The 113,678-nt window shown below is 70.1% G+C and carries 94 protein-coding genes and 10 pseudogenes (1 of these 104 only partly in view); 49 read left to right on the top strand and 55 right to left on the bottom strand.

From position 1 onward, the window contains the following. Positions 1 to 746: 746 nt before the first annotated feature. The 5 genes from ACZ6SQ_RS00715 to ACZ6SQ_RS00695 are packed head-to-tail and all read left to right on the top strand — an operon-like array spanning position 747 to position 4,920. The gene (locus ACZ6SQ_RS00715) at positions 747 to 2,141 is read left to right on the top strand and encodes an ATP-binding protein (RefSeq protein ID WP_469555038.1); all 1,395 of its coding nucleotides are present in this window, start codon (positions 747 to 749) and stop codon (positions 2,139 to 2,141) included. Beyond that, positions 2,138 to 2,572, top strand: a complete 435-nt coding sequence (locus tag ACZ6SQ_RS00710; RefSeq protein WP_469555035.1) for a roadblock/LC7 domain-containing protein — start codon at positions 2,138 to 2,140, stop codon at positions 2,570 to 2,572. Before ACZ6SQ_RS00715 ends, ACZ6SQ_RS00710 begins: the two co-directional genes overlap by 4 nt. Next, entirely contained in the window at positions 2,569 to 2,931 is a 363-nt protein-coding gene (locus ACZ6SQ_RS00705; RefSeq protein WP_469555033.1) for a DUF742 domain-containing protein, read from the top strand. The genes ACZ6SQ_RS00710 and ACZ6SQ_RS00705 overlap by 4 nt, the downstream gene beginning before the upstream one ends. Further along, positions 2,909 to 3,508, top strand: coding sequence for a GTP-binding protein (locus ACZ6SQ_RS00700; RefSeq protein ID WP_469555030.1), 600 nt, complete (start codon positions 2,909 to 2,911; stop codon positions 3,506 to 3,508). Before ACZ6SQ_RS00705 ends, ACZ6SQ_RS00700 begins: the two co-directional genes overlap by 23 nt. Continuing rightward, positions 3,505 to 4,920 (top strand): cytochrome P450, encoded by a 1,416-nt coding sequence (locus ACZ6SQ_RS00695; RefSeq protein ID WP_469555027.1) that lies wholly within the window; start codon positions 3,505 to 3,507, stop codon positions 4,918 to 4,920. The genes ACZ6SQ_RS00700 and ACZ6SQ_RS00695 overlap by 4 nt, the downstream gene beginning before the upstream one ends. A 78-nt stretch (positions 4,921 to 4,998) precedes the next feature. On the opposite strand, the gene ACZ6SQ_RS00690 is transcribed toward ACZ6SQ_RS00695, so the two are convergent. Next, the gene (locus tag ACZ6SQ_RS00690; RefSeq protein ID WP_469555024.1) at positions 4,999 to 7,542 is read right to left on the bottom strand and encodes a WD40 repeat domain-containing protein; all 2,544 of its coding nucleotides are present in this window, start codon (positions 7,540 to 7,542) and stop codon (positions 4,999 to 5,001) included. A gap of 224 nt (positions 7,543 to 7,766) precedes the next feature. Next, on the bottom strand, positions 7,767 to 8,381 hold the full coding sequence (locus ACZ6SQ_RS00685; RefSeq protein WP_469555022.1) for a TetR/AcrR family transcriptional regulator: 615 nt from the start codon (positions 8,379 to 8,381) through the stop codon (positions 7,767 to 7,769). Positions 8,382 to 8,494: 113 nt separating this feature from the next. On the opposite strand from ACZ6SQ_RS00685, the gene ACZ6SQ_RS00680 reads away from it, so the two are divergent. Next, positions 8,495 to 9,430, top strand: a complete 936-nt coding sequence (locus tag ACZ6SQ_RS00680; protein ID WP_469555019.1) for an alpha/beta fold hydrolase — start codon at positions 8,495 to 8,497, stop codon at positions 9,428 to 9,430. A gap of 151 nt (positions 9,431 to 9,581) precedes the next feature. Here ACZ6SQ_RS00680 and ACZ6SQ_RS00675 read toward each other — a convergent pair whose 3' ends face one another. Then, the gene (locus ACZ6SQ_RS00675) at positions 9,582 to 10,511 is read right to left on the bottom strand and encodes an ADP-ribosylglycohydrolase family protein (protein ID WP_469555016.1); all 930 of its coding nucleotides are present in this window, start codon (positions 10,509 to 10,511) and stop codon (positions 9,582 to 9,584) included. Between the two features lie 147 nt (positions 10,512 to 10,658). On the opposite strand from ACZ6SQ_RS00675, the gene ACZ6SQ_RS00670 reads away from it, so the two are divergent. Then, entirely contained in the window at positions 10,659 to 11,234 is a 576-nt protein-coding gene (locus tag ACZ6SQ_RS00670; RefSeq protein ID WP_469555013.1) for a hypothetical protein, read from the top strand. A 233-nt stretch (positions 11,235 to 11,467) separates the two neighbouring features. Here ACZ6SQ_RS00670 and ACZ6SQ_RS00665 read toward each other — a convergent pair whose 3' ends face one another. Both ACZ6SQ_RS00665 and ACZ6SQ_RS00660 read right to left on the bottom strand, forming a co-directional pair. Then, positions 11,468 to 12,586, bottom strand: coding sequence for a fatty acid desaturase family protein (locus ACZ6SQ_RS00665; protein ID WP_469555009.1), 1,119 nt, complete (start codon positions 12,584 to 12,586; stop codon positions 11,468 to 11,470). 7 nt (positions 12,587 to 12,593) lie between these two features. Beyond that, positions 12,594 to 13,649 (bottom strand): ferredoxin reductase, encoded by a 1,056-nt coding sequence (locus tag ACZ6SQ_RS00660; protein WP_469555007.1) that lies wholly within the window; start codon positions 13,647 to 13,649, stop codon positions 12,594 to 12,596. 86 nt (positions 13,650 to 13,735) lie between these two features. On the opposite strand from ACZ6SQ_RS00660, the gene ACZ6SQ_RS00655 reads away from it, so the two are divergent. Both ACZ6SQ_RS00655 and ACZ6SQ_RS00650 read left to right on the top strand, forming a co-directional pair. Beyond that, positions 13,736 to 14,875 (top strand): PucR-like N-terminal domain-containing protein, encoded by a 1,140-nt coding sequence (locus ACZ6SQ_RS00655; RefSeq protein ID WP_469555005.1) that lies wholly within the window; start codon positions 13,736 to 13,738, stop codon positions 14,873 to 14,875. A gap of 208 nt (positions 14,876 to 15,083) precedes the next feature. After that, the gene (locus tag ACZ6SQ_RS00650; protein ID WP_469555002.1) at positions 15,084 to 15,422 is read left to right on the top strand and encodes a thioredoxin family protein; all 339 of its coding nucleotides are present in this window, start codon (positions 15,084 to 15,086) and stop codon (positions 15,420 to 15,422) included. A 477-nt stretch (positions 15,423 to 15,899) separates the two neighbouring features. On the opposite strand, the gene ACZ6SQ_RS00645 is transcribed toward ACZ6SQ_RS00650, so the two are convergent. Then, positions 15,900 to 16,358 carry an ATP-binding protein gene (locus tag ACZ6SQ_RS00645; protein ID WP_469554997.1) on the bottom strand — a complete coding sequence of 153 codons (459 nt, stop codon included), beginning with the start codon at positions 16,356 to 16,358 and terminating at the stop codon, positions 15,900 to 15,902. Between the two features lie 171 nt (positions 16,359 to 16,529). Here ACZ6SQ_RS00645 and ACZ6SQ_RS00640 point away from each other — a divergent pair, with 171 nt between their 5' ends. Together ACZ6SQ_RS00640 and glpK are read left to right on the top strand one after the other, a co-directional pair. After that, entirely contained in the window at positions 16,530 to 17,297 is a 768-nt protein-coding gene (locus tag ACZ6SQ_RS00640; RefSeq protein ID WP_469554994.1) for an IclR family transcriptional regulator, read from the top strand. A 46-nt stretch (positions 17,298 to 17,343) separates the two neighbouring features. Further along, positions 17,344 to 18,864, top strand: coding sequence for a glycerol kinase GlpK (gene glpK / locus ACZ6SQ_RS00635; RefSeq protein ID WP_469554991.1), 1,521 nt, complete (start codon positions 17,344 to 17,346; stop codon positions 18,862 to 18,864). A gap of 118 nt (positions 18,865 to 18,982) precedes the next feature. Here glpK and ACZ6SQ_RS00630 read toward each other — a convergent pair whose 3' ends face one another. After that, on the bottom strand, positions 18,983 to 19,294 hold the full coding sequence (locus tag ACZ6SQ_RS00630; RefSeq protein WP_469554989.1) for a hypothetical protein: 312 nt from the start codon (positions 19,292 to 19,294) through the stop codon (positions 18,983 to 18,985). A 152-nt stretch (positions 19,295 to 19,446) separates the two neighbouring features. Beyond that, positions 19,447 to 20,304, bottom strand: coding sequence for a class I SAM-dependent methyltransferase (locus tag ACZ6SQ_RS00625; protein ID WP_469554986.1), 858 nt, complete (start codon positions 20,302 to 20,304; stop codon positions 19,447 to 19,449). 117 nt (positions 20,305 to 20,421) lie between these two features. Between ACZ6SQ_RS00625 and ACZ6SQ_RS00620 the strand changes: the two genes are divergently transcribed. The 3 genes from ACZ6SQ_RS00620 to ACZ6SQ_RS00610 all read left to right on the top strand — a co-directional run bounded on the left by ACZ6SQ_RS00620 (position 20,422) and on the right by ACZ6SQ_RS00610 (position 23,013). Next, positions 20,422 to 21,033 carry a TetR family transcriptional regulator gene (locus tag ACZ6SQ_RS00620; protein ID WP_469554983.1) on the top strand — a complete coding sequence of 204 codons (612 nt, stop codon included), beginning with the start codon at positions 20,422 to 20,424 and terminating at the stop codon, positions 21,031 to 21,033. Between the two features lie 242 nt (positions 21,034 to 21,275). Beyond that, a complete protein-coding gene (locus ACZ6SQ_RS00615; RefSeq protein ID WP_469554980.1) occupies positions 21,276 to 21,935 on the top strand; it encodes a hypothetical protein in 660 nt (219 codons plus the stop codon). Positions 21,936 to 22,266: 331 nt separating this feature from the next. Next, entirely contained in the window at positions 22,267 to 23,013 is a 747-nt protein-coding gene (locus tag ACZ6SQ_RS00610) for a hypothetical protein (RefSeq protein WP_469554975.1), read from the top strand. 236 nt (positions 23,014 to 23,249) lie between these two features. Here the strand turns inward: ACZ6SQ_RS00610 and ACZ6SQ_RS00605 are convergent, their stop codons facing one another. Together ACZ6SQ_RS00605 and ACZ6SQ_RS00600 are read right to left on the bottom strand one after the other, a co-directional pair. After that, positions 23,250 to 23,951, bottom strand: a complete 702-nt coding sequence (locus tag ACZ6SQ_RS00605) for an Imm21 family immunity protein (protein ID WP_469554973.1) — start codon at positions 23,949 to 23,951, stop codon at positions 23,250 to 23,252. A gap of 15 nt (positions 23,952 to 23,966) precedes the next feature. Beyond that, a complete protein-coding gene (locus ACZ6SQ_RS00600) occupies positions 23,967 to 24,596 on the bottom strand; it encodes a carbohydrate-binding module family 20 domain-containing protein (protein WP_469554970.1) in 630 nt (209 codons plus the stop codon). Between the two features lie 547 nt (positions 24,597 to 25,143). Here ACZ6SQ_RS00600 and ACZ6SQ_RS00595 point away from each other — a divergent pair. Further along, positions 25,144 to 25,599: pseudogene (locus tag ACZ6SQ_RS00595) on the top strand (YihY/virulence factor BrkB family protein); the annotation flags it as partial. A 432-nt stretch (positions 25,600 to 26,031) separates the two neighbouring features. On the opposite strand, the gene ACZ6SQ_RS00590 reads toward ACZ6SQ_RS00595, so the two are convergent. Beyond that, complete coding sequence (locus tag ACZ6SQ_RS00590) at positions 26,032 to 26,274, bottom strand: hypothetical protein (protein ID WP_469554966.1); 243 nt, start codon at positions 26,272 to 26,274, stop codon at positions 26,032 to 26,034. 1,160 nt (positions 26,275 to 27,434) lie between these two features. On the opposite strand from ACZ6SQ_RS00590, the gene ACZ6SQ_RS00585 reads away from it, so the two are divergent. After that, positions 27,435 to 27,683 (top strand): hypothetical protein, encoded by a 249-nt coding sequence (locus ACZ6SQ_RS00585; protein WP_469554963.1) that lies wholly within the window; start codon positions 27,435 to 27,437, stop codon positions 27,681 to 27,683. 1,220 nt (positions 27,684 to 28,903) lie between these two features. Here the strand turns inward: ACZ6SQ_RS00585 and ACZ6SQ_RS00580 are convergent. Both ACZ6SQ_RS00580 and ACZ6SQ_RS00575 read right to left on the bottom strand, forming a co-directional pair. After that, a complete protein-coding gene (locus ACZ6SQ_RS00580; RefSeq protein ID WP_469554960.1) occupies positions 28,904 to 31,297 on the bottom strand; it encodes an ADP-ribosyltransferase domain-containing protein in 2,394 nt (797 codons plus the stop codon). 671 nt (positions 31,298 to 31,968) lie between these two features. Further along, positions 31,969 to 32,640: a hypothetical protein gene (locus ACZ6SQ_RS00575; protein WP_469554957.1), complete on the bottom strand. Its 672-nt coding sequence runs from the start codon at positions 32,638 to 32,640 to the stop codon at positions 31,969 to 31,971. Positions 32,641 to 32,813: 173 nt separating this feature from the next. Between ACZ6SQ_RS00575 and ACZ6SQ_RS00570 the strand changes: the two are divergent. Together ACZ6SQ_RS00570 and ACZ6SQ_RS00565 are read left to right on the top strand one after the other, a co-directional pair. Continuing rightward, positions 32,814 to 33,353 (top strand): annotated as a pseudogene (locus ACZ6SQ_RS00570) (low temperature requirement protein A); the annotation flags it as partial. Positions 33,354 to 33,480: 127 nt separating this feature from the next. Then, the gene (locus ACZ6SQ_RS00565) at positions 33,481 to 34,068 is read left to right on the top strand and encodes a low temperature requirement protein A (protein ID WP_469554954.1); all 588 of its coding nucleotides are present in this window, start codon (positions 33,481 to 33,483) and stop codon (positions 34,066 to 34,068) included. Here ACZ6SQ_RS00565 and ACZ6SQ_RS00560 read toward each other — a convergent pair. Further along, on the bottom strand, positions 34,046 to 34,432 hold the full coding sequence (locus tag ACZ6SQ_RS00560) for a Rossmann-fold NAD(P)-binding domain-containing protein (protein WP_469554951.1): 387 nt from the start codon (positions 34,430 to 34,432) through the stop codon (positions 34,046 to 34,048). The two genes, ACZ6SQ_RS00565 and ACZ6SQ_RS00560, sit on opposite strands and share 23 nt — an antisense overlap. Positions 34,433 to 34,575: 143 nt before the next feature. Between ACZ6SQ_RS00560 and ACZ6SQ_RS00555 the strand changes: the two are divergent. Both ACZ6SQ_RS00555 and ACZ6SQ_RS00550 read left to right on the top strand, forming a co-directional pair. Beyond that, positions 34,576 to 34,656 (top strand): annotated as a pseudogene (locus tag ACZ6SQ_RS00555) (three-helix bundle dimerization domain-containing protein); the annotation flags it as partial. A 275-nt stretch (positions 34,657 to 34,931) separates the two neighbouring features. Continuing rightward, on the top strand, positions 34,932 to 35,699 hold the full coding sequence (locus ACZ6SQ_RS00550) for a GNAT family N-acetyltransferase (RefSeq protein ID WP_469554949.1): 768 nt from the start codon (positions 34,932 to 34,934) through the stop codon (positions 35,697 to 35,699). A 152-nt stretch (positions 35,700 to 35,851) separates the two neighbouring features. On the opposite strand, the gene ACZ6SQ_RS00545 is transcribed toward ACZ6SQ_RS00550, so the two are convergent. From ACZ6SQ_RS00545 to ACZ6SQ_RS00535, 3 genes are all read right to left on the bottom strand, one after another. Then, complete coding sequence (locus tag ACZ6SQ_RS00545; protein WP_469554946.1) at positions 35,852 to 36,106, bottom strand: hypothetical protein; 255 nt, start codon at positions 36,104 to 36,106, stop codon at positions 35,852 to 35,854. Between the two features lie 116 nt (positions 36,107 to 36,222). Continuing rightward, positions 36,223 to 36,681, bottom strand: coding sequence for a hypothetical protein (locus ACZ6SQ_RS00540; protein ID WP_469555746.1), 459 nt, complete (start codon positions 36,679 to 36,681; stop codon positions 36,223 to 36,225). A gap of 1,125 nt (positions 36,682 to 37,806) precedes the next feature. Next, positions 37,807 to 38,610, bottom strand: coding sequence for an alpha/beta fold hydrolase (locus ACZ6SQ_RS00535; RefSeq protein WP_469554943.1), 804 nt, complete (start codon positions 38,608 to 38,610; stop codon positions 37,807 to 37,809). Between the two features lie 138 nt (positions 38,611 to 38,748). On the opposite strand from ACZ6SQ_RS00535, the gene ACZ6SQ_RS00530 reads away from it, so the two are divergent. Further along, positions 38,749 to 39,360: a TetR/AcrR family transcriptional regulator gene (locus ACZ6SQ_RS00530; RefSeq protein WP_469554941.1), complete on the top strand. Its 612-nt coding sequence runs from the start codon at positions 38,749 to 38,751 to the stop codon at positions 39,358 to 39,360. A 536-nt stretch (positions 39,361 to 39,896) separates the two neighbouring features. Continuing rightward, entirely contained in the window at positions 39,897 to 40,502 is a 606-nt protein-coding gene (locus ACZ6SQ_RS00525; RefSeq protein WP_469554940.1) for a dihydrofolate reductase family protein, read from the top strand. A gap of 508 nt (positions 40,503 to 41,010) precedes the next feature. Here the strand turns inward: ACZ6SQ_RS00525 and ACZ6SQ_RS00520 are convergent. From ACZ6SQ_RS00520 to ACZ6SQ_RS00510, 3 genes are all read right to left on the bottom strand, one after another. After that, positions 41,011 to 42,054 carry a PP2C family protein-serine/threonine phosphatase gene (locus ACZ6SQ_RS00520; protein WP_469554938.1) on the bottom strand — a complete coding sequence of 348 codons (1,044 nt, stop codon included), beginning with the start codon at positions 42,052 to 42,054 and terminating at the stop codon, positions 41,011 to 41,013. 232 nt (positions 42,055 to 42,286) lie between these two features. Next, positions 42,287 to 42,526 carry a hypothetical protein gene (locus tag ACZ6SQ_RS00515; RefSeq protein ID WP_469555779.1) on the bottom strand — a complete coding sequence of 80 codons (240 nt, stop codon included), beginning with the start codon at positions 42,524 to 42,526 and terminating at the stop codon, positions 42,287 to 42,289. Between the two features lie 148 nt (positions 42,527 to 42,674). Further along, positions 42,675 to 42,947 (bottom strand): hypothetical protein, encoded by a 273-nt coding sequence (locus ACZ6SQ_RS00510; protein ID WP_469555778.1) that lies wholly within the window; start codon positions 42,945 to 42,947, stop codon positions 42,675 to 42,677. 288 nt (positions 42,948 to 43,235) lie between these two features. On the opposite strand from ACZ6SQ_RS00510, the gene ACZ6SQ_RS00505 reads away from it, so the two are divergent. Then, a complete protein-coding gene (locus ACZ6SQ_RS00505) occupies positions 43,236 to 43,871 on the top strand; it encodes a hypothetical protein (protein WP_469554936.1) in 636 nt (211 codons plus the stop codon). Between the two features lie 442 nt (positions 43,872 to 44,313). Here the strand turns inward: ACZ6SQ_RS00505 and ACZ6SQ_RS00500 are convergent, their stop codons facing one another. Continuing rightward, positions 44,314 to 45,162: a S1 family peptidase gene (locus ACZ6SQ_RS00500; protein ID WP_469554933.1), complete on the bottom strand. Its 849-nt coding sequence runs from the start codon at positions 45,160 to 45,162 to the stop codon at positions 44,314 to 44,316. A gap of 129 nt (positions 45,163 to 45,291) precedes the next feature. Here ACZ6SQ_RS00500 and ACZ6SQ_RS00495 point away from each other — a divergent pair, with 129 nt between their 5' ends. After that, on the top strand, positions 45,292 to 46,299 hold the full coding sequence (locus ACZ6SQ_RS00495) for a LysR family transcriptional regulator (protein ID WP_469554930.1): 1,008 nt from the start codon (positions 45,292 to 45,294) through the stop codon (positions 46,297 to 46,299). 37 nt (positions 46,300 to 46,336) lie between these two features. Here the strand turns inward: ACZ6SQ_RS00495 and ACZ6SQ_RS00490 are convergent, their stop codons facing one another. The 8 genes from ACZ6SQ_RS00490 to hppD form a co-directional block, all read right to left on the bottom strand. Then, the gene (locus tag ACZ6SQ_RS00490; protein ID WP_469554927.1) at positions 46,337 to 47,320 is read right to left on the bottom strand and encodes a LysR family transcriptional regulator; all 984 of its coding nucleotides are present in this window, start codon (positions 47,318 to 47,320) and stop codon (positions 46,337 to 46,339) included. A 270-nt stretch (positions 47,321 to 47,590) separates the two neighbouring features. Then, on the bottom strand, positions 47,591 to 48,817 hold the full coding sequence (locus ACZ6SQ_RS00485) for a Glu/Leu/Phe/Val dehydrogenase dimerization domain-containing protein (protein ID WP_469554924.1): 1,227 nt from the start codon (positions 48,815 to 48,817) through the stop codon (positions 47,591 to 47,593). Between the two features lie 73 nt (positions 48,818 to 48,890). Then, positions 48,891 to 49,529, bottom strand: coding sequence for a CoA transferase subunit B (locus ACZ6SQ_RS00480; RefSeq protein WP_469554923.1), 639 nt, complete (start codon positions 49,527 to 49,529; stop codon positions 48,891 to 48,893). 2 nt (positions 49,530 to 49,531) lie between these two features. Next, positions 49,532 to 50,356 (bottom strand): CoA transferase subunit A, encoded by an 825-nt coding sequence (locus ACZ6SQ_RS00475; RefSeq protein ID WP_469554921.1) that lies wholly within the window; start codon positions 50,354 to 50,356, stop codon positions 49,532 to 49,534. Next, a complete protein-coding gene (gene fahA, locus ACZ6SQ_RS00470) occupies positions 50,356 to 51,594 on the bottom strand; it encodes a fumarylacetoacetase (RefSeq protein WP_469554917.1) in 1,239 nt (412 codons plus the stop codon). The genes ACZ6SQ_RS00475 and fahA overlap by 1 nt, the downstream gene beginning before the upstream one ends. Positions 51,595 to 51,610: 16 nt before the next feature. Further along, positions 51,611 to 52,471 (bottom strand): hypothetical protein, encoded by an 861-nt coding sequence (locus ACZ6SQ_RS00465; RefSeq protein WP_469554915.1) that lies wholly within the window; start codon positions 52,469 to 52,471, stop codon positions 51,611 to 51,613. A gap of 32 nt (positions 52,472 to 52,503) precedes the next feature. After that, positions 52,504 to 53,709, bottom strand: a complete 1,206-nt coding sequence (locus ACZ6SQ_RS00460; protein WP_469554913.1) for a homogentisate 1,2-dioxygenase domain-containing protein — start codon at positions 53,707 to 53,709, stop codon at positions 52,504 to 52,506. 41 nt (positions 53,710 to 53,750) lie between these two features. Continuing rightward, a complete protein-coding gene (hppD, locus tag ACZ6SQ_RS00455) occupies positions 53,751 to 54,956 on the bottom strand; it encodes a 4-hydroxyphenylpyruvate dioxygenase (protein ID WP_469554909.1) in 1,206 nt (401 codons plus the stop codon). Positions 54,957 to 55,145: 189 nt separating this feature from the next. Between hppD and ACZ6SQ_RS00450 the strand changes: the two genes are divergently transcribed. The 3 genes from ACZ6SQ_RS00450 to ACZ6SQ_RS00440 all read left to right on the top strand — a co-directional run bounded on the left by ACZ6SQ_RS00450 (position 55,146) and on the right by ACZ6SQ_RS00440 (position 58,775). Next, complete coding sequence (locus tag ACZ6SQ_RS00450) at positions 55,146 to 55,685, top strand: Lrp/AsnC family transcriptional regulator (protein ID WP_469554906.1); 540 nt, start codon at positions 55,146 to 55,148, stop codon at positions 55,683 to 55,685. A 224-nt stretch (positions 55,686 to 55,909) separates the two neighbouring features. Beyond that, positions 55,910 to 56,251, top strand: a complete 342-nt coding sequence (locus tag ACZ6SQ_RS00445) for a hypothetical protein (protein WP_469554904.1) — start codon at positions 55,910 to 55,912, stop codon at positions 56,249 to 56,251. 784 nt (positions 56,252 to 57,035) lie between these two features. Further along, on the top strand, positions 57,036 to 58,775 hold the full coding sequence (locus ACZ6SQ_RS00440) for a M28 family peptidase (protein WP_469554902.1): 1,740 nt from the start codon (positions 57,036 to 57,038) through the stop codon (positions 58,773 to 58,775). Positions 58,776 to 58,783: 8 nt separating this feature from the next. Here the strand turns inward: ACZ6SQ_RS00440 and ACZ6SQ_RS00435 are convergent, their stop codons facing one another. Beyond that, positions 58,784 to 59,176 carry a YhjD/YihY/BrkB family envelope integrity protein gene (locus ACZ6SQ_RS00435; RefSeq protein ID WP_469554899.1) on the bottom strand — a complete coding sequence of 131 codons (393 nt, stop codon included), beginning with the start codon at positions 59,174 to 59,176 and terminating at the stop codon, positions 58,784 to 58,786. Between the two features lie 444 nt (positions 59,177 to 59,620). Between ACZ6SQ_RS00435 and ACZ6SQ_RS00430 the strand changes: the two genes are divergently transcribed. After that, on the top strand, positions 59,621 to 60,751 hold the full coding sequence (locus tag ACZ6SQ_RS00430; protein ID WP_469554896.1) for a hypothetical protein: 1,131 nt from the start codon (positions 59,621 to 59,623) through the stop codon (positions 60,749 to 60,751). A gap of 399 nt (positions 60,752 to 61,150) precedes the next feature. Here the strand turns inward: ACZ6SQ_RS00430 and ACZ6SQ_RS00425 are convergent, their stop codons facing one another. The 3 genes from ACZ6SQ_RS00425 to ACZ6SQ_RS00415 all read right to left on the bottom strand — a co-directional run bounded on the left by ACZ6SQ_RS00425 (position 61,151) and on the right by ACZ6SQ_RS00415 (position 63,649). Continuing rightward, a complete protein-coding gene (locus tag ACZ6SQ_RS00425; RefSeq protein WP_469554894.1) occupies positions 61,151 to 61,870 on the bottom strand; it encodes a galactose oxidase-like domain-containing protein in 720 nt (239 codons plus the stop codon). 383 nt (positions 61,871 to 62,253) lie between these two features. After that, entirely contained in the window at positions 62,254 to 62,931 is a 678-nt protein-coding gene (locus ACZ6SQ_RS00420; RefSeq protein WP_469554891.1) for a winged helix-turn-helix transcriptional regulator, read from the bottom strand. A 4-nt stretch (positions 62,932 to 62,935) separates the two neighbouring features. Next, entirely contained in the window at positions 62,936 to 63,649 is a 714-nt protein-coding gene (locus ACZ6SQ_RS00415; protein ID WP_469554888.1) for an alpha/beta fold hydrolase, read from the bottom strand. 102 nt (positions 63,650 to 63,751) lie between these two features. On the opposite strand from ACZ6SQ_RS00415, the gene ACZ6SQ_RS00410 reads away from it, so the two are divergent. From ACZ6SQ_RS00410 to ACZ6SQ_RS00395, 4 genes are all read left to right on the top strand, one after another. Next, positions 63,752 to 64,180, top strand: coding sequence for an organic hydroperoxide resistance protein (locus ACZ6SQ_RS00410; protein WP_469554886.1), 429 nt, complete (start codon positions 63,752 to 63,754; stop codon positions 64,178 to 64,180). Positions 64,181 to 65,614: 1,434 nt separating this feature from the next. After that, entirely contained in the window at positions 65,615 to 66,367 is a 753-nt protein-coding gene (locus ACZ6SQ_RS00405) for a hypothetical protein (RefSeq protein WP_469554884.1), read from the top strand. A gap of 56 nt (positions 66,368 to 66,423) precedes the next feature. Then, entirely contained in the window at positions 66,424 to 68,019 is a 1,596-nt protein-coding gene (locus tag ACZ6SQ_RS00400; RefSeq protein WP_469554881.1) for a hypothetical protein, read from the top strand. A gap of 11 nt (positions 68,020 to 68,030) precedes the next feature. Continuing rightward, a complete protein-coding gene (locus ACZ6SQ_RS00395; protein ID WP_469554878.1) occupies positions 68,031 to 68,729 on the top strand; it encodes a TIR domain-containing protein in 699 nt (232 codons plus the stop codon). Between the two features lie 95 nt (positions 68,730 to 68,824). Here the strand turns inward: ACZ6SQ_RS00395 and ACZ6SQ_RS00390 are convergent, their stop codons facing one another. Further along, complete coding sequence (locus tag ACZ6SQ_RS00390; RefSeq protein ID WP_469554875.1) at positions 68,825 to 69,634, bottom strand: macro domain-containing protein; 810 nt, start codon at positions 69,632 to 69,634, stop codon at positions 68,825 to 68,827. Between the two features lie 346 nt (positions 69,635 to 69,980). On the opposite strand from ACZ6SQ_RS00390, the gene ACZ6SQ_RS00385 reads away from it, so the two are divergent. Continuing rightward, a complete protein-coding gene (locus ACZ6SQ_RS00385) occupies positions 69,981 to 71,285 on the top strand; it encodes a macro domain-containing protein (RefSeq protein ID WP_469554873.1) in 1,305 nt (434 codons plus the stop codon). A gap of 316 nt (positions 71,286 to 71,601) precedes the next feature. Here ACZ6SQ_RS00385 and ACZ6SQ_RS00380 read toward each other — a convergent pair whose 3' ends face one another. The 6 genes and pseudogenes from ACZ6SQ_RS00380 to ACZ6SQ_RS00355 form a co-directional block, all read right to left on the bottom strand. After that, positions 71,602 to 72,288: an RNA-guided endonuclease TnpB family protein gene (locus ACZ6SQ_RS00380; protein ID WP_469554871.1), complete on the bottom strand. Its 687-nt coding sequence runs from the start codon at positions 72,286 to 72,288 to the stop codon at positions 71,602 to 71,604. A gap of 58 nt (positions 72,289 to 72,346) precedes the next feature. After that, positions 72,347 to 74,014 (bottom strand): glycosyltransferase family 2 protein, encoded by a 1,668-nt coding sequence (locus tag ACZ6SQ_RS00375; protein WP_469554868.1) that lies wholly within the window; start codon positions 74,012 to 74,014, stop codon positions 72,347 to 72,349. A 448-nt stretch (positions 74,015 to 74,462) separates the two neighbouring features. Beyond that, positions 74,463 to 74,590 (bottom strand): annotated as a pseudogene (locus tag ACZ6SQ_RS00370) (IS110 family transposase); the annotation flags it as partial. A gap of 327 nt (positions 74,591 to 74,917) precedes the next feature. After that, positions 74,918 to 75,403, bottom strand: a complete 486-nt coding sequence (locus ACZ6SQ_RS00365; RefSeq protein ID WP_469555775.1) for an RNA-guided endonuclease InsQ/TnpB family protein — start codon at positions 75,401 to 75,403, stop codon at positions 74,918 to 74,920. Beyond that, positions 75,303 to 76,022 (bottom strand): helix-turn-helix domain-containing protein, encoded by a 720-nt coding sequence (locus tag ACZ6SQ_RS00360; RefSeq protein ID WP_469554865.1) that lies wholly within the window; start codon positions 76,020 to 76,022, stop codon positions 75,303 to 75,305. Before ACZ6SQ_RS00360 ends, ACZ6SQ_RS00365 begins: the two co-directional genes overlap by 101 nt. A 26-nt stretch (positions 76,023 to 76,048) precedes the next feature. Continuing rightward, entirely contained in the window at positions 76,049 to 76,624 is a 576-nt protein-coding gene (locus ACZ6SQ_RS00355; RefSeq protein WP_469554861.1) for a TetR/AcrR family transcriptional regulator, read from the bottom strand. Positions 76,625 to 76,873: 249 nt separating this feature from the next. On the opposite strand from ACZ6SQ_RS00355, the gene ACZ6SQ_RS00350 reads away from it, so the two are divergent. Genes ACZ6SQ_RS00350 through ACZ6SQ_RS00335 form a run of 4 tightly spaced genes read left to right on the top strand, consistent with a single transcriptional unit; the run spans position 76,874 to position 81,651 of the window. Next, positions 76,874 to 77,416 (top strand): (2Fe-2S)-binding protein, encoded by a 543-nt coding sequence (locus ACZ6SQ_RS00350; RefSeq protein ID WP_469554859.1) that lies wholly within the window; start codon positions 76,874 to 76,876, stop codon positions 77,414 to 77,416. After that, a complete protein-coding gene (locus ACZ6SQ_RS00345; protein ID WP_469554856.1) occupies positions 77,413 to 78,405 on the top strand; it encodes an FAD binding domain-containing protein in 993 nt (330 codons plus the stop codon). Before ACZ6SQ_RS00350 ends, ACZ6SQ_RS00345 begins: the two co-directional genes overlap by 4 nt. Continuing rightward, the gene (locus tag ACZ6SQ_RS00340; protein ID WP_469554854.1) at positions 78,402 to 80,534 is read left to right on the top strand and encodes a xanthine dehydrogenase family protein molybdopterin-binding subunit; all 2,133 of its coding nucleotides are present in this window, start codon (positions 78,402 to 78,404) and stop codon (positions 80,532 to 80,534) included. The genes ACZ6SQ_RS00345 and ACZ6SQ_RS00340 overlap by 4 nt, the downstream gene beginning before the upstream one ends. Beyond that, entirely contained in the window at positions 80,527 to 81,651 is a 1,125-nt protein-coding gene (locus ACZ6SQ_RS00335) for an XdhC family protein (protein ID WP_469554850.1), read from the top strand. The genes ACZ6SQ_RS00340 and ACZ6SQ_RS00335 overlap by 8 nt, the downstream gene beginning before the upstream one ends. A gap of 48 nt (positions 81,652 to 81,699) precedes the next feature. On the opposite strand, the pseudogene ACZ6SQ_RS00330 reads toward ACZ6SQ_RS00335, so the two are convergent. Beyond that, a pseudogene (locus ACZ6SQ_RS00330) lies at positions 81,700 to 82,098 on the bottom strand (pentapeptide repeat-containing protein); the annotation flags it as partial. Positions 82,099 to 82,633: 535 nt separating this feature from the next. Further along, entirely contained in the window at positions 82,634 to 83,416 is a 783-nt protein-coding gene (locus ACZ6SQ_RS00325) for a 2-phosphosulfolactate phosphatase (protein ID WP_469554848.1), read from the bottom strand. Positions 83,417 to 83,702: 286 nt separating this feature from the next. Between ACZ6SQ_RS00325 and ACZ6SQ_RS00320 the strand changes: the two are divergent. Both ACZ6SQ_RS00320 and ACZ6SQ_RS00315 read left to right on the top strand, forming a co-directional pair. After that, a pseudogene (locus ACZ6SQ_RS00320) lies at positions 83,703 to 84,234 on the top strand (glycosyltransferase); the annotation flags it as partial. An 86-nt stretch (positions 84,235 to 84,320) separates the two neighbouring features. Beyond that, positions 84,321 to 84,728 (top strand): DUF6336 family protein, encoded by a 408-nt coding sequence (locus ACZ6SQ_RS00315; protein ID WP_469554845.1) that lies wholly within the window; start codon positions 84,321 to 84,323, stop codon positions 84,726 to 84,728. A gap of 446 nt (positions 84,729 to 85,174) precedes the next feature. Here the strand turns inward: ACZ6SQ_RS00315 and ACZ6SQ_RS00310 are convergent, their stop codons facing one another. The 3 genes from ACZ6SQ_RS00310 to ACZ6SQ_RS00300 all read right to left on the bottom strand — a co-directional run bounded on the left by ACZ6SQ_RS00310 (position 85,175) and on the right by ACZ6SQ_RS00300 (position 88,593). Beyond that, entirely contained in the window at positions 85,175 to 85,870 is a 696-nt protein-coding gene (locus ACZ6SQ_RS00310; protein ID WP_469554842.1) for a hypothetical protein, read from the bottom strand. Between the two features lie 364 nt (positions 85,871 to 86,234). Continuing rightward, a complete protein-coding gene (locus ACZ6SQ_RS00305) occupies positions 86,235 to 87,629 on the bottom strand; it encodes an alpha/beta hydrolase family protein (protein ID WP_469554838.1) in 1,395 nt (464 codons plus the stop codon). A gap of 352 nt (positions 87,630 to 87,981) precedes the next feature. Further along, complete coding sequence (locus tag ACZ6SQ_RS00300) at positions 87,982 to 88,593, bottom strand: TMEM175 family protein (protein ID WP_469554836.1); 612 nt, start codon at positions 88,591 to 88,593, stop codon at positions 87,982 to 87,984. 86 nt (positions 88,594 to 88,679) lie between these two features. Between ACZ6SQ_RS00300 and ACZ6SQ_RS00295 the strand changes: the two genes are divergently transcribed. From ACZ6SQ_RS00295 to ACZ6SQ_RS00275, 5 genes and pseudogenes are all read left to right on the top strand, one after another. After that, on the top strand, positions 88,680 to 89,027 hold the full coding sequence (locus ACZ6SQ_RS00295; protein WP_469554834.1) for a hypothetical protein: 348 nt from the start codon (positions 88,680 to 88,682) through the stop codon (positions 89,025 to 89,027). Next, positions 88,951 to 89,331, top strand: a pseudogene (locus tag ACZ6SQ_RS00290) (hypothetical protein); the annotation flags it as partial. The gene ACZ6SQ_RS00295 and the pseudogene ACZ6SQ_RS00290, both read left to right, overlap by 77 nt. 139 nt (positions 89,332 to 89,470) lie before the next feature. Next, positions 89,471 to 94,351: an nSTAND1 domain-containing NTPase gene (locus ACZ6SQ_RS00285; protein WP_469554831.1), complete on the top strand. Its 4,881-nt coding sequence runs from the start codon at positions 89,471 to 89,473 to the stop codon at positions 94,349 to 94,351. Positions 94,352 to 94,688: 337 nt separating this feature from the next. After that, positions 94,689 to 95,150, top strand: a pseudogene (locus tag ACZ6SQ_RS00280) (M23 family metallopeptidase); the annotation flags it as partial. A 141-nt stretch (positions 95,151 to 95,291) separates the two neighbouring features. Then, positions 95,292 to 95,759: pseudogene (locus tag ACZ6SQ_RS00275) on the top strand (peptidoglycan-binding domain-containing protein); the annotation flags it as partial. Between the two features lie 341 nt (positions 95,760 to 96,100). On the opposite strand, the gene ACZ6SQ_RS00270 reads toward ACZ6SQ_RS00275, so the two are convergent. The 6 genes from ACZ6SQ_RS00270 to ACZ6SQ_RS00245 form a co-directional block, all read right to left on the bottom strand. Further along, a complete protein-coding gene (locus ACZ6SQ_RS00270) occupies positions 96,101 to 96,439 on the bottom strand; it encodes a hypothetical protein (protein WP_469554828.1) in 339 nt (112 codons plus the stop codon). Positions 96,440 to 96,515: 76 nt separating this feature from the next. After that, a complete protein-coding gene (locus tag ACZ6SQ_RS00265; protein WP_469554827.1) occupies positions 96,516 to 97,337 on the bottom strand; it encodes a class I SAM-dependent methyltransferase in 822 nt (273 codons plus the stop codon). Between the two features lie 93 nt (positions 97,338 to 97,430). Continuing rightward, positions 97,431 to 98,483: a uroporphyrinogen decarboxylase/cobalamine-independent methonine synthase family protein gene (locus ACZ6SQ_RS00260; protein ID WP_469554824.1), complete on the bottom strand. Its 1,053-nt coding sequence runs from the start codon at positions 98,481 to 98,483 to the stop codon at positions 97,431 to 97,433. Positions 98,484 to 99,108: 625 nt separating this feature from the next. Next, positions 99,109 to 99,366 (bottom strand): hypothetical protein, encoded by a 258-nt coding sequence (locus ACZ6SQ_RS00255; RefSeq protein WP_469554822.1) that lies wholly within the window; start codon positions 99,364 to 99,366, stop codon positions 99,109 to 99,111. Positions 99,367 to 99,458: 92 nt separating this feature from the next. Continuing rightward, positions 99,459 to 99,950 (bottom strand): SRPBCC family protein, encoded by a 492-nt coding sequence (locus tag ACZ6SQ_RS00250; RefSeq protein ID WP_469554820.1) that lies wholly within the window; start codon positions 99,948 to 99,950, stop codon positions 99,459 to 99,461. Between the two features lie 228 nt (positions 99,951 to 100,178). Further along, on the bottom strand, positions 100,179 to 100,778 hold the full coding sequence (locus ACZ6SQ_RS00245) for a TetR/AcrR family transcriptional regulator (RefSeq protein WP_469554819.1): 600 nt from the start codon (positions 100,776 to 100,778) through the stop codon (positions 100,179 to 100,181). Between the two features lie 99 nt (positions 100,779 to 100,877). Here ACZ6SQ_RS00245 and ACZ6SQ_RS00240 point away from each other — a divergent pair, with 99 nt between their 5' ends. Next, on the top strand, positions 100,878 to 101,735 hold the full coding sequence (locus ACZ6SQ_RS00240; RefSeq protein WP_469554816.1) for a haloalkane dehalogenase: 858 nt from the start codon (positions 100,878 to 100,880) through the stop codon (positions 101,733 to 101,735). Positions 101,736 to 102,207: 472 nt separating this feature from the next. Here ACZ6SQ_RS00240 and ACZ6SQ_RS00235 read toward each other — a convergent pair whose 3' ends face one another. Both ACZ6SQ_RS00235 and ACZ6SQ_RS00230 read right to left on the bottom strand, forming a co-directional pair. Next, positions 102,208 to 102,582 (bottom strand): hypothetical protein, encoded by a 375-nt coding sequence (locus ACZ6SQ_RS00235; RefSeq protein ID WP_469554814.1) that lies wholly within the window; start codon positions 102,580 to 102,582, stop codon positions 102,208 to 102,210. Positions 102,583 to 102,808: 226 nt separating this feature from the next. Next, positions 102,809 to 103,357, bottom strand: a complete 549-nt coding sequence (locus ACZ6SQ_RS00230; protein ID WP_469554811.1) for a hypothetical protein — start codon at positions 103,355 to 103,357, stop codon at positions 102,809 to 102,811. A 224-nt stretch (positions 103,358 to 103,581) separates the two neighbouring features. Here ACZ6SQ_RS00230 and ACZ6SQ_RS00225 point away from each other — a divergent pair, with 224 nt between their 5' ends. The 4 genes from ACZ6SQ_RS00225 (at position 103,582) to ACZ6SQ_RS00210 (ending at position 112,004) form a co-directional block, all read left to right on the top strand. Then, the gene (locus ACZ6SQ_RS00225) at positions 103,582 to 106,629 is read left to right on the top strand and encodes an AfsR/SARP family transcriptional regulator (protein ID WP_469554810.1); all 3,048 of its coding nucleotides are present in this window, start codon (positions 103,582 to 103,584) and stop codon (positions 106,627 to 106,629) included. Positions 106,630 to 106,799: 170 nt separating this feature from the next. After that, positions 106,800 to 107,657: a hypothetical protein gene (locus tag ACZ6SQ_RS00220; RefSeq protein ID WP_469554809.1), complete on the top strand. Its 858-nt coding sequence runs from the start codon at positions 106,800 to 106,802 to the stop codon at positions 107,655 to 107,657. A gap of 16 nt (positions 107,658 to 107,673) precedes the next feature. Then, the gene (locus ACZ6SQ_RS00215; protein WP_469554804.1) at positions 107,674 to 109,860 is read left to right on the top strand and encodes a protein kinase domain-containing protein; all 2,187 of its coding nucleotides are present in this window, start codon (positions 107,674 to 107,676) and stop codon (positions 109,858 to 109,860) included. Continuing rightward, positions 109,857 to 112,004, top strand: coding sequence for an outer membrane protein assembly factor BamB family protein (locus tag ACZ6SQ_RS00210; protein ID WP_469554802.1), 2,148 nt, complete (start codon positions 109,857 to 109,859; stop codon positions 112,002 to 112,004). The genes ACZ6SQ_RS00215 and ACZ6SQ_RS00210 overlap by 4 nt, the downstream gene beginning before the upstream one ends. A gap of 477 nt (positions 112,005 to 112,481) precedes the next feature. On the opposite strand, the pseudogene ACZ6SQ_RS00205 reads toward ACZ6SQ_RS00210, so the two are convergent. Further along, positions 112,482 to 112,949 (bottom strand): annotated as a pseudogene (locus ACZ6SQ_RS00205) (transposase); the annotation flags it as partial. 111 nt (positions 112,950 to 113,060) lie between these two features. Beyond that, positions 113,061 to 113,678: the end of a SpvB/TcaC N-terminal domain-containing protein gene (locus ACZ6SQ_RS00200; RefSeq protein ID WP_469554800.1), read on the bottom strand. 7,503 nt of this gene lie beyond the right edge of the window; the window shows 618 of its 8,121 coding nt (coding positions 7,504-8,121); the start codon falls outside the window, past its right edge — the gene reads right to left on this strand; it ends in the stop codon at positions 113,061 to 113,063.

The following is a 113,678-nucleotide window of genomic DNA, read 5'->3' as shown; positions in this document are numbered from 1 at the left end:
CCACCCCGGCGGTCACCAGGCAGAACAACATTGGCGCCGAGAACGTTGCCGCGGGCAGCCGGCTCCGCCCGGCCGGCGCCGTCGGCCGGTAGCGCAGCGTGGCCGTCGACGACTCACCGGTGATCGAAGCCCCCGCCCGCCCTGCCGGCCACCGTCGCCGCCCCCGCTGCCGTTGCACCGCCCGGCGCGAGCACAAGGAACTGCTGGGGTGCCGCCTGTGGCGTCGGTGCGGCCGCCGCCGACGGCCGCCCGGCTTCTTCTCGGCGCCGCCCTGCGGGCCGCCGGGCGGACGGCCTCGTCAGGATCACGGGCTCGCGCCAGGCGGTCTCGTTCCGTCGCCGGGCGGCGCGGGTGCGGATGAGCTGCATCCGGGTCAGGTGGCGGACCTGGTGGCGGAGTTCCTCAAGTGCCAGGACAGAGAACGGACCGCCCGGCCGCGCCGCCGCAGCGGACATGACCTGTGGAGCACCTGTGAGTCTTCGCCATCCGGACGTAACGGACTGTTACTAGGTGGTAGCACCTTGTTGAACTCGATTTGTGCCCGTACGGCACTTGAAGCATCCCTTCCGGCCATGAATGATCGGGCACTCCAGCGCCCGTTGGACGGACGCGAGTGATCCCTGGCACCACCGACACCACGGTGCTGCGTCCCGTCCCGACCAATCGCGATCCGATGGTCCTCAGCGCCGGTTTCCGCCCGCCTCGTCTCCTCCGGGCCTGCCACGCTCCCCTTCCATGAGGATCTGATGACACAACACATACCGGAGGCGGTGTTCTGGTGCCTTGCCGCGGTCTCGCTCGCCGGGCCGTCGCTGCTGGTCCGCCAGTACCGGATCACCGCCGCCCTGCGCCGTCGACTGACGGCCCAGGAAACCGGCCTGCTCGCGCGTGAGGAGGAGGTCCGGCACCTTGCCGAGGTGCGGCTTCCCGCTCTCGCCGAGGCGTCCCGCCTGTCCGCGCCCGTACCCGGACCGCTCGACCCGGATCTCGCCGCGACGGAGTACGGCAGGGACCTGCAGAAGATCGTCGAGCAGTTCACCGATGCCGACCTGTCCGCACAGTCCCGCGCGGACAAGTCGGCGAAGGCGACGCTGAAGACGGCGATGCGAGCCATGCAGGCCCTGGCGAACGAACAGCAGCTGTCCATCTCGGACATGCAGGACCGGCACGACGACCCGCATATGCTCCAGGACCTCCTCGAGATCGACCACGCCAACGCGCAGTTCGGCCGCAGGGCACAGGCCATCGCCGTGCTGTGCGGCTCATGGCCGGGACGCCAGCGTGCCGCGTCACCCCTGCTCGACGTCGTACGCGGTGCGACGTCGAGGATCCGGGACTACCGGCGCGTCAACGTGAACTCCCGGGTCGACATGGACGTCGTCAGCCGAGCGGTCGAGCCCGTCGTCCTCGCGGTTGCCGAGCTCCTGGACAACGCGGCGCGGCACTCGCAGCCCAACACCACCGTCGAGGTCGCCATCCAGCCCGCCCACAGCGGCGTCAGCATCGTCATCGACGACGCCGGCATCGGCATGGAGGCGCTCGAGACCGAGGAGGCCACGCGCCGCCTGTCCGGCCTGGATCACATCGACATCAACCGGCTCAGCGACCCGCCGCAGTTCGGATTCGCCCTCATCGGCGTACTCGCCGCCCGGTACGGATTCACGGTCTCGGTCGACACGCAGTCCCCGTACGGCGGCGTGCGGGCCGTGCTCTTCCTCCCCAACGAGCTCATCAACCGCGTGCGTTTCACGGGTCCGCCGGTCCCCGTGCAGGGTGCGAGCGCCCCGGACACCCCGAAGCCGAAGCCGGTCTCGCCCGGCGCACCAGCCGCCCCCGCCGCCGAGGAAGCTGCCGCCCAACCGGGTTCCGTCGTGCCCCTTGTCCTCACCGGGCCGGCCGACGCATCGTCGAGCCTTCCCGAAGCGGACGCGGCGCAGTCGTCCACCGTGGGCGGCCTGCCCAAGCGCCGCCGACGCACGGCGAAGCGCGAAGCAGCCGCCGACCGCGCGGCCCCGGCCTCCTCCGACGCCTCGCTGGTCCGCCCCGCGGCCGAGGCCGCCTCCCGCATGGGCGCCTTCGCCCGCGGCACCCGCTCCGGCCGCGACGCCTCAACCGACACCGAAGGGAACGACCAGCGATGACCGGCCATTTGACCAACGGACTCGGATGGATGCTCGACGAGGTCCTCAAGGTCCCGGAAGCCCGCCACGCGATCCTGCTGTCCGCGGACGGCATGCTCCGGGCGCACTCCCAGGGCATCGAGCGCGACGAGGCGGAACGCCAGGCTGCGGCGTTGTCCGGCCTGCAGTCGATCAGCCGAAGCACCGGCGAGTTCTGCTCGCGGGAGCCCTCGCCCTGGCAGCAGACACTGGTCGAGTTCGTCGACGGGTACGTCTTTCTGGTGGCCGCCGGCGCCGGCGCCTATCTGGCGGTCTCCGCCGGCCCGGATGTCGACATGGAAGCCGTCAGCTACAGCATGCACAAGCTGGTGGACCGGTTGGGCAAGGAGCTGACGAGTCCACCGCGGCGGACCACCGAACCCGGCACACCGGACGAGTCAGGCACGGCATGACCCCGCCACGCCCCCCGCGCGACAAGGGACTTGTGAGGCCCTACGTCGTCACGGAGGGCCGCGCCCATCCGACACGCAACACCCTCGACATCGTGACGCTGGTGACGGCCGTGAACAACCGTCCCCTGGGCGGCCTGAGTCCGGAGAAGCGCCGTGTCATGGAACTGTGCCGAGGAGGAGCACTGTCGGTCGCCGAAGTCGCCGGCCGCCTCTCCCTGCCGATGAGCGTCACCAAGATCCTGCTCAGCGACCTCATCGACAGCGGCCATGTCATCGCCCGGCCTCCCGTCCCCAAAGCGCAACTGCCCGACGCCCGACTCCTCCAGGAGGTGCTGGATGGGCTCCGAAGCCGTATCTGAACCGCTCTACGTCGCCGACACGGTCACCACCGCGGCGAAGATCCTCGTCGTCGGCCACTTCGCCGTGGGCAAGACGACGTTCGTCGGAACGCTCTCCGAGATCCGGCCGCTGCGCACCGAGGAGACGATGACGCAGGCCGGCGAACTCGTCGACGACCTCGAGGGAGCGCCCGGCAAGACCACGACGACGGTGGCCATGGACTTCGGGCGACTCACGCTCAGCGAGTCCCTGGTGCTGTACCTCTTCGGCGCCCCGGGGCAGAAGCGCTTCTCCCAGCTGTGGAAGGACATGCTCTGCGGAGCGCTCGGCGCACTGGTGCTCACGGACACCCGAAGACTCGGCCAGTCCTTCGACATCATGGGGCTGCTGGAAGAGCACGGCATTCCGTACGCGGTCGCCGTCAACCAGTTCGACGGCGCGCCGCCCTTCCCCGACGAGGAGATCCGCGAGGCTCTCGACCTGCTCCCGGAAACCCCTCTGGTCACCTGCGACGCACGGGAGGGCATCTCCTCGACCAAAGCGCTGATCTCCCTCATCGAGTACCTCCAGACCCGCACCCCTCAGGAGCAACAATGACGACGCCCCGACCCGCGGGTGACGCCGCGCCTCCTCCCGGCTGCCCGGCACACGCCGACGCACGGACGGTCGAGCGCCTGTACGGCCCGGAGTTCGCCGCCGACCCCATGGCGTCGTACACCCGCATACGCGCCCATGGATCGGTGGCGCCCGTGGAGATAGCACCCGGCGTGCGTGCCTCACTGGTCACCGGCTACGAGACCGCCCTGATGGTGCTGCGCAGTCCGGGCAGCTTCTCCAAGGACGCACGCCGATGGCGGGCCCTCGCCGAAGGGACGGTGTCGGCGGACAGCCCGGTCGTGCCCATGATGATGCACCGGCCGAACGCCCTGTGGGCCGACGGGGACGAGCACACCCGGCTGCGTGGCGCCATCACCGACAGCCTCGCCCGCCTGGACCCCGACGCGCTCAAGGGATACGCGGAGCGCAGCGCGGACACCCTCATCGACCGGATCGGGCCCAACGGACGGGCGGATCTGCTGGGCGAGTACGGTGCGGTCCTGCCTCTGCTGGTCTTCAACCAGCTCTTCGGCTGCCCTCCCGACATCGGGGACAAGCTGGTCGAGGGGATGTCCGGGATCTTCGACGCCGACGCCGACTCCGAGAAGGCGAACGCGGTACTGACCGAGGGCGTCGCCGAGTTGGTCGCACTCAAGCGGGAACAGCCGGGGTCGGACGTGACGTCCTGGCTGATGGCCCACCCCGCCGGGCTCACCGACGAGGAGATGATGCATCAGCTGGTCCTCCTCATGGGCGCAGGCACCGAGCCCCAGCAGAACCTGATCTGCAACGGGTTGCGGCTGCTGCTGTCCGACGACCGGTTCGGAGGTGATCTCGCAGGCGGCAGCATGCCCGTCGAGGACGCCATCGACGAGGTGCTGTGGAGCGACCCGCCGATCGCGAACTACGCGGTCCACTATCCGCTCCAGGACGTTGAGGTCGACGGGGTCCTCGTGCGCGAGGGTGAGCCCGTTCTGATCAGCCTGGCCGCCGCGAACACCGACCCGGGTCTCGTGGGCGACCGCCGTGCGGGCAACCGCGCGCACCTCGCGTGGAGCGCCGGCCCCCACACGTGTCCCGCGAAGGGCCCCGCCCGGTCGATCGCCGCAGTCGCCCTGGAGAAGCTTCTCGACCGACTCCCCGACATCGAACTGGCTGTTCCGGTCGAGGAGTTGGAGTGGCGGCAGGGTCCCTTCCACCGGGCTCTGGCCGCTCTGCCCGTCCGCTTCCCGCCGATCACTTCCGCCGTCCGGACCTCAGCGGACCGCGATCGGACGACGGATCCGGTCCCGTCGCCGTCCGCCCCTATGGCCACGTCGTCGACAGCGAGCGAACCCGGATCCGTGAGCGCGGCCCGACCGCGCTGGTGGAACCTCCTGGCGAGGTGGCGCCACCGGCGACAGGCCACGTGAGCGGTCTCGATCACCCATCCGGAAGCCGTTCGGTGCCCACACCGGGGACCGTGAGAGGGCCGGCCCCTCTGGCGCAGGTCAGCCGTCGTCTCGAGTGAGCACGACCACGTCGTCGCCCATCCCGATGACGAGGTCCGGCCCGACGGCCGCCACGCACTGGGCTCGCGCCGGTAGTTCGACCTTCTCCCGGAGCCGGACTTCGGCGAGATCCCAGACGTACACCGTGCCCCTGTTGTCGAGGGTGAAGGCGTCCGTGCGGCCGTCCCCGGTGGCGCACGCGACCGCCAGCACCCCCGAGGCATGATCGGGGAGGGTGGTCCGCAGGGTGCCGTCCGTGAGATCCCAGACCCGTACGACGGTGTCGTTCCCGCCTACGGTCAGGGCGTGCGGGCGGCCGTCGACGACGGTGTGGGCGAGCGTGCGGATCGAGTAGTGCCCGGTGGGCACGGTGGCGGTGACGCGCCGGCTCTTGGCGGTGAACCTCCAGATCCGCAGCGCGCCGTCGTCGCTCCCGGTGACCAGGTGGGGGCGGCCGTCGACGGTGACGGACTCCATGCCGCTCACCGCCGAACGGGTGCGGTCGGTGAGGGACGGACGGCCGGTGGCGTCCGCCGGGTCCCACACCCGCACGGTGCGCTCCTGGTCGGAGGTGACCACGTGCGGGCGGCCGTTGACGTCGGCCCACGCCACGGTCTCCACCCGATGGTCGTGTCCGGGCAGGCTCCGCAGCCCGGTCCCGGCTGCGAGGTCCCACACCCGGGCCTCGCTGCAGCAGCCCCCGGTGACCGCGTGAGGGCGGCCGTCCACCGTCGAGCACGCCAGCACCTCCACCCTGTGCCGGGTGGGAAGGATGAGTCGTTCCGTCCCGTCGGCGAGGTCCCATACCCGCACCGTGGTGTCCCCGCCGGTCACGGCGTGCGGGCGGCCCTCGATCGTCACCGCGTGCACGGCCTCCACGGTTTCGGTGTGACCCTTCCGCGCGACAGGCGGGAGAGCGTCACGCAGGTCCCATACCCGGGGGCGCGCGGAATGCCCGCCGCTCACCGCGTAGGGGCGGCCCGAGGCCTCCGCGCAGGCCAGCACGTCCACGTAACCGTGGTGTCCGGTCAGGACCGCGCGCTGTGAGCCGTCGGTCAGGTCCCATACCCGGACCGTGCGGTCGCCACCGGTGGTCACCGCGTGCGGGCGGCCGTCGAGGCCGACGCAGGTCACCGCGGAGATCCACGAAGTGTGCCCGCTCAGCAGGGCGCGCTCGGAGCCGTCGGTGAGGCACCACACCCGCGCCGCGTCCTCCCCACCGCTCCCGGTGACGGCGTGGGGAATGCCGTCGATCACCGTAGAGGCCACCGAGTAGACGGCGGATGTATGGCCCGTGAGCACGGCCTGCTCGACACCCTTCTCCAGATCCCAGACCCGCACGGTGCTGTCGTCACCCCCCGTCACGGCCATGGGGCGGCCGCCGACTTCGGCGAAGGCGACCGTCCGTACCGTGTCGGTGTGGCCGGTCATCCGGGCATGCACCGAACCGTCGACCAGATCCCACATCCGGACCACGCGGTCCTCGCCCGCCGTGACCGCGTACGGCCGGCCGTCGATCACCGTGCAACCCACCGCGCGTACCCAGCCTTTGTGCCCGCCGAGAGTTTTGCGCACAGCCCCGGTGTCGAGGTCCCACACCCGCACACCGCCGGAACAGGTCCCGGTCACCACGTGGGGGCGCCCGTCGATCTCGACGCAGTCGAGCGCGTACACGCCGTCGTCCTCGGTGATCACGAGGCGCTCGGTACCGTCCACCAGGTCCCACACCCGCACGTTCGAGTCGTAGCAGCCGGTCACCGCATGGGGCCGTCCGTCGATGACGGCGCAGGCGGCGGCGTCCACGCCCAGCCCCGCCTTGGCGAGGCGCAGCGCGGGGTGGACCATCGTGCCGGTGGCCCAGCGCGGGCGCCACGGCCGGACGCGGGACAGCTCCCGGGCGAGGCCGATCTCGCCGTGGCGGGCGGCGTCGACGGCGAGGATGTCCCGCCGCTCCGGCAGGCCGACGGTGGCGTGGACGTCCGCCGAGGCCCGGTAGACGCTCCGACGTATCCGCCTCTCTTCAGAGAACCGCCCCTCGGGCGGGCCGGAGGTGTTGAGGGCACGCAGAAGTCCGCCAGGTTCGGCGTGGACCAGGTACTCGGCATCCTCCAGCAGCTCGTCCAGGACACCGCCCGCGCTCGCGTGCGTGGCGAGGTGTCGGACGATGTACGGGGCGGCAGTCGACCAGTCGCGGCGCCCGGTGCCGCCGTCCGCGGGCACCTCGGCCAGCAGCGCGGCGGTGATGGCCCGTTGCGCCTGCTGCTCGCCGGCCTGATCTCCTCGGTCGCGCAGCCCCAGGGCCTCAGCCGGGTCTCGAAGCCGGTAGTCGGAGGCCGTCGGCGTCACCGTCTCGCTCAGGCGCCCACCCCACCGCTCCCGGCACTCGTCCACGTCCTGAGTCGTCCACGGGCGCCCCGACAGGGCGCGGGCCAGCACCGCCCACAGGGCCGGAGGCAGACCGGCGCCCTCCGCAAAGGCCAGCGGCCGCAAAAGTGCCGACAGGTCGTCAGCCTCGATCGCGCGCTCGTCAGATGCGCTCCCCACCGTCACCACAGGCTCCTCACCGGTCCGCCCCACCCGACCCTGCCGCATGGCAGCGGGGTCACTTCCTGTCCAGGACCCTACCGACGGCCACTGACAGCGACGGCGGTCCGCTCCGACCGGCCATGGGACTCGGGGGATGTCGGCGGCGCCGGGGGCTGCGCGGGCCACGCGAGTGACCGCCCTCGCCGGCGCTCAACCGCCCGTCGCGGCCGCCCCCGTTCCATTTATGCGCGCAGGCGTGCGGACAAGCCCTCGAAGTAGCTGCGGTGCACGGCCGTCAGGTCGACCTTTTCGGGGTCGAGCAGCCACAGCAGGTGGGCGCCTTCGATGAACGCGGCCGTCTCCGTCGCCAGGACCTGCGGATCGAGGCCCTCCCGGGCCGAACCGTCGGCCACGGCACGTGCGAACAGGGCGGAGAGGTGGCCGCGCAGCGCCCGGCCGCGGTCCCGGAACCAGGTGTGCAGCGCGGCGCCCGGCTCCAGGTTCTCCGCGGTGAGAGTCACGTGCAGCGCGGTCAGCTGGCGTTCGGTGGTGGCGGTGTGCTCGGCGTCCCGGACGAACCAGTCGAAGGCCTGGGCGAGGGTGGGTTCGGCGTCCCGCGGGACGGACAGCCGTTCCAGGGCGCGCCGGTCGGCCTCCTCCAGGACCGCTCGCACGAGCCCGTCCTTGCTGCCGAAGTGGTGGATGAGGGCGGAGGGCGTGGCGCCCGCGCGCTCGGCGATCGCTGCCACGCCGGTGCCGCGCACGCCCTGAAGCGCGAACAGTTCGATCGCGGCATCCACCATGGCGCGCCGGCGTTCCACACCGCGCTGCTGCACCTGCCCTTTGACTCCGGCCATGCGAGCAGGTTGCCCGGTGGGGCCCCACGGCGTCCAACCGGATCCTTCAGCGTCGCGCCGTTCCCGGGAAATTCCGGTGCGCACCCCACATCGGACCATTATCTTGAACGACCATGCAGGAAAATAGAAACGAGCACGAGTACCTCACAGGCCGCGAGCGCTACGTCCGCATGGACGACGTCGAGTTGTGGGCGGAGGAGTTCGGACACCCGGACCATCCGGTGGCCCTGCTGGTGATGGGCGCACAGGCCCAGGGGATCCAGTGGAACGACGGCATCGTCCGGCGGCTGGTCGACGGGGGCCTGCGGGTCGTCCGCTACGACCACCGCGACACCGGACGCTCCTCTGTCGTGGACTTCGCCGCCCGGCCGTACACGATCACCGACATGGCCGCCGACGCCCTCGCCGTACTGGACGCGTTCGAGACCGGACCGGCCCATCTGGTGGGGGCGTCCCTGGGCGGGATCATCGCCCAGCGACTGGCCGTCTCCCATCCGCACCGCGTGCTGACGCTGACGAGTCTGTCGTCCCAGCCGCTCGGCACGGACACGGTGGGGGCGGTGCAGCGCGCGCTGGAGGGCGCGCCCGCGCTTCCCAGACAACTGCCTCCGCCGTCGATCGAGTTGCTGACCGTGCTCATGTCGACGCTGCCCGACTCCGAGGCCGGGCTGGAGGGCTATCTCGCCGCCCGGCTGCCGCTGTGGCGCGTGCTGCACGGACCGGTGCTGCCGTTCCACGAGGACGAGTACCGCTCGATGGAGCGGCGGGTCTACGAGCGGGCGCGCGATCTGCGCGCCGGCATTCACCACACGCTCGCCGGAGCGGTGGGGTCCGGGTCCACGGCGGAGCTGTCGTCCGTGACCGCGCCGGCCCTGGTGCTGCACGGCACGGAGGACCCGATGTTTTCGCCACCGCACGCCGAGGCGACCGCCGCCGCCCTTCCGCACGCCCGGCTGGTGATGGTCGAGGGCATGGGCCACACCCTTCCCAGGGCGCTGGACGCCCGCTTGGCCGACGAGATCCTGCGTCACACGCAGGGCACTCCGTAGACGCCCGTAACCGTTCGATGGGCAAGCGGGGCGACGGCGGTCCGCAACGGCACGAGCCGACCCCGAGCTCAGGCCTCCAGCTGTTGCGGACCATGACGTTGCCGACGTGACGTCTGTGTGCGGCGCTGTGCGGGGCGCCGGTAGCCCCGGTTCAGCCTCCGAGGCGGTGCGCGAGGTCGAGCAGGTCCGCCAGGTGCAGTACGCGTCCGGCGGAGCCGGGGAGGGGGATATGGAGCTGCTGGGTCCAGCGGGACGGGATTGCCTGCAGCCCGTAGTACGCCCCCGCGAGGCCTCCTGTCACCGCGGCGACGGTGTCCGTGTCGCCGCCGAGGTCGATCGCGGCGCGCAGGGCGTCTTCGAAGCCGGTGGTGGTGCGCAGGGCCCAGACGGCGGAGCCCAGGCAGGGCCAGACGGCACCGTTGAACTCGGTCGCCTGTTCGGGGTGCCAACCGGGCGCGAGGACGGTGGCGTAGTGGCTGCGGTGATCGGGGTGGACAAGATTCAGGATTTCGGGGAGCGCGGTGAGGGGGTCGGTGCCCTCCAAGGTGACGCGGATGAGTTCGTGGAAGATTGCGGTGCCTTCCCAGGCCGCGCGGTCTCCGTGGGTGAGGGCGGCGATACGGCGGGCGGCGTCCATGGTGGCTTCCTGGCCGGCGGCCGCGAAGTACACCGCGGCGGTCGATGCCCGCATCAGGGAGCCGTTTCCCGCGGCGCGTTGGTTGACCTGGAAGTGCGTTGCGGCGGCGAGGTCCCAGGGCATGCCGTTGGTCAGGACGTCTTCGGTCTGCAGGCCGATGTCCTTGGGGTCTGATGCTGCCCACCGTTGGAAGCGGGCGAAGATGTCCGGAGGGTCAAGTCCGTGCCGCTCCAGCAGCGACTCCGCGACCAGGACGGCCATCTGGGTGTCGTCGGTCGCCTCGCCCGGGTCCCAGCCACCGCCGCCGCACATCTCGTCACCGGCACCAGGCGCGGGAAACCGCGTCGTGAACGCTCCTTGGGGACCGAACTCGAAGGGGCCACCCAGCGCGTCACCCACCGCTGAACCGACGATCACGCCGGCGGCCCGCTGCATCCGCTCCATACGCGCAGGTTATCTGCGCCGCGCAGACGGCGGGCCTGTCATCCTTCGGATCTCGAACCGCCGCGCGATACCCAACTCGGCCGTGACATAGGCGACTGCGGTGAAAATCCGTGACCGTTCTCTCTCGGGCCGTGCCAGTGTGAGGGCGTGGCAGAGATCGAGAGGGCAGATGTGTTCGCGGCCGGGCGGGGGAGTCTCTACGCATATCGGGTGCGCGGGCTCGGCCGCAGCGCGGTAGTTCTGTGGGTCGGTGGCGAGGGCGACGAACCCGATCAGGTGCTGGTGTTGCCAGAAGCCGATCGCTGTCGGGTGCCGGTGTTCACGACTGTTCGGCAGGCACGGGTGTACGTGAGCCGACGGGGGCGGACGCTGGCCAGTTCGGAGGCCGCCACTCTCGAGCTCACCCGTGTCCAGCATTGGCTGGAGGACCCGGTGCGCCGGCGCGTCCCCTCGGGCGCCGTGCTGGACGCCTGGAACTTCTTCGAGGACCTGGCCCGAGGACTTGGCGAGGTTCACCGACTGCCAGAGCAGAGTCCGGTGCACAACAGCGCCTACGAGAAGCTGTTCGGAGGCGAGTGCGCCACATGGACTCCCGCGGAGCAAAGCGCGGTACTGGAGCTGATCACGGCCGGGGTGGAGCTGTGGAACTTCTGCCCAGTGATCGTGAGGCCCTGCTCGAGCATCGCCTCCGACAGCGGACGGATCGTCCCCCGGGGCTTGTGATGCGTGCGTCGGAGGATTCTCATCCAAGAGGCGCTGGACGCTCGGGACCGTGATCACTCCGCCGGCGACCGGGAGGTGATCGTCGGCGAAGCTCTGCACGACCCACGGCGACACCGGGCCGCCCGGATCCCGTGTCGTACGGTCCGATGCCCCGGCCGCCCACCGTCCGCAGCGGATCTCACCGAACCGGCGGCGCCGTCGTACGGCCGAGACATCTGAACCGATACCGGGAATCAGGCCGCGAGGACCTCCTGCTCACGGTCCAGTGCCTTGACCTTGGGCTTCTTGTTCGGCAGGGAGAGCCGGACGACCTTGTGCCACGCGGAGAACACCTGCTTGGGCAGCGGCCCGGTGACGTACTCCAGCTCGTACTTCTCGAACAGCGCGCGGACCTTCACCGCGACCTCGGCGTACCGGTTGCTCGGCAGGTCCGGGAACAGGTGGTGCTCGATCTGGTGCGAGAGGTTGCCGGTCATGAAGTGCATGGCCTTGCTGCCGCTGATGTTCGCCGAGCCCATCATCTGGCGCAGGTACCACTGGCCGCGCGTCTCGCCCTTGATCGACCGGCGCTCGAAGACCTGCACGCCCTCGGGGAAGTGCCCGCACATGATCACCGAGTGGGACCAGAGATTGCGGACCAGGTTCGCTGTGAACGTGGCGGCGAGCGTGGTGAGGAACGACGGGCCCGACAGCAGCGGGTGGATCACGTAGTCCTTGAGGACCTGCTTGCGGATCTTGCGGCCCACGGCCTTGGCCCGCGCGCGGAACTCCGGGTTCTTGCGGCGGCGCTTGCTCAGGTTCCTGCCGAGCTCCAGGTCGTACGCCGCGATGCCGTACTCGAAGAAGCAGGCGTTGATGAAGTTCCACAGCGGCTGGCCGAGGTGGAACGGGTGCCACCGCTGGTCCTCGTCGACGCGCATGATGCCGTAGCCGAGGTCGTTGTCCTTGCCGATCACGTTCGTGTACTTGTGGTGCAGCTCGTTGTGCGAGTGCTTCCACTGGTCGGACGGCGAGACGTGATCCCACTCCCAGGTGGTGGAGTGGATCTTCGGGTCCCGCATCCAGTCCCACTGGCCGTGCAGGATGTTGTGGCCGATCTCCATGTTGTCCATGATCTTCGCCACGGACAGCCCGGCGGTGCCGAGGATCCACGCGGGCGGGAAGAACGAGAACAGCAGCACACCCCTGCTGACCAGCTCGAGCTTGCGCTGCGCCGAGATGACCTTGCGGATGTAGGCCGCGTCCTTCTCACCGCGGCTGGCGAGCACCTCGTCGCGGATCGCGTCCAGCTCGCGGCCGAGCTCCTCGATCTGCTCCGCGGTCAGGTGGGCGGTGGGGTCGATGGCGGTCAAGGTGCTCCTACCGTTCGATGTCGCAGGGGCCCGCGGCGGCGGACACGCAGGTCTGGATGAGGACGCCCGGTTCGGCCTCGGTGACCTCGCCGGTGCGCAGGTCGCGGACGGCGCCCGCCTTCAGCGGTGTGGTGCAGCCGAAGCAGATGCCCATGCGGCACCCGGAGGGCATGAGCACGCCAGCCGCTTCGCCGACGTCCAGCAGCGGCGTGGCGCCGTCGGCGTCGACACTCTTGCCGGTGGTGCTGAACGTGACCTCGCCGCCGTCGCCGGCGACGACAATGGTGGGGCGGAAGCGTTCGGTGTGCAGGAGCTCTTCGACGCCGTGCTCGGCCCAGTGCTTCTCGGCGGCGTCGAGCAGGCCCGCGGGCCCGCAGGCCCAGGTCTCGCGCTCGGCCCAGTCGGGCACGAGTTCGCCGAGACGGGCGATGTCGAGCATGCCGTCCGTGTCGGTGTGCACCTCGGTGAGCTGCAGCTTCTTGTCCGCGACCAGGTCGTGCAGTTCGTTGCGGAAGATCACGTCGTGCGGCTGAGGCGCGCAGTGGACCATGACGACGTCGTCGAACTCGGTGTCGCGCAGCATGCCCATCACGGGCGTGATGCCGCTGCCGGCCGTCAGATAGAGCACCTTGGCGGGCTTGGCCCGCGGCAGCACGAAGTCACCGGTCGCCTGGTCGAGGTGGATCAGCGTGCCCGGTGTCGCCCTGCGGACCAGGTGGTTGCTGACCTTGCCGTCCGGGATCGCCTTCACGGTGATCGTGACGCGGCCGTCCCGACGCTTCGCCGGTGAAGTGAGCGAGTAGGCACGCCACAGGCGCACCCCGTCGACGTCGACTCCGACCCGCACGTACTGACCGGCCGTGTGACCGCGCCAGCCCCGACCCGGTCTGATCACGATGGTCGCGGCGTCACCCGTCTCGGGGTGCACGGCCTCGATGCGCCCCCGCAGGTCGGCGCCCGCGCGCAGCGGGCTGACCAGGTCGAGGTAGTCAGACGGCAGCAGCGGCGTGGTGACCATCTCCAGTAGTTTCCACGCGCTGCTGCGGAGGGCTGTACTCGTCATGGCTCCAGCTTGCTGCGCCTCAGGGCGTAAAGTCCTGACCGCAGGACGTAAATCTGGTCAGCAAAATTGTTCGCAGGGAATAAAAAGTGAGCCATGTGATCAGGAGGGCCAGCGAGCTGGCCCTGGATGAGACGACGGTCACCGTACTTCGGGCCGGGCTGAAGGCCACCGCCGACGAGGTCGTCCAGGCGATCATCGACGAGGTCCCGCCCTACGCCAACGCCCTCTCGGGCCACATGGGCGCCACCATCCGCCGAGCCGTCCGCACCGCCCTGGGGCACTACCTGGACCTCGCGAGCGGGAACGCCACAGGCGGCGACGGCGGTGACGCGGCCTACGAGCTGGGCCGCGGCGAGGTCCGCGACGGCCGTTCCATGGACGCCCTGCTCAGCGCCTACCGCGTCGGTGCCCGCGTGGCCTGGCGATGCCTGGCGGCGGGGGCCGTACCCGCGGGTCTGCCCGCCGCCGAGGTCGCCAAGTTCGCCGAACTGACCTTCGCCTACATCGACGAACTCTCCGCCGCGAGCGCCGCGGGCCACGCCGACGAACTGGCCGCCCGGGGCAGGGCCCACGAGCTCCACCTGGAACATCTGGCCCGCGACCTCATCGCCGGCGCGAGCCCGGACGTGCTCCTCGTCTCCGCTCAACGGGCAGGCTGGCAGCCTCCGGTCTCACTGACCGCGGTCCTGCTGCCCGCCGGCCAGGCCCGGCCCGCCTACCGCACGCTCGACCCGAGCACCCTCGTCCTCGACGATCTGCCGGACGCCACCGGTGTGCTGCTCGTCCCCGACGCCGACCGATCACACCTCCTGCGGCAGCTGACCGACCGCACCGCCGTGGTCGGCCCCACCCGGCCATGGATCCGAGCGTCCGCCTCGTACGCACGAGCCGCACGCGCCCGCTCCCTCTCCGCCGATATCCGCGACACTGAGGACCATCTGCCCGAGCTGGTGCTGAGCGCCGACGTGGACGCCTTCGCAGACCTGCGCGCCCGAGCCCTCGCACCGTTGCGGACCTTGCCTGTCGCGACCGCACGGCGACTGGAGGAGACGCTGCGGGAGTGGCTGCTGCACCAGGGCAGGCGCGACGAGGTCGCGGCGGCGTTGTTCGTCCATCCCCAGACCGTCCGCTACCGGATGTCGCAGCTGCGGGAGCTGTTTCCGGATCTCGCATCGCCACAGCGGGTCCTCGAACTGACGCTGGCGGTGGGTCTCCGGGGCAGCTGACCCGTGCGTCGACCGTCCACGACCGCAGACAAGGCTTCGGAAAGCCCGCCGGGGGCGCTGTCTCCGAGAGGCGCGGTGGCGGATAGCTATGCGACGGCCCCGCGTTTCCTTTCCGGCCGGTCAACCGGACGACCGACCGGGCCGGGCTGGCACACCGCGCGAGGGATGATGGGGCTGGGAATGACGGAACGTGAGGTCAGGAGCATCCATGGCGAAGCGGGTTCACCAACCCCGGGAGGACGCGGAGTTCGATTTCATCCTCGGGATGAGCGGAGTTCCGGTCCTCGCGTACTTCACCGGGACATGGCCCAAGGCGATCGAGCCCTGCCGGGTGATGGACCTCGTCGTGGGTGGCGTCGCCGACGACTACGCGGGCCGTCTGACTGTCGTCCGCGCCGACATCACGCGTTGTCCGGCCGCAACCCAGCGATACGGGATCATCGGCGCCCCGTCCTACGTCCTGCTGAAGGACGGAGAGGCGGTGGCACACGGCACGGGGCCTATGACCGACGCCGAGGTACGGAAGCTCCTGGACGACCACCTCTGAGCGGCCTATGCGGCACATGGTCGCGACGCCCGTCGCGTCCCCGCCGGACCGGTCGACCGGGGCGACCTCGCCGATGGCCAGGCGACTTCGACCCGGCCACTTCGGCCGCGGGTTCCAGGCGTTCACCGGGCTCATGCCGTTCCACTGGTTCAGGGCAACCGGGTGCTTCACCTGCGCTATCGGGTGCGCCGTTGACCGAACTGAGCTGGTGCGCGGAGAAGTTCACTGCGAAGGTGACACGAGTTCGGCTTCCGGCTGCCTCTGCGCATCGCTACCACTCACTCGGTCGCCGACGGCATGCACTCCGTGATCGTCCGCGCCAGGAAGCCGAAGACCGCCGAACGCGCCCGGCCGACTGCCGAGTTGAGTGGTGCCTGCTTCGGAGCCGACGCCTGCCGATTTTGGGCTCGGCGCCGACGAGAGCTGCGCTGGGAGTCGGCCATTTCGGCCGGGCCGGCGGCGGCGAGGCGGGAGGCGCTAGCCGCGGCTGCCGGTGTCGACGAGGTCGGCCCAGCGCGTGATCCCCTCGGCGTCGACGCGTACGCCGCAGCGGGCGGCCAACGCGGCGACGATGTCGATGCCGCGGCCGTGCTCGTCCGGGTCCGGGTTCTCCCACCCGTCACCGGCGAGGACGGGCCCCGCGTCGGTCACTTCCACGCGCAGGGCCCGATGCCCGTCGACGCGGACCCACGACAACCGCAGCGTCGCCGGTGGCAGGGCGTGGACCAGTGCGTTGGTCAGGAGTTCCGAGACCACCAGGAGTACGTCCATGGCGGCGTCGGGGCACAGGCCCCACTCGGCGAGTATGTGGCGGACCTGCCCGCGGACGGCGGGCACGGCCCCCGGGGTGTGGGGGACGGGGCAGACGTGATCGGCGCTGTCGGGGCCGAGGCGGTCGACTGGCGTCGGGTCGACGATGTTGAGCTGGGCGGTCATCTGCCCTCCTCGACGAACGGTGCCGACGGGTGCCGACTGCACGCACGCTATGAAGTGATGTGGCGCCGGTCAATAAACGTCGTTCGGCATTGCCGAACGCGGGTTGCGATTGAGGGAGGCCTCCGTGCCATGGCCGATGTGGGACGGGGAACGCGGATCTAGAATCGCGGTATGGCCGGTCCCGTCCAGTCCATCGAACGGGCGGCGGCAATCCTCCGCCTGCTCGCCGCGGGCCCCCGTCGGCTGGGGCTCGGGGAGGTGGCCGCCTCGCTGGGCCTGGCGAAGGGGACGACCCACGGCATTCTGCGCACCCTTCAGCTCGTGGATTTCGTCGAGCAGGACGCGGCGACCGGAAAATACCAGCTCGGGGCGGCCCTCCTGCATCTCGGCACCAGCTACCTCGACGTGAACGAACTGCGGTCGCGCTCGATCAACTGGGCCGACGCCCTGGCCGCCCGCAGCGGCGAAGCGGTCCGCCTGGGCACCCCACTGGAAGGCAGGGTGCTCATCATCCACCACGTCTTCCGGCCGGACGACACCCTCCAGACCCTGGACGTGGGCGCGCTGCTGCCCCTGCACGCCTCCTCGCTCGGCAAGGTGCTGCTGGCGTTCGGCACCGCCAACCTCGATTCGGCGGTCGACGCAGGGCTGGAGCCGTACACCCGGCACACCCTGGCCCACGTGGACGAGCTGACCCGCGCCCTCGCCGAGATCCGGGAGAACGGCTGGGGCGCCGAGGTGCAGGAGATGAGCATGGGGGAGGCCGGCGTCGCCGCACCCATCAGGGGGCACGGCGGTCTCGCGGTGGGCGCCATCGGCCTGTCCGGCCCCGTCGAGCGGATCTGCGACGTCAGGGGCCGGCCGGAGATCAAGCTGCTCACGCTGCTCCGTGAGGCCGCCTGGGCGATCTCGAAGAACCTGGGGGCCGCCCGCTGGTAGGTCCCTCGCGCAGCGCACCTCGACGCATCGGAAGGCGGTCCGGATCATGGTCGAACGGTATGTGATGGCCATCGACCAGGGCACCACCTCCACCCGGTGCATCCTGTTCGACCACCGTGGGCGACTGGTGTCCGTGGCCCAGCGCGAGCACCAGCAGTTCTTCCCGAAGCCCGGCTGGGTCGAGCACGACGCCCTGGAGATCTGGCGCAATCTGCGACGCATCGTGCCCGAGGCCCTGTCCGGCGCGGGCGACGGCGTCGCCGCCGAGGCCGTCTCGGCCCTGGGCATCGCGAACCAGCGCGAGACGACCGTCCTGTGGGACCGGCACACCGGCACCCCGCTGAACAGGGCGATCGTCTGGCAGGACACCCGCACCGCCTCCCTCGTCGAAGAGCTGCGCGACGACCCGGGCGACGCGTTCTTCCTGGAACGCTGTGGCCTGGCGCCCTCGACCTACTTCTCCGCCCCACGGATCCGCTGGCTCTTCGACCACGTGCCCGGTCTGGGACAGCGGGCCGCGAACGGAGACGTCCTGTTCGGCACGATCGAGTCCTGGCTGATCTGGAACCTCACCGGGGGGCCGGACGGGGGTCGGCACATCACCGACGTGACCAACGCCAGCCGCACGATGCTCATGAACTTGGGCACGCTCGAATGGGACGAGGAACTGCTGGGGTTCTTCGGGATCCCGCACGCGATCCTGCCCGAGATCCGCTCGTCGGCGGAGTGGTACGGCGAGGATCGCTCGGTGCTCCGCGGCAGGCCCATCACGGCCGCGCTCGGCGATCAGCAGGCCGCGCTCTTCGGACAGACCTGCTTCTCCCCGGGCGAGGCGAAGTGCACCTACGGAACCGGCAGCTTCCTGGTGCTCAACACCGGCACCGACATCGTCCGGTCCAGCAACGGGCTGCTCACCACCGTCGCCTACAAGATCGACGAGCAGCCCGCGGTGTACGCGCTGGAAGGCCCGATCGCCGTCACCGGCGCCCTGGTCCAGTGGTTCCGCGACCGGCTGGAGATCATCAGCAGCGCACCGGGCATCGAGACCCTCGCGCGGACCGTCGAGGACAACGGCGGTTGCTACATCGTCCCGGCGTTCTCCGGCCTCTTCGCACCCCACTGGCGCAGCGACGCACGCGGCGTCATCGTCGGCCTGACCTCGTACATCACCAAGGGGCACCTGGCCAGGGCGGCGCTGGAATCCACCGGCTGGCAGACGAAGGAGGTCGTCGACGCCATGAACGCCGATTCCTCGCTCACCCTGAGAGAGCTGAAGGTCGACGGTGGCATGACGTCCGACAATCTCCTCATGCAGATCCTGGCCGACGTCCTCGACGTGCCGGTGGTGCGGCCCATGGCGGCGGAGACCGTCTCCCTGGGCGCCGCCTACGCCGCCGGACTGGCCGCCGGCTACTGGGCGGACCTGGAAGTGCTGCGCGGCAACTGGCACCGGGCGGCCCAATGGCTGCCGGACATGGATCCCACGCGAAGGGCGTCGGAGTACGAGAACTGGCAACGGGCCGTCGAACGGTCCCTGGGCTGGATCAGACCGCCGAACGACTCATAGCCGGTGTGGTGCGCCGGACATCGCGTACGTTCCCGATCCGCAGTCCTGCCCGGCTTACGCATGGCCGTCAGACCAGCGTCGGAACCTCAGCCGTCAGCCCGCGTACGCGGAGGGGAGTTCACGTCGACCGGACGAGTTCGCGTGCCGCGTCTCGGACCTCGTTCAGGCCCCAGTAGACGGAGTGGGTCCACAGCCCGGAGGTGACCCGGTGCGGAGCCGTCCGGTCCTGGGGGCGGGATCCGTCCGACAGCCGGAAGACCCTGCCCGCGACGAAGGCCAACGGGTCCATCGGCTCCCACACGTTGATCCAGCGCCCGACCGAGGCGGGCAGGGAGACCGGTGTCTCGGCGGCGGCCCGGGAGGTGACACGGCCGGACGGAAAAGCCCACGCGGGCCGGACGGAGAGCCCTCCCCGCCCGGCTTCGGACACAGCGGCGTGGGCGAGCTCGGTGCAGGGTCAGCACAAGCGAGCGGGGCGCGTCATCCGACGCCGTGAGACGGTCGCGGGGGTGCGACCGCTGCCAGCGGATCAGAGCCCGTTCTCGTGGACAGAGCCGGGCCACCGCCCGGGGCGGTGCCCGCTCATCCGTTCCGGCCCTGAGGGCGGCGCGCGGTGACCAGCCACGCCACGCTGCGCAGCCATACCGCACCGCCCGCTTCGTGGGCCCGCAGGGCGTCGGTCAGGGTCGAGGAAGCGAGCTCGTGCCGCTGCGCTTCCGCCTGGGCCAGCATGTGGCGTCCGGGACCGGAGTCCAGCATGAACGCCGCCGCTTCGGCCGCGTCCCGCCCCCAGTTGCCGGCCGCCTCCACCCGCACGGCTTCAGCACCCTCGAATCCGGCGGCGGCGAGGATGCCGAGCACGTGATCGCGGTCCGTGAGAGAGAACATCCCTGGCGCTCCGGGCTTGCCGAAGTCACCGGTCGGCAGGATGCCGCGCAGCGCGCGGAATGCCTGGATCCACTCGTTCTCCTCGGGTTCTGCCGCGCAGATGAACGCGGCACGGCCGCCTGGGCGCAGGGCGCGGCCGATGTTGGTGAAGGCGGCGACGGGGTCGGCGAAGAACATGATGCCGTAGCGGCTGATGGCCACGTCGAACGAGGCGGGTGTGAAGGGGTGTTGCTGGGCGTCTCCTTGGCTGAAGGACACGTTGGGCGGCCCCTCCTGCCGGGCGCACGCGCGGGCCTGGTCCAGCATGGGCTCGGACAGGTCCACGCCCAGGGCCCGGCCGCCGCGGGCCCGTTCGGCGGCCAGCCGGGTGGTCTGGCCCGCGCCGCAGCCGATGTCCAGGACATTGTCCTTGTCACCGATTGCGGCCGCTTCGAGGAGCGGCTGGTTGAAGCCTTGGTTGATGGCGTCCCAGCGGCTCTGGTTGCGTGCCCACTGGCTGCCTTCGTAGCCGTTCCATGCCTGTACCTGACCGCTGTCGACGACGTCATCCATGCGATGCCTCCAAGCCTGCCGCCTGCCCGTGGGGAGGCGGCATCTAGAATGGGCGTATGCCCAAACAGTATGGGCGCTTGCCCATACTTGCAACGGGTTCTTCGAAGGGAGCTCTTGATGTCACCGCGTGGAGTGGCGATTCCCGATCTGCGGGACCGGCTGTTCACGGCCGCGGAACGGGTCGTGGCGCGCGACGGCGCCTCGGCCCTGACGAGCCGGGCGGTCACGGACGAGGCGGGCTGCGCCAAGGGGGTCCTGCACACCCACTTCTCAGGTCTGGACGAGTTCATCTCGCAGCTCGTCCTGGACCGTTTCGCTCGCAGCGCCCGGCACGCCGAACAGCTGACCGGGCGAGCCGGGCACGGCCGCGTGGCCGACAACCTCGCCGAAGTCGCGCTCGCCCTGCTGGACTCCCTCCCCGCGGCGGTCGTCAGCCTCGCTATGACCCGGCCCGGCGCCTCGCTCCACACCCGCCAGGCACTGGAGGCCGGCGCGCCTGGTTTCACCGCCATGCAGGAGTCGATCGTGGACTACCTGGAAGCGGAACGGCACCTCGGGCGAGTGGCCCAGGGCATCGACACCGTCACGACCGCGCTGGCGCTCGTCGGCACGGTCCACCACCTGCTGATGACCCGCAGCCCCGACGATCCCTCAGACGCACGGCAGACCACCGAACGCCTCGTCGCGCTGCTGCTGGGCGAGCGCTCGCACCCGGCCCGGCCGTCGTAGCGCACTCGCCCGACCCAGCGCCTGGGCGGCGGCGAGTGAGGTGTTGCGGGGCAGGCGCCGGGGGAGTGCTGTTCGCCCGGCTCGTCGTCCTCGGCGTAGGCGTCGGTCCACTCCTGCGCGGTCTCCGCTTCCGTCCCTTCGCCTGTCGCGCGCGGCCGCCATGAGGGTCTGCGCAGGCGGTGCCGGCTGGGCCCGCTGCCACCACCAAGACCGCCCCGGTACGGGCCGATAGCCTGACCGGCATGAGTGACGGCACCGCGTGGATAGGCGCACACCATCACATCCCTTCACCGGCCGCGCCCGGCATGCTCGGCGGCATCTCGCTGACCCTGGCCCGAGGCGTGGAGACGGACGAGTTCCTCATCAACCTGGGCGCCGACCCAGATGAGTTGGCCACGCGCACCCGGTACAGGCAGCTGCGCGCACCGGCCGGGCAGCCGGGCCGGCCCTCCCCTCACCTCAACCGCGCCATGTACGGCACGTGCGGTGAGTGGACGTACGTGCTGGAGGACTGGGGCATGGCAACCTGGGCGACCGGCTACCAGGGCAAGGCCGCCTCGATGCTTCCCTGCGAGGGTGAGGAGATCCTCTGCCTGACAGCCAACTGCTTCAGCCCCCCTCCCGTGATCATCCACGCGTCCGATGCCTGCGCGCACCGGGCCGACTTCGGCACCCACACCGGGCAGGGCTCCGCCCTCGACTCCGCCCTCAGCGCAGCGGGCGCCGTGTTCCCGGCGATGCCCGATTCCAGTGAGGCCGAAGTCGTCGCGTACTTCGAGGAGCACGGCGAGCGCCTGCCCGAGCTGGTGTTCACCGCCGTCGGCGCCTACACGGGCGTGGCCATCGACCAGGACACCGTGAAGGCCGGTGACCTTCCCGGCGTCCTGGTCGCCCCGGCCTGACGCTCTGCCGGGTGAGACGGGTGCGTCAATTTGGCGGCACTGTCTCAATTCCGATGGAACCGGGGAGTTGTGGCCGTCGTTGACTGCGACGCTTGCAGCCTGGTCATCGACCGGGACGCCGATGCCGCACTCAACCTCGCCGCACTCGCGGCAGCCGCAGCAACTGGTACCGGAGCGGCAGACGGAAGCGAGAGACCGTCTCCCCAAGCCGAGCTCCAGACGCTCTGGTGACGAGACGGACCTCCCGGGTCGAAATGCCCGGGAGGCTGAGACCTGACTACGGGTCGGCCACGAGCACCCTCCCGCATCCGATCGACAAGGAGCCTGGGCAGTGAATGTCGAGATCGATTCCCTCGTCAGCACCACCGCCGCCCGGTTGGGGGCCGGCGTCCCCTACGCCCTGAAGGCCGTGGCCGGCTGGCTGACCGAGAACCCGGACATGGGCGAACCATCACAACTTCCCGGCGTCCTCACCGTGGCGATCGACGGCGACATGATCGAGGACTGCCCCGCTGTCGTCATCGGCTACGTCCGCGAGCCCGACCGGATCGAGATCCGGTACGTCAATGCGGTTCCGACGGAGCCCGCCGTGACCGCCCAGGACAAGGAGCCTGCACAGGAGCAGGGCAGGCCTGCCGATCCTGCCGCCGAAGCGGTCATCGTGCGGGAGGTCACCGACGCCTGGCACCGCATCACGAGCCGGCTCCAGCGCAATGCCCCCGACTCCCACGCAGCGCGCGATCCGACCCCCGTTCTGGACGTAGGCTTGCGTCGCGCCTCCTATCTCTACGTCGGTTCGTGGGGGGAGGAGCACGAGCCGGCGCATCTGAATGCGGGCCAGGGATTCTGCCCTGCGAGCCGCCTGGATAGCTGGCTCTTCTACCTCGGGACGATCGATCGCTATCAGGCTCCTTTGCTTGACCAAGAACTGAAGGCCCAGCTGGTCGAGTTCTACCGTCCCCGTTCCAGTGACCTCCCGGCCGATGCGATCGGCCTTCCACAGGTGGAGAGCTTTCTCCACCGGCACTTGGGGTCGTTCCTCCTCACCGAGGAAACCGAATCGGAGACGTACGGGTAGATGTTGCGCTTAGGTCGGCGGAGCTACGCTCGCCCCGTCGAGATGGACTGCCGCTTCGGTGGATCTGCGAGTCCTGCACCCTTTTTCGTCACCACGATCGAGTTCCGGCCCACGCTCGAACGCCGGCGAGGACGACGCGGCGGCCAAGGGACAGGCCGCCCGCGAGCAGCACTTCGACGCACTGCTGAGCCGACTGGACGGACGGGCGTCCTGCCCACTCCGACGATGCAGCTCGGTCAGTGCGGCGGCCAAGGCTGAAGATGAATCACCCCGACCGAGGTCTCCTCGATCGGGGAGGCATAGACCGCGCGAACTGCCCAGCTTCCGGGCCGAATCGGCACGGGCGCTTGCTCCGGCAGGCCACCGTCGGCCGGGTACTCGACACCCAACTCGGCCCCGGCCGTCACGGAGTCCATGAGCACCGCAGGGCCATCCGTCTCCCAGACACCGCACTCCTCCCAGACGGTGGTGGGGTCAGCAAGCACCGCCTTGGCCGCGGCGATCAGATCGCCCTCGCAGTTGGCGCCCAGCCAGCGGACGAACGCTTGATGTTCCGGCAGGTAGCAGCTGCTGGCGGGCTCGTCCGCCAGAACAAGCCCTTGGTCGCCCTCCTCGCCGACAGCAATCACCTCGGCCAGACCCTCGACCTCGCAGGCGCGGTCATAGTCGTCCCGAACGTTCCCGTCACCGACGACCATCCCCGACTCTGTGCAACCACGCCACAGGGCCAATGCGGAAACCGGCACCGCTCTCAGCGGGCCACCCATCGACTCGACCCAGGCGGGGGAAGGCTGGGCTGAGCCGGGTGTGGTGGAGGAGGACGTGTTCACGACGCCAGTATCCCCGCAGCCACTGACAATGAGTCGTCGAGCTGATCTCCGTCCTTCACGTTCCTCGACGAGGCGGTGCAGGCAGAGCGGGCCGACATCGGCCAGCACGGTCTTGAAGATCGATCAGCAGTGCGCGAAGGCCACAACGTAGTCGTGGGACGTCCCGTACCCCGGGAAGGTAGCCGTCGTGCCAGGGAGGATCTCGCGGCAGTCGCTTCGCACACCACTCTGGTGAACCGTCTGCAGTGGATAGGCAGTTCGGCACGTGTTGGTGGCCATGGTGTAGCGCCACGAGGTGTTGCTGACGATACAAGCAGGGGCGGTGCCGGACGCTGGTACCTCCGGCGTGAAGCGGAACGAATCGAGGGCGGTGAAGGAGCCTCCGGGGGGAGTGGTGAGGGCTCGGTTGTCCCCCTGCTCCCAGGTGATGGAACCGTTGGACCTCTTGATCAGGTACTTGAACTCGATGCGCGTGTTGGCGGGCAGAGTCGCTGACGCCCCCCAGCGGGGATAGTCGGACGCCGAGAGCGGAACGGCGTTGTCCGGGTTCCATGACCCCAGTTCAGGGACGTTGCCGGTGACGAAGACGTCCTCTCCCCACACGGAAGTGGCAGTTACGGTGAATGTGACCGCCGGTCCATCTCCCTGGGCGGCCGAAGCGGGAGAGCCTGCCGCGCAGTAGGCGACGAGGGCCGCGCAGGTCAGGAGCCCGCTCGCGAGCCGACGTGCTGGGGACCACTTGGAGTAGCCCATGAAGGAAGCCTCCCTGTCCGGATAAGACGTTGTCGAGACAGCATTCAAAGCGTCTCTGAAACTTTCTGCAAGCATTTTCAGGACAGGTTCCAGCGCCTTCGTGTCGTGCCGTGGCGGAGGTGAACGCGCGCGGCCGGGAGCCCGTCGACGGCGACAAGTGGGTCCTCCCCCCCTCGCCCACGACCCGCTTCCGTTGCTGTGAGAGCGGCCGGTTGTCGTCTCGTACGGGGGCGCGTCGCAGCGGCGCGGAGGGCGATCCCGCTGTCCCACCGCGGCGCGCGGTGCGGGGAAGAGGCCTTGCCGCGCATGTCGGCGTGCGCGTCCGACCGGGGCCGGGGCAGGCCCACGGCGATCACCTCGCGCGGGGAGCGGACGCGGGCGAGGGTCACCGTGAACAGCCACACGGGCTTTGGACGGACTCCGACAGGCTGGGGGCATGTGGCCCTGCCCCGGGTGCCGTTCGGTCCTCCTGCGGGCAACTGGAAGGCGTGATCCTGCAAGTGGAGGAAGGAGGGTGACATGACCAGCGTGCTGGAGCGGCTAGACACTCGGCATCGGCGACACCGCCCTGACCGTGTGGTCGATCGCGAAGTGGCCCGTCCTGGTCATCCTGGTCACCACCATGATCGCCATCATGTACTGGGCCAGCCCGAACGCGAAGGTGAACGGCTTCCGCTGGATCACCCCTGGCAGTCTCCTCGCACTGCTCATCTGGATGATCGCCTCCGCCGGATTCGCTCTCTACGTCGCCAACTTCGGCTTCTACAACAAGACATACGGCACCAGGGCCGGTGTCATCGTCTTCCTCATCTGGCTGTGGATCACCAACATCGCCATCCTGCTGGGCCTCGAATTCGACGCCGAGACCGCACGGCAGCGCGCCATCGCGGGCGGCTACCCACTCGACGCCGAGCCTTACACCCAGCCCCGCGACACTCGCACATGGGACGAGCAGGACTGGCGCCGCATCGACGAGACGCGACGGGCCGGCAGTCCCGACTGACCTGACCGCCCGAGAGGCGCAGTGAGCCCCCGGAACAGCCACTCCGGCCCCGCCAGCAACCTCCGAACGCTTGAGGCCGCGCGGCGCGGCCCGGAGCGCCGGGCCGCGCCGCATCACCCACCGCTCGGGCGTGGAACGCCCTGTACACCCCGCGCTCCGGGCGGGAAGGGTGACGTGCACGGCGACAGATGCCGGTTTCCTCTTCCGACACCTCCCTGGGCGGCAGCACCCGCCCGCCAGGGTGGCGAGATCGACGCGCTCTACTTCCGTCTCCCTACCAGCAGGGGCAGACATCGACGCGGTGCGGTGCTGCGATCGGCACCGCGACGTCTGGCTCTGTGGGCCGAGGTGACGGAGTCGGGCCTCTGCCCGGTTGACGCCGCGGAGGAGCCGGCGACCGATTGTCTGCCGCCGGCTCCTCCACCGTGTGTGTCAGTTCTGGCCAGGCGGGGCGTGCCCGGCCGGATTCTGGTTCTCGCTCTCCTGGGTGAGGCCGCCGCCCGTGCACGAGGGCTGCTGGCCGCCCGGTTGCTGGCCGCCGTTGTTGGTGCACTGAGTGTCCACCGGCTGGATCTTCGCGTCGGCGACACTCGCGCCGCCGAGACTCAGCGCACAGGCCGCGGCTCCCGCGCTGACGGCTGTGACCAGCCTCTTCACCGTAACTCTGCTAGACATCCCGTTCCGCCTCCACTCCTGCTGTACGGCTGCGGCAGAGCGTCATGGCTGTCGCGTGTCATTGATCCACGCTTCTCGCCGGGACGCTCCCCGGTCAAGACGGAAAGGGCAATCTTGTACAAAAAGCCAGCAGGGTCACACTTGCCTCGACGAGGAGCTCGGCTATCCCGATCCCGCCGTACTTGAAGTGGCGGCGAGTCGGCCTGTGGCCGAGGGTGGGCGTCTCGCTGTGGCCCTCCCCGCCTGAACCCTCCCCGCTCGGGGCATCGGATTCCGTGTCACGCAGGTGCGGTCCAGGGCCGTCGGTGAAGACGGCACGGTGGGCCTCGGCCGAACAAGCCTGGACGGGTCTACGGACGACGAGTGGGCGAGTGCCTGGTGGACAAAGGGAGTGCAGAGCTCGCCGCCGTACAGTCGCCGGAACATCACCGCCGACGAACTCGATCCTTCACCCCGCCATCCCGTCGCCGCACCGGACACGAGGGGCGATGTGAGAGATCACCAACGGGGCCGTTGACGAGGGAGAGCATTTCAAATGGCTTCCTGGAACATCTGCATGCAGACCAGGCAGTGCCTGTCCGTCGATTCCTCTCCGCGCAGTCCCTCCTCTCTCGCCATTCCACACATGGTCCAGGTCTTCTCCGCCGTCAGGACGTGCCATACCCAGCGTCCCGAAGCGTCCGTACCACGCCACATCTCGTGCATGATCAACTCCCTCCAGGTCGGCGCGGAGCTCCCTTCCAAGGGAGCACGGAGTGCGCTGGTCGGCCTGCGGGAGCGTGCGAGCGAGTGACGGGCACTGCTGGTGATTCCGGACGCGGATGCCGCGTCCGTCGCCAGGGTCGCCGAGAACTTCCTCGGTACGGCCGGCGCACTGGGCGCGCATAAGACTGCCTTCTGTGGCAGAGCAGCGAGAGTCCCGCGAAGAAGCGATCCCGGCTTGAGAATCTTGGGGCCGGGGAGCCGTCCAGGCGGAGGAGTCCCGGGTGCGATTCGGCGCCTGACAGCCGAGGCTGGCGGCATGCCTTCCTGGAAGCCGCGTGATCTGGCCGACGGGGTGGGAGTTCCCGTACACGCGTCGACGGCACGTGCTTCGGTCGACGCCCGGACCGATCGAATGGGCGCACGGTGGGAGGTGACGGGCCGACCGGAGGGAGATCATGGTGGCTGTTCGCACGTACGTCACAACGACTGTCCTGAACGACCGCCTCGACGAGGTCCTTCACGCACTGGAGAACCTGGATCCGAGCGCGATCGTGGGCTCCGCCAATCGTTCGAACGATCCCGGCCTCCCCGCCGGAGTGTCCGTGTCGCTGACCGGTGACATGCGGGAAGCGGTGAGGGAGCAGCTCAAAGCCTTCCCCGACCTGGAGTACGACACTTATGTGCGGAACACCGATGACCTGTGAGCGGCCGGAAGACCGCGAGGAGACGAAGCTGACCCCGGAGCCTTGCCTCGAGAGCTCGGCCTGGTAACGGGCTTCGCGCGCCCGTGAGATCGGCGCCTACGCATGAAACCGACAGCGAGCCGGTCAGGTGGGAAGCGGGGGCGAAGATTCGCGAACGTGGACGCGAGGGCCGGGCAGACGAGCTGGGCGGCGCACCCTTCACTTCCCCGGCGAGGTCGCCGTCCTGGAAGACGACCAGCCGTCCGTCTCCCGCCCCTGTACCGCGACGGCACAGTCGCGACGCTGGACCCGCCCAGTCGCGGTGTGCCCGCGGGCGGTCGCGACACTGTGGTCCCTTCTCGATCAGACGAAGGCTGCCCTCGCTTCCGACGCATTCCCCTGCGGGGTGAATTCGTTCGAGGCGTTGTTCGGAGTCGTGGCACCATGTGCCTCATGACGATGAACCGAAGGGTCCATGCCGCGTAGACGACCAGGACAGATCCGTGCCGACGATCCCGGCAGTTGCCGGTCAATGGGTGCAGGGCCGGTCATCGACGGCCTGTCTTCGCGCGCAGTATCCGAGATCGCCCGGCTTGAGTACACCCGCAACTACCTGCAGCCAGGCGATGTCAGCGCTGCCGTGGGCTTGTGGAAGGACTACGTCCACCAGCCCGAGCGTGTTCTGTGGCACGACTACGAGTGGGGCAACGTGCACTGGTACTGCTGCGGCAGCCCTCTCGAAGCCCGAGCTCTCCTCGACGCCGTGATGCAGGCTATGTCTCCCCGAAGCGCCCGCGAACTTCGCAGGATTGTCAGCCGGGCCGACGCTGTCTGGAACCTTCCGTCCCCGCCCTATGAGGCAGACGGAGACGGGGCCTGGTAGACGTCGCGCTGGGCGGTCGGCCCCGTCGCCTGGGCCAGGGCGGCGGGGGCCATGGGGCGCAGCAACCCGTCGCGGTGGTCCTGCCACAGGCGCGCGGCTGGGGCTCCGAGGAGGACGTGGCGTTCAGCAGGGTGCTGCGCGTGCCGTCCTCCTGCATGAACCCCAGCAGCGCGAGGGGCATTGATGCCCGCCGGTCGCGGATGGCCAGGTGGGTTGGGTAGTCGCCGTGTACAGGTCCGCTTGCGTCCGCACGAACGCAGCAAGGGCAGCCGGGGGATCGGTACTGGCCTGCGCCCGGTGGTTGCCGGGCGCAGGACTGCGGCAACCACCACCGTGGCCCCCATGAAGCGGGAGCGGTTCAGGACACCACGGGAGCCGTGTCCGTCACCTCGCTGAGCCGGACCGTGCACAGTCCGCGGGGCTCGCTCTTCACCTCCGTCACCTTGAGCTGGGTACCCGGCGTGAGGATGTACTCCTCCTCGCCGGTGAAAGCGGAGAAGCTCTTGATCCCGACCGCCCGGGCCGGCGTCACCTCGAAGAGGGTCCGCTTGCCGCGACTGCCCAGGAACGCCCTGGCCACCTTCAGTTCGGAGGTGCACGAGGAGACGCCCCACCAGGTCACCGTCCGGCCCACCGGGTACTGCCCCCGAAGGTCCAGCGACACCCCGCGCCACAACGGCTGCGTGTAGGCCGGCAGCTTGGAGACCGCCGAGAACAGCAGCCGCAGGTACGGCAGGTAGGGCGTGACCCTGGTGCGGTCGGGGGAGCGCAGAACGCTGTTGATCTCGCGGTAGAAGGCGGACTCACAGGTGTAGAGGTGGAGCGCGGCGATCGCATCGGCGGACAGGCCTCCGCCGGTCGCCTGGTCCGCACGCTGCTTTCCGAAGTCGCGGGAGCGCGTGACGTGCCCGGCGAGCCCGGACAGCGCCTTGGAGACCGGGGCCACGGCGTCCTGGAAGTCCATCAGCGGGGTGTCGAAGACACCGGTGATCTCCGGCAGGACCAGGCCCTCGTCCTTGACGCTGGTGAGGCGCTCCAGGTACAGCTGGTGCAGGTTCATGGTCGACTCGATGAAGGCGCCCATGCGCGCCGCGACACCCCCGTCCGCGCTGCCCGCGCCGGCCGCCGTCACGTTCCAGCCCTTGCTCGGCAGCCAGTCGATGCCGTCGGCGCCCAGCGAGGCCAGAGCGTCGTTGACCTGGGCGAAGTGGTCGCCCTCGCAGAAGATGTCGCCCTGTGCCGCCGGGTTCGCGTGGTCGATGTGGCGGACCTCGACGTCCGGGTACTTCTGCTGGAGCCGCAGGACGACCTTCTTCAGGCTTCGGGCGTGCGCTCCCCACCACGCGAACACGACCCCGCGGTCCTCCTCGGGTGCGTCCTGCTTGGCCTTGAGGATCTCCTCGACGATCCGCTCGGCGACCGGCCGCCAGAACGCCGTGTGCTGGTCGGCTCCCATCGCCCCGTCACCGCTCGCGGTCAGCGACGCGTTCAGCAGGAGCACGCCCTGCGTCAGCATCGCCTGGAACCACTCCGGCGGCTGGACCGTGTCCCGCTCCTTCAGCAGCTTCCGCACATCGGCGATCGGGGTCTTCTTGGCGATGCCGTACTTCCACATCGCCGCCGCCTTGATGAGGCACCGGATGCTGACGACCCGGCCGAACTGGCTGTCCTTCCAGTCGCTGAAGGTGTTGTCGAACATGGCTATGCCGGTGGCGCTCTCCGGCCGCGGATACGGGTTCTGGCCGAAGACCACGACCTTCCACTTGTGCGGCGGGTTCGGCTTCAGCGCCTGGAACGTCAGCTCGCGGACCGGAACCACCTCGTGGCTGCGCCCCTTCCCGATGAACCGCTCGGCGTCCGCCTGCGCCTCGATGACCGGCTTCAGCAGCGGGAGCCAAGCCTCGCCGCCGCCGTCGAAGAGCTCGCTCAGGGCGAGGGGGTCGTTCGCGTCGGGCTGGGGCTGCGGCGGCTGGCCCGGCGCCGGGACGCCGGTCGACGGTCCGGCCATGGCGGAGGTGTTTCCGTTCGTCGTGGCGGAAGAAGAGGTAGGAGCGGGAGCAGCAGGCGTCGGCGTAGGGGCGACGGGCGTGACGGCCGTCGGCGGCACGATGCGCACCCGCTGGTCGACGGGCGCGTTCTCGATCCCGTGGAGCTGGGAGACGATCGTGGAACGCAGTTCGTCGTCGTCCTCGAAGCAGTGGTCGTGGAAGAGCGTGTAGCCGGTCCACATCAGATTGGCGCACACCCGGGCCGGCACCTGGCCGGTCTGCGCCCCCAACCCGACCAGCGCCACCGACCGGATGCTGCCCGGCTTCTTCCGGTTCTGCCGGTGGATGGCCTGGAACGCGGCAGCGCAGGCCAGCGCCACGTTCAGGGTGGCGCTCACGTTCTGCGAGGACCGCACCATCGTCGGCGTCGATATCAGGTACCGGGGGACGCTTGCGCCGGACGGGACGCAGACCGCGCTGCCCACCGGCATGGGTCCCGCGAACCGGTCGCGGATCGCCCGCTGGACGCGTACCTGGATGCCGGACCCCAGGTACCGCTTGATGACGGCGTCTACCCCGCCGTCCATCCGACCCCGGGAGTTGGTGGGCGTGACCCAGGCGTCGACGTCCTCGTCGAGGATCGAGCCCTTGCGGATCTCGATGCCCGGGGTGTCGGCGAACGCGGCGCGCCACGCCTCCACCACACGCTCGTTGACGTCCGTCAGCACCACCCTGAGCGCGGGCAGCACACTGCTCTCGGTCATTGTCCACTCCTGTCGTGCAACAGCGGTTCCAATACCTCGAACGTATCTCCCACCACTGACAACGCGGCTCCGACAAGCGACCGATGACCTGCCGTCATGCCCTGGTGGGCCCGCACCGACCGGTCGCCGCACCCGCCCGTGTCCCGTCGGCTATGCGCCCGCCGAACGGGGACACCAAGCCTGGGGACCAGGCCGAGGTCGGAAGGAGCGATACCTGTCCCGGTCCACCAACACATGCCCCTTGCAGCCGACGGCCTTCTTGCCTCCGTCCCATCCGGACGTCGGGCGCGGGACGTTCGACGAGGGCCGCACCGACTGCGGGTCCGTGATCGCGGCCGTAGGGTCCACCGCGCGGTCCTCCGTTGCGCGCACCCGGTCGCACATCCGTCCGGGAACTCCGTGAGCAGCCGTGTGACCTGCCAGCGGCGGGCAAGGCGTACACACGCCGGTACGGCGGGGAATCCGCAGACAGTTTCGCCCACTTGACGCCGTTGCGACCCCCGCCGGGGCGGGCAGCCTCGCTCCGTCTCGGGTACTTCGTCGATGCGCTCGCACGGCTCCTGGCCGACGACGGCGACGGCAAGGGGAGGCGTGACCGGGAGTCGGAACCGCTGTCCGGACCGCCGCAAAGACGTCAAGGGCTGGGTGGACTACGGAGATCTCGAATCCGCCTACGGAAACCGGCCGATGGGTATCAGGCCTGTCTGGATGATGGGTGGACTCTCGGGGACCAAAACGGCTCCGCTGTACCTGACCTGACCTGACCTGACCTGACCTGACCTGACCTGACCTGAGCGGAGGAGGGCCGCAGCAGGGCTCTCGACCGCGACCCCTCGGCCCCTATGCGGTGAACCGGCCAAGCTGACAAGATCCACTGAGGTGAAGGGGCCCGAAGGGGGATCCCTCCACCTCGGTGGACCAGGTGTACGACCGGCGCGCCCGCCGAGGCGCCGTTCGCCGGGTTTCAGAGCATCAGAGATGCGCACTTCGACGAACTTCACGCCGAAGGCCCCCGCGATCGCCACCCCCAGGTCGGCGGGTCGAGGCGGGATGCTTTGGCCGTCGGCGGTGAGTTCTGTGAGGCCGTGGCGGGCCAGGATGGCGGCGCAGGGCTCGCCCTGTTCGGGGTCGTCGGTGAGGTGGATACGGCCGTCGGTGACGATCACGCTGTCGGCCGAGGCCCCGCGCAGCGGTGATTTCTCGGCGTCGTGCACCACTTCGAGGAATGCGCGGACCAGGTTGCTGCAGGCGTCGTGGACCGCGTTCCCGAGGGCTCCGGTGAGTCCGGACCCGCCGGCCTGGGGCGCGCACGGCATATCGGAGTCGCCGAGGTCGAAGCGCACCCGGGCGACGTCATGCGTGCGTCCCTCCCCGTCGCTGGAGACGGATCTCGCCGCCCCGCCCGGCCGATCGCCGGCAGTAACCCGGCACGCCGCGGCGTGCCCTCGGCAGTCGCGGCAGCCGAGCCGTCACCATCACTTCGCCACACGTTCGCGACGTCCCGCAGGAGTCCCAGATGTCCGACCACGCCGCCGAGCCCCGATCCGACGCCGCCAAGGCCGTCCCCGTGGGCACCGGTCTTCGCCGGTGGCTCTTCCGCCCACCGCGACGCCACGGCGAGGTGGACACCGATCGCAGCGTCAGCTTCCTGGAGCTCTTCTACGACCTTGTCTACGTCGTCCTGGTCGGCCAGGCGGCCCACACCCTCGCGGAGGAGTTTTCCTGGCGGGGCACGGCCACATTCGCCGTGGTCTTCGGGCTGATCTGGATCGCCTGGCTGAACGGCACCCTCTTCTACGAGCTGCACGGCCGCGAAGACGGCCACACCCGCTCGCTGATCTTCGTGCAGATGCTGCTGCTGTCCCTCATGGCGGTCTACGTCGGCCACGCCGACGGCGACGACGGCCGCACCTTGGCTGTGCTCTACGCACTGCTGCTGGCCCTGCTGAGCTACCAGTGGTACTCCGTGTACCGGCTGGACCCGCCGGAGCTGCGCAGGACGCCCCGGCGGTATCTGGTCGTCATGGTCGTGGGCATCGTGCTGATCGCGGCATCGGTGCCGCTGTCGGCCGACGCCCGGCTCGTGGTCTGGGCGGCGTTCGTCGTCGCGTGGTGCGGCGTGGAGTGCGTTGTTCTCATCTCCTGGCGCAGGACGCCGAGCTACGCCGTCGTGACCGGCCCCCATGGTCGAGCGCTTCGGACTGTTCATCATCATCGTGCTCGGCGAGGTGGTCATCGGTGTCGTGGACGGCCTGACCGATACCGAACGCAGCCCTCTCGTGACGACCACGGGTCTGCTCGGGCTCGCGGTCGGCTTCGGGTTCTGGTGGAACTACGCCGATCTGGTGTCGCGCCGTATGCCGCGCGAGAGCGGCCATTCCCTGGCGATCTGGATCTTCACCCACCTCCCGTTGACCATGGCCGTGGCGGCCGCCGGCGCCGGCATGGTCGGGCTCGTGGAGCACGCCACCGACCACCGGACACCGGCCTCCCTGAGCTGGCTGATGGGAGGATCCGTGGCCGCGATGCTGCTCACCACGGTGGTGCTCCTGCCCACCCTGGCGGACTACGACCGCCACCCCTCCGCCTACCAGTCGGTGCAGGCCGTGCTGGTCGTCGCTGCCGTTGTCGCCCTTCTCGCCGGATGGTCCCGTCCCGCCCCCTGGCTGCTGGCTCTCACCTTGCTGCTGATCCTCCTCGTGACCTGGGCTTTCGCGTTCGTCCGATGGTTGCGCGAAGGCTTGCTGATCAATGAGAGGCCGGCCCGGTGACACCGCCGTCTGCCTGATCTGCTGGGGTGGTGAGGCGGTTGATGTCAGGGTTGCGCAGGACGGCTGGAGCGTCGCTGTCCGGCCGGGCCGCGGCGAGCATGGCGCGGCCGACGGCGTCCGTGGTGGTGATGTGCCGGGGGAAGAGGCTCTTGAGCAGCGGGTGGAGGGCGGCGGTGGCGCGGTAGAGCCGTCGGTAGAGCGGGGTGCGGGAGACGGCGCCGTCGACCGGCTGGATGAAGCCGGGACGGAACATGTACGCGGTCATGGGCAGGGCCCGGAGGTCGTTCTCGGTACGGCCCTTGACGCGGGCCCACACCTGACGGCTCCTGCCGGTGGGGTCGGTGCCTTCACCGGAGACGTACACGAAGGTGAGGTGCGGGCTGCCTGCGATCAGGGCGCGCGCGGCAGCCAGCGCGTAGTCATGGGTGACGCGGGTGTAGCCGGCCTCGCTGCGGCCGACGGCGGAGACGCCGAGGCAGTAGAAGCAGGCGTCCAGGCACGCACTTCACCGACCGGCCCGTGCGCGAGTTCATTCCGGTGCTCGTGGAGCGCAGGGCACGGAGCATCCTGAACGAGTCGTCCGGCTGACGGAAGTAGACGGCTCAGCCCGTCACATGCCCGGAGCCCGAAGCCGCTGCGCGCGGAGCGTTCTGATGGAAAGGCTCAGTACACCGGGCGGACACCCCCGGTACCTAAACTCCAGCGCACCGAGCGCGGCCGGACCGTTGCGTAGCGCCGTGTGCCGTGTGCCGTGTGCCGTGTGCCGTGTGCCGTGTGCCGTGTGCCGACCGCGCGGGCGAGCGGGCCATCCCTTCGGGCAGGCGACGGCGTCGATCGGGTCGGGCGTCCGGCAGGGGGAATCGATGGTCTGGTCTCGGCTGCGCCGTCGGCGGGCGCTGCCCAGGCTTCCGCTGCCAGGGCCGTGCTGGCAGCTCCGCCACACTCTGTACACGGAGCGCCTGCTGCTCTACAGCCCGGAGAGCGGGTTGGACATCGCCGCCTACCTGGCCTGCGGCGCGGATCCCGAGGCGGCGTACTGGCTGGGTTCGCAGGACAAACACCTGCTGGAGGCGTCGGTGCGCGAGGAGGTGCTCGGCCTGCGCCCCGGCGACACGGACGCCCACCGGTCGTCCGTCCTGGCCCAGCACCTCCTCTCCCACCCGGTCGAGCTCGCCGACGAGGATGTGCTGCTCGTCGCTGTGAGTCTGCAGGACGGCAGATACGCGGGAGCCGCGCAGCTTCGGATCGACCCAAGTGACAGCGGTGGCGCCGGTACGGGCGGGCCCGCTGAGAACGGCGCAACCGATCCCGCCGACAACACGGGTGAGGTCGGCGGAATGCTGGCGCCCCACGCCCGCGGCAGGGGTCTCGGCGCGGAACTGTTCCAGGCAGTCGCCCTCCTCGCGCACGACCATCTGGGACTACGGACGGTCCGGGCGGGCCACGAACCCGCGAACGTCGCCTCCGGCCGCTCCCTGGCCGCCGCCGGCTTCGTCCCGGCCGAAGGTCCGCCCCGGCACACCCTGCCCAACGGCCGCGAGACCGACGCCCGCTGGCTCCGCCACACAGCCGCCGGCCCGCCTTCCCGATGCCGCGCCGCCCTCAAGCCGCCCGGCGCGAAGGCGGTCTGACGCCCGGAAGGAGATCGCGTCGGGCAGGGCCTTCGGAGCAGTCGTCCCGGCCGCAGACGCTCCGGACACGGAACGGACCTGCCTATCGGCAGGAACGGACCGCTCAACACCCATTCAGCGTCCATGAGTTCTCTCCGCGCCATCCCGGACGTCTACCAGCCCATGTCCTTGGCCACCTCTTCCTGGGCTGCGACGATCTCTGTCGCGGTGGAATCCGTGATGTCTACATCGCATGCCCACTCGAACCGTGACAACAGGTCTGCGAGCGCCTGTTTCTGAGCCGGGTGCGTGATCGGTACGGCGTTCAGGTCGGTGCTCATCAGCCAGTCGAACAGCACGATGGCATCGGCGCGCCACAGCCGCACGTTGACAGTTGGCACGGATTCCCACGATTCATCGGCATTCATGAGGGCATCGTGCCAGGTGGCGTATCACCCGTTGATCCCGACTTCAGACAGGCCCTAGGTCAATCTCGCGGTCCGCTACGAGGCGACTGTGCTCGCCGTGGCGGTCGAACGAGGGGCTATGACCCTGCCTCGCGCGTCATCACGTACGTGTTCCCGACGTCGGGATCACCGTAGAAGAAGAACAGCCTCAACTTGTCGTGCTGGTCGCGGTCCACGTAGAAGGACCACACGTATGTCGATGGGGGTTCAGGAGCTGAGGGGTCGGCGGCCGTCGCGGGGAAACGGCTCTCCACTCCGGTCCGGGCTGTCAGCGTAAGTCGGACGACCTGTCCGCCGTCGTCGTCGGCCAGTTGCCAGGTTCCCGTACCGGAGAGGCGCCAGCCGTCCTCGAAGTCGAAGTCCTGCCCGTCGAGCTTTTCGAGGAGAGCCGTTCCGTTTTTGCGAAGCGCCACGCGAGTCCCCTCGACGTTTTCCCAGCGTCCAGCGACTTCGGCCGCCGTGGCGTCGTGGATCCCCGTCCCCTCGTAGTACTGGTAGGGACCAGCGCACGCCGTCAGAACAGCCAGCACCACCATCAAGCCGCCGAGGGTCGCCCCCCACGCACGCAACCCACTTCCGCCCGCCACCAGGACCCCCACCCTCAACCGGCATCGGCCAACGGTTATGAGTGGGCCGTAGAGATACCTTGTCAGACAAGTTGAACGTGTTCAACTCTGCGAGTGCAATGGCGGCAGGAGCCACTACGCCCATACGGTTGCCGTCACCGGCAGGCCCGAGTCAGGCGCGCTGCCTGCGACGCTTCGAACAAGCCCTTGCCCAACTGCCCGGCAAGGGAAGGGGACTGCCGCCTGCTGACCCGCGACGGCAGAGCCGGCGTGTGCGACCCCACGGCGAACACCTCCTTCCCGTGCCAGCCGGTGACAATGAGCTCGGCGACGGCTTCGTCGTCACACACGTCAGACCCACCGGATAGCTGACCCTGACCACCGTCACCGACGGCCAGACTGACAGCCGCGTCATCGCAACCCTGCCCGACGCAGGCGCCTCACAGCGCGACATGCGCTGGACGGCCGACGAAGCCGGACCCAACGCCGCCTGGGTCGACGACCAGGAACAGGTTCACCTGGCGCCCCTCCGGTGCCACACAGCAGCCACTGCGCCTGCTGGCGACCCCGGTGAAGGCCTCGGTCCTCCAGCAGCGCCCGGCCGACGCCACACCTGCGCCAAGGCACCGGGCGAGCACTGGCCCTGCACCAGGCTCGGCACGGGCTGGAACGCGCACGACGTCCTCACCTCGCCCGGAGACCTCACCGGCGACGGCATCGGTGACGTCCTGGCCTGTGACACGGCCGGAAACCTGTGGCGCTACGACTGCAGATCCACGCTCCCTGAAGTCCCGCGTGAAGATCTTTTCCCAGTGGTGCGCCTCCTGCAACGCGGTCGTCGGCGTCGGCGACATCACCGGCGACGGCGGGAGCGACCTGCTGGCCCGGGACACGGCAGGCAACCTGTACCGCCGGCCCGGCACCGGCACCGGCTCCTTCGTCCCCCGCGTCAGGATCGGCAGCGGCGGGCAGGCCTGCAAGGGCTTCCAGCCGCTCCTCGCGGTCCTCTGCCGTCACCGAGCGGACTGTCGGGACGGGAACTGGGGTCGGCGACGAAGCCGTCCAGGGATCTGCCCAGGCTGGCGAAGACTTTGCTCATGCCTCTTCGCCAGTGGTGAAGAAGCCGGTCAGGACGAGGGCGAGGAGCTCTGGGTCGATGTTGTGTTCCTGGCCGGGGAAGACGTGCAGGGTGAAGTTGTCGGCCAGTGCGGCGAGTTCCCGCGCGCCGGTGAGCATGTGCGGGGCGCCCGCGTCCCCGCTGCCGACGAGGACGGGTACGGTCACGGACCGCCAGCGGTCGGCGGGCAGCGGCCGGCCGGACATGGTGTCACCCATGACCTGGCCGTCATAAGGCAGGGTGCGGGCGGTGGCTTCCATACCGGTCCAGAAGGGGGACTGCCGCATCCCGGCGACGACCTCGGCGGGCATGCCCACGGCCGCGGTCATGAAGTAGGCCACGGCGTCGCCGTACGCCCCCTGCTTCACGAGGTCCGTCAGGTGGGCGACGTAGTCGGCGGGCAGCGGTGGGCGGCTGGAGTCGGTGATGAAGGGCGGCTCGTACATGGCAAGCCTGGAGACGGCGCTGCCCTGGGCTACGGCCTCCAGCGCCAGTACGGCGCCGGAGGACATGCCGAAGACCATCGCCTCGCCGCCCGCGCGCTCGATCAGGGCGTCCAGGTCCTCGACCTCCCGCTGTACGTCGTACGCCTGGCTGTCCCCGCTGTCGCCGCGGCCCCGTCGGTCGTACGTGATGACCGTGCAGTGCTCGGCCAGCAGGCCGGCGAGTGCGGCGGAGTCGCCGCGCGTCATGAAAGCGCCGCCGACGAGTACCACCGCGGGGCCTGAGCCCTGCTGCTCGTAGGCGATGGCCGTGCCGTCGGCAGAGAACACCCTGTCCATGAGGGACTCCATATGTCTGCGGGGTGCGCAGGGCTGGGGGCCCCGCACTTTCGGAACTGGACGGTACAGTACCCACGCGAGTACTGGTCAGTCCAGTACTCTTACGCCAGAGGGGGCAGACACATGGAGAAGGGGTCGATGATGGACAGCCGTTCGGCGCGCAAGCACGAGGCGATCCTGGAGGCCGCGACCAGCGTTTTCCTGGACAAGGGATACGCGGGAACGAGCATGGACGACATCGCGAAGCTGGCCGCGGTGTCCAAGCAGACCGTCTACAAGCACTTCTCCGACAAGGAGAAGCTCTTCGCCGACATCGTCCTGGCCACCACCGACCGGCTCGACACCACGATCGACCTGCTGGCCGACCTCCCCACCGACGAAGCCCACCTGGAAGAGAACCTGACCCGGCTCGCCCGCCAGTTCCTGACCGCCCTCACCGCCCCCCGAGTGATCCAGCTGCGGCGCCTGATCATCGCCAACGCCGACGTCTTTCCGGACCTGGGAACCGAGTGGTACGAGCGAGGCTTCCAGCGAGGGCTCGCCACGCTGGCAGCGACCTTCCAGCGCCTGGCCGACCAGGGGCTCCTCCGCATCGACGACACACTCCTGGCCGCGAACCACTTCTCCGGCCTGCTGCTGTGGATCCCGGTGAACAAGGCCATGTTCACCGGCAGCACCCAGCACACCGAGGCCGACCTCGACCGCTACGCCGCCGCCGGCGCCCGCGTCTTCCTCGCCGCCTACCGCTGACCACTGCCCCGGCCTCGCCGACTCACGCCCATCTGCCGGGTGACACCCGACCGCAGGCCACGCACCCCAGGCTGCGCCCCGCATCCAGTGCAAAAAGACGTCAGTGTGGCCGGTGGCGGCGTGGCGGTACAGGTTTTCAGCGCCCTGGCGGTATCCGGCCTGCTCCCGCATTCGGCCAGGAAGGCCCAGGCGAGACCGTCACCAGCATCCAACGGCGGCTCGAAGTGATGCCCGACGACGTACGGCGCCACCTCGAAGAGGCGTCCGCCGTGCCGCGCAAAGTCCGTGCCTCAGCGCCGACACCTGTCCTGCCCGCCTCCTCCGACCCCGCCGCCGTTCCCCATCGCGTGGAGATCGCTCCCCGACTGCATGCGCAGGGCAGTCATGTAGGGCTCCGGGCCCTCCGAAGCAGTGCCGCTCCGCCGACCTGATCGGCTGCAGCGTGATGGGTTTTCTCGTCGCTCCACGGCGCGGCCGATGAGTTTATGGCTCTCGGCCGGTCCAAGCTCGTGACACCCCAGGAAAGGACACCCGCCATGTCGGAGCTTCTCGTCGACTTCATCACCTCCCTCGACGGCCACGCATCGGGAGAGGGATGGCCCGGGTTCTGGGGCCTCGAGGGCCCTGAGTACCTCGCATGGCTCGGCGAGCAGCCCGAGGCCACGTACCTGATGGGAGCGAACACCTACCGGCTGATGTCGGGCTTCGCCGCAGGCGAGGTTCCGAACGGCCAGGACGAGTTCAGGCCCGAAGAAGAGGCGTCTGTCGACGAGCTCACGCAAGCGTCCAAGGTGGTGTTCTCCTCCTCGCTCGAGGAGCCATTGACGTGGGCCAACTCCACGCTCGTCCGCGACGACGCCGTCGAGGCGGTCCGCGCCATGAAGTCCAGTGGCTCGGGGCTCCTCAGCACGATCGGCAGCCTCAGCCTGTGCCGGTCCCTGCTTCGAGCCGGACTCGTCGACCGCTTCCGGGTCGTGATGTTCCCGGTGATCACCGGGGCCACGGGCCAAGAACGCATCTACGACGGCTATCCGGACGTTGCCCTCGAGATGATCGAGCACCGCACCTTCGACGGCCGCATCCAGCTGGTCGAGTACAAGCCCCGCGTGCTTGAGCACCCGCCGCTCGGCGTCCCTGCGTGACGTCGCCCCGTCCAGCGGTCTGGACGGCACCAGGGGCGCCGTCGGGCGCGCAGCAAGACACCGCCGAATCACCCAGGGAAACGAGGCGTGAGCCGGCATCTGATGCGAGCTGCTCATCGCTGTACGCCCTGGGCGGTGGCGCCCCTGGGCCGGGTGTCGTGGCGGTGGCATGCGTGTCCGGCAGGGCCAGGTACGTACCTATCCATCCGCTGGGCCTCAGTCCACGCCGGTGCACGTGCTCCGGCGAACGCATCAGGGACTGGCGACGTCGTGATGCACAGGTGGGGCGGGGAGGCACAGCTATGGTACGGCGCTCGCAGTTCCGCCGATGCCTGCCGCGCTCCCGAAAGGACCCGGCGTTCACCGTGCACGTCCCCGGAGGCGTTGTGGCAGCTCGAGGCTTCCGGTGCCGCCGCGGACGTCGTCGACGGCCGGGACATCGAGCTGTACACGCACTCGGCCGCCTGGCCGGCGACAGCAGGCCTGGCCACAGGGCGGACCGAAGCGGTCATCGCGCGGGCTCCGCCCTGCCGAACCGGTCAGCCAAGATCATCGCCACGTCGTCGGCCAGCTCCCCGCCAGTGTGGCTGATCAACGCCTGGTGGATCTTCTCCAGGAACTCCTCGGCCGCGGCGCCGCCATCGATGTCCTCGGCGGCCTCCGGCAGCGCGAAGAACTCGCCCGTGCGGTCGCGCGCCTCGATCACGCCATCGGTGTACAACAACAGACGGTCACCGGCGACGAAGGAGTAACTCTCCGGCTTCTCGGGCAGGCCGGTGACGAGGTCTTCGAGTCCGAGAGGCGGCGTCGGCAGGCTCGGTGTCAGCGGTGCGGCCCTGCCCTCGTGCAGCAGTAGCGGTGGAGGATGTCCACGGTTGACCAGCTGCACCACGGGATCGTCCGGCACCTGAGCGACAAGCGCCGTGACGAACCCTTCCAGCAGAACGTCCTGGCCGTACGCACCCGGCACCGCGACTTCCCGCCGCAGCGCGGCCGAGCAGCGGTTCATCACCTCCACCAAGTCCTCCTCGTAATGCACGGCCTCCCGGAACGCCCCCAGTGTCACTGCGACGGCCCGCACCGCGGACAGCCCCTTTCCCCGGACGTCCCCCACGATCATCCGGATGCCGAACCGTGTCTGCACGGCTTCGTACAGGTCACCGCCCACCTGTGCCCCCGTTCCGGCCGCGAGGGACAGGCTGGCAGCCCGCAAGGGGCCCAGGTGCTCGGGTACGGGCCGCAGCACGACGTCCTGTGCCGCCACAGCGATCCGGCGGACCTGGTCGAGTTCCCTCTGCCTGCGCTCCTGCATGGCGCGGCTGGTGATGAACCCGGCCACGGAGACCAGGATCAAAGCCAGGAAGTTGCTGTACACCTGCAGGGTGCCCCACGCCCCGTTGTAGGTCGCGGTGACCCCGCTGATCACCAGTGCCAGTGCCGCCGCCCCAGTGGTGCCCCCGGGGCCGAGCGTCACGGCCGCCAGCGCAGGCACAGCGGTGAGGAACGGACCGGTGTAGATGAAGTGCGCGGGTGTGAGTTCGAGGACCAGCACGGCCAGCGCGATCAGAAAGGGCACACACCGCATCAGTGTCAGAAGGCCCCGATCTCGACGGCCTGATCCAGACACCGGGGGTGAGCGCAGGAGCGACCTCATGCACCAAGCCTGCCTCGCCGGAGCCCAGGGCTCCACCCAGCCCACCGCCCTGAACAGCGCAGGGACCGGCTGGAGGAACGTACAGAGAACGCAGCCGTCCCAAGAGTTGGAAGCCGGCGTCTCCGCACACTTACGCTTGATCATCTTCCTTTCGCCATGTCGAGGACAGCAGCAGAAGCCGCACAGAGCCCGTCACGGGAACGGGCGCCAACCGCCCATTGCCCCACGAGAGGGGGTCGAGCGGCCCCGCCGCCTGTCGGACCTGACGCAGCGACAGCCGTTCGTTGCCGACGACGCTGCTCTCGTGAACATCCAGGGACTGGACGCGGGCGGTGCATTGGCCGAGGTGTTTGCCCTGGCGGTCGATCATCAACTCGGCGAACCTCGATGCCGTCGTCGTCGGCCCCGGCCCGCGCTACAGCTCCGGGCCGTCGAGGGCCAGAACGACAAGATCAAGATGCTGAGGCGGCAGATGTTCGGCCGTGCCAACGTCGACCTGCTCCGCAAGCGGGTCCTCCTCACTGCGCGAGGCCGTCCCTTGCCAACACGACGGCGAGCACCCAGCTCGCGCTGTTCCAACAGCCCAGCCACCGACGGCATTCACGACCCCCGGGCATCGACAGCACAACAGGCCACAACTCCCACGGGATCGCCGACAGGGTGAAGAACCAGGACCGGTCTGCTGCGACGATGTTGCCGGTACGCAGTTGCCCGTCGATGACGATGCTGCTGCGCAGCGATGGCTGCAGCCTGCGTGCGACAACGTTCCAGCCCTGCCCTAGCGTCTGCATGGTCCAGGCTGGCCTGGCTCGCCAGCAGTTCGCCGGCCGTAGTCATGGCGGCCCAGAAATCGGGCGGTGAGCCCTCGCCGGTCCCGGAACCGGGTTCTGGCGAAACGGAGGAAGATCTTCGTGAGCTCCCAGAGGCGCTTTCGCGCTCAGCTCGAGGCGAGCAGCCTCGACGCCGACGATCAAGTGCGACATCCGGTAGCGCGATACTGACGCACACCGCACGTGCGGCCCGGGGCCGGTCGCAGGGCCGACCCCGGGCCGCGCCACACCGGAGAACGGAGACACGCAGTGAGTTCCGGCGGGATCACATGGATAGCCGATGAGGACATCTCCTGGCTCGGCTACTACGTCAAGCTGGCCCGGGGCCTGACCGGCGAACAGCTCGCCGCCCGTCTCGCGGCCACCGGCGGCCCCGTACCGGTCCAGGCCACCACCGGGGCGCAGGCTGAAGAGCTCATCGACAGGCTCGACGCCGAGCGCGGCGAAACCGACAGCATCGCCGTCCGCTACGGCGACCACGCCGGCCTGGGCTTCGCCGTGGCCTACGGCCACTGGCCCTCCGTTCTCGGGCCCGCGTACCACGACGGGACATCCCGAGACGGGGTCCACGTCTTCGAGCTCTACTACGAGAAGCAGAACCCGAAGGTCCCGCCACCTGCGTTCGCCTACTTCCACGACGACCAGTACGTGTGCGGTTTCGATATGTTCATGCACACCTGGTCGCAGGAGATCACCGGCCCCGGCGCCGACCTCGTCCGCGCTGACATCATCGAGGCCGGAATCCCGGAGGAAAGGGAGAGGGACACAGCGCACCGTGCCTCTCTCGCCGTGCTGGAGCAGCGCTTCGAACTGGGGCTGCCGCGTGATCTGATCCTCGGCGCAGCACTGCCCACTGTGCTCGTCAGAGGGCAGCAGCCGCGATGAGCCGTCACCGTGCTCGCAGGCGGGCCCCCAGCGCTCCAGCCGGCTCGGGGCGCGCGCCCCGAGCCCGTGGTCTGGGTGCTTGAAGTGCCCTCGGCCGTGCATCACGCTGCTCCGACATCATCGTGTGAACCGGCTCGGCAGCAGGAGAGCAGCGAGGACACCTTGGACGAGGCACGGACCGGCACTCTCTGACGGTGAGAAGGAGTGATCTGTGCCGATCACTCGCATCACCGTTGAACCACTGCCCACCGATGCCCAGACGGCGATCACCGTGCAGTCGGGGCCGCTCCTCGCCATCGAGCCAGCCCACGGGCGGCGTCACTGAGCGTTTCCAACTTCAGTTCGCGCAGCGGCCGGCGTCTGCGGTAAGGCCCCGCGCCGACGGCTCCCGGCCGAGGGGGCCGCCACCCGGGAGTCGCCGACGCGGGACGGTGATGTCGGATCAGGAGCCGAGCAGGGCCCCGCCGGTGTTCTGGCTGATCCACTGGCGGTGGGCGGTCACATCGGTGTAGATGGTGGCGTTGCCGGTGCCGCAGGTACTGCCGTTCTGTCCGGCGCGGCTGGTGGCGCCGACCAGCTGCCAGCGGCCGGAGCTCCCGACGAGAGCGGGGCCGCCGGAGTCGCCGTAGCAGGCGGTGGCCTGCGGAGTGCCGTACACGCACAGCTCATTGGCGCCGTTGAAGCCCGCCGCGCACATCCGGTCAGGGTTGATCCGGGTGTCCAGCTCCTTCAGATAGCGGGGCGGCTGCTGCGAGCAGCCCTGCTGGGGACAGGTCTGCCCCCAGCCGAGCAGTCGCGTGGAGGTGCCTTCGGACGGCGAGCTGGAGGCGATGGAGACCGGCTGGTTCTGCACCTGGGTGCGCAGTTGCAGCAGGGCGATGTCGTTGCCACCGGAGACGTTGCCGGTGTAGCGGGGGTGGCGGATGACCCGCTGGACGGCGGCGGAAGTGCCCTGGGTGTAGTCGGCCGAGCCGATGCGCAGCTGGATCTGCTGGGCCGGGATCTGCCCGCCCTGCTGGCCGGTGACGCAGTGGGCGGCGGTGACGACCCACTGCGCGGCGATCAGGGAGCCGCCGCAGCCGTGGCGGCCCTGCTGTTGGAGGGAGGCCATGAACGAGTAGGTTTCGCTCGCCTGGCCGCCGCCGACGATCGGCTGGACGCCGGCGGAGGCGGGCGCGGCTGCCGTCTCGGGGGCGGGGACGGCGTGCGCGGTGGCGGCGGGGGCCGTCAGCGCGGCGCCGCCGAGCAGCAGGCTCGTGAGCAGACCGCGTAGGAGAGTGCGGGGAGACACAGGGATCCTCCGGGATGGGGGACAGGGGGAGGGCGGCTCCCGGTGTTCGCCACCGGGGGCCATCGGATGAACCCACTATGGAAATCCGGCGGCTTCCCCGGTAATCCCATCCTGCTCTAAGGTCCGCCTATGGCCCTGGAGTTACGGCAGCTGCGGGTGGTCACGGCGATCGCCGACGCGGGCAGTCTGACGGCCGCGGCGCAACGGCTCGGCATGGCCCAGCCGTCGGTGTCCCAGGCCTTGGCCCAGGCCGAACGTGCCGCGGGAGGGCCGCTGTTCCGGCGTGGCTCGCGAGGCGCGGTGCCCACTCCGTTGGGCGAGGCGGTCGTCGGGCACGCGCGTGCCGTGCTGGACGCCATGGATCAGATGGCCGCCGCGGTGGCCCGGCACCGGAAGGAGGACCCGCCGGCAACTCTGCGGGTCGGCTGCGCGCCGGGGCTGCTGGTGGCCCATCTGTCGGCGGCGGTGCCCCTGGTGGCCGGCAGCGATGTGCAGATCATCACCGCCGCCGGTACCGCCGGCCACCTCGCGGCGCTGGCCGCCGGGCGCACCGAGGCCGCCCTGGTCACCCACTTCCCCATGCCCGGGGAGACGGCGGGGGCAGTGGGCGGCACAGAAGGGGCACTGTGCGGAGCGGTCGTCGCTGTGGAGCCGCTGTTCGCGGGAGTCTCCGCCTTGCACCCGCTCGCCGCACGCCCCGAGGCCGACCTCGCCCAACTGGCCCGGGAGCGGTGGTGCCTGCCGCCCGGATCCGACGACGACCTGGGCGCCCAGCTGACCCAGGCGTACCGGCGGGCCGGGCACCCGGTGACGGTGATTGGCGCCGACTACGCGACGGCTCTGACCCTCGTAGCGGAGGGCCGTGCGGTGATGCCGATGATGCCGGGCAGCCGGACGGGCCGCGATCTGGTGCTGCTGCCGCTGCGCGGCGAACCCCTCACCATCGTCACGGTGCTCCACTGGCGGTCGGGCGGGCCGCTGCCCGAGGAGTGCGTACGGAGCCTCTGGGAGCATCTGGTCCGCGCCCAGCGGGACATCATCGAGGCGGCGCCCGTCTACCGCACCTGGCTGGCCGGCCATCCGTACTGGCGCACCACGCCTGAGGGCCCGGCAGCCGTGCACCGGCCACGCGGGTAAGGACGGCAATCGCCGTGGCTCGGGGACCGGTTGGGGCTCAGGCGCCGGTCGTGGCCGAACCCAGCCACCCCGGGTTGCGCTCCCACCACCCCGGTATCCGCCCGCTGTGCGGCAGAGCCGCGCGATAGGCGTCCAGCAGTCCCGTACGCATCCGTCCGGCGAACTCCCTGTCGGCCGGGCCGCCGTCGTGACGCCACAGCAGAATGTGCCGGGTACGGACCGGGCTGCCCCGCAACTCCCGGACCACCCCCGGTATCGGCGGTCCGCTGCTCAGCGCGTTCACTGCCAGGACCACGGGGCCCCCGCGGCGCATCAGCTGTGCCAGCAGCAGGGGTTCGACGGTTCGGACCGCCATGGTCGGATGGCCGGCCAGGCGGCATTGTTCGATCAGGTGCCGGTCGAACTCGTCGTCGCCGTTGACCGCCATCAGCCAGGTGGTCCCGGCCAGATCAGCGAGGTCGATCTCGGAGTGGCCGGTGAGCGGGTGGTCCTCGGGCAGTCCGACGAAGAGGGGCTCCCTTCCCAGCACGGTCATCCGCACCCCGGCGGGCGGAACGATCGGCCGGCCGGGGAAGTCCGTGTGAAGCACCAGGTCGACGTCCCCTTGCACCAGCGCGGCGATCGCCTCGGCGGAGGGGTCGAGCACCGTCAGTTCGGCGATGTCTCCGGGGAAGATGCTGGACGCCACCTCGTACATCATCAGGGCCAACGGCGTCGTCCGTACCCCCAGACGCAGCGAACGCCCGCCGGCCGCCGCGCGATGCCCCTCGACCACCCTGGCCAGCTCGTCAAGGCCGCGCAGCACCTCCACCGCGTAGGGCAGCAGGACCTCGCCCAGGGGCGTGGCGCGCGCGCCGAAGGGCCCTCGCTCGAAGACCGCCCCGCCCATCACGGCCTCGATGCGGCGTAGTTGGGCGCTCAGCGCCGGCTGCGAAAGACCCATGACGTGGGCCGCCTTGTTGAGGCTGCCGGCCGTGGCCACCGCCGTCAGGCACCGAAGATGCCGCGCCTCCAGATCCATGCCTGGAGTATGGGCGCGGCGCGCGCCAGAGGCCAGGTGCCGAACGGTAGTCGCCGGCTTTCGCACGGGACCCACGCGAGCCGCTCGCCCTTGCCGTACCAGTCAGGGACCATGCCCAGTGCCTCGCATCCAGGAATTGCGGTGTTCGCGACGTCCTCGGTTCGGCGGGGCGCGGAGGGGCACCGTGCAGAGGACAGTCGGGTGGCTGGAGGTGTGATGCCTGGCTGCGAGGTCCGGCCGTCGGAAGGGACGGGCGAGCGGACGCCGGACTCACAGGAGTTGGTCGAGAGCGATCTCGAAGGCCGTGTGGGCGACTCGGGTGCGGGCCTGGGAACGTGTGTGGCACGCACGCACCGCGGCGGCGATCGTGGATGACACGTCGTCGAAGATCGCCGCGTCGGTGATCTCGGCGTTGTCCTGCATCAGGAAGGCGAAGGTCCGGGCCATGCCGCAGTTCGCGATGAAGTCCGGAACGACGGCGACGGTGTGGTCCGCGTGTTCGTAGACCGGTCCGTAGAAGATCTCGTCATCGGCGAAGGGCACGTTCGCCCCGCTGGCGATGACTTCCAGGCCATGAGCCGTCAGACGGTCGACCTGGTCGCGGTCGACCAGGCGCGAGGCCGCGCACGGCAGGAAGATCTCCGCGCCCGTGTCCCAGATGGTGGAGTTGATGTCGTCGAAGGGTACGAGGCCGTCGGCTCGCAGGGTGTTGCCGTCCCTGGCCAGGAACAGTTCCCGGATCTCGGGGAGGCTGTATCCGCCGGGGTTGACCAGTCCGCCGTCGCGGTCGATCACTCCGACCACGCGCGCGCCGGCTTGCGTCGCGTAGTAGGCGGCCGCGGCTCCGACATTGCCCCAGCCCTGGACGATGACACGCTTGCCCTTGATGTCACCGCCGTAGGTTGCGTAGTAGCACCGCACCGACTCTGCCACGCCCCAGCCTGTGACGAGGTCGGCCACGGTGTACCCGCGCTTCGCGTCGGGGGTGAATCGCGGGTCCTCGACGACCTTGGACACGCCCTGGCGGAGCTGGCCGACGCGTTGGACGAGTTCCCGTGTGCCGCCGCCGAAGTGGCCGTTGACCACTCCTTCCTGCGGATGCCACAGGCCGTGGCCTTCTGTGATCGGCACGACCTCCTGCGTCTCGTCGACGTTCAGGTCACCGCCGGTGCCGTAGTACTCCTTCAGCAGGGGGGTGACTGCCTTGTACCAGCGGCGCAGCACCTCGTGCTTGCGGGGGTCGCGGGGATCGAAGTCGATACCGGACTTGGCTCCGCCGATCGACGGTCCGGACACGGTGAACTTGATCTCCATCGTCTTCGCCAGGGATTCGACCTCGCGACGGTCCAGTCCCTGGCGCATGCGGGTTCCGCCGCCGGCGGCGCCACCGCGCAGGGAGTTGATCACGACCCATCCCTTGGCGGATGTCTCGGAGTCGTTCCACTCGAAGACGATCTCCGGTGCTGTCTTCTCGAATTGGGCAAGCAGGGTCTTCAAGGCTTCTCTTTCCAGGGCGGGCAGGGAAATGGGGGAGGGGCAAGGGGCTGCACGTGAGGGAGCTCGCGCGGGGTCAGCCGAGGCGGACGGCGAAGTCCGGTTCCGTCAGGCTCCGGACCTCGTCGACCGTGACGTCGGGGGCGAGTTCGCGCAGGGCGAGCCCGGATGCGGTGACGTCGAGGACGCAGAGGTCGGTGATGATCCGCTGGACGACGCGGCGGCCGGTCAGCGGCAGTGAGCACTCGCGCACGATCTTGGCGGTGCCGTTCCTGGCGGAGTGCTCCATGAGCACGATGACCTTCTTGGCCCCGTGGACGAGGTCCATGGCCCCGCCCATGCCCTTGACCATCTTGCCGGGGATCATCCAGTTGGCGATGTCGCCGTGGGCCGAGACCTGCATGGCGCCGAGGATCGCCATGTCGATCTTGCCGCCGCGGATCATCCCGAAGGAGGTCGCCGAGTCGAAGAAGGAGGCGCCCGGGCGCAGGGTGACCGTCTCCTTGCCGGCGTTGATCAGGTCGGGGTCCTCGTCTCCTTCGTAGGGGTACGCGCCGACGCCCAGGATCCCGTTCTCCGAATGCAGCACGATCTCGGTGTTGTCGGGGATGTGGTTCGGTATGAGTGTGGGCAGGCCGATGCCCAGGTTGACGTAGGCGCCGTCAGTGAGTTCCCGGGCGGCGCGGGCGGCCATCTGTTCTCGGGTCAAGGGCACGGTCACGGCCTCCTGTCGTGTGGGGCGTTGCCTGCCGCGCACGGCGCTTGCGCATCGGGGCGCTTCCTGCAGGTTCGCTGCTCGATGCGTTTGTCCCTGGCCTGTTCGGGCGTGAGCGGCAGGACGCGGTGCACGTAGACGCCGGGGACATGGACCGCGTCCGGGTCCAGTTCCCCGGGCTCCACGAGATGCTCGACCTCGGCGACGGTGATGCGTCCGGCCGCAGCACACAGCGGGTTGAAGTTCCGGGAGCTCTGACGGAAGACGAGGTTGCCGTGGCGGTCGCCCTTCCAGGCCCGGACGAGGCCGAAATCGGCGACGATGGCCTCCTCCAGCAGGTAGCTGCGGGTGATCCCCCCGACCTGGAAGTCCCTGGTCTCCTTGGGCGGGGAGGCCACGGCGACGCGGCCGTCGGGGTGATAGCGCCAGGGCAGGCCGCCGTCGGCGACCTGGGTTCCCGCGCCGGTGAGCGTGTAGAAGCCGGGGATGCCCGCTCCTCCCGCCCGCAGCCGTTCCGCGAGGGTGCCCTGCGGGGTGAGTTCGACTTCCAGTTCACCCGCCAGGTACTGCCGCGCGAACTCCTTGTTCTCGCCCACGTACGAAGCGACGACCCTGCGTATGCGGCGGTCGCGGAGCAGGATTCCGAGGCCCCAGTCGTCCACGCCGCAGTTGTTGGAGATGATCTCCAGGCCGCCCACACCCGCTTCGTGCAGGGCTCGGATCAGCACACTGGGGATTCCGCAGAGGCCGAAACCGCCGACCGCCAAGGACGCCCGGTGGCCGATCCCGGCGATGGCTTGGGAGGGATCGGAAACGACCTTGTCCACTATCGGGTCTCTTCAGGGGCGGTTGCCGTCCCGGACGCGGGGTTGTGTTCCGGATGGGGCAGTACGGTGCCTCTGACCTCGCCCAGACCGACGCGTGTGCCGGCCGGGCCGGGAGCTGTGGCGGTGATGACCACTTCGTCGCCGTCCTCGAGGAAGGTGCGGCGGTTTCCGCGCACGGTGAGGGGTTCGAGACCGTTCCAGGTCAGCTCGATGAGGGAACCGCGGCTTTCCCTGGTGGGGCCGCTGATGGTTCCTGAGGCGAAGAGGTCCCCGGTGCGCAGGCGGGCGCCGTTGACCGTCATGTGGGCGAGTTGCTGAGCGGCGGTCCAGTACATGTGGGCGAAGCCCGGCTCGCTGATCGTGGTCCCGTTGAGGGCGACGTCGAGCTGTACGTCCAGTCCCCAGGGGGCCTCCTTGCTGTCGTCGAGGTAGGGGACCGGCTTCGGATCACGTGGTGGTGGAGCGACGCGTGCCTGTTCGAGAGCGGACAGCGGCACGACCCAGGGCGAGACCGACGTGGCGAAGGACTTGCCGAGGAACGGCCCGAGCGGGACGTACTCCCAGGCCTGGATGTCGCGTGCCGACCAGTCGTTGACCAGGCACACTCCGAAGACGTGACGGTCGAAGTCGCCGAGGGTGACTGCCTGTCCCATGGCTGTCGGCACACCGACGACGAAGCCGAGTTCGGCTTCGATGTCGAGCCGAAGGCTGGGCCCGACGGTGATGTCTGCTGCGCCGCTGCGCCGCTGTCCGCGGGGACGGATCACCGGAGTGCCGGACACCACGACGGTTCCGGCCCGTCCGTGATAGCCGATCGGCATGTGCTTCCAGTTGGCCGTCAGAGGTTCGGAACCTGGCCGGAACATCCGTCCCAGATTGGCGGCATGGTGCTCGGAGGCGTAGAAGTCGGCGTAGTCCGCGACCGTGAACGGCAACAGCATCGACACATCGTGGGTGGGCAGCAGGAACCGGGACACGGACTCCTGGTGCGCCACGTCGCCGAGCCACTCGGTGACCGCGGCGCGGACGTGGCTCCAGGTCGCCGGACCGGCCGCGAGGAGCCGATCCAGTGATCCCGCGGCGAAGAGGTCCCTGTCCGAGGTCGCCAGCGCGGGCCAGGCCGCTGTCAGATCGAGGATGTGGTCCCCGATCGCGACACCGGCGTGCGGCAGACCGTCAGGCCCTGTGAACGAGCCGTAGGGCAGGGTCTGGAGTCCGAAAGGGTGATCCTGACGCATGGGCACCCATGAGCCGTCAGGTCGTGCGGCCGGGTGAGCCGGCATGTCGTTCCTTTCCGATGAGTCCCAGCGCGCCGAGGTCGGCCACGGGTTCGTCGATGCTGCATGTGCCGAAGGAGGTGAACGACGCCCGTGCGGGGGTGAGGAGGGCCGGCGTACAGACGGATCGGACACTGTCCGCCGTTCTTTCAGCCAGCATGTCGGCGACGGCGCGTTCGTCCGCGCCGTCGCCGGCCGCAGCGGTGGCCGCCAGTGCGTTGAGAAAGCCGTGATGCTCGAACCCGGTGACAGGGTCGGTGTGGCGAACCGCGTGATGCAGGCCCGCGGTGAGCTTGAACGGAACTCGCGCCCGAACTGCCTGCACCAGGCCCTGGGCCAGTGCTTGCTCGCTGGGGAACGCTCCCGGCTCAGTACCTCCCGTACGGAACTTGACGTGCCATCCGGCCTCGGCCACCGCGTGCACGGCCGAGGTCACATCCCTGTCGAGGCCGACTTCGGCGTAGACGGTGACGGAGCCGGGCAGCACGGCCGCGAGGGAGGCCGGCCAGTGGTCGGAGTCCGCGGATCCCGGACCGAGCTCCAGGGCCTCCAGACGGACTCGCGGGTGGGCACGTACGGCGGCCAGCGTCTCGGGCAGCGCCTCCGGCTCCCGGACCACCAGGGACAACGCCAACGGATGCCCATGCCCGGCCAGTTGATCGGCCAGTTCGCGCCACTGGCGGTCCGCGCAGACGAAGAGCCCCACCATGGGGCCGTACCAGGCCGTCCGATGCTCGAAGTGACGCGCGACCGCCGAGGGCATGGAGGCGCTGCCGGGCGGGAACAGCGCCGCGTCGTCGAAGAGTCCGCGGAAGTGTCCCGGTGGAGCCTCCGTCACGGGAGCTCCGGCCGCAGAGACGGGCAACGGCGTCATGACGACACTTCCTCCCGAGACCAGGACCAGGCGTACACCCCGTCGTCGGCGGCCTGGCCCGCCTCACCGAGTTCCAGCGGCCGGAACGTGTCGACCATGACCGCCAGCTCGTCGAAGAACTCGGCTCCGAGGCTGCGCTCGACGGCGCCCGGCTGAGGTCCGTGCGCGTGACCTCCCGGGTGCAGGGACACCGAACCGGGGCCGACTCCGGATCCCTTGCGGGCCTCGTAGTCACCGCCGACGTAGAACATCACCTCGTCGGAGTCGACGTTGGAGTGGTAGTACGGCACCGGGACCGCCATGGGGTGGTAATCCACCTTGCGGGGCACGAAGTTGCAGACGACGAAACCCGCTCCCTCGAACACCTGATGGGCCGGCGGCGGCTGGTGGATACGCCCGGTGATCGGTTCGTAGTCCGCGATGTTGAACGCGTACGGGTAGAGACACCCGTCCCACCCGACGACGTCGAAGGGGTGGTGCCGCATGACGTGCACCGTGCCCGCGATGCCGCCGGGACCGGATCCGGGGTGCTTGATGTAGACCTCGGCGTTCTCCTCCTCCACCACACGCGGTGCGGCCGGCACCCGCAGGTCGCGTTCGCAGTACGGGGCGTGCTCCAGGAACTGTCCGTACCGCGACAGGAACCGCCTCGCGGGGGTGATGTGGCTGTTCGCCTCGATCACGTACAGCCGGAGGGGGTGCGGACCGTCGGGTACCCACCGGTGCGTGGTGGCCCGGGGCAGGATCACGTAGTCGCCGGCTCCCACTCGGAGGTCGCCGAACACGGTTTCCACCGTTCCGGAACCCGACTCCACGAAGACGCACTCGTCGCCGGTGGCGTTCCGGTACAGCGGAGAGGGACGGTCGGCAAGCACGTAAGAGATCCGCACGTCACCGTTGCCCAGGACCAGCCGACGGCCCGTCACCGCGTCCGCGGAGTCCCCTCCCCGCCCGGGAAACAGGTCGTGGAGCTTCAGATGCCGTGGAAGGAGGGGCGTGTTGGGGACCGTCGAGTGGTCGGGCAGTTCCCAGGGACGTGCGTCGACGAGAGCCGACGGAATACCGACGTGGTACAGCAGTGAGGAGTCCGAGGAGAAGCCCTCCTCGCCTATCAGTTCCTCGTAGTACAGCGTGCCCGCCGGGCTGCGGTGCTGGGTGTGACGCTTGCGCGGGACGTTCCCGACGCTGAGGTAGTGAGACATCAGCTGCTCCTTGCCAGGGGGTCGTCTCGTGATCCGGGCCGCTAGAAGTTCCCGCGCCGTTCCTGCTCGCGCTCCAGGGCCTCGAACAGCGCCCGGAAGTTGCCCTTCCCGAAACCGAGGGAGCCGTGGCGCTCGATGAACTCGAAGAAGACCGTGGGCCGGTCACCGATCGGCTTGGTGAAGATCTGCAGGAGGTAGCCGTCCTCGTCGCGGTCGACGAGGATGCCGCGCCTCTGCAACTCCTCGATGGGTACACGGACTTCGCCGATACGGGCACGCAGCTGCGGGTCCTCGTAGTAGGAGTCCGGGGTGGCGAGGAACTCGACGCCCTCCGCGCGCAGACAGTCGACGGTGCGCAGGATGTCGTTGGTCGCCAGAGCCAGGTGCTGGGCGCCGGGGCCCTGGTGGAACTCCAGGTACTCGTCGATCTGGCTCCTCTTCTTGCCGACGGCCGGCTCGTTCAGCGGGAACTTGACCCGGTGGTTGCCGTTGGCCACCACCTTCGACATCAGCGCCGAGTACTCCGTCGCGATGTCGTCTCCGATGAACTCCGCCATGTTGGTGAAGCCCATGACACGGTTGTAGAAGTCGACCCACTCGTCCATACGGCCGATCTCCACGTTGCCCACCACGTGGTCCAGGGCCTGGAACAGACGCTTCGGCGCGTCCGGACGCTTGGTGTAGCCCGACGTCCGCGCCACATAGCCGGGCCGGTAGGGGCCCTGGTAGCGGGAACGGTCCACCAGACTGTGCCTGGTGGTGCCGTAGGCGGCGATGGCCGCCACACGCAGCGTCCCGTGCTCGTCGGTCACATCGTGCGGCTCCTCCACCACGACGGCGCCCTGGGCGCGGGCGTGATCGACGCAGCGGTCGACGTCCGGTACCTCGAGAGCGATGTCGGCGACTCCGTCTCCACGGAGGCGGTGGTGCTCGTGCAGCGGACTGTCGGGGGCGACACCGCCCTTGAGGACGAATCGCACGGCGCCGCTCTTGAGTACGTACGCGTGGTGATCCCGGTTGCCGGTCTCCGGTCCCGAGTAGGCGACCAGCTCCATGCCCAGCGCCGACTGGAAGAAGTGCGCGGACTGCGTGGCATTGCCGACCACCCACTCCACGGCGTCCCACCCGGTCACCGGAAAGGGGTCGGCCGAGTCGTCGTACGAGACGAGACCGACCAGCTGCTTCAGCTCGTCGAGACCGAGGTCGGCCAGACGCTCCTGGTCGGTGAGGTACTGCTCAAGGCTCATGGTTCCTCCGTTGTCCGGGGCCGACGATGCGGCGAGCGACGTGCGGGAGTATGAGGCCATGAACGGGTCGGTGTGCAACATGCCAAGTGCTTACTGATCAGGGTGCTCATTTCTGCTACTAAAATTGTGCAAGTGCTATACAGGCTGCATAGCTAATTCCATCGTGATCGAGAACAAGGGTGGCCGACTGTGTTGGACGAACTGGATGTGGCTCTGCTGAAGACGCTCAGGGATCACCCCCGTGCGGGGCAGCTGGAAGTGTCCCGGCTGACCGGTGTGGCGCGAGCGACCGTGCAGTCCCGCATCCAGAAACTGGAGACCGCGGGCGTTGTCACCGGCTACGGGCCTGACATCGATCTGCGGGCAGCCGGCTACACCGTGCAGGCCTTCGTGACGCTGGAGATCGCACAGGGAGCCCTGGAAGCGGTCCAGGGGGAGCTGGAAGGACATCCCGCCGTCGTGGAGGCGTTCGCCACCACGGGAGCGGGTGACGTCCTGTGCCGGATGGCCGCCCGCAGCCAGGAAGAGCTTCAGCAGGCGCTGCTGGACATCACCCGCTCACCGAACATCGCGAGATCCATGAGTGTGGTGATCCTCTCGACGGTGGTCGAGCCACGTTCCCTTCCGCTGCTCGAGGCCCACGCACGCGCCGGGGGACGGGCCCCGGGATACCGCCGTGCCGATCGCTCGCCGGGTGGGAAGCGTGATGCGGAGGACGGGCAGACCTGAGGGCATCCCGCGCGCCGCCGTCGACCGGCCGCCGACGGCGAAGCCGGGCACGTAGCCGACGGGCCTCACGGTCGGCGGTGCCACGCTCGAAGAGACCACCGCAGCGCCCGGACCACGCGTCGGCTGCGCCGAACAGGAGTCGCGGCACCTGTTCGGGCACCCCGCCGACCGCCTGACCGGCCCTGCTGTCCGTCAGGAGACCGGCCGGCACAACACCATGCTGCGTGGCGCCGGACCGTACCGGCACCTGCCGCATGCTCGACCAGGCGCGCGATGCCCTGCAACGGGCCGACCCCGAGGGCTGCCGGCCGGTGTGGCTCCTCGCCTCCTACGACGAGGCGGAGCCGAACTCACCCGTGCACTCGGCCCTTCTCGCCCTCGGCGACCCGCCGACCGCCGAGTCCCACGCCCATCGCTGCCCAGCCGGCCCGCGGCCCCACCTGCGCCGGCCCCAAGCCGTCACGACCACGCGACTCGCACCTGCCCAACTCGCCCAGGGCGAGCTCGAAGCCGCCAAGGTGGCCACGCCACGCGCTTCATCCCGGGATGGAACACGGGGTGCCTGACCGGCAGGAAGCCGTCTGGCACCCTCGGCGGCACACAGGCCGACTCCTCCTGCCCGTCTTGCGGCACGTCCCGGATCAGGATGCTTCCGTGCGGCCCAGTCCGATCCTGTGATGGGCCGGATTCCGAGCAGTACGAACTCCTCGCAGGCGAACACTCGGTCGGGGAAACGGTCCAGGACCTCATCGATCCGGTCCGGCTTCGCCGACGTGCCGAGCATTCACGAGGCACCGCGCCCGGCGCTGGAGCTCCTGGCATAACTGGCGTCTTATGCCGGCCGAGGTATCCCTGATTGGGCATGTGCACGTTCATACTCGGCGCGATCGCTCCCCTCCACCTCTGAATGGAGCAGACGTGCAACGCGCCAGTCCCAACCAGCCGGCTCGCCCCGGCTGTCGGCCAGCCGTCGGGGTCCGCCGAGGCGATCGGTCTCCACGGCACCTACGGCACCTACGGCACCTGCAGCCACCACGTCCGGTCCCGCGACGTGTTCGGTCCCCGCACGCTACGCCTGAGCGGCCCCGTACCCCCTCCCGGTGATTCCTGACCGTCGCCGGACGGTTGGTCCGGCGCTGTCCCCGGACAACTCCTCGGACGCGGACAGACCCCGGACAGACCCCCGCGCGGGCTCCCGTCGGCCCACCTGACGGCCGCGACCTCCCGGTTCCCGCCCCGGGCCGCATTCGGTCCTGGGCCCTGGCGCGCCTCGCCGGTCCTCGAAGCCACCCGTCCCTTCGTGAACCGCTCGCCCCACCGGCACTTCCCCACTCTCCACGAGGAGCCACAGTGCTCAAAGAACCTTCCAGAATCATCGCCGTCGGCCTCGTCCTGGCCGCCGCCCTCGGACTGCCGGCTCTGCCCGCGCAGGCGGCCACCGACACGACACCGGCCACGACGGCCACGGCCGTCGCCGTCGCCGCGCCCGACATCGACGTCGCCAAGGTGCAGGCACACCTGACCGAGCTGAACGCGATAGCCACCCGCAACGGCGGAAACCGCAGGGCGATCGGCCAGGGCTACCGCGACTCGGTCGCCTATGTGAAGGGCAAGCTCCAGGCGGCCGGTTACACGGTCACCGAACAGGCCTGCACGTCCGGCTGCACCAGCGGCGCCGGACCGAACCTGATCGCCGAATGGCCCCAGGGCGACGCCTCGAAGGTCTACATGTTCGGGGCCCACCTCGACAGCGTCTCCTCCGGTCCCGGGATCAACGACAACGGCTCCGGCAGTTCGGCGCTGCTCGAGGTCGCACTGAAACTCGCCGAGACCCGGCCCACGATGGCCAACCGCGTCCGCTTCGGCTGGTGGACGGACGAGGAACAGGGCCTCAACGGATCGGACTTCTACACCCGTTCACTGTCGTCGGCCCAGCGCACGGCGATCAAGGCGTACTACAACTTCGACATGATCGCCTCGAAGAACGGCGGCTACTTCATCAATCACATCGGCTCCGCCGCCGCGGCGCCGATGAAGGAGTACTGGGACTCGCTCGGCCTTCAGCCGGAGGAGAACACCGAAGGCGCCGGCCGAAGCGACGACTACTCCTTCGAGAGCGTCGGCATCCCCACATCCGGCTACGCCATGGGCGCCAGTGCCCGTAAGACGTCCGCGCAGGCGGCCAAGTGGGGCGGCACGTCGGGCGCCGCGTACGACGCCTGCTACCACTCCTCGTGCGACACCACCGGCAACATCAACGCCACGGGGCTGAACCGCAGTGCCGACGGCGTCGCCCATACCCTGTGGAAGCAGGCCGTCTCCAGTGCCGTCGACGACTTCTCGATCTCGACGAGCCCCGCCTCCGGCAGCGCCGACCCCGGCACCTCGCTGACCACCACGGTCAGCACCGCCACGACCAACGGCTCCGCCCAGACCGTGAACCTGTCCGCCTCCGGAGTACCCGCCGGGGTGAACGTGGCCTTCAGTCCTGCTTCGGTCACTTCAGGAAACTCCTCCACCGCGACGGTCTCGGTGGGCTCCTCGGTCGCGCCCGGCACCTACACGCTGACCCTGACCGGCACCGGATCCACCACGCACACCGCCCAGTACGCCCTCACCGTCAAGGGCGCGGGCGGCTGCACGCCCACCCAGGTCATCACCAACGGCGGCTTCGAGAACGGCGTGTCACCGTGGACCGGTGACACCGGCTCGATCGGAGCCTTCTCCGGCCAGTCGGCGCACAGCGGCACCAGATACTCCTGGCTCGCCGGCTACGGCTACGCGGCCACCGACACGATCAACCAGACCGTGACCGTCCCCGCAGGCTGCACCAGGGCCACGCTCACCTACTGGCTGCACATCGACACCGAGGAGACGGGCACGACTCCGTACGACCGCTTCCAGATCAAGGTGAACGGCACTGCCAAGTCCACCCTTTCCAACGCCGACGCGGCGACCGGCTACCAGCAGCGCACCCTGGACCTCAGCGGCTACGCCGGTCAGCAGATCACCCTGACCTTCACCGCCACTGAGGACGCCAGCCTCAAGACCAACTTCGTCCTCGACGACGCCGCCTTGACGACCGGCTGATCCGTCCGTCAGCACCGGCAGGCCCGGGGGAGCAGTGAGACATCGCCCTCCCGGGCTCCGGTTCGCGTCAGCATGGCCTGGGCCGGCACATCGTAGTGGCGGGCGGTTCGATCCGGCGGTCGCTCAGGTCCTTGGAACAGTGTTGTGCCGGGGAGCAGGGTCAGCAGCGTGAGCGCGGTGAGGATGGTGAGCGGGGCCTTCTTCCAGAGCGGGCGGCGGTCCGTGACACCGTTCATCGCATGCAGGGCACGGCGGAAGACGCTCAGATAGCTGGAGGCCGACCACAACGCCCCGACGGTACCGAAGGCGGCCAGCTGCCGGGCCGAGGCCTCCTGTTGGGACATGCTCTCCAGCGCGCTCAGCACGGCGGGACGTGCCTGCCCGCGGACGACGGCGGCCACCAGTCACGCCGCCCCCGCACGGCCGCGCGCCCCGAGTGGGAAGCCAGAAGGGCCACCGGCTTGCCGGCACTCACGCGTTGCCCCGTCGAAGGTCACGGGGGAAGTGCCGGTGCCTCACGTCAACGCCCCCTGGCCTGAGTTCGGAGCCGGCTCGGGTCATCTGGCCTTCCGGTGCTGCCTGTTTGTGCTTGCCCGCGTTGCGCGGGCACATACGTCTGTCCTGCCGCTGGGGAGTGCGGCCGCCGGCAAGACGCCGACCGGCCGTCCGTCATGATGCGCGTCCAGAGCCGCGCGGTTACGGAGAACCGTGATGAGGGGTGGCGACGTCGTAGGCGGGTGGCGGGTAAGGAATGCCTTGGGGGTGGGGGATGGACGTTCGCGAGGTCGGGCGGGTCCTGAAGGACTGGTGACTGGTACGACAACCCGGTGCCTTTCGGGCAGCACGTGCTCGACGCGTTCGGCCTTCCGCTCGACCTGTCCGACGTCGCGGAGCACCGGGCGCGGTGGGGCGTCATCATCGTCACCGTGCTGCTGGCGACCGCCCTGCTACAAGCCGTGCCGACGGCGGCGCGTGCGATGGCCCGACCGGGGTTCTGGGGCGACAGCGGCAAGATCCTGCCGGCGGCGCAGGTCGTGCTCCTCGCGGTGGCGTACGCCTTCTACCGCGACGATCAGACCGAGTCGGCGTCGGACGCCGTCGACCGCGTGCTGGACGGGCAGCTCGCCGAGGCCGCGCCGTTCGTGATCCTCACGTACTGGCTGCTGAGCTGCGTCTTCTGGGTGTGGTTCGGGCGCCTGCTCGGGCTGTCGTACCGCAGACTGATGACCCCGTTCGCGGAACTGCGCGGGCTGCTGGTCGGCGCGCTGTTCGTTGGCGCGTTCGCGCTCGCGTGGCTGCATGCGGCCGACCGCGGAAGTGAACTCGGCATCGGGCAGGGCGCGGTCGCGGTCGCGGCCGTCGTCCTCGCCGCGGCGTACTTCACCGAGATCGACGCCAAAGCCCTGGCCGGACGCACCCACCACCTGGTCAACCCGCTGGGTACCAACGCGCCCTGGCTGGCGAGCATCCCGCACCCGGGCGGCCCCGTCTGGCGGGTCTCCGGGCGGCGGCTTGCGGCGACCTTCCTGGTGTTCCTGCTCTCCTGGCCGCTGATCGCGGCGCTGATCAGCGCAGTGTACTGGGCTGGGGCGTTCGAACCGCCGAGCGCGCCCGCGGTGCTGCGGGTCATCGCCGTCATCTACGGGATCACGCTGCTTGTCTGGTGCTTCCGGTTCCGCAGCATGGTGTTCGAGCAGCGCGACCTGCCGCCGGTGCTGCCGCGGTTCGTGGACCTGAGCCTGGCGCTGTCCACCGTTGCGGTCACCGCGGGCAGCCTCCCGGACGCGCGCCTCGCCATCGGAGGCGCTCCGCCCTGGGCGATCGCCATCGTTCCGCCTGTGGTCATCGCCGCAATCCTGCTCGTCGTCGTCCTCAGGCAATCACGCACACAAACCGTACGTTGGCGCCCGCTGCTCCAGGCCAGCCTGCTGGCAGCCGTCCTGATCGTTCCGCTACGCCTGGCATTGGGGCTGTAGTGAGAAGCCGTAGCTCAACGGAACGCTTCCCTCGCCCCTCGCCCCTCGCCCCTCGCCCCACGCCGGACGACACGCGCCGCGGATGCCGCCGGTCTGACGGCGCCGCCCAGAGTGCCCGCACCGGGAGCTCATGGTGATCGCCTCGGATGTGGCCCAAGCGACGTCGGAAGGCTCCGCCCTGCGAGGCGTCGTACCAAGAGCATGGCCATGGCCGGACCGAGGTTGTCCTTCAGCGGGCGTGCGGCGGCCTCCCCACTGCCGGGTCGCCGCAACGCTGCCGGGTCCTCGCCGGGTTCCGGCGTCGACCGGGCCTGCCGCGGTCGCTTCCTGAACGGTGCCCGGCCGCGGCGCCCGGCCCGGCAGGTGAATCGGCCGGGGGCGGACGCCGCTGCCGTACCGTCAGGAGACGGTGATGAACAGGGCGGTGCTCGGCACCCCTTGGGCATCCAGGGCCAAGAGCATGTAGGTGCCCGGCAGAACCACGCCCTTGTCAGCCGGGACGGTGACCGTGTACGTGCCGGTCCCCGCGGCTGTGGATACCAGCGGGACCCGCTGTTGGTCGTTGTCCGTGGAGTGGGTCGCCGCCGCGGCCCGCATCAGGACTAAGGAGGCCACCGGCCCTTCGACGGTGACGGTGAGCGAGGTCCCGGCGGCTGCCCGGGGCGGCACGCCACCGGCGATGACGGGACGCGGCTTGGGCGAGCCGTCCGCGTTGAGCAGGTACGGCGGTGTGAACACGGCCCCGTCGGCGTGGTTGGTGGCGCAGTCGCCGCACAGCCCGCCGCCGGAGAAGATCCGCCTGTCGGGCAGCAGGTTCGCCACGCTGTGGTAGTTGCGCGGGATGGCCATGGTGGCGAATGGTGTGAACCTTCCGGACGCCGGGTCCCACAGCTCGGGGGCCAGCACGGAGGTGGCGTCGCTGAACGGCACGGCGTACGCCTGCCCGCCGCACACTGCGACCTTGCCGTCGGGCAGGACGACGCTGTTGCCGAAGGCGCGGGCGTGGCCCATGTCGCCCGTGCGCGCGGCCCGGACCCGGCCGCCGTCGATGCTCACGGTGTACGCGCGCCGGGTGGCGGGCGTCTTCTCGTACGCGGGCGAGCCGCCCAGGGTGAGCAACTTGCCGATGTCGTACGCGACGGCGTTGTCGTTTCCTCTGTCGGAACCGGCGGTCGCACGGCTCGCCCTCCTTGGGGATCGGCCGGAGGCGGACGCTGGCTCCGTGAACTCGGTTGTGCACTGTGGCCCGATGAGCCCGTCTCGACGAGTCGGCCCGTGTTGATCCGCACGCCCGCTGCCCAGAAGCCTCAGGGCAGCGCCCTGGCCGAGTCGCGCCCTCCCGTCGTCGCGGGGTGGTTCGCGGTCCTGCCGGGATTCGGTTGGGTTGGCTGACGGGTCGAGCTGCGCCGGGGCGACCGTCGCCTCGCCGATCTCGAACAACAGTTGTGCGTCGGCGTGTTCAGGGGTCTCGCCCAGCTCGTGGGTCCGGTGTCCGCTCGCTGTCACTCCTGCTTTGTGCGAGAGCGGTGTGGCGGCAGCTGGAAGAGGGTGCCGAGCCGGTGCAGGGCGTGGGCGTCGCCGGACGCGGACGCGGCGCCGGTTTCGATGGCGGTGGTGAGAGTGAGCCGTTGTCCGGTCAGGCGCAGGAACGTCTCCTGGTTCATCGCGATGGTCGCGTCCGGGTGTTGGGCCGGTCCGTGCAGTGCCTCGATGTCTCCGTCGTCGATTCTGACGTGGAATTGCTCGTCGTCGATGCGGAAGTCGTAGAGCGCGCGGAGTCCGGTGGCGGCTTCGGGGTCGAAGCAGGCGCGGAGTCCGAGGACGGCCCAGGCGGGGTTGAACGTGTCGGCCGGGCGCGGCTCGTCCATGGCCCACTTCAATCCCCACCGGGCCAGTTCCAGGATCGCGGGGGCGAGTTCCTCGCCTGCCTCCGTGAGCGCATAGGCGGCTGTCCGCGCGGGCGGGGGGAGTGTCGTCCGGTGCGCCAGGCCCTCGCGTTCCAGGTGCTTCAGCCTGGCGGCGAGCAGTCCGGTGCCGAGTCCGCGCAGATTGCCCTGGAGGTCGCCGAACCGTTTGGGTCCGGTCAGGAGTTCGCGGATCAGTAGCAGCGTCCACCGTTCGCCGACGATGTCCAGGGTGCGCGCGGTCGCGCAGTACTGGTTGTACGTTCGCTGTTCCACTTCATCACTGTAGATGCCGCATCTTCTGTTCCCGAACCGGCCCGGTGGACGCGATGTGCAGCAGCAGCGCGGCCAGCGTCTCGGGGTCTGTCAGAGGGACGTCGTGGGCGGCGTCCAGCGGCTGCGTCGTGTATCCCACGGCCTCGGCGAACCGGTCGAAGGGGTAGATCTGCGGCCGGCAGTGGAAGGCTGTTCCGGGGATGTGGTTCACGGCGCCGTTCAGGCGTGTGGGCTCGGTGAAGGAGCGGAGCGGCTGCGGGCCCAATCGCTGTGCGAGCCACGCGGTGTCGGCGGGGTCGGTCACGCCGAAGGCTGCGGGCGCGGGGGGTGGCACGAACCGCCCGTCACCGCGTTCGTTCGCCGCCGTTCGCACGGCGCTGACGAATGCCTGGGGGGCGAGGTCCAGCAGGCTTTCGCCGTCGGATCCCGCCCACGCGTCGATCAGGACGATGTGGTCCACCAGGCCGGAGCGGATGTCGGCGGCTTCGCGTACGGCAAGGCCGGCATAACTGTGCCCGACCAGGACGAGTCCGTCCTCGCTGTGAGCGGCGTCCAGGGCGGAGACGACCACCTCGGCGTGGTCGTGCAGCCCGCCTTCCTCGGCGGCGTTCAGATCGGGTGTGACGGTGCGGGCCCCTGCTTCGTGGAGTAGCGGGACGACCCGGTCCCAGGCCCAGGGGCCGTGCCAGGCGCCGTGGACGAGAACGAACGTGGTCATCGGACCTCCTCGTGGTCGCTTGTCTCCGAAAATATTAGACGTTGACTTCTTGATTTTGAAGTGTCAGATTTCAATTCAGGAAGCGAGTTGGGGGAGTTGAGGATGAGCAAGGCTCTGTACACGGCACACGCGCACGTCACCGGCGGCCGGAGCGGCCACGGACGCACCACGGACGGAACGCTCGATCTCGTGCTGCGCCAGCCCGAGGAGCTGGGCGGGGACGGTGGGGGAGCGAACCCCGAGCAGCTCTTCGCGATCGGCTATGCCGCCTGCTTCGGCGCCACCCTCGCGCTGGTCGGCCGACGAGGTGGGCTCACGGCGGACGACGCGACGATCGATTCGACGGTCTCGCTGATCCCGGGGGAAGGCGGCCGGTTCGCACTGGGCGTGGAGATACGGATCGATCTGCCCTCCGTCACTGATGCCCAGGCAGTCGGGCTGGTCAGGACGGCACATCAGGTCTGCCCCTACTCCAACGCCACGCGCGGCAACGTCCATGTCGCACTTGTCGCCAACGGCAACCGGCTCTGATTCGCGCACATGTCCGCCACCGGCCCGAGTGCAGCCGGCGCTGACAGCCGCACATGTCGTCACCGGCACGGTCGCACGCGCCGAGCCCGGCATGCTGCGACGCCCGGCCCGTATCACCGACGAGCTCCGCCGACGGCAGCCATGCCGGCGAAGGGCATGCCTGGTTCGCCTCCTCCCAGGACGGCGACCCCACCGGCCCGCGGCGCGACTATTACCTCTGACGCACCGCCCGTGTGGGTATGGAGCCGGGCACGCCCGGCGCGGGCGGCCGCGTCCGAGCCTTGCGGGCTGTCCGGATCGCTGGGTCGACTCATCGTCAGGCGCACCTTCCAGGACCTTGCCGCAGGCATGTCCCTTCCGGTCACGGGGCTCTGCTCCATGTCACCTTCAGCCTGCTTCGAGCAGGTCAGTGTCGCGCGTGATCATCCTGCAGCCGATCGCACCCGTCCTTCGGGAAGATGCTGTCCGGCCCGACCGCGCGACGTGTGTCGCTGTCGGCCCGCTGACCACCTCCGCCGAGACGGCGACGACGCCCCGCCCCCGGCACCCTCGTTCCCCCCAGGCCGTCGGCCGCGCGCCGCACGCCGGGCGGCGCACTGGTGGGACCGGATCCTCCGACGGCCGAAGGCGCTGACACACGCGGTCGCCTGCTTCCCGGCCTGCTCCCGGTACGGGCGGCTACGCGGTGAGGAGGGGGGAGGGCTCGCTGGTATCCGCCCTTCTACTGCGGGGATCAGAGCCGGAGCTGGTTGCGGGCCATGGCAGCCAAGGAGGGCGTCTACGACGTCGAGTCCCGTGAGGGGCGGTTCCGATCGTGACGGAGACCGGGAAGCCCATCCCGGAGGCGGCCGAGGTCCGGGCATCCATCCCGGGACGTCGCACAACTGGGCTTCGCGGGCGCGGTTGAGGTGTTCGCGTGTCGGACTGCCGTCGTCGAGGGCGGCGGGGCGTGCGGGGTCGAGGTGGGACCGGTGCCGTCGTAGGCCCAGTGGGCGAGAACATGGGTGGTCTGGGGAGGGAGAAAAGGGTGTGGTGGCGGCGCGGGCGGCCAGGAGAGTGCAGTGGGCGCTGGAGCGCCTGCGGATCCTGGTGGAGGGGCCGCTGCGCAAGCCGGGCATGAGGGCCGCGACGTCGGCCGGGTCGGCGAAGCGTGGCCGGGCCGCGGTGTCGGACCCTCGGCATGGGTGATGTCTCCGCAGGGAGCGCAAGCGGATTCAGATATTCCGAAGGGCCCGGAGGGCCGGAAGCGGATCGGAAGCAGCTGGGTTCTGGCCGCGGAAGCGGCGCAGTTGGTCGCATCGGATGCATCAACCGCCGGTCCGAGCATTGCTGTCCACCGCGGCCCACGGCACAACCATCGCGTACGCGCGTATGTGCGGGCCGTCGGGTGGGCAGCCGGGCGGGCGCCGCACCGCAGTGATCTCTGGAGAACCCATGAACGCCCCGTGGCTGAAGCCGCCTGCCGAGCCCCCCGGCACCCCGTCCGCCCACCGCGCGCCGCCCACCTATCGCCCTCCGGGGCTGTTACCGCCCACCGGCCCGGCCCGGGCCTGGGGGCTCGCGGTCATCGCCACGCCTCTGCTCCTCGCCATGACGTTGTCGCTGCTGGGTGGCTCGACGGACGATTCCGCCTCGACCGGATCATCTGATTCCGGCGCAGGGTTCGGCTCGTCCGGGTCCGGCTCCTTCGGCCCGGACGTCTTAGACCGGGACAGCCGGGACACAGCTGCTCTGCCGACCGGCGAGGCCTCGGTGACGGAACCCGGATGGCCGTACGGCGACACGGGCACGACGGACGTCTACGGCACCCCCGAGACGACCGGGTCCGACGACGGCTACCCCTTTCCGCAGGACACCGCCATCGACACCCCGACCCCGACCCCGACCCCGAGCGCGAGCCGTGGGCCGGGCGACGTGGTCACCGCCTACTTCGACGCGATCAACGCCCGCGACTACGTGACCGCCTGGGAGCTCGGCGGCAGGAATCTCGAGTCCAGCTACGGCAGCTTCGTGTCCGGCTACGCCGACACCGTACGGGACACCATCACCATCGAGTCCGTGAACGGCCCCGAGGTGCGGCTGACCATCGACGCCCTCGGCACGGACGGTACGACGCGTTCGTACGACGCCACCTACACCGTCAGCGGCGGTGTGATCACCAGCGGCAAGGGCATCGAGACCGACTGACACCGACCGGGCGTACCCGCAGGGGTGCGTCCCGATGAGCGGAGCGCTGAACGACCATGACAACAGAAGCACTTGCCCCACCCCCGCACGGCCCGGCCCGGCAGGAGCCGCCGAAACAACGTGAGTACGCGCGTACCAGAGCCACCCGGCTGCTGTCGGCGGGCACCTATCTCGACCCCGGCTACCGTCGCGCCGTCATCCGCGAGCTGCTGGAGAGGCGTTTCCGGGTCGTCGCCCCCTCCTTCGGCTACGACACCGTGTCGGTCCTCGCCCACGCCCTGGCCGCGCGCCGGCTGCACCGCATCCAGTGGGCTTCGGTGGCCGGTACGGCGGCCGTGGTCCTGCTGCTGATGAGCAGTGGGCTGCTGAACCAGTCGCTCGGATACTTCGCGCTGTGCTGGGTGCCGTGGGCGGCGGCCTATCTGCGCCGACTGGTCACCCTGCACATCCTGATGACCCGGCTGCGGGAGAGCGGCCCGGACGGCGGCTTCGACGGCGCCTGCCCCTCGCACGCACAGCTCACCGCCGAACTCGCCCGCAAGATCGACCATGAGCAGGCCAGCCGCGGCGGTCTGGTCTTCTACGGCGGATACCGGCCCTTCGTCGGCGCGGGCCTGCCGCTGCGCACATGGTCCAACGCGCAGTTGCTGCTCGGCGCGCCGAGAACGCGAATCATGGCACGGAAGAGTGAGGACGGTTCACCGCCAGACCTCGACACCATCGAGCGCAGGCAGGTCGTCCCCTTCACCGTGAGTGAGATCACCAGTCAGGTCGCCGCGCGGATGGGCGCCGATCTGCGCGACGAGGCCCACTTCGACGAGCGGATCGACGGGCTGACCGTCGAGCAGCGCCGCTACACCACGGCCATCCGCACCAACGACCGCTCCACCGGGAGCGGTTGGTCCGAACTGCCCGGAGGGGACGACCTGCCCGGCATCCACTGGCGGGAGGACTACGACGCCGCCCGCGAGTACCTGTGCGTGCGTGTCGGGTCGTGGGACGAGGAGCTGGTGACCTCGGTCTTCGTCGGGTTCGACATCAAGGGCAACACGCTGCACACCGAGTTCTACACCTATGTGCTCAGGCCGCTCGTGGAGGACTTCCACCTCGTCGACCAGCTGCCCCGTGCCATCGACGGGCGTCTGGCGGTGCGCGTGGCCTGGGACATGCTCACGGCCATGGTGCGCTGGTCGATGACGCTGTGGCTGTGGCCGCTGTTGCTGCTCCCGGAACGCTTCATGCCGGGGTGGGCCGCCCGATGGAGCCGGCCCTGGCGGGCCAGGCGGGCCAGGAGGGCGACGGCGGAGCTGCTGCTGTCGGACGACATGACCGACACCAGCGAGTTCCGGCTCGGACGCTACGTCAACCGCTCGCTCAACTGTGGAGCCCTGGCCAGCGTCAGGGAACTGGCCACCAGCGAGAACTACCACCACTTCTTCCAGCAGGCCGACGCGACCAAGTACATGAAGATCGTCGAGCGTCGACTGCTGCAGAACATCCGCGCGTTCCTCGACGAGCACGACGTCGACCTGTTCGAGCACGACCGCGCACAGACCAACATCCTGCTGGGCGACAACAGCCAGAACGTCTTCGGTGGCCAGAACAGCAACTTCGGCTACAACTACCAGCCGCCTGGCGGCGGCTCGTCCTGAAAGGAAGATCAGTGACCACGAGTCAGGGCCACACCTTCGGTGACAGGAACCAGAACGTCTTCGGCGGGGAGAACACAGGCTTCGGCTACAACGTCTACCACGCCCCCCAGCAGTCCGAGCCGTCCGCCCAGCAGGAGGCGGCGCGCGCGGCCCAGGCGCGCATGGACCACGGCCGCAGCCGCAGCGTCTTCGTCGTGCACGGTCGCGACGAAGAGGTACGCACGGCGATGTTCGGGCTGCTGCGCCGGCTGGACCTGCGTCCGCTGGAGTGGGAGCGGCTGGTCCGGGCCACCGGGGGAACCGCGCCGTTCCTCGGGGAGGTCATCGCCAAGGCGCTGTCGCAGGCACAGGCGGCGCTGGTCCTGTGCACCCCTGACGACATCGCCAGGCTCCATCCGGACCTGCTCGGCGACAGCGAGCCCTCCTACGAGATCCAGCCGACCGGCCAGCCCCGGCAGAACGTGCTGATCGAGCTCGGCATGGCGCTGATGGCATACCCGGAGCGGACGATCATCGTGCATTTCGGGCAGGTGCGGCCCGCCGCCGACCTCGCGGGCCGCAACGTGATCCACTTCGACGGCTCCGAGACCGCCGTCGCCAAGATCGTCGAACGGCTCAAGGGAGCCGAGTGCGATCTCGACGACACCCGGCCGGACTGGCGAGACCTGTCGTACTTCAGGAATCTGGCGGCCTACCGCCGACTGGCCTGACGGACGGCGCGAGGGGACCGGACGCCGCAGGCTCCCGGTCCCCTCGGGCGCGGCGGCGGACGCTGACGGACCGAGTGGCCAGGCCCGTACGTCCGTCAGCCGGCACGGTCCGACGCCAGAGCGTCCAAGAACGCAGCGAGCTCGCCCATGTCGACACTCTCCAGGTCCTCGGGCCTTATCACCACACGCAGTTCGCGGCAGATCGCGTTCTCCCGGGAGTGGGTCACGAAGGACATCAGGATCAGCCGGAGCAGGCTGTCCCGGTCGAGATGGCCGAGCCGTGCCAGCCCGGATCCGACCAACGGCATCGCCACGCTCTCCAGCTGGGCGTGCGCGCCCAGGGCGTCCCACAGTCCGCCCAGCCCCCGCCACAGGTCCTCCACACCGGAGGCGGCCACGTAGTCGTTGCCGATCCGGCTGTACGCCACGCCGAACACCAGTCGCGGCCGGGTGCCCAGCACCGCCACCGTGCCGATCGGGTAGCGGTCGAGCTTTCCGAGCGGTTTGTCCGCCCGCGCCTCGCGTGCGACAGGCCGGGTCACGGCGAGCGCCGCGCTCAGCTCCGCGTCCAGGCGGGCCACGTCGCCGGCGTACTCGCGGTCGAGGAGTTGGGCCTGCACGCTGTCGCCGTTGATGACCCGGCCGTCGGCCGACAGGGTGTCGAAGGTGTCGCAGAACCCGACCACGAGATGGGCCGGCCGGTCGAACACGTCGCCCGCCTCCACCAGCACCGTCATGTCCGGACGCCGGAACACCTGCTGCACCCGGGCCGCCGGACGGGCCCGCAGCAGCCCCCAGCACAGGCACGCACCGACCGACAGCCCGACGACCGCGCCTGAACCGACGTGCGGCACGAACGGGCCCACCACCTGGAGCACGGCGGACAGCCCGCCGAACGCCACCATGGTGTCGCGTACGAAGACCTGCCGGGCACGCCGTGTGCCGCGAGGCAGACGCGGAACGGCCCGGCGACGCGGGCGAAGCAGGCCCGACGGCCGCCGCGGGCGCGGGCGGGCGTGCGGTCGTGCGGCGCCCCGGGACCCTAGCGGGTCGGACGGGTCCAGGGCACCGGAATCACCGGAAAGCACTGGTACCCCGCAGCCTGTTGATAGCCTGGCAGTCACTGAAAGGCGACGCAGAGTAGTGGTGTGTATACACCGGGGGGCGACGGGGATGTCCGGTGCGAAAGCGTGTATCCGACTGAGAGTACTGGGCCCGGTCCAATGTGACGTCGGCGGCGATCCGGTCCGGTTGACACCTCTGACCGTACGCCTGCTGCTTCGTCTGGTGGTGGCCGGGGGCGAGGCGGTGCCGGTGCGGCAACTGCGCCGCGACGTGTGGGGGCTCGCGGACGAGCCACGCCACCTGGACCAGCGCCACCGCAACGAGGTCCAGAAGCGGGTCCTGGAGCTGCGGCGCGCGCTGGCCCCCGGCCGGGACGGCGACGGAACGAGCGTCCTGCGCACCGAGCAACAGGTCACGGTGCAGGGCCCGGAGACCGCCTACCGCCTGCTCCTGCGGCCCGAGGAACTGGACAGCGCGCGGTTCACCGCGATCGTCAGCGACGCCCTGCTGGCCCCGCCGGCCACTGCGGCGCACCGGCTGACCGAGGCGCTGTCCCTCGTGCGCGGCCGACCGCTGGCCGAGGTGGCCGGTGAGGGGTTCGCGGTTTCCTTCATCCGCCGTCTGACCTCCCTTCAGGAGTCGGCGCAGCGTGAACTGGTGCGTGTACAGACCGACTTGGGCCGCCCTGAACGCGCACTGCCGGTCGCCGAACAGCTGGCCCACGAGCACCCCGACGACATCGAGGCCGCCCGAGTGCTCGACACGCTGCGCGCGGAGCTGCGCGCCCGGCACGGAGACGAACTTCTGCGCCATCGTGTTCCCCTGCCCGGCCAGCGGGCGGATGTGGTGCTGGTGCGGGGAGACCTGTTCGACCAATCGGACTGCAACCTGGTGATCGGGTTCTCCGACACCTACGACACGGAGACCGTCGAAGACTTCGTGATCAGCCGTGAGAGCGTGCAGAGCCAGCTCGTCGACCGGCTGTTCGACGGGCGGCGCGGCCTGCTCGACGACAAGCTCCGGGTGGGGCTGCGCAGGATCAAGGCAGTGGGCACCGAGAGTGCGCGGTCCAAGCCGGCGGGTCGGCGGGTACGTTATCCGGTGGGTACCGTCGTCGTCGTACCGGTCGACGGCCGCCGGGTGTTCGCCACCGCCTACTCGCGGCTCGGCAACGATCTGGTGGCGAAGTCCAGTGACCGTGACCTGCGGCTGAGTCTGGAGAATCTGTGGGCGTCGGTTGCCGTCCACGGCCTGTTCAAGCCGGTCGCCGTCCCGCTGATCGGTTCCGGGCTGGCGCGCGTCACGAATCTGGACCGGGGCCAGTTGGCCGCCCTGATCGTGGACTCCTTCATCGACGCCTGCCGCCGCCACCGGGCCCTGACCCCTGAACTCCGTCTCGTGATCAGGCCCCAGGAGCTGGCCCGGACAGACCTGGCCCCGGTGGAGCAGCGCTTCCACGACCTGGTACCCGGAGCACGCGCCGGAGACTGAAGGCGAAGGCGAGGCCGGGCGGGGGAGCGGGCCGTTCCCCCGGACCGACGGGCTGCTCCGCATTTCCAAGCTCCCCCTTCGCGGGATCTCCCGCGGTCCGTGCCGCGCGCTGTGTCGCCCGACCTCACCGCTGTCCACCAGACCAGTCCGGCTGCTTCCGCCGGAACCCGCCAACCGCTTCCGATCCGATTCCGAGGCGCTCCAGCCGGTGCGCCCGCCTCGCCGTCGACGAGAGTCACCGCAGCGGGCACCCCGTCACTGAGTCCGTAGCCAGGTCTCAGCATTCTGGGCATTTCGGCCCGGAAGGTCCGTCACATCACCAGAGCGTGAGGGGCTCGGTCTGAGTACGATCTCTCGTTTCCATCTGCTGCTGGTGCGGCAGGGTTGTGCCACCTGCCCGCCCCGCCTCCGCCTTGCGGCGGGGGCGGGTGGCGCGGGTCTTCCGGTCGGCTCCACGAGGCTTCGGCACCGCCGGGGCGGTGTCCTGGTCTCCGGCCACTCCGGTACCAGTCGTGCAGGCTGCCGCGAGGGCGGCGAGGTTGAGTGCGGCGTTGTCGTCCCGGTCGATGACCAGGTGGCAGGCGTCGCATGCGTAGGTCCGGACGTGCAGCGGCAGCTTGGCTTTCACCGCGCCGCACCCGGAACAGGTCTTCGAGGAGGGGAACCAGCGGTCGGCCGCGACGAGGCGGGTGGCGTGGCGCCGGCGGGTCTTGTAGGCGAGCTGGCGGTGGATCTCTCCGAATCCGGCGTCGGCGATCCGGCGGGCGAGGCGCCGGTTGCGGAGCATGCCGACGACGTTGAGGTCCTCGATCACGACCGTGCCGTACTCGGCCGCGACCATGGTGGTCAGCTTGTGGAGGGCGTCGGCGCGGAGGTTCGTGACGCGGTGGTGGACGCGGTTGAGGTGGGCGTTGGCTTTCTCCCAGCGGCGGGAGGGACTGCTGTCCGGTCGGCGGTCGGGGCCGCGGCGGCGGGATGACCTCGGATGGCTGCTCAGCGTCACCTCCGACTACGGGCCAGGGCAAGGTCGCTGACACGCCCTCAGGCGGCGTCGATCACGTTCAGTCCTGCTGCGTGGACCGCCGTCTGGTCCACGGGTCCGCCTTGCGGAACAGAGGGCGGAGCCGGGCGGGGACGCGGTGGGACAGGTCCTGGGCCGCGCGCCGAAGGCGTGGGTCGGTCGTGGCCCGCTGGAGGAGACGGTCCGGGAGGGTCGTACGGCCGGGTCGGCCCACTGCCAGGGTGAGTTGGGACTCGCGGATGGTGCGGGTGAGGGCGACCAGGCGCGGCGGAGTCCCCAAGGAGCGCCCCCACAGGCTCATGTGAGACGCGGGGAAGCGGATTCTGCGGCCCACGCCCAGGAATTGGCCGTAGAGCCAGACCTGATGTGTGCCGGTAGGCAGGGGGTTGCCGCCGGCCAGAGTGAGGGGGTCGAGGCGGGTCGTGGCACGGAGCACCACCGTGTGAGCGTTCCCCGACAGGCCCTCCAGGCCGGGCGTCAGCTCGGTGTCGTCGAACCACCACAGGTCGCGGGCCGTGTCGTGCACGAGTACGTCACCGAAGGCGGCCGTGAAGGGGTCGGGGACCTCCCACTCCTTGGCGCCCTCGATGCCGGCCAGCAGGTCCGGGTCGAGCAGGAACCGGCCGCGGTGCTCGTGCAGGGTGAGGGGCTCGCCGTCGGGGCGGAGCATGCGCAGGTCCGTGGTCAGCGAGAGGCGGCCGCTCTCCCAGTGGACGTCGGAGACGGTGAGCCGGGGTCTGATGTGCCGGGTGCGGCGGGCGAGTTCGACCAGGGAGTCCAGGCGGCCCTCGATCAGCAGTCGCGCCCGCAGGGCCGAGAAGGCCGGCAGTCCTTCGGGCACGCCCGGAGGGAAGCATTCGAGCGCCATACGGCGGACCACGCCGAAGTAGCGCTCCAGGTCCTTGCCCTTGCGCTGGAGGACCCTGGGCTCGACGACCGGGCGCAGGAGTTCGACGCGGAAGGAGCGGCGCAGGAAGTCGTCCTGCTCGGGGCCGGGTTCGGTGGCCTCCTTGACGGCATCGATGACCTCGCGCAGATAGCCGTAGTACGCCTCCGGTGTGGTCGCGCTGCCGCTGGAGTTGCCGCCGTCCGCCCGGCGGTTCCAGATGTAGCAGGGGTAGTCGCCGAGGATCGACACGGTCTTGGCGCGGACGTACGCCCGCGCCATGAAGATCTGGTCCTCCAGCCGTACCCGCCCCTCGGGGAACCGGATGTCGTGATCCAGCAGGAAGCCGCGGCGGAACATCTTGTGCGGAGTGAGGCTCTCGAACAGCGGGGCGTCTGTAGCCGTACAGCGCTCGACGGTCCGCCTGAAGACCCGGCTCGGGCCCTGCATGGTGCCGGTGACCTTGCCCAGGACGATGTCGGAGCCGTTGCGGGCGCCGAGCCGGTGCAGGCGTTCGAGGGCCTCTGGGGTGAGTTCGTCGTCCTGGTCGACGAACTGCACGTACTCGCCGCGGGCTGCTCGGACACCGACATTGCGGGGTCTGCCGGGCCAGCCCGAGTTCTCCTGGCTGAGGATGCGTACGTGCCGGTGGCGGGCCGCGAGGCGTTCGAGGCGTTGGAGCGAGTCGTCCGTCGAGCCGTCGTCGACGTAGACGATCTCGTACGACTCCGGACCGAGCGACTGGCCGAGCAGCGAGGGCGCGCAGCGCTCGACGTACGCGCCTGCGTTGTAGACCGGAACGACGACACTGACCTTGATCATCTTGCTCCCGGGGGTGGCCTCGATGGCAGCCTAGGTGTACCGGGAGCAGGGCACGATTAAGAGGGGGCCGTCCGGGCGAAAGTCGCGTGTCGGATTTCCCCCAGTCCGACAGTCAGGCGTCGGTGGTGGACCTCGGTCGTACGATTCGAAGCTGCGGCGCGACCACGAGCTCCGCGCCCAGGTCCAGGCCAAGCTCGACCTGGAATGGAGCCCCGAGCAGATCGCCGCGCACCTGCGCGCCCTGTGTCCCTACTTCAGCCGGGGTATTGCACGCTGGTCGAGGGTGATCCTGCGGCGTGCCCACGTTCTCCAAGTCCCCCGCAGTGCCCCTCCTCCTGGGTTGCGCCGCAAATTGCGCCCCAGCCTGCCCGCGAGTCTGGAGCTGCGTCCGCACCTTCACCTGCGGTTTCCCTCGGCTTCACAACGTGCGGCGCGACTTCCTGCAGCTGGGGGTCTCCGGGCTGTCGCCGTGTTCGGCAACAGGTCCAGGAGCTTGCTGTAGCCGGCCGCGTCATCGCCGATGCGAGCTTTGGCGAGCAGGGTGCCGGTGTCGTCGACGACTGCAACGTCGTGGTGGGGTCGGCGCGGAGCGCGGTACTGGGATTCCTCCCAGCCCTTTCTCCACGCCGCCCTCCAGAACCGGACGTGCGAGTTGGCCCCGCATCCGGCTCTCCGCAAGCCCGTTGACCAGGTGCTTTCCTCAGATCGTGCTGGGCCAGGGCGACGGAATGGTCGTCCCCCGAGGCCGGCATCGCGTGGTGACTACCGAGCCCGGGTTGAACAGGACGACGTCTCCGTCGTGCGGCCACCGTTCGCCGTCGCAGTAGCGGCGGCGGAGTTCCTTCCACTCGGTGCCGAGGTTGTTTGCGCCGGAGCCATCCAAAGACACCTGACGCCAGACGATCATGCGCAGGTATTGGAAGGACCGGCGGGCACTCCGGGGCGGAAGTAGGCGGTCCAGCCCCGCTCGATACCGACCTCGGCATACACCACCGGCAGCGTTTCGGGTTCGACGTCCACCACGAAACTCGCGAAGTACCTGCCCGAAGCGTCCCTGACCGCAGTCACCGACGACGGAACTGAGGGCAGCCAGCGGGACCAGCGGACCCGGACGTCGCCGATCTTCGCGAGGTTGAGCCGGCCGCCTGCCCGCAGCCGGAACCCGCTCCTGGAGAAACGGACGGCCTGCCGACTGTCCTTCTTCGACTTGAACACCGGGAGTCCCATACCGCGCCCTGGCCGCTTCCCCGACACCGACGAGAAGAAGTTCGCGTACGCCGCATCGAGATCACGAAGAGAGGACTGCAGGGCGTCCACCGACACCTCGCCGAGCCAGGCCCGCTCCGGTGTCTTCTTCGCGTCGGTGATCACCCGCTTTCGCCAGAGCACCCGTCGCGATCCGCGACCTGTCCGCCCGGTACGCGGCCTTCCTTGCTGCCAGCGCATCGTTGTAGACCACCCGGGCACAGCCGAACGTACGGGCCAGCGCGATGCGCTGACCCGGCGTCGGCTCGATCCGGAACGAGTACCGCAGATGTACGCGGGCAACCTGCCGGCCGCCACTGACAACACCGCTCCGCCCCGGGGGTGAAACAGCTTTCCCTGCCCTGCTCTGCAGGAGCTTCGTTTCCCCCCAGCCTGACGGCCGGGGTATCCACAAGGAGACCTGACTGCCGCAGACGTCGGGTCGACCGGCCTGCCTGGAGGTCGGGAGGTGGACGTCTGCGGAGGTTGTGATGCTCCGGCTGTCGATCAAGGGTGCGCTGGGCTTGCTGGTGGGGTCTTCGGCCTGGCGGAGCTTGCCGCGTGGCAGGCCGGTGAGCTGGTCGAAGATGCCGTCGGCTTCCCGGTGGGCGAAGCAGCCGTGGCCGCTCTGATGACGTGGACGAGTTCCCGGTGGGCGTCGGCCGGGTCGCCGGGGCGGGGTCGTGAGGACTGCACGATGCCTGATGAGGTGGCGGCCGGCCTGGGTAGAGCGTGTGAGGGGGCGTGGAGTGCACCGGGGCACGTCAGCGCCCCGACGGCCCCGGCACGTCACCGCCCGGGCGCTCCGACGCGGAGTGCGTCCATGACGAGGTCCAGCAGGAGGGTCGCCCGGGGCTGCCAGTCGCCGCGCGGGTCGAGTGTCCACAAGCCTCCGATGGCGAGGAACAGGTCGTCCACCGTGATCCCGGGGCGGATGGTGCCGGCTCGCTCAGCGGCGCGGAGCAGGCACTCGGCTGCCTCTGTCACCGGGGCGTGGCCCGGCTTCTGCGTGCCCGGTGCGCCGGTCGCCTGCCGGATCGCATCGGCCAGCCCCGCCTTGGTCATGGCGAACCGGGCGAGCTCGTCCATCCACTCGCGCAGCGCCCGGTCGGGTTCCCGGCCGCACAGCAGCGGGGCCGCGGTGTCGGCGACCTGCTGCATCTCATGGCGGTAGATCTCCAGGACCAGAGCCTCACGGGTGGGGAAGTGGCGGTAGAAGGTCCCCTGCCCGACCCCCGCCTTTTTGGCGATCGTGCTCAGCGGGGTGTCTGCCGAGCGGGTCAGTTCGGCCAGCGCCACCTCCAGAATGCGCGCGCGGTTGCGCTGCGCATCCGAGCGAAGGGGCACTTCCTTGTCCTGGCCCACTGGCCCTCCTCGCGGTGATGGCCGAAACTCGATCCTTGTTAAGCGGACAGCTGTCCGTTACGTTTTTCGGGTAACGGACAACTGTCCGCTTGTTCCCATCGTATCGGCGTGCCGTCCGTGCGGGACAGCCCGGGGCGGCCGGACATGGCCCACCTGCCCCGCATCCTGCACGGTCGTGCACCGGCGCCGCCAGCCGCAGCGCCCGCACCTTCGCCCGACCCGCCTCACCACGTGAGAGAGAAGGCTTCCATGGCCTCATCGACGTCCAGCGACCTCACCCTGTCCGTCAACGGCGAGAAGTACACGCTGACCGTCGACCACCGCACCACCCTGCTCGACGCCCTGCGGGAACGGCTCGACCTGACCGGCACCAAGAAGGGCTGCGACCAGGGGCAGTGCGGTGCCTGCACCGTCCTGGTCGACGGCCGCCGCAGCGTGGCCTGCCTGCAACTGGCGGTTGCGGCCGAAGGGCGCGAGATCACCACCGTCGAGGGCGTGGCCGACGGCGACCGGCTGCACCCGGTGCAGCAGGCGTTCCTCGACCTCGACGGCTTCCAGTGCGGCTACTGCACACCTGGTCAGATCTGCTCGGCCATCGCCGTGATCGAAGAACACGCCGCGGGCTGGCCGAGCGCCGCCACCTACGACCTGCGGCCCGAGGCGGGACCGCCACCCCTGACCGCCGAGGAGATCCGTGAGCGGATGAGCGGCAACCTGTGCCGCTGCGGCGCGTACGTGTCCATCGTCCAGGCCGTGGCTCGCGCCGCCGAGGCGAACGGAGCGTCGGCATGAGGGAGTTCGGCTACCGGCGCGCCTACGACGTACCCGGCGCCGTGGCACTGCTCGACGGTGACACGGACGCCCGCTTCCTGGGCGGCGGCACCAATCTGGTCGACCTGATGAAGACGGGCGTCGAGCGGCCCGCCCGGCTCGTCGACGTACGCGAACTGCCCCTGAACCGCGTCGAGTCGACGCAGGACGGCGGACTGCGCATCGGCGCGACCGTCACCAACAGCGATCTGGCCGCCCACCCCGAGGTCCGGCGCCGCTACCCGGCCCTGGCCCAGGCGGTACTGGCCGGCGCCTCCGGGCAGCTGCGCAACATGGCCACCGTCGGCGGCAACCTGCTGCAGCGCACCCGCTGCGGCTACTTCACCGACGTCGACTCGCCCTGCAACAAGCGTGATCCGGGCAGCGGCTGCCCCGCCCTCACCGGTGAGCACGACAACCACGCCATCCTCGGCGCCTCCGGACACTGCGTCGCCACCCACCCCTCCGACATGGGCGTGGCCCTGACCGCCTTCGACGCCCGCGTGCTCTACGAGACCGCTGACGGACCGGGCGAGCTGCCGCTCATCGACCTCTATCTGCCCGTGGGGGAGACACCGCACCGGGAGACCGTCCTGCCGAGGGGTGCCCTGATCACCGGTGTCACCCTGCCGCCCAGTGCCACGGCGGCCAACTCCCGCTACCGCAAGGTGCGCGAGCGGGCCTCGTACGCCTTCGCCATCGGCTCGGTCGCCGCCGCCCTCGACCTCAGGGACGGTGTCGTGCACGACGTGCGCCTGGCCTTCGGGGCCGTCGCCTCCCGCCCCTGGCGGGCCCGTGCGGCCGAACGCGTCCTGATCGGCGCTCCGGCCGACGCCGAGACCTTCGCGGCCGCCGCCGACGCCGAACTGGCGGCCGCAAGGCCCCTGCCCCGCAACGGATACAAGGTGCCCCTGATGCGCAACCTCGTCGTAGCCGTCCTCGGCGAACTCGCCGAGGAGGCTTCCCGATGACCACCGCCACCACCGGCCGGTCCGCCGCCGAGCGCGTGACCGGCACCCCCCACACCCGCGTGGAAGGCCGCGACAAGGTCACCGGCGCGGCCCGTTACGCCGGCGAGATCCCCTTCGCCGAACTCGCCCACGGCTGGCTGGTGCTGTCCACCGTCGCCCGCGGCCGCATCCGCGCCCTGGACACCGACACCGTCCTCGCGATGCCCGGCGTCCTCACCGTGCTCCACCACCACAACGCCCCCCGCGTCCACACCGAGTTCGTCGGCATGATGGGCGTCCCGCCGGATCCCGGCACCGGCCTCTTCCAGCACGACCGGGTGCCCCACCTGGGCTGGCCCGTGGCCCTGGTCGTCGCCGAGACGTCCGAACAGGCCAGGGAGGCCGCCCAGACCCTCGTCGTGACGTACGACGAGGAGCCGCACGACGTTGCGTTCTCGGCCGGACGCGAGGCGGAAGCGTACCCGGTCGACGGGCACCTGCCGGCCGTGGTGGAGAAGGGCGACCTGAACCGGGAACTCGCGGCGTCCGCCGTCATCGTGGACGCGCAGTACACCACCCCGGAGGAGTACCACAATCCGATGGAGCCGCACGCGGCGACCGCCCGCTGGGAGGGCGGCCGGCTGGAGGTCGTCGACTCCAACCAGGGCACCACCTGGGTCGCGGGAGAGCTCGCGAACCTGTTCTCCCTCGACCCGGGCGCCGTGCGCGTGCGCTCCGAGCACGTCGGCGGCGGCTTCGGCAGCAAGGGCGTACGCGCCCACCAGGTGGCCGCCGTGATGGCCGCGACCGTGCTGCAGCGGCCCGTCCGGGTCGTCATGACCCGCCGGCAGATGTTCTCGCTCGCCGGCTACCGCAGTCCCACCGTGCAGCGCGTCCGCCTCGGCGCTGATCCGGACGGGCGGCTGCGCGCCCTGGAGCACCGCTCCCTGAACCAGACCTCCGCCGTGCACGAGTTCGTCGAGCCGAGCGCCGCGGCCGGCCGGTCGATGTACGCCGCCGACGCCCATCACACGGCCAGCCGGCTGGTGCGACTCGACGTCCCCACCCCGACCTGGATGCGCGCCCCGGGCGAGGCACCGGGCTCGTTCGCGCTGGAGTCGGCGCTCGACGAACTCGCCGAGAAGTGCGGCATCGACGCGATCGACCTGCGCCTGCGCAACGAACCCGAGGTGGGACCGGTCTCCGGACTGCCGTTCGCCGGGCGCAACCTCGTCGCCTGCTTCCGGGAAGGGGCCCGCAGGTTCGGCTGGGCGCAGCGCGACCCGCGCCCGGGCGTGCGCCGCCAGGGGCGCTGGCTGCTCGGCACGGGCACTGCGGCCGCCTCCTTCCCGGCGATGGCCATGCCCTCCACGGCGTCCGTGACAGCAGAGGCGGACGGCACCTTCACGGTCCGGATCAACGCCGCCGACATCGGCACCGGCGCCCGGACCGCGCTCACCCTGGTGGCCGCCGACGCCCTGGAGGTGCCCGCCGACCGCGTGCTGGTGCAGATCGGCGACAGCGACCTCGGCCCCGCGATGATCGCCGGCGGCTCCGCGGGCACCCGCTCCTGGAGCTGGGCCGTCACGGCCGCGGCCGAACAACTGCGCCGCAGCCTCGCGCCGGGCGAGGACGTCCCGCCGGAGGGCATCACCGCGCGGTCGGACACGACCGAGGCCGTCGGCGCGCTCACCCAGCGGGAACGGCACTCCTTCGGGGCCCAGTTCGCCGAGGTCGCCGTCGACCCGGCCACCGGCGAGGTCCGGGTCCGCCGCATGCTGGGCGTCTTCGCGGCCGGCCGGATCGTCAACCCGCCCACCGCCCGCAACCAGCTCGTCGGCGGAATGATCTGGGGCCTGTCCATGGCCCTGCACGAAGAGGCCGTCCGGGACCCGGCGAGCGGCGGTGTCCACGGCGCCGACCTGGCCGGCTACCACGTCGCCACGCACGCCGACGTCCCGCACGTCGAGGCCGACTGGGTCGACGACCCCGACCCCGACGACCCGATCGGCATCAAGGGCATCGGCGAGGTCGGCATCGTGGGCGCGGCCGCCGCGATCGCCAACGCCGTCTGGCACGCGACCGGCGTACGCCACCGCGACCTGCCGATCCGGCCCGACCGCGTCCTGTCGGCGGGCGGCGATGCTTGATCTGGCCGGGGCCCTGCACGCCTGGGTCGAGGAGAGCCGGGACTTCGCCGTCGCCACGGTCGTCGCCGTCGGCGGCAGCGCCCCGCGTCCGCCCGGGGCAGCCCTGGCCGTCGACGCCGACGGCACGGCGATCGGCTCGGTCTCCGGGGGCTGCGTCGAGGGCGCCGTGTACGACCTGTGCCGCCAGGCCCTGCGCGACGGCGAGCCGCTGACCGAGCGGTTCGGCTACAGCGACGAGGACGCCTTCGCGGTGGGACTGACCTGCGGCGGGACGATCGACGTGCTGGTCGTCCCGTTCTCCGCCGGGCGGGCGGTGCACGACGCCGCGCTGTCCGCCGCGGCCGGCGGTGAGCCGGTGGCACTGGCCCGGGTGGCGCGGGGCCCCGCCGGGCTGCTCGGCCGGGCCCTGCTCGTCCGCTCCGACGGCTCCTACGGGGGCGGGCTCGGCGGCGGCCCGGAACTGGACCGCACTGCGCGCGCCGAGGCCCGCGCCCTGCTGGACGCCGGCCGGACCGGCACGGTGGAACTCTCCGAGGACGGTACGAACTGCCCGGGCGGTGTCACCCTGCTCGTGGAGTCGGCCGTGCCGCCGCCCCGCATGATCGTCTTCGGCGCGATCGACTTCGCGGCGGCGCTCGTGCGGGCGGGACGGTTCCTCGGCTACCACGTCACGGTGTGCGACGCCCGGCCGGTCTTCGCCACCCGAGCCCGTTTCCCGGACGCCGACGAGATCGTCGTCGACTGGCCCGACCGGTACCTGCGGGGCACCGCCACCGACGCGCGGACGTCGCTGTGCGTTCTGACCCACGACGCGAAGTTCGACGTGCCCCTGCTGCGGGAGGCGCTGCGCCGGCCGGCTGCCTACATCGGCGCGATGGGCTCGCGTCGCACCCATGAGGACCGGGAGCGGCGGTTGCGCGAGGCCGGCGTCGGCGAACGCGAGCTGGCCCGGCTCAGATCCCCGATCGGGCTGGACCTGGGGGCCCGCACACCCGAGGAGACCGCCGTGTCCATCGTGGCGGAGATCATCGCGGAGCGGCACGGCGGGACAGGAGTCCCACTCACCGGCTCGGCCGCCCCGATCCACCGTCCGGACAGAGAGCCGCAGCCGGTCTGAGCGGCGACACCGGCCGGGCCGGAGCCGTGGCGAAGCCCTGCAGATGACGTCGGCGAGGCCGGCGAGGGCGTGGACGCCGCCGAGGCGGACGGCCGGGGAGTCGTCGCCGAGCTGGGAGACGGCGGTGGTGGAGCGTTCGGTGTGCAGGCGGGTGGCGTCGAGGTGGGCGCCGGCCTCGTCGAGGCGCTGGCGGCGGCAGGCGACGAGCGCGCCGGCCCCGGCGACCACTCCGAAGGAGAGCTTCACCAGGTCGAACAGCGTTGCCGCGTCGAGTTTCGCGGTGCTGTCGATCTCCTGGATGTCCAGCAGGACGACCAGGGTGTAGAAGACGCTGCCCGCTGCCAGAACTGCGGCGGCGAAGGTGACCGTGAGGACACGGCCGACCTTCCACAGGCGTAACTCCCGCTCGTGCGGGGCGGAACGCGGCGGCCGTCGGATGGCTGTCATGCGGATGAAGACCAGGCACGCAGGCCTACGATTGCGGTACCGCTTGGAGAGTGCGAACGGCTGTTGGCACTGCGCTGGGGCGCTGTAGTGCTGTGCCGGCTGACGGCGCGGAGGGTGTGGGTGCCCTCGCCGAGGGCCGGACCAGGGCGCCGACCGCGTCCACGGATCCGCACGGGCAAAGACCGCACGACCCGCCACCCGGCTTCCGTCATGTCGGAGCCATAGCGAGACAGGTGCTGAGCGTGCGTCGGTCTGGGGAAGCAACGGCGCCTGGTTCTTCGCGTTCTGACAGGTTGTCGGTAATCCCGCTCTCACCTTGGACAATGCCCGGGTTCTTGTCAGACGGGTGCTCCTCCGCCTTGACGCCTGGTGGACCGAAAACCCCATCGGCACCACCCACATGAGCCGCTTCGCACGCCTTGGCCCGGAACGTGCCGCCTGAACACCGAATCCGCCAACAAAGTCCTTCAGGACCGGGTCAAGTTGACCAAAGCGCACTTGTTCCGGCGAACTCGTGCAAGGTGCTGCCGAAGCTTCACTGGTTCGGCGGCGACCCTGTGCCGTCGGTGCTGTGGTTGAAGGCTCCGTCGGCGAGTACGGGGACGATCGCGCTGGCGTCGAGCTCGGTGGCGATGGCCACATCGTCGGCGAACCCGGTCCGGGCCAGTTCAATGCCCGACGAGCAGGCGGCCACGGCCCTGGCGACGTCCTCGGTCTGCACAAAGCAAGCCCGTGCGGCGGTTGCCTCGACAGACAGCGGGCCGACACCTCGCGACTCCAGCTCGGCGATGATCGCCCCGGCGCCCAGCAAGTCCTCCAACGCAGGTCGCAGGCTTCCGTCCGGCCACCGCTCACCAGCAGCGATCACCGCTACGGGACGTTCCGCAGTCCCGTAGCGGTGCCGGGCCAGCCATCGTCCGACAGCGGTGGCGTTACGCAGACAGCCCGCCACCACTATCGAATCGCCTGCTGCCGCGGCGATGGCGGATCCGTTGGGAGAGGGCAGCACGAGTCGGGGGATGAACGGGGCTTGGCGGAGTGCTGCCGGAGACAGCGACCACGGTGAGGTCGGGGTGGCGGCTCGCCGCCCCACGGCCAGCGCCGCAGTCTTGTTCTGGGCAAACGCGGTCGCCGTTTCGTCGCGCCACGCACAGGGAAAGACCTGGGTCCCTGCTTCGACGGCGACGGTCACCGACGTCGTGAACGACAGCACGTCGACCACCACCAGGCAGGCGGCGTCCCGCGCTATCTGCTGGGCACCGATGGGGCCCCACTCGAATCGGACGCCGTGTCCTTGCTGCAGGAACCAGTCGCTCATGGTGGTCGAGTCTGACACCGGTCGATCAATGGAGAGGGCAATCCGGGGAGAGGGCTGTCTGGTGTTCAAGGGCTGGGCAGTCGTCCAGTGTCGACGTGGTCGGCGAGATAGATCAGTGTGGCCTGCGAGTCATGCCGAAGGCTGCGGCGACGAGCTTGGGGTCCATGGTGTTCACCAGGTCGAGGAGGCGGGGGCTGCGGATCGTCCAGGGCGAGTATCCGCAGTCGTCGAGGACATGGGGAGGCGACTCCTTCTCCGTATTCCGCGTTCGTTCCGGCTGCTGGTGATGGGTGGAGCAACGGGCGGTTATATCTACCCGGCCCCCCTGGCGGTCCGTGCCCTGCAGGGCCGTCTCGCGGATGCGGGCGGCACGCTGGAATTCCTGAGGATCGGGACGCCGGGCGGTCTCGAAGCGCGTGTCGCTACGGCGGAGAGGATCGTGTTCCGGACGGTGGCCACGGGCAAGATCCGCCGCTCGCCGAATCCGCTGAAGATGCTGTCCGCGGCGAACGTGAAGGACATGGCGCGGGCGCCGCTCGGTGTGGCACTGACCCGGTCGGTCGTGTCGGGTTCCCGGCCGGACGTGGTACTGAGGACGGGCGGGTACGTCGCGGCCCGGGCAGGGGCTGGCCGCGCGGCTGTGCCGGGTGCCGCTGGTGCTGCATGAGCAGACGGTCCGGCTCGGACCGGCCAACCGCAGGCTCGGGGGTTCGGCGACGCGGATCGCGGTGTCCTCGCCCTCCTCGCTGGCGCTGCTGCCGCCCAAGGTGCGCGAGCGCGCGGGTGTCACCGGGAACCCGGTACGGCCCGGAGTACTGGGTGCTCTCCTGCTCGGTGGCGGGACGTGAGCGGGCTGTCGCCTGTGCGAGGGTGCGGAGCATGGTTTGGCGGCTACTGTGCCCGGATGGAACGGGACGACGAGGGCGTGCTGGCGCCGAGGCTGCGGCTTGGCGGCGTGCTGATACGCGGGGTGGCGGCCGGGGCCGCAGGTGCGGTGGTGGCCATGGTGGCCGCGCTGACGGTGGGCGACCCCCACGACCGCATGGAGCTTCTGGCGGTCGTCGGCGGCCTTTGCCTCATCGTCGGCGGGTTCCTCCTGGCCGTGGGGCTGTACTTCTGGACGGCGTGCGCCGGTGACATCAGACGGCTGCGGGACTGGCGAACGGTCTCCGGGCAGCACGACTCGGCCAGCGTGGTCGCCCCGGTCTGTGTCCGGCTCGGCGCCCTGGCGCTGGTTGTCGCGCCCGCAGCGATCGGCCTGTATCACCTCGTCGACGGCGCCGCGTACGGCAGTTGGCTGTACAGCCGCTGAGCCCGGAACGGTCCGGGAAGGATCGGTCCGGAAGGGATCACCTCCTGCTCGCGCGACGCGGCTGACGCTTCTACGAGGCCGGGAGGGCGGCAGTCTGTCGGCCTGCTCGGCTTGTGCCGACCGGGAGGCGACGGTCCGGACGACCGTGAACATCCGCCCCGGCTGCCTCACCGCTCACCAGGCTGCCCGCTTCCTCGGTGTCGGCCCGCCCGGCCTCCGCACGATCGTCCATCGGGGCCGGCTCCAACGCTCCGGCGGCACTCCGCGGCAGCCCTCGTGCGCCGTTCGCCGACGTCACCGGGCTCACCGCCAAGCGCGCCGCACGCAGAGCCGCTTGACCGCAGGTCAGACAGAGTGCGGAGATCTCGGTGGACAACTGTGCCCACGGACGGCACCGCAGACGCACGCACACGAAGCCCCGGACCGGGCTACCGGCTGGGGTTTCGTCATGGCTCCCTCCGCCTGGCTTCGAGCCGGTCTATGCGCTCCTGTAGGTCCTTCACATACGGGTTGTTCGCCCTGGTGTGCTTGCCGATTGCCGAGACGACGCCCCACCCGTCCGCGAGAACCACACGGCAGATCGGCCAGAGCGCGACCCATCCGACGCCGACACTCACAAAGATCATGCACGCCTCGTCCGTCGCTGACGCCACGGACAAGGGATCACGCAGTGCGTTCAAGGCAAGGATGACTGCCAGGACCTGGGCGACCATCACGGCGGCCCACAGGAACCAGGCGCCCAGACGTATCCAAGCCACCCACCCGGTTCTCACCAACGGCACCCGCTTACTCTTGTCGGCCAGCCGTCGAGTCGCCCACCATGCCGTGGTGGGATACATCTCGGCAACGGCCTTACGCAACTTGAGCTCCGCTATCACAGGGGTCAGGTCCCACCCGTCATCAGGCGGCGGGATCTCTGACGTCTGACGTCGCCTTTCCCGAAGTGCACGCCACTCGCCGAGATCCACCAAGATCGCCTCTGCCATCTCACGCGACCTCTCCCGCCTGTACCGCTCGCGGCTGGCCACTTCGACAACAGCTACCAGGAGCACCACGGGAGCAACTGCGGCCACTGTCGCTGCAAAAGCTTCAGACATCTCTGCTGCCATCCCGAGTGCATTCCGCAGGAGAAACACCGTCATGCCGCGCAACGCGCAACAGGTCTGCACCAGACCCGGATGCCCGACCCTCACCCAAGCCGGACGTTGCCCCGCCTGCGAGGCCAGGGCCAGAGCGGCCAGGCCGGCACCGAGCAGCCGCGGCTTCAACGCGGCCCGGCGCAGAGCCGGCGCCGCCTGCCTCCAGACCCCCGTACTGCGAGTGCCCCGCCTGCTCGGCCCTCCCCAGCTCCAGCGCTTCCTGGCGACCGAGGCCGACCACATCGACGGCCTCGGACCGTTCGGCCCGCGCGGCTCGAACCGTCCAACTGGCAGGCCATGTCGAAGCGGCACCACCCGGAATGCTGAGACCTGACTACGGTCTTGGCAACGGCGCACTCCGGAGCACTCAACGCTGGAGCACGTCGGCGAGCCAGTCGAAGACGACGTCGCAGTGCTGCTGAGGGGCCATCGGGGAGCAGTGCAACTGCGCCCCGGTGGCCGTCGTCAGTTTCACGTAGTCGCGCCGCGTGCGCAGCAGGTCGTACATCTGCCGTGGCTGGCCCGGATAGAACACCTCGAAGTCGTAGTCCAGCACGAGCGTCGGCGCCTTGATCCTGCCGACGACCCCGGTGATGTCGAGGCCCATGGCCACCTGCGCCGGCGTCCAGAGGTCGGTGAGGACCTTGCCCGCGCGCGCCTGGCGCAGCGCCTGCCGGTCGAAGATCTCGAAGCGCTTCTTGACCGCGAAGGCCTGCTGCGGGGTCAGCTCCGGGACGACGTCCTCGTTCCAGACCCGGTTGGTCTCGGCCTTGTCGGGCGTGACGATGGCACGCAGTTCCTCGTCGAACGCGAGCCAGGGGCTGAGGCATCCGGGCATCGCCACGCAGGCGGCGAGCCGGTGCTCGAAGGCGGCGGCGCGCGGGGCGAGGTTGCCGCCCATGCTGAGGCCGGTGAGGGCGATCCGCCGGCCGTCCACGTCATCGCGTCGCAGCAGCCAGTCGACGATCGGGCCGACCACCGTCTCCCAGCGGGTGGTGAAGGGGATCTCCTCGACGAACAGCAACTGCCCCTGGCCGGGGCCGTCGTAGACGAGGGCGTTCCAGCCGCGGTCGAGGGCCGCGGACACGCCGTAGGTCCACATGTCCAGGTTCTGCCCGTCACTGCCGTTGGTGAGGATGACGGTGGGGCGCCGCTCGGCGGGGCCGTCCGGGCGGAAGAACCACAGCGGGAGCCGGGTCCTGCCCCACGGGACGCGATCGGTGACGGCGGCGGGCGTGCAGAGCCCGGCGAAGGTGTCCCAGGCCCTGCGTCCCGCCTTGTAGACCGCCTCCTCGTCGCCGGGCTCGTCGGTACCCAGGACGTAGAACAGCGCCTGCGCGTAGTACTGGGCCGCGCGCAGCGAGCGGAATCGGCGGGTCTGCGACGGCGTCCCGCCGCCGTCCCGGCCCGCTGCCGGGCGCGCCGAGAGCTGGTCGCCCCAGGACCGGAAGGTGTCGGTGTAGGTCTGCTCGGAGAGCCCCGCCGCGTTGATGGCGTTGACCGCGGTCAGCACCTCGCCGACCTCGGAGGCGCGCATGCCTGCGGCTCCCAGCGCGAGCAGTCCCGCGAAGTTGAAGCCGGGATCGGCGAAGAGCCGCATCGCTCCCGGTGCCGGGTCGGACGCCGCCGAGGGCGGGGTGGTCGTGGCGGCCGCGGCGCGGGCGGTGCTCCCGACGGCGAGCGCGCCGGCCCCCGCGGTGAGCCCGGTGAGGGCGGCGCGGCGGGTGAGGGAAGCGGGCTGGTGGGGGGTGCTTGCGGTCATGCGGGGGACGCTACGGCGCTCCACCGCGCGCGGAGGTGTGCCGCGCTCGCCCCTGCTCCGAACGGGCCCGTGCGCCGCCGGGTCAGATGCCGCGCCGGGTGCGCAGGCCGCAGCCGCCGCACAGGCCGCCGGTGGGCCCCGGCAGCGGCTGCGCCGCCCAGAGGCCACGCCGAGCACCTCCCCGTGGACGCCGGCGTCGGCGCGGGCCGGCTCGACGGCCGCACCGCCCGGCACCCGGTCGGCGCGGGATCCGGCGCAGGCCTCTGGCCGGGCCCCGGTCCCGGAATCCGCAGCGTGCTGTCGTGCAGGTTCGGGGTGCGTCCGGGGGCTCGGTTGGCGTGTGCGGCCGGGCTCAGTGCGCGGTGTGCAGTCGGCGGCCGAGGTAGGCCTTCAGCGGCACGAGTGCCAGCCACATCCACATGATCTGCGGGCCGACCAGCAGGGCCAGCGGGACGGTGGCGGTGAAGACCAGTACGGACGTGGCGCTGTCGAGGAGGTAGAGCGGGGTGGCCGCTTCGGAGGTGCGGCCGTGGCGCAGCCAGGGGCGTCTGGCCAGGACGGCGGCGACGGCGAGGTGGGCGGCGGCGAGCGCGGCGACCGAGCCGGAGTAGACCGCGACGGACACGGGCTGGGCGCCGTACTCGGCGAGCAGCCTGGTCGGGAAGGGGACGAGGGCTGCGATCCCGAGGCCGGCCATGGAGATGCCGATGATCTGCCCGTCGATCTCCCTCACGTCCTGGAAGATGCGGCGGTGGTCGCGCCAGAAGCTCCCGAGCACCGCGACGCTGAGGGCGTAGGCCCCGAGGTCGGGCAGCAGGTCCCGCAGGGCGTCGCGATAGGCGGCCGGATCGAGTTCCCGGGGCACGGAGAGGTCGAGGACGAGCAGGGTGACGGCGATGGCGAACACGCCGTCGACCAGGGCCAATAGCCGTTCAGGGCTGCCGTCCGGGCGCGAGGTCCACATGGTGCCCGACGGTAGAGCGCGCGCCGCGTCCTGTGCCGCACCCACGCCCGGTCCCCGCGGCGGATCACACGGCCGCGTGCGGGGGCATGTCGTACGGCGTCACCACCTGGGACGACGCGGGCAACCAGACCGGCTCGAGCAGTGCCGCGGGCCGCACCACCTCCGCCGCCTACAACCCGGCGGCAGAGATCGTGTCCGTGACCGACGCCGTCGCAACCACCCGCTTCACCTACGACGCTCTGGGCCGGATGATCCGCCAGGTGGAGCCGGTCTCCACGGGCGAGTCGATCACGACCACGTTCGGCTACGACGCGGACGCCACCGCACCCGGTTCACCGACGGCCGGGCAACAGGACGGTGTACACCTTCAACAGCTGGGGGCTGCCCGAGTCCACGGTCGAACCCGCCACGACCGCACACCCGAACCCGGCTGACCGCACCTGGACGACGGTCTACTACAAGGCGGGCCAGGCCGTGAAGGAATTGCTGCCGGGCGGTGTGAAGCGCGAGCGCGGCTACGACGCCCTCGACCGCCTCGACCGCCTCGACCGCAAGACCGGCACCGGCGCCGAGGCAGCCACCACCGAACGCACCCTCGGCTACGACCTGGCGGGCCGTCTCACCTCCGCAGGAACCGACAACCCCGCCACGCCCAACACCTACACCTACAACGACCGCGGCCAGCTCCTGACCGCGGCCGGTCCCGGCGGCGCCGTCGCCTACACCTATGACGCCGACGGCAGCATGACCGCGCGCACGGACGCCGAGAACTCCACCGCCTACGGCTACGACTCCGCCGGCGGGTTTGACTGGCTGTGGAACGAGATGACCGGCGCGGACATCTGGTACGAGTGGGACGCCGCCGTGCCGCCCGGTCATGGAGAGCTACGCCATCCAGCCGCCCGGCTCGTCCGATTGGGTCGAGTCGGCGCGGCGCAGCTACGGCTACGGCAGCCTCGGCCGCCTCACCGACGACATCATCACCAACCCCGACGAGACCACTCAGATCGCGTCCACCACGTACGCCTACGACCTCGACGACCGCCTGACCTGGAAGCAGACGAGCGGCACGGCCGGAGCGGGCGAGCCCGTCTACGGCTACGACCAGGCAGGCCGCCTGGAGTACCGGACCAAAGACGAGCAGACCACTCTCTACGAGTGGGACGAGGCCGGAAACCGGACCACGGCGGGTTCCGTGACGGCCACGTTCGACGAACGCAACCGCCTGCTGAACGACGGCACCTCCACCTACGCCTACACGGCACAGGGCACCCTCGCGGCGATCCAGAAGGGGACGGGCACCAGATCCCTCGCCTTCGACGCGTTCGAACGCAAGGTCACCGACGGGCAGGGGACGTACTCCTACGACTCACTCGACCGCGTGGCCGGAAACGGAACCGCGAACTTCCGCTACGGCGACGGCTCCAACAACCTCCTCGGCCACGGCACCACCGACTACAGACGCACCCCGGACGCCCGGGAGACCGCACCATGCGGCAGTCCGCTGATCCACGTCAGCGCGGCGTCATGCGTGGCTCGGGCGGGCAGACGCGGGTCTGCGTCGGAGGGGCTGGTGTACCTTCGGGCCGCCAGCGTTGATCCATGCAGCCTTGGGGGCGGCCGAGTGGAGTTGGGAATTCTGGGGGATCTGGCGGTCCGTCGCGAGGGCTTGCCGGTCGACATCGGATCGCCCAAGGTGCGTCTGCTGCTCGCGGTCCTGCTGAGCAGGCCCGACCGGCCCGTGCCTTCGGAGCTCCTGATGAGCGCACTGTGGGGCGAGCGACCGCCACGCTCGGCGCGTAAGAACCTGCAGCTCTACGTCCATCAACTGCGCAAATTCCTGGGCCCGGAGCGCATCGAACGGCAGGGCGACGGCTATCGCGTGGTGGCGGGTGATGCGCTGGACGCCACGCGGTTCGAACGGCTCGCCCTCCAGGCGGAGGAAGCCCTGCGACAGGGTGAGACAGCGAGCGCGCAGGAGTTGCACGGTGAGGCGCTGCGGTGCTGGAACGGGCCTGCGTTCGCGGAGTTCCTGGATACCGAAGCCGTCGCGACCCGGGCGGCCCGGCTGGAGGAGCTGCGTCTTGCCGTGCACGAGCGGTGGGCCGATTGCGGTCTGGCCCTCGGCAGGCATGCCGAGGTGGTCGTGGAGCTGACGGAGCTGCTGCCCCGGCATCCCTTTCGGGAGTCGCTCCGCGGCCAGCTCATGACGGCCCTGTATCGCTCGGGCAGGCAGGCCGAGGCGTTCGAGCTCTACAGGCGGACCCATGCGCTGTACGGGAGCGAACTGGGCGTCGAGCCCGGCCCGGGTCTGCAGCGCCTGCACCAGGCGATGCTCCGCGGCGACGAGGACCTCATGCCCTCTCCGGTCCCCGTCGCGGCACTGGTGCCGGTCGGGGCCAACCCCTACCGGGGTCTGCCGGCGTTCACCTCCTCGGATCACGACCGGTTCTTCGGCCGCGACCGGCTGTGCGGGCTGCTGTGGGAGCGCGTGGAACGCTTCCCCGTGGTCGTCGTGTTCGGCGCGTCGGGATCGGGGAAGACCTCGCTTCTGGCGGCGGGCCTGCTGGGCCGGATCCGGCGGGATACGACCACTCGGTGGCAGCCGGTCATGATGACGCCGACCGACCAGCCGGTGAAACAGCTCGCGGCCGCGCTCGCCGAGCACGACCGGCCCGCCGAGCAAGTGCTGCTGGTGGTCGATCAGTTCGAGGAACTGTTCACCATGTGCTCCGATCCCACGGCACGGGAGGAATTCATCGCCGGGCTGTTAGCGGCGTCCCATGCCGGAACGAAGGTCGTGCTCAGTGTCCGTGCGGACTTCTTCGTCCAGATGACCGGGCTCAGCGAGCTGGCGCCGGCGCTGATGAGCGAGGCGCAGTTGCTGGTCGGTCCGCCGTCGGCCGCGGAACTGAGAGAGCTGATCGTCCGGCCGGCGGATCTTGAGGGCTGCTCGGTCGACGCCGATCTGCTGGCCACCGTGGTGGCGGAGGCCTCCGGCGCTGCCGCCGCACTCCCGCTGGTGTCCCACGCGCTGCGGGAGACCTGGCGCAACCGGGCCGGACGCACCCTGACCCTCGCGGCGTACGAGGCAGGGGGCGGGATGCACGATGCGATCGCCCGGACCGCCGAGCACCTCTACGCCGAGCTCGAACCCGCCGAGCAGGACCTGGTGCGCCGGCTCATGCAGCGGTTGATCAGCCTGGACGAGGACGGGGTGCGGGACAGCCGGCGGCGGGTCCCGCAGACCGAACTCGACGGGATGGGACCGGCCGCGGCGATCGCGGATGTGGTCGACGAGCTGGTGGCGGCGCGCCTGGTGGTCGTGGACGAGGACCGGGTGGAGATCGCGCATGAGGCGCTCATCGTGGCATGGCCCAGGCTGCGGGCCTGGCTGAGCGAGGACCGTCGGCGGCTGGTCGTACGGCAGCGGCTCACCGCCGCGGCTCGGGTCTGGCAGCAGTCGGGGCGGGACGCCGGAGGGCTCTACCGGGGCTCGGGGCTGGCCGAGGCGCGCCCGCACCGCTCGGAGCTGAACCTTCTGGAGCGTGAGTTCCTCGACGCCAGCGAGGAGCTGGCCGAGTCCGAACTCGTTGCGGCGCGGCGCCGGGTCCGCCGGCTGAGGGTCCTTGCGGTGGTGCTGGCGGTGCTGCTGGCGGCGACCGTGACCGGGGGCGGTGCCGCCTGGCAGCAGCGGCAGGTGGCCCAGCGCGAGCACCTGACCGTCCTGGCCCATCAGGCCGCGCTCACGTCGCGCTCGCTGGTTGCCACCGACCCGGACGTCGCCCGGTCCCTCGCCCTGGCCGCCTATCGGCTGCATCCCGACGCCGACACCCTGGGCGCGGTGATCAGTACGTCGGCGTCCGCGCAGCCCAGAGTCGTACTCAACACGAACGGGCCCGCGTCGTTCGGCCTGGCCCTGTCCCCTCACGGCTCGTTGGTGGCCGCGGCCACCAGCGACGGCACCGTGGAGTTGTGGGATCCGAAACGGCGCAAGAGGCTCGCCTCCTTCACCGAGCATGTCGTCAAGCCGCTCCCCGAGGGGTTCTTCGCGCTGAGGGTGGCCTTCAACGCCGACGGTACCCGGCTGGCGTCCCTGGCCCGGTTGAACAATCCGCAGCAGCCGACCGCAGGCTCGGTCGTCGTGCGGGAGGTCCGGTCGGGGAAGGTGCTGTTCAAGCAGGTCGTGTCCGGCGACCTCAGCAACGGTCTGGCCTTCAGCGCCGACGGCACGGTCGTGGCGTACGGCACGGGCGAGGGCACACGGGTAGCCACGCTGGGCGGTGGCAAGGCCGTGTTCCTGCGCACCGGTATGCCCGCGGCACTCAGCCTGGCCGGCGATCAGCGCTCGCTGGCCGTTGCGCGTACCGATGGGACGGTGGCCGTCTGGGACATCGAATCCGGTCGCCGTCGCTTCGAGCTGAACACCGAAGGCGTCCAAGTGGCCCGGTTCGGCTCCACACCCGATGTCCTGGCCACGGCCTCCGAAAAACACGGCATCAGGTTCTGGCGACTGACCGGCCGCTCGGCCCGCCAGTTCGCCGACCTCCCGGTGCAAACAGCCTTCCCTTGGATGATCTCCGCGCCGGTCGGCGATCGGATCGCGATCGCCGACGAAGAGGGCATGATCTCGATCTGGGACTACCGGCGCCGCGAGCAGATCGCCCGCCACGCCGACCGCTACCGCTCGGAGACCATGGCTCTGGACCTGGCACCGGACGCGAGCACGGTGGTCTCGGGCGGCCTGGGACGCACCATCGTGGTGCGCCGGACGGCCCTTCCCTTCAGCGGTCACGGCGGCGCCGTGAACGACGTGGACGTCAGCCCCGACGGCCGGCTCGTCGCCTCCGCCGGCGACGACAGGTCCGTACGGATCTGGAATGCCTCCGGTGCCGCCGAACGGCTGCTGGGCGGACACTCCGACCACGTCAAGGCAGTCGCGTTCAACCCGGACGCCACAGTGCTGGCGGCCGTGACACGCGACCACACCCTGACTCTGTGGAACCCGTCGACCGGGCGGCGCTACACCACCATCGCCTTCACCGGTATGGGCACCGGCACGGACGTCGCCTTCAGCCCGGACGGCAGCACGGTCACCGTGATGTCCCTGGGAGGAACGTTCCGCTGGAAGGTCGGCGACCCGGCACACCCCCGTCCCCTGCCGGCGCCGCCCGGCCCGCGCACCTCGACCGCCATGGCCTACCCCGCCCGGGGCGGCATGCTCGTCGCGAGCACACCGGCCGGCGGCATCGCCCTGTGGAGCACCGCCGACGACCGGCTGGTGAAGGCCTTCCCGGCCACGCAGGGGTCCACGCAGGACATCGCGGCCGCTCCGGCGGGCGATCTGATCGCCACCGCCGGCTCGGACCACACGGTGCGCCTGTGGTCGACCCGGACAGGGAAGAGCAGGGGCACCCTGACCGGCCACACCGCAGCGGTCGGCACGCTCGCCTTCAGCAGGGACGGACGCCTCCTCGCCTCGGCAGGTGAGGATCACACCATCGTCGTCTGGGATGTACGAACCCACCGGCGCATCGCCACCCTCACCGGCCACTCGGCAGACGTGCAGGGCTTGGCGTTCACCCCGGACGGAACCCTGCTGTCCGCGGGAGCCGACCAGCGCATCATCCACTGGCCGCTGACCGCGACCGAAGCCATCCGGCGCATCTGCCGCGCCGCCGCCTCACCGCCCACCGCGGCGCAACTCGACCGCCACCTCCCCGGCCAGGACACCGGCGCGCTCTGCCCTCAGCCCTGACCCGGGCACGCCGTCGGCGCGGCGTGCCCCCCCCGGTGAGCGGTCCGTGGCTGACACCACCGCCCAGGGCGGCGGGTGACCTTCGGAAATACCCGGCCTATACCGGCGCAGGGCACGCTCAGCGCACCGGTCGCTCCCTCGTCGGCGAGCTCACGGTGAGGGCCGTACGTGGCTGCCCCCACCTCGGCCCTCATCGTGACCGCCATGTGGGCGACACACCGCGACCGAACGCGGCTGTCCCGCGGCGCCCAGCCACAGCGGAAGGGCACCTGCCGTCCCATCGCCGCCCGCACACCCCGCCCCGGACACGCATGAACTCGGCACCGAAGAAGGAGACATGTTGACATCCCACATCCGCACGCTCAGCCCAGGAGGGCTGCTCGTCAGACTGCTCGTGGCTGTTGCCGCCCTCGTCGTCCTGCCCTGGCAGGCCGCGCCGCCGGCCGCCGCGGCGGCCCCGCCGATCGCCTTCCAACTGCCCTTCACCTGCGGCCAGCAGTGGCGACTCGACTCCTGGGCACACGCACCCGCTCTCGACATGGTCCGCGAGCCCAATCAGGTCGGTACCGAAGGAGCACCGGTGCTGGCTCCGGCCTCCGGCACGGTCCGGCAGTCCTTCTACCACTCCAACGCCGGCAACGTGATCCAGATCAACCACGGGCAGCGCTACTTCACCACATACCTGCACCTGCAGACCCGTGACGTCAGCGTCGGCCAGACGGTGCAGCGCGGCCAGCTGATCGGCCGGGTCGGCAGGACGGGGCCCACCTCGAACAACCACCCGCACCTGCACTTCGAGCTCGCGTACGACGCCGACAACAACGGATCCGCCACCTGGGGCAACTCCACCTCCGAACGGATCCGCCCCTGGTTCAACGGCGTCGAGTACGGCCAGGCCAACGGCCGGACCTGGCGGAACGTCACCAGCAACAACTGCGGCGGCACACCAGCGCCCACCTGCAGCGGCATCAACCTCGACTTCACTGCGTACCCCCTCATCCAGCAGGGATCGACCGGCAGTCTGGTCAAGGCGGCGCAATGCCGGCTGATCGCCGCCGGACACAATCCGGGAGAACCGGACGGTGACTTCGGGCCCAACACCGCAACGGCGACGAAGGCCTTCCAGTCCGCCCGGGGCCTCACGGCCGACGGTGACATCGGCCCCAGGACCTGGACGGCCCTGCTGTCGTACGGCTCGACACCGGCGCTGCAGAACGGGGCGACCGGCGCGGACGTCAGCCGACTGCAGCGAGCACTGACCGCGGCACTCGGCCGCACCGTGGGCATCGACGGCGACTTCGGCCCCAACACCGAACAAGCCGTGCGCGACTACCAGACCACCCGCAGCCTCGGCGTCGACGGCGACGTCGGCCCGCAGACCTGGGCAGCCTTGCAGGCCGGACGCTGACCACCCTCGTGGGCGGGGAAGCACGGCAACTCCGCCCACGACCGGCGTCGGATCGGCCGCGAGGACATCCGGTGCTTGAGGCAATCGAGGCCGGCGTCGCGGTGGTCCTGGATCGTCCACCCGCAGTCTCAGCGCCTGTGCCAGTGCGGTCACCGTGTCCACAGACGGTAGGCCACCGCGCGGGGAGAGCGCCTTCGACACCGTTGCACGGCTCAGCTCAGCTCAGGGCGTGTCTCATAATTGATCTTGTGGTGTACCAGCCGCCGCACTGGTTCTCCGACGTATGAGCGCGGGTGGTCACCGTCAGCGGGACCTCATCGCCACCCCGGGCACCGCCCGCGTCAGCCTGCTGCGCCGCAGCGCTCGGTGTCGATCTCGGCGAGCGTGGCCTCGTTGTCGCGGGCCCCGTGGACCGTCGTGCCGTTCAGCTCGTGCCCCGCCGCCGCGAGAGTCTCGCCCGGTACGTCGAGGTCGAGGACGGACAGGTTCTCTCGCAGATGGGGAACTGAACGGGTCCCCGGAATGGCCACGACGTGCGCGCCCCGCGAGACGACCCAGGCCAGGGCCGGCTGCGGCAGGGTCAGGCCGACGCCGTCGACCGGGAAGGCGCGCAGCACCGTCCGGTCGACCGTGTCCTCGACGGCAAATCGCTCCTGGTCTCGGGGTTGTCCGCCACGCATGGACAGGGGGCTATTGACAACGTCCAGCTCGCAGCTCGGAAATGCCTCTGCCTGCCCGGCGGTTGTCCGGATCCGCTCACCCCGCCGGACGCTCCGCGGCGCGAACCGGCCGTCTGCCCTTCACCGCCCAGGCCCGTGCAGTGAACGCGATCGACCCGTCCGGGCGCCTGGGCACGGACCCGCCGAGCGTTTCACGCAACCGCTCCCGAGCGGCCGGGTCGAGGGCGCTGACATAGCCAGGAGCGGGTCCCTGTCCGGTCAGGAAGGGTTCCCAGAAGTCCGCGAACCCGGCGAAGACCATGGGCACCTCGATCGGGGCGACGGCCAGATCGATCAGCCCCGCCCGCGTCCACAGCGTACGCAGAGGATCCGGCCGGCAGAACGAGAAGCGCCGGCCCTCGTCCAGTTGGGCAGCCGACGGGTCCACCACGACCGCGGCGTCCCAGAAGTGCCGCAGAAACGCCATGCCCTCGGCGTAGTCCCACACATACGCCGCGATCAACCCACCCGGCCGCACCACCCGGACCCACTCGGCCACCGCCGCGCCCGGCACGGGAAGAAAGTTGAGCGCCAGTCCGCTGACGGCCGCGTCGAACGCCTCGTCGCGCATCGGCAGCGACTCCGCTCCGGCCACCACGAAGCTCGCCGTGGAGAGCGCTGAGGCGCGGGCCGAGGCGACGAACGCCTCGGACAGGTCCAGCCCCACCACGTTCCGCGGCCGGCATCGGGATTCCACAACGTGGGTCAACGCCCCGGTGCCGCATCCCGCATCCAGCCATCGTAGGTTCGCCTCGCAGTCGAGCCACGTCACGAACCCCTCCGCGATTAGACGGCTCCAGCGGCCCATGTACTGCTCGTAGGCATCGCCGGCCGCCCACACATCACGCTGGTCGTTCATGCCACAACGATCCCCGACGGGGTCCGCACGGACCGCGGACGGCACCCAGCTGATGGAGCTCGGATGGGACTCGCACGCTGTGCGCCGGGGCCGTCATGTTCCGCTCAGGAGTTCCGCGGCCTGCCCGGTGCCCTCGACGCGGGCGCGAATCTTGGCGAACGCCACCTGACGGCTGGTCGACTGGTCGTCGGCGAACGGCGCGAAGCCGGCGTCGTCACAGGTGCCGAGCTGGTCGACCGGGATGAAGCGCGCGGCGCGCAACACGCGGTCGCGGACCTCCTCCGCGGTCTCGACGCGCGGGTCGATCGGGTCGATGACGCCGACGAACACGCGGATGCCCGGTCGCAGCTGATCGGCGATGATCCGCAGGACGCGCTCCGGGTCCGCCTCGCCTGCCAGCTGCAGGTAGAAGTTGCCGGCAAGGAGCCGGAACAGCTGAGGGATCAGCTCCGCGTAGTCGATGTCGAGGCTGTGGGTGGAGTCCTGGTCCGCGCCCGGGCTGGTGTGGACGCCGATCCGGGCGCGCTCGGCGTCGCTGAAGCGCTCGAGGAGCCGGTTGTCGAGATCGATGAGGTCGTTCAGCACGCCGCCGCTGGGGTCGAGCTTGAGCGAGAGGCGGGCCTCCTCGATGTCCAGCTGGACGCGGTGCGCGCCGGCCTCGAGGCAGCCGCGGACCTCGTTCTCCGCCTCGCTCAGAAGGTCTTCGAGGTACGCCTCGCGCGAGTATCCGTCGATGCCCGGGGGCGGATAGAACAGGCTCAGCATGGACGGGGCGACCACGGCCTGCTTCACCGGGACCTTCGCGTGCTTGAGCGCGGTCCGCAGGTACTGCTCGGCGTTGGTGCGGTATCGCAGCGGGCCGGCAGTCAGGCGCGGAAACCGGCGCTGGTGTCCGTCCGCGTACCGGACGACGATGCCGTCCGGTGCCAGGCCGGTCTCTCCGGCGAGCGGGTACGTCCATGCGTCGGGCTTGGCCTGGTCGCCGTCCGTGACGACCTGCTCGCCTGCCGCCTCCAGCGACTCGATGGTCTCGCGCACGGCCTGGTCCACAGCCTCGGCCGGCAGGTCGCCGTCAGCGCTGGACAGGGCTGCGAGCAGCTCCGGGGAACGCGGGATGCTGCCGATCGGCTCAGAAGGAATACTCATGCCCGGACCGTAGAAGTCCGGTGACAGCCCGGTGCCGCGGACACCGGCCGACCGCGCCAAACCACCCTCACGAGCGAACTCCGTCAGCAGGGCTTGATCCAAAGCGACTGAGCACCGCTCCCCTCATCGCGGCCCGCAACCCGGTCGCCGACCCCGGCACCCGGCACCCCTGCTTCCCGCGGCGCCGTGCGCAGCCGCGCGACCCGCTGAAGCCGGACCGCAGGCGCCGGATTCTCTGGCCCGTCACTACAATCGCCCTGTCCAGGGAACAGGGTTGGGGGTCTGGGGCCTACTCGATCGGCGGAGGCCGTCCCGCGCGGTGAGGCACGGCCCGGACGCAACGTACGGCACACATCGCGAGATCATCGAAGGGGGCTGACGGCCCGGTCAACTCCGTACGATGGCAATGGACTTACTGATCGTTTCAGAATGAGTTCAGCTGTGGGTCTTGTGCTCAGTGATCTTGGTCGGCAGAGTGTTTCCCGGGGGGCGTGCTGATCTTGCTCCAGATGACCTTTGGGAGCGGGCGCACCGAGGCCTTTGGTGGCCCAGTCCTCCAGCATGGTGATTCAGCTGTCGCCGAGGTTGTCCAGCTTCCCGGCCAGAACGATCGATGCCGACGTGTTCATCGCCCGCCTGCCCTCTCGGATGCTGCTGCGGCGGGGAGTGCGGAGATCTCCCACCGGCCGGAGCGGGCCGTGAGGTCGAGGTCGTAGGACAGCGGCCAGCTCCCGGTGCTGTCACGGGCCTCGGCCGCCGCCTGGACGCGCACCCTCGTCCCGTCGGCAGGGACGTCTTCGGCGGCCGCGGTCTCCTCGGCGGCAGACCCCTGCCGGACGGTGACCGCGGTGTAAGGGGCGGGGGAGACCGGCGCGAGGCTCACGCCGGGGGCGAGGTAGCGGTCGTCTTGCTGTTCAGGGGTGGTGCGAAGACAGGTACGGCTACTGTCAGGGCCCCCTCCCCGCGGCAAAGATCTCAGGACGACGACAGCAGCTGCTCCAGCTTGTCGAGACTCTGGGTCCAGCCCTCCTCGTGAAGAGCTTGGCGCCTCTCGGTGGCGAAGTCACCCTGGCTGATGACCAACTCGGCCCGTGTACCGCCGATATCGCGAAGCGACAGCGTCACCACCGTCTCCCGATCCTCGGGATCGGGATCCTCCCACCGGAAGGTGTAGGACAGGCGTTCCAGAGGGGCGACCTCAACGAATTCCCCAACCAGGTAGAACAGATCGCCCTCCGGAGGCTGCATGGCGATCCGATACGCACCGCCTGGCCGAAGGTCGCTTTCCACACTTGGGATGGTGAACCCGTCAGGGCCCCACCACTTGGCCAGTTCCTGCGGTTCGGTCAACGCTCGGAATACGACCGAGCGCGGTGCGCGCAGGACACGCTGCAGATGCAGCCTCAGCCCGCCATCGTGTGTCATCGCGAACCTCCTCCGACCGAAGGCGCCGAGACTGACCAGCATGCTTATCGTAAGTATTCCGGCCGTAGACCGCGATCTCGCTGGCCAGGGGGCGGTGTGAGGGCAGGTGCGGCCACCGGTGATCATCGCGTGCTGTGTGGACAGACGAAGATCAAGAGCTGGCCGCGGGCCATAGCGTAGACCTGGCTCGCTGGCGGGACATGTTCGATGCCCTTATGGGCTGGTGCCGTTCGCCTTGCGGAGGGTGCGCTGACAGAGGGTGGGGCTTGCTCAGCTGTGAGTGTCAGAGCTGCCGCGCAGGTACGCGGCGAGAATCGCTCGTACTGCGAGGGGTTCACGGACTGTTGTTCGATAAAACACGAGCGAGTCGGTGAGTGCGATCAGCTCTTCGATTCTATCGTCCGACGCGGGCAGGCATGCTCCGGCGAGGGCCGTCGCTGTGACCTGCCGGGTGATGGTGTGCACTTCTGACTGAATCGTCAGTTTCGCTCGAAGGTATGACGCGTCGTCGAGTTCGAGGAGGAGGGCGTAGCGGGCTCTCATCTCGTCGCGTCTGGCCGCGAGTGTCTCGACCAGTCCCGCGACCAGCGCGGCGAGCTCATCGGGGTCGAGGCGGGGTTCTTGCTCGAGTCGTTCGTGCAATGCCTTGGCGAGAGCTTTGGCGTCTGTTGTCGATCTGGCGGTGAGCGCGTCCACGATGAGCTCGATGAGCGCGATGCGGGTTTTCGCGTGGTAGGAGGTCGAGCCCTGCGGTATGCGTGCTTCGCGGTCTACGGCTCGATGGGTCAGGGCACGCACGCCGTCGCGGGCGATGATGCGGATCGCGCAATCGGCGATCATTTCCCGCCGCTCACTGCTACTTGCAGACACGGTCCAATGCTACAGGTGTAGAGTTCGACGCGAGGCTCTACACCTGTAGTGACATGATGGTGGGTTGTCCGCCGATCCGACCGGGAGGACAGAGCAACGATGATCGATTTTGTGCCCGATCCGATCCTGTATCCGTTCAGGTCACGCTGGTTCGACTCGTCGGCAGGTCGGTTGCACTATGTCGACGAGGGCTCGGGTCCTCCGATCGTGTTCTGTCACGGTTCTCCGACCTGGAGCTTCCTTTATCGGCACCTCATCAAGGGGCTGCGGGATCGGTACCGCTGCATCGCTGTGGACTACCCCGGTTTCGGGCTGTCGGAGCGTCCTTCCGGTTTCGGCTACACCATCGCTGAACTCACGGCGGTCGTCGGTCAGCTGGTCGATCACCTGCAGCTCGACGGCTTTGTCGTAACGGGACAGGACTGGGGCGGTCCGATCGGGCTCGGCGCGGCCACCACGCGCGCGAATCGCGTAAGAGGAGTCGTTCTGGGGAACACCGCGTTCTGGCCGGTCGAACCGTTGGTGAATCGAGTGTTCAGTGTGGTTATGAGCAGCCGGCCGATGCAGCGCCGGATCCTTGAACAGAACCTGCTCGTGGAGCGGTTCCTGCTCGGCAAGGCCGGTCCCGCACTGACTGCTGCCCAGGCAGATCACTATCGACTGGTCCAACCCACCGCAGAAGCCCGATGTGGCCTCGCGGTCATGCCTGGTCAGATCCGCGCGGCTCGGCCGCTGTTGGAGAAGCTCGCCGAATACGTGCCGGCAATCCTCGGTGACAAGCCGACTCTGGCAGTGTGGGGCATGCGGGACATGGTGTTCCGGCCGAAGGCGTGCCTGCCACAAATCCGCGCCGCGTTCACCGACCTCGAGATCGTCGAGCTACATGAGGCTGGACACTTCGTTCAGGAGGACGCAGCCGAGCAGATCACGGCAGCGATCATTGAGCGATTCGCCTGAATCGATGCGGTGATCGGGTCTCCGGCCAGGCTCCATCCGGCCGGGGCCGCGGAAACGGGCCCCGGCAGCCGGACAGACCAAGGCGAAGACAGTCCAGCAGGACATCAACTCACGGAGCGCTCTCTCAACATCGTCGACGTTCCCCACTTCCAGGAGAGGGTCAGGTTGGGCGAGCTGGCGGTGGTGTCCCGGGTGACCGCTGTCCAGGGTCCCGCCGGAACCATTGCACCCCGCGCGCACTGTACGGCGAGTACCCTGTGCACTCCGCCGAGAAGGCCATGGTGGTCCTCTCGTGCTGCGCACGCTCGACGGACACGGCGACACGCACCAGGGCACCCACGAACACTAGACCACCACGGGTGCTGTGCGTGGGTGGAGGAACACCCCTGGAGCTGTACGCACTCACCGGCCGCCCCGAGCCAGCCGCGGCGACGCAGACCGGGGACGTCGCGGGCAGGCGGGGCCGGGGAGCTCATTCTGGACTGGCGTGGGTTTCTGCTGCCCTCGGTTGAGGGGACGGACACTGTGAGGGCAGCTCAGCACGCCGGACGAGCAGCCCGGCCATCGCCGCACAGATCAGTGCGAAGGCCAGAGAGCCGATAGCGGACTCCTCGTGGACGACATGCTCGGCGGTGGCCACGCTGAACACACCGGCCGCCGCCCCGAACTCAATCGTCAGCACCCGGCCCGCCAGGCCGGCAGGCAAGACCGCCCCTGTCGCGAGCACGGCACCCACCAGGGCATCGGGGACGACGAAGGCGCTGTCCACACCACGCACAAGCGAATTGAGCAGGGTCCCCAGGCTGATGAAAGCGGCTGCACATCGACTGGCGGTCAGGGCACGCACGATCCGTCTCCTCAGGAGAGGGGGGAGGGCTTGCAATGTCTGCAACCGTCCTGACCTCCGCACAGGGTCAGTGGGGTCGGTCCGCGCGACGCGTGGCCGCCGAGCGGGGCGGGATCGTGCAAACACGATCGCGCACGCGGCCGAGGCTGTCCGCCACGGCGTCGCGCGGGCTCGTGTCGAAGAATTGCCCGAACAGGCTCTTCAGCCGCCCCAACGGCTGGAACAATCAGGTCGCCATGCGTTCGCCTGACGGCTCGGCAATCACGATCTGGATGTGCGGTGGGGCGTACTTGCGTGCCTTGCCGACCATTTTCGCCAGGTCGAACTTGGAACGCGGGACGGGCACATGGACCGGTGCGGGCATGTCGGCGCGCTGGGACGGGACGTTCATTCCCGTCGGCAACGTCGCACCGGGGCGCAGCCTCGCACCGATCAGCGTGTGCGGACCGTCCGGCGGTGTGGCCACGACGAACTGCGTGACGTCGGCCCACGGCAGCTGCGTGTCGCCGAACCGGACGCCGACGGCATCGAACTGGAACGCAGTGCGTCGCTTCTCGAACCAGGAGACGATGAAGGGAGTTGCCGCGACGATGACCACACCGCCCTTCATGTCGAGTGCCCAGCCGAGCAGTACGGCAAGTGCCACGACGCCCACGATCGCCCCCCACAGGGCCGCCTGGTCCTTGGGCGAGAAGGGGTGGGTGACTCGGTAGCGTTCCCATCGTCCGGCGCGGCGGGTGAGCCCTGCGGCAGGCGCGCGGTTGGTGTGAGACATTGCGGAATTTCCTCTTCCCGTGACGTGCCGGCCGGTCGACTGCAGGCCCGCGTGGCGGATATCACGCCGCCGGGTCGCTCGCTCCGCGTCGGGTTCGGCGGCAGCACCCGACGCAACCGGGCAGACTCTTCCGCGAGGCGCTGCAAGGCCGATGAAATCCTCGTGAACCAGGGTTTCGAGAGACCGGGCAGGCACGGGTTGTACGGGGACACGGGGGCTTGGCCATGGGCATGGATTCCGAGGAATCCGGCGAGAGCGTGACCGACGGAAGCGGGGACCTGCGGATCGACCTGCTCGGGCCGGTCCGGGCCCGCCGCGGTGATGCGCCGCTCGCGCTCGGCCCGGTGCGACGGCAGGCGGTTCTCGCCGCTCTGATCCTGCGTGCGCCGGGCTTCGTGACGTACGAGCAACTCCTCGCCGACGTCTGGGGGGACGATCTCCCGGCCACGGGCCACCGGGTCCTGCCGAGCTACACCTACGCACTGCGCAAGGCGCTCGACGGAGCACCTGCCGGCAAACCCCGCCGGTCGGTGATCCACAGTGGGCGCGGCGGCTACCGGTTCGCACCCGACGGAGCGCGGACCGACCTCGCTGATCTCGCCGCGGAAATCTCCCGCGCCCAGCGGGCGAAGGCCTCCGCCGATCTCGACTCCGCACTGGAGCACGGCAGCCGGGCCCTGGAGATGTTCCGTGGAGAACCGCTGCCGGGTCTTCCCGGTCCCCTCGCCGACAGCGAGCGAGAACGCCTCGCCCGGCAGCGGCGCATGCTGCACCAGGACCGGGTTGAGTGCTTGATGCTGCTCGGCCGCTACCCACAAGCGCTGGACGAACTCATGGCCGCGCCCCTGTTCCAGCCTCACGACGAGCCGCTCGCCGCGCTGCGGATGCGGGCCCTGTACGGCAGCGGCCGACAGGCTGAGGCGCTGGCCGTCCACCAGGACATGCGCCGGCGCCTGCGCGACGACCTGGGTGTGGAGCCCGGCGAGGAACTGCGCACTGTGCATCAGGCCGTACTGCGCCGGGACGACCGTCTCCTCCTCGGCCGGCCGGCACAGCAGCGGGCGGCCGACGTCCCCGCCGCTCCCAAGGGCGGTCGGCCCGAGGAATCGGCTCCCGCGCCTCGTCTCTCCAACAAGTCCGGTCACACCGGCGCCCCCCGCCCCCGCCGCAACGACCTCCCGGGCGACAGCGCCTGCCTGGTCGGCCGCGAGCGGGAACTCGCCCTGCTCACCGCCCCCATGGCCCCAGGGGCCGTGTCCGTGGTCACGGTCGACGGCACGGCGGGGGTCGGCAAGACCGCCCTGGTGGTACGCGCCGCCTGGACGCTCGCCGATGCCTACCCCGACGGTTGCCTGTACGTGGACCTCCACACGCACAGCGCCCTCCACGAAGGCGGCGACACGCGGCGCGCACTGCGCCGCCTGCTGCGTGCGGTCCACGACGGCGGTGACGAAGTGCCTGACGACCTGGACGACCTGGGGGAACTGGTCACGGCCTGGCGCGCGGCGACGAGCGCACTACGGCTGCTGCTCGTCGTCGACGACGCCCGCAGCTCCGAGCAGGTACGCCCGCTCCTGCCCGCCGGCCCGGGGAGCCGGGTCCTGGTGGCGGGCCGACAGCGGCTGGCCGGCCTCGACACCGATCTACGGCTCACCGTGGAGCCGTTGGGCGCTGGCGAGGCGGTCGGACTGCTCCGCGAACTCCTCGGGAAGTCCCGTGCGGACCGCGAACCCCAGGCGGCTCTCGAACTCGCCCGGCGGTGCGGCGGACTTCCCCTGGCGCTGCGCATCGCGGGCGCCCGGCTCCAGAATCGCCCGTCCTGGACGCTCGCCTTTCTCGCCGGCCGGATGTCGGACGGCTCGCGCAGCCTCGGCGAACTGCGGGCCGAGGACCGTAGCGTGGAGGCCGCCTTCCGACTGTCGTACGACCAGCTCACCTCCGAACTGCGCCGCGCCTTCCGTGCCTTGGGCGTGGTTCCGACGGCCCGCTTCGACGAGCTCACCCTTGCCGCCGTGCTGGGTGGTTCCCCTGAGGACGCCGGGGATCTTCTGGAGGACCTGGTCGACGCGAGTCTGCTGCAGCAGCCGCATCCGGGTCGCTACCGGCTGCACGACCTCGTACGGGCACACGCGTGGCGCCTCGCCACCGAGGCGCCCGAGCAGGCCGCCGCCGACCGCGCCGCCGTACTGAGTCTCTACACAGTCGCGGGCCGCATCGCCGGCGACCAGGGTCCCGACGCCTTCCCTACCGGCCCCGACGTCCCCTGCCTCCCCTTCCGTGATGGGCGGGAGGCCTCGGCATGGCTGACTGCGGCGGGCGGAGAACTGATCGACGTGGTCGCTCACGCGGCCGCCGCCGGCGAGTTCGACCACGCCTGCTGGATCGCCGAGGCCCTGATCGACCATCTGGTCCACCAGGGCCAGTACCACGAGTGCCGGGCAGCACTGGAGATCGCGCTGCCCTGCGCGGACCTGGCCACCGACCGGCGGATGCCCTCCGCGCTGCGCAACTGCATGGGAATGATCGACCTCTACCAGGGCCGGCTCCAGCAAGCGCACACCTGGTTCACCGAAGCGGTGCAGCACGGCTGCGGCCCTGACGATCTGCGGGAACGGGCCCGGGCGAGCGCCGGCATGGGCGTCGCCGAGTGGATGCTGGGCCGCATCGAGGACGCGATCGCTCATCTGAACGAGGCGGTGGAGCTGGCAGACCGGCTCGGCGACGACTGGCTGACCGGGATAGCGGTCTGCAGTCTCGGCGCGATCCACTCCCAGCAAGGGCGGCACGAGCAGGCATTCGAGCTCAACGCGACCGCCCTGACCATCGCCGAGAAAAACGGCCGGCCCAGGGCGATCAGCAACACACTGTGCTTCTCCGCCGACACCCACCTGGCCGCCGGCCGGTACCCGGAGGCCAAGGACCTGCTGCGGCGGGCGGCGGAACTGGCGAGCGAGGCCGAGGACCTGCCACTGCGCGCCGCGAGCCTCTCGCGCCTCGCGACCGTGGAACACATCCAGGGCAGCCATCACGCCGCGGTGGACGCCCACCACCAGGCGCTCGCCACGCTCACCCAGCACACCAGCGCGGGGCTGGAGATGGCGGTCCGCATCCGCCTTGGCAGCACTTACGCGGCGGCGGGTCTCAGTGCGGAGGCCCGGCAGGAATTCCAGACCGCCCTTTCCCTGCCCGGAGCCGGTGACCATCCACGACAGGTCGAAGAGGCACGCGACGGGCTCAGCGGCATCGGCTTCCCGCCGGAGGAAGGTATCTGAGGCAGCTTTCACCTCGGTTCACACCGCGGCCGGCCCCGGAGAGTTCGGCCGGTTCCTCGCTTCAGCGGGATTTCATCGGCTTTGCATCGCCTCGCGAAAGAGTTCGGCGCGCGGGGCGGGTCCGAGCCGGCCCCGTGGACGTGAACCGAACGAGGAGAGAGGGCTGTCACGTGAGTGAGACCCCGCAGGTGGATCCCCGGCAGGCTTTCGGCGAGAGCCGTCCCACCCAGCCGCTCGGGCAGGCCACACCGGCCTGGGGGCCCGCGGCACAGGGCTCGGGTCAGATGCCGCCTCCGATGCCGGGTCAGGCCCCTCACCCGGTCTCGCCCTGGTCCCAGCCGGTTCCGGCGGGCGGACCGGGTGAGGCTCCCCGCGGCAGCGGTTCGCGGAAGTGGCTGATCGCTGGCGCCGCGGCTCTGGCCGTGGCCGTGGTCGCGGGCGTGACCATCGCCACGTCAGGCGGCGACGACAACGACGCCGCCACAGGCAGACCACCGGGCGTCCCGGGCGGCGCCGCCGAGCCGGAGGAGCCGGGCAAGGCGTTCACCAAGGTGCCCGAGGGATGCGAGCTGATCAAGGCGTCCACCATCGAGAAGATCGCACCCGGAACCGAGTGCACGCCCGGCCTGATGGACGACAAGGATCTGGCGACGATGATCACCAGGTCACCGAGGTGGGAGAGCCAGGGCTATGACAGTCCGTTTCTGAGTCTGGACGCGCACGTCGTGGTCATGCCCGCGGCGAGCGAGATGTACGCCACGTACAAGAAGACAGCCCTCAAGGACCGGGGGGAGCTGTACAAGGTGATGGACTCGCGGCCTGTCAGCGGGCTGGGCGAGGAGGCCTTCATGGTCTACGGCGGAGACACGGACGGGGGCCTCGCCTCGGCCAAGGCCATCGTCCGCGAGGGCAACGCCACGGTCACCGCGGATTACACCTTCAGCCGGAAGGACTCCACCACGACCCAGCAGCAGGCCGAGGAGGCCGCCATCGCCGCCGCCCGTGACATTCTCGGCTCCCTGAGCTGACTGCCGCGGCAACGACGTGCACACATCCACCCAGCCGCACAGCCAGGCCCCCCAGCAGCAGAGTTCTGCCCGTATCGGCCCCTACGAGGTCTTCCACCTCCTGGGCGAAGGCGGCATGGGAAGGGTCTTCCTGGCCAGGTCACCGGGATCGCGCCTGGTGGCCCTGAAGGTGATCCGGCCCGAGTACGCCGAGACTCCGAACTTCCGTGGGCGTTTCCGGCGCGAGGCCGACTCCGCCCGCAGGGTCAGCGGGTTCTTCACCCCGCCGGTCCTCGACGCGGACGCCGACGCCCCGCAGCCCTGGCTGGCCACGGCCTACGTCGCCGCGCCCTCGCTGCACGAGGTCGTGCGCAGCTTCGGTGTACTGCCCGAGGCGGCCCTGCGGACCCTCGGTACGGGCCTTGCGGAGGCGTTGCTGGCCATTCATGCCGCCGGGATCGTGCACCGCGACCTCAAGCCCGGCAATGTACTCGTCGCCGAGGACGGGCCCCGGGTCATCGACTTCGGCATCAGCAGGGCGGTGGACGCGACCCAGGTGACCCGGACGGGGACGGTGATGGGAACGCCGGGGTTCATGGCGCCCGAGCAGATCGTGTCGAGCCGCGAGGCCGGACCGGCGGCCGACATCTTCTCCCTGGGCTGTGTCCTGACCTTCGCGGCCACCGGCCGGGGCCCGTTCGGCGCCGGAGGCACGGCCGAGATCCTCTACCGGGCCGTCCATCACCGACCTCAACTGGACGGCGTGCCGACGGCGTTGAACCCGCTGATCGGAGCATGCCTGGACAAGGACCCCGCCCGCAGGCCGCCCGCCGAGTCGGTGCTGGCCGCGCTCGGTGCCGCCGACCCGGCCGCGCTGCTGACCGCGGGCCTGCGGCAGGACCTCGCGCGGCGGGCGGCACACGCCGCCGTCCTGGTGGCCGCACCACCCATGCCCGCCACGCCCCTCACCTCGCCCGGCACGGCCGTACCGAAGGGGCCGAGCCGCCGCAGATTCCTGTGGATCACCGCGGCCGGGACCGGCGTCGCCGCGGCCGCAGGAGCCGCGGCGCTGATCGCAGGGCGGTCGCAGCCCGGCAAGGACCAGGTGCGGTCCGGCGTCGGCACGGGCGCCACGGCCCGGCCCGGGCCCACGGTTCCAGCGGGCCCGAAGCCACGGTGGTCGACCACGCTGAAGAAGTCGGAGAACGGACAGCTGCGTCTTGTCGGCGACACTCTGGTGCACTGGGACACGGCCGACGCGACCGCCTATGACACCGCGACCGGGAAGGAACGCTGGACGGGTTCGCTCCGTCCGCCCTCCGGCATCGTGGGCGATCCGAAGTGGATCGGCGTTCAGGGATCCATGCTGTTCGCCGAAGGCTGGACCGGTGAGCACGGCTACCTGTTCGGTGTCGACGCCACAGGCAGGCAGAAGTTCTCCTACGCGGTCACCAGGTACGGCACCGACGGCCGCGACGCCGACTTCGTGTGCAAGGTCCTGTGCGTCGCCGGGCCGGTCGCCGTCCTCGGCACCGGCGGCGACGCCGGCTACGGGGTGCGCGCGGCCGATCTCACCTCGGGCGAGGTGCTGTGGTCGCGCACGGTCCGCGGCAGCGATTTCCAGGCCCACACCGACGGTCGCCTCTGCTACCTGCAGGACAACGGCACGCTCAGGGGACTCGGCCTGCGTACCGGCACCGAGCGGTGGAAGGTGCGGGACGTCGTCGAACCCGGTGCCTATCCGCAGCTGGCCACCGACGGGACGGCGCTGCTCGTCGTCAGCGTCAAGGTGCAGGCGTTCAGCGCCTCCGGCGGCGGGAAGCTGTGGACCGCCGTCAACGAGACGACCAATATCAGCCCGGCCACGGTCCGCGGCGAGCGGGCCTACGTCCACGACCCGCAGGACACCGTCTTCGCCCTGGACATGCGCAGCGGCGAGCAGGTGTGGCACAGCGCGAGTCCGCTGAATCTGTCCCCTGCCGGCGGCGCGGGAGACCAGGGCCCCACCGTCTCCCCGTCCGTGGTGGCCGTCGCCACGTACGCCACGGGTGAGGTCCCGGGGTTCGTCGTCCTGCGCGCCTCCGACGGCGAGCTGCTCTGGGCGCACCAGCCCTCCGGCAGTGAAGCCGGAGGCAGGAACACCTGGCAGCTGCAGACCTCCGGCGACACCCTCTTCGCCGCGTCCGAGACCACCCTCCACGCATTCCGGAGCGAGACCCCTTGACCACGCCGCCCACTACGCCGCCCCAGCAGACTGCCGCCGCCCCCACATACATAGGGCCGTACCGGGTGATCCGGGAACTCGGCGCGGGCGGCATGGGCCGCGTCCACCTCGCCACGTCACGCAGCGGCCGTGCGGTGGCCGTCAAGGTGGTGCGTGCCGAACTGGCCGCCGACCCGGACTTCCGTCGGCGCTTCAGGGCCGAGGTGGACGCCGCCCGCGCGGTCTCCGGCGCCTTCACCGCACCGGTCGTCGATGCCGACCCCGAAGGGCCGCAGCCCTGGCTGGCCACCGCCTACATCCCGGGTCCCTCGCTCGCCGACGCCCTGGAGGCCCATGGGCCCATGCCAGAGGCCACCTTGCGGGTGCTCGGCGGCGGCCTGGCCGAGGCGCTGGCCGCGATCCACCGCGCGGGGCTCATCCACCGCGACCTCAAGCCGTCCAACATCCTGCTCACCCTCGACGGCCCCCGAGTGATCGACTTCGGCATCAGCCGGGCCGTCGACGGCACCGTACTCACCGCCGAGGGCCAGGTCGCCGGCTCACCCGGTTTTATGTCGCCCGAGCAATCACGCGGAGCCGAACTCACCTCTGCCAGCGACGTGTTCGCCTTCGGCGCCGTGCTCGCCCTCGCCGCCACCGGCATCCCGCCCTTCGGCACCGGCGCGGTCCACGCCCTGCTCTACCGGGCCGCCTACGAGGAGCCGCAGCTGAACGGCGTCCCGCACGGCGTGCTCGGCATCGTGGCCGCGTGCCTCGACAAGGACCCCGCCCGGCGTCCCACCGTCGGTCACCTGCAGTCCTGGCTGCGCCCGGAGACCACAGCGGGCTGGCTCGGCGCCGTCGGACTGCGGGTGACCGAGGACGAGCGCACCCTGCAGAATGTCGTGCGTTCCCCGCTGCTCGGCCGCCGCCGGTTGCTCATCGGCGGCGGGGTGCTCGCCGTGGCCGCGGCGGCCGGCGGCGCCTGGTTCCTCCGACCGGGCGACGAAGGCACCGGTCCCACCCCCGAACTCGACTGGGCCCGCGACCTTCCCCGGCCGGGCATGTCCCTGACCGCGGTGACCCGGTCGACGCTGCTGTGCACCCAGCAGACTTCGGGGGCCTGCCTCGACCGGGCCACCGGCAAGCTCCTGTGGAAGGACCTCGACGGTCAGAACACCGACGCCCTCGCCGACGACAGGCACGTCTACACGGTACGCACCGACGGAAAAGTGCACGCGTTCGACGGCCGGTCCGGACAGAAAGTATGGGACTCGGCACCGGGCGGGGACAGCGCGCCCCGGCTGGAGTTCGCGGACGGAGAGCTGGTTGCGGCGATGAGTGACGGTGGACGTATCCACGGCCTGGAGGCGTCGAGCGGAGAAGTACGCTGGACGACGTCCGACGTGAAGGAGGGCCTCGCAGTCGTCGGCACCACCCGGGCCGGCACCCTGATCGCCTGGGGCAGCCCTTCCAGGACGAACCCGGCTGCCATGCTCAGGGGATACACCGCTCTCGACCCGGAGTCGGGCGGGCGCGTATGGGACAAGGACCTTGTCGCCCTCTACTCGCCGGACAGGAACAAGGTTCTCTACGGCATCGACGCCGGCATGAACCTGCTCGCGCTCGACCCCGGCGACGGCCGGACGCTCTGGAGCGAACCCACGAAACTCCCGCCGACGAACAGTGAGATTCTCATGTTCGACAGGTCTTTCAGCCTGGTCGAGGGAACCCTGCTCTGCTACCCGGGCACCGGCGCCAACGGCTCGGCCCGCGGGCTGCTCACGGCTTTCGACCCGGAGTCGGGCAAGACCTTGTGGAGCGTGCGGACCGCCGCCCGCGGCAACCGCGGCTACGCCCGCTCCGGCGCCACCGTCTGCTACCTGGACGAGAAGGTCCTGCACGGGATCGACGCCGAGACCGGCACGGAACGCTGGAGGGCAGGGTCGGGCCTCGGCGACCCGGTGTTCCTGGGCACCCTGGGCGGACTCTTTCTCGCCGCGGGGCGGAAGGGTCTGTACGCCTTCCATACCGAGACCGGCGAGCAGGTCTGGCACTATCAGGCCGTCGGCGGCTCCGGTTCCTGGTCGACGCAAACTGCGGGTGATCACCTTTATGCCACCTGGTCCGGCAAAATCTTCTGCTTCTCGCTGCCCAAACTCTGACGTCCCCGACCGTGCTCATGGCCCGCCCTGGCCGGCCGGCGCGCCGACCAGGTCCAGGCTGGGAGTGCCGCGGGGTGGGGGGGCGACAGCTGCGTCAGGGGCCGGAGGTCGGCAGTGCACGGCTTCGACGACGACCGTGCAGTCGGCATCATGGTCCGGTTCAACGGGACACGACTGCGGATCGTCCGGGCCTGCTTGGGCGGGATTTCCGCCGCCAGGACAGGCGCTGGCCTGGCGGCACTCCTCGTCGCCGCGATGGCGAGGCCCTTTGCCGAGGCCGAGGCATTCTCGCGGATAGCGGCGAGTTCGGGCATGAGATCGGCACTGGCCGTGCCCCGGCAAAGTCCAGCGGTCGCGCACCCCTCGCACCCCGCGCAGGACCGCTCTGACATCTCTGATTCCGGAGTCCCTCAGAGTGAAGAACTGGGGGACCTCTCAATCTGGTCTGCCTGTTACCGGTAGTTCGTCAAGTCCGTCCTATGTGGTGTGGCGCAGAAGCCGTTTGTAGCAGCAGAGGGCGGCGGCGAGACCGAGAAAGGCCAGGTAGTTGCGGGGATCGCGCTTGTAGCGGCGGCTGAGTCGGCGGTAGCCGGCAGCCACGACATGGTGCGTTCGATGACCCAGTGGCGGCGGCCCAATCGTTCGCTGGACTCGATTCCTTTGCGGGGCGATCCGTATACCGATGCGTTTGCCGCGTAACCATTTCCGCAGGTCGGCGCGGTCGTAGGCCTTCTCCGCGTGCAGGCGCTGGGGCTTGAATTACCGTCCGCGGTGGGGGTCGTGTCTCGTTTGGTGACCCTCGATCACGGGCTTGAGCCCATCGCTGTCGCGAGTGTTGCCGGCCGAGACGCCGACGAAGAGGGGCAGTCCGTTCGTGTCCGACAGGATGTGCATCTTGGAACCCGGCCTGCCGCGGTCCACGAAGCTCGGACCTGTGTGTTCGCCCCGTTACCTTGCGGCCGGTGTCTGAGCCAGGGACTGGGTGAGCACAACATCACACAGTCCCTAGTACTCCAGCCGAGGTGCCCCCGAGGTCCTTCCGGCACCTCAATCCTCCTACTTCTTCCCGCCCCATCGGTCGCCGTAGTGTTGCTTGATGCCGTTGGTCACCAAGCGGTCGATGAAGGGCTGCCAGGTGATCTGGGCAGCCCCGCCGTACACACCCCGGGCAGGCGCGCCGCCGCGGGCGCCCGCGCCGCCGATGATCTCGGCGGTCGTCTGCAAGGCGAGTTCGCCGTTCTGGTCCTCGAAGATCCGGAAGTGGACCGTGCTGCCCACGCCGTCGATGTGGCCGTCGAGAGTCGAGTACTCGATGTTGATCTCCTTGCCGTCGAAGTCCATCTGCGTCACCTCGACCGGGAACCCCTGCGGGCCCACCTTCAGCGGCAGTTTGTCACCGACCTTCGGCATCTCCTTGGGAGCACCGTTGACGGGGAACGTGCAGTTGTAACAGGACTTCAGCGCGTTCCAGGCGTCCTCGACCGTGACGATCTCCGATGCCTTCCCCACGTTCGGCGCGCCACCCGCGTCCACCTGGGAGAAGAACTTGCCGGTGGTCGGATCGACCAGCACGTAGGTGTTGGCCGCGTCGCCCTCGGCGTGGAAGGTGTAGTCGTAGCTCCACGGCTCCTTCTCCCACGGCCATTCGCCCGTGGGGTCGGTCAACTTTACCGG

Source organism: Streptomyces sp. NPDC048600 (assembly GCF_055587025.1).
This window is presented reverse-complemented; position numbering and strand designations above follow the sequence as displayed.

Bases quoted from the DNA above. Each gene is read 5' to 3' on its own strand.
- ACZ6SQ_RS00530 (WP_469554941.1), top strand. From the start codon at position 38,749: ATGATGGACAGCCGTTCGGCGCGCAAGCACGAGGCGATCCTGGAGGCC.
- ACZ6SQ_RS00300 (WP_469554836.1), bottom strand. From the start codon at position 88,593: ATGTGGACCTCGCGCCCGGACGGCAGCCCTGAACGGCTATTGGCCCTG.
- ACZ6SQ_RS00515 (WP_469555779.1), bottom strand. From the start codon at position 42,526: ATGATCGACCGCCAGGGCAAACACCTCGGCCAATGCACCGCCCGCGTC.
- hppD (WP_469554909.1), bottom strand. From the start codon at position 54,956: ATGAGCCTTGAGCAGTACCTCACCGACCAGGAGCGTCTGGCCGACCTC.
- ACZ6SQ_RS00710 (WP_469555035.1), top strand. From the start codon at position 2,138: ATGACCGGCCATTTGACCAACGGACTCGGATGGATGCTCGACGAGGTC.
- ACZ6SQ_RS00565 (WP_469554954.1), top strand. From the start codon at position 33,481: ATGGTCGAGCGCTTCGGACTGTTCATCATCATCGTGCTCGGCGAGGTG.
- ACZ6SQ_RS00305 (WP_469554838.1), bottom strand. From the start codon at position 87,629: ATGACCGCAAGCACCCCCCACCAGCCCGCTTCCCTCACCCGCCGCGCC.
- ACZ6SQ_RS00545 (WP_469554946.1), bottom strand. From the start codon at position 36,106: ATGAATGCCGATGAATCGTGGGAATCCGTGCCAACTGTCAACGTGCGG.
- ACZ6SQ_RS00285 (WP_469554831.1), top strand. From the start codon at position 89,471: ATGGAGAGCTACGCCATCCAGCCGCCCGGCTCGTCCGATTGGGTCGAG.
- glpK (WP_469554991.1), top strand. From the start codon at position 17,344: ATGGTCGAACGGTATGTGATGGCCATCGACCAGGGCACCACCTCCACC.
- ACZ6SQ_RS00600 (WP_469554970.1), bottom strand. From the start codon at position 24,596: ATGGGCTACTCCAAGTGGTCCCCAGCACGTCGGCTCGCGAGCGGGCTC.
- ACZ6SQ_RS00310 (WP_469554842.1), bottom strand. From the start codon at position 85,870: ATGACGGTGTTTCTCCTGCGGAATGCACTCGGGATGGCAGCAGAGATG.
- ACZ6SQ_RS00535 (WP_469554943.1), bottom strand. From the start codon at position 38,610: ATGGACAGGGTGTTCTCTGCCGACGGCACGGCCATCGCCTACGAGCAG.
- ACZ6SQ_RS00590 (WP_469554966.1), bottom strand. From the start codon at position 26,274: ATGTCTAGCAGAGTTACGGTGAAGAGGCTGGTCACAGCCGTCAGCGCG.
- ACZ6SQ_RS00315 (WP_469554845.1), top strand. From the start codon at position 84,321: ATGGAACGGGACGACGAGGGCGTGCTGGCGCCGAGGCTGCGGCTTGGC.
- ACZ6SQ_RS00345 (WP_469554856.1), top strand. From the start codon at position 77,413: ATGAGGGAGTTCGGCTACCGGCGCGCCTACGACGTACCCGGCGCCGTG.
- ACZ6SQ_RS00340 (WP_469554854.1), top strand. From the start codon at position 78,402: ATGACCACCGCCACCACCGGCCGGTCCGCCGCCGAGCGCGTGACCGGC.
- ACZ6SQ_RS00495 (WP_469554930.1), top strand. From the start codon at position 45,292: ATGGCCCTGGAGTTACGGCAGCTGCGGGTGGTCACGGCGATCGCCGAC.
- ACZ6SQ_RS00580 (WP_469554960.1), bottom strand. From the start codon at position 31,297: ATGACCGAGAGCAGTGTGCTGCCCGCGCTCAGGGTGGTGCTGACGGAC.
- ACZ6SQ_RS00705 (WP_469555033.1), top strand. From the start codon at position 2,569: ATGACCCCGCCACGCCCCCCGCGCGACAAGGGACTTGTGAGGCCCTAC.
- ACZ6SQ_RS00460 (WP_469554913.1), bottom strand. From the start codon at position 53,709: ATGTCTCACTACCTCAGCGTCGGGAACGTCCCGCGCAAGCGTCACACC.
- ACZ6SQ_RS00625 (WP_469554986.1), bottom strand. From the start codon at position 20,304: ATGGATGACGTCGTCGACAGCGGTCAGGTACAGGCATGGAACGGCTAC.
- ACZ6SQ_RS00550 (WP_469554949.1), top strand. From the start codon at position 34,932: ATGGTCTGGTCTCGGCTGCGCCGTCGGCGGGCGCTGCCCAGGCTTCCG.
- ACZ6SQ_RS00405 (WP_469554884.1), top strand. From the start codon at position 65,615: ATGAACGCCCCGTGGCTGAAGCCGCCTGCCGAGCCCCCCGGCACCCCG.
- ACZ6SQ_RS00525 (WP_469554940.1), top strand. From the start codon at position 39,897: ATGTCGGAGCTTCTCGTCGACTTCATCACCTCCCTCGACGGCCACGCA.
- ACZ6SQ_RS00620 (WP_469554983.1), top strand. From the start codon at position 20,422: ATGTCACCGCGTGGAGTGGCGATTCCCGATCTGCGGGACCGGCTGTTC.
- ACZ6SQ_RS00410 (WP_469554886.1), top strand. From the start codon at position 63,752: ATGAGCAAGGCTCTGTACACGGCACACGCGCACGTCACCGGCGGCCGG.
- ACZ6SQ_RS00350 (WP_469554859.1), top strand. From the start codon at position 76,874: ATGGCCTCATCGACGTCCAGCGACCTCACCCTGTCCGTCAACGGCGAG.
- ACZ6SQ_RS00660 (WP_469555007.1), bottom strand. From the start codon at position 13,649: ATGACGAGTACAGCCCTCCGCAGCAGCGCGTGGAAACTACTGGAGATG.
- ACZ6SQ_RS00295 (WP_469554834.1), top strand. From the start codon at position 88,680: ATGTCGTACGGCGTCACCACCTGGGACGACGCGGGCAACCAGACCGGC.
- ACZ6SQ_RS00335 (WP_469554850.1), top strand. From the start codon at position 80,527: ATGCTTGATCTGGCCGGGGCCCTGCACGCCTGGGTCGAGGAGAGCCGG.
- ACZ6SQ_RS00260 (WP_469554824.1), bottom strand. From the start codon at position 98,483: ATGAGTATTCCTTCTGAGCCGATCGGCAGCATCCCGCGTTCCCCGGAG.
- ACZ6SQ_RS00250 (WP_469554820.1), bottom strand. From the start codon at position 99,950: ATGCTGGTCAGTCTCGGCGCCTTCGGTCGGAGGAGGTTCGCGATGACA.
- ACZ6SQ_RS00265 (WP_469554827.1), bottom strand. From the start codon at position 97,337: ATGAACGACCAGCGTGATGTGTGGGCGGCCGGCGATGCCTACGAGCAG.
- ACZ6SQ_RS00325 (WP_469554848.1), bottom strand. From the start codon at position 83,416: ATGAGCGACTGGTTCCTGCAGCAAGGACACGGCGTCCGATTCGAGTGG.
- ACZ6SQ_RS00700 (WP_469555030.1), top strand. From the start codon at position 2,909: ATGGGCTCCGAAGCCGTATCTGAACCGCTCTACGTCGCCGACACGGTC.
- ACZ6SQ_RS00680 (WP_469555019.1), top strand. From the start codon at position 8,495: ATGCAGGAAAATAGAAACGAGCACGAGTACCTCACAGGCCGCGAGCGC.
- ACZ6SQ_RS00650 (WP_469555002.1), top strand. From the start codon at position 15,084: ATGGCGAAGCGGGTTCACCAACCCCGGGAGGACGCGGAGTTCGATTTC.
- ACZ6SQ_RS00640 (WP_469554994.1), top strand. From the start codon at position 16,530: ATGGCCGGTCCCGTCCAGTCCATCGAACGGGCGGCGGCAATCCTCCGC.
- ACZ6SQ_RS00240 (WP_469554816.1), top strand. From the start codon at position 100,878: ATGATCGATTTTGTGCCCGATCCGATCCTGTATCCGTTCAGGTCACGC.
- ACZ6SQ_RS00615 (WP_469554980.1), top strand. From the start codon at position 21,276: ATGAGTGACGGCACCGCGTGGATAGGCGCACACCATCACATCCCTTCA.
- ACZ6SQ_RS00645 (WP_469554997.1), bottom strand. From the start codon at position 16,358: ATGACCGCCCAGCTCAACATCGTCGACCCGACGCCAGTCGACCGCCTC.
- ACZ6SQ_RS00685 (WP_469555022.1), bottom strand. From the start codon at position 8,381: ATGGCCGGAGTCAAAGGGCAGGTGCAGCAGCGCGGTGTGGAACGCCGG.
- ACZ6SQ_RS00675 (WP_469555016.1), bottom strand. From the start codon at position 10,511: ATGGAGCGGATGCAGCGGGCCGCCGGCGTGATCGTCGGTTCAGCGGTG.
- fahA (WP_469554917.1), bottom strand. From the start codon at position 51,594: ATGCGTCAGGATCACCCTTTCGGACTCCAGACCCTGCCCTACGGCTCG.
- ACZ6SQ_RS00490 (WP_469554927.1), bottom strand. From the start codon at position 47,320: ATGGATCTGGAGGCGCGGCATCTTCGGTGCCTGACGGCGGTGGCCACG.
- ACZ6SQ_RS00715 (WP_469555038.1), top strand. From the start codon at position 747: ATGACACAACACATACCGGAGGCGGTGTTCTGGTGCCTTGCCGCGGTC.
- ACZ6SQ_RS00400 (WP_469554881.1), top strand. From the start codon at position 66,424: ATGACAACAGAAGCACTTGCCCCACCCCCGCACGGCCCGGCCCGGCAG.
- ACZ6SQ_RS00375 (WP_469554868.1), bottom strand. From the start codon at position 74,014: ATGATCAAGGTCAGTGTCGTCGTTCCGGTCTACAACGCAGGCGCGTAC.
- ACZ6SQ_RS00695 (WP_469555027.1), top strand. From the start codon at position 3,505: ATGACGACGCCCCGACCCGCGGGTGACGCCGCGCCTCCTCCCGGCTGC.
- ACZ6SQ_RS00585 (WP_469554963.1), top strand. From the start codon at position 27,435: ATGGTGGCTGTTCGCACGTACGTCACAACGACTGTCCTGAACGACCGC.
- ACZ6SQ_RS00540 (WP_469555746.1), bottom strand. From the start codon at position 36,681: ATGGTGGTGCTGGCTGTTCTGACGGCGTGCGCTGGTCCCTACCAGTAC.
- ACZ6SQ_RS00225 (WP_469554810.1), top strand. From the start codon at position 103,582: ATGGGCATGGATTCCGAGGAATCCGGCGAGAGCGTGACCGACGGAAGC.
- ACZ6SQ_RS00230 (WP_469554811.1), bottom strand. From the start codon at position 103,357: ATGTCTCACACCAACCGCGCGCCTGCCGCAGGGCTCACCCGCCGCGCC.
- ACZ6SQ_RS00510 (WP_469555778.1), bottom strand. From the start codon at position 42,947: ATGCAGACGCTAGGGCAGGGCTGGAACGTTGTCGCACGCAGGCTGCAG.
- ACZ6SQ_RS00270 (WP_469554828.1), bottom strand. From the start codon at position 96,439: ATGCGTGGCGGACAACCCCGAGACCAGGAGCGATTTGCCGTCGAGGAC.
- ACZ6SQ_RS00415 (WP_469554888.1), bottom strand. From the start codon at position 63,649: ATGACCACGTTCGTTCTCGTCCACGGCGCCTGGCACGGCCCCTGGGCC.
- ACZ6SQ_RS00390 (WP_469554875.1), bottom strand. From the start codon at position 69,634: ATGGTGGCGTTCGGCGGGCTGTCCGCCGTGCTCCAGGTGGTGGGCCCG.